Genomic DNA, 111,807 nt, shown 5'->3' with positions numbered 1-111,807 from the left:
CCATACCTGGCGGCAGCGGCTCACCCGCGCCGGGGAGCTCGTCGAACTCGCCCCGGCTCTGCGCGTCTCGGATCTGCTTGTCGACCCAGGACTCGAACGGTACGCCCGGTGGCTTTCGCTCGGTCATGACTCCATTGTGCCGGACGCGGTGCCACCGGGCGATTTATCATGCGGCGGCGGTCGCCAACCAGACCGCTCGCACGCACAGTTCAGCAGGACCCTGCGTCAGGCACACTTCAGAAGGAGCGCACGTGCTCGAACTCACCATGGCCACCGTGTCCGGGACGGACGCGGGCGCCACGGCCGGCATGCTCATGGCCGACGCGCCCAGTGAGCCGGGCGCCGTGCTTCGGGTGGGCCGGGACAGATCCGTGTGCCGTCTCGCGACGCCCGACGACTGGCTGTTCGTCTCGCGGGTCCACCTGGAGTTCCTGTGCGGGCCCGAGGGCGGCTGGCAGGTCACATGGCTGCGCGGCTCGCAGACCGACCCGTCCTCCGAGGTGCGGCTGGTGGTCGGGGAGTACGCGCAGACCATCGCGTACGGCGGGACCGTGCAGCTGCCGAAGGGCGGCGCCGGTGAGATCGTCATCGTCGACCGCACCGGGCCGCGCAGCGTCAACGTCGGCTTCTATCACGAGGCGTAACCACCCGCGGGGGGCTGCGGCTACTCCAGCACCCGTGCCAGGGCGAAACCGTCGTACCCCTTGCTGCCCACCGTCTGGACCGCGGTGCCGCTGAGGCGCGGGTGGGTGCCGATGAGCTCGATCGCGGCGCGGGTGCCCTGGATGTCGGCGGTGCTGGTGTCCACGTCGGCGACGCGGCCGCCCCGGACGACGTTGTCGACGACGATCAGGCTGCCCGCGCGGGTGAGCTTCAGCGCCCACTCCACGTAGTGGGCGTTGTTGGCCTTGTCGGCGTCGATGAAGACCAGGTCGAACGGGGGCGGGTTCTCGTCGGCGAGCTGGGGCAGCGAGTCCAGGGCCGCGCCGACGCGCACCTCGACGAGCTTGTCGAGGCCCGCCCGCGCGATGTTGCGGCTGGCGACCTCGGCGTGCTTGGGGTCGTACTCCAGGGAGATCAGACGGCCGTCGGCCGGGAGCGCCCGGCCCAGCCAGATGGTGCTGTAGCCCCCCAGGGTGCCGATCTCCAGGATGGTGCGGGCACCCTGGATCTGGGCGAGCAGCTGGAGCAGCTTGCCCTGGTTCGCCGTGACGTTGACCTGCGGCAGGCCGGCCGCCTCGCTGTCCCGCAGCGCGGCGCGGGTGACCTCGTCGTCCGGGGTCAGGTGGGCGGTGAAGTACGCGTCGACGGCATCCCAGATCTGCGAGTCGCTCATGCGCTCAGTCTCTCCTATACAAGCCGCTACAAGTTAGAAACTCTAACTATTCCTGCCGACGAAGAAGCTCCGGCGCGGGTCCCCCCACGGGGGTACCCCCGGGGTAGCCATACCACGCCGACGGTGAGCGCGGCGAGGCCGCGGACCGACAGCCTCATCACCCGTACGGGTGAACTGAGGAGGGGGCGTGAGCCGGGGGCGCGAGCTGGGCCGAGGGGGCCGCCCGAGCCGAGGGCGCCGCCCGACGGTGATCGTTCCCACGCTCTCCGGAGGCGACCTCGGCGCTCCCCGACTAACGTCTAGCGGACAAATCCTCTCCAGGGGCGGTACGAGCCTCCAAAGCTCGTAAACCACTTCCCTCGCGTGTGACGCGTGGGACGAACGGGGCGGGAGGCCGACGAGGCGTGGCGAATGCGGAGCACAGCGGGCGACCGGCAAAGGCCTACGGAGCGACGGCTGTCGGGCCGGCCAGAGCGCGCCTGCGCGTGGCCCGCCTCGGACTGTGGCTGGTCGCCGCCGTCCTCGCCGCACGCCAAGTGGCCGTCGTCCTCGCCACTCCTCGCGGGGACCGGCTGACCGACCTGGAGACCTGGGTCGGACCGAACGGCGTCCTGCACGTCAAGGGGTCCCTCTACGACTCCACACGCTTCACCGATACCCCGTTCGGTGGCCTGGTCCTCAAGCCCCTCACCCGTTCGGCTGAACAGGCCCTCGGCTGGGGCTGGACCTTCGGCTCCCTCCTCCTGGTCGTGGCCCTCGGTCTGGTCGCCGCCCGTGCCCTGCCGCAGCCCGTCAGCCGCCGCACCGCGCTGCTGGCCGCGCCCGTCGCGATCTGCCTGCTCATGCTGTCGCTGCCGGTGCGCAACGCCCTCTGGCTCGGCCAGACCAGCATCATCCCGGTGCTCCTCGTCCTCCTCGGCTGTTTCGTCGTACGAGGGGAACGCGCCAGCGGCGCGCTCATCGGCCTGGCCGCCGCCCTGCAGCCCACGATGCTGCTGTTCACCCCGCTGCTGTGGTTCACGGGCCGCCGCCGCGGCGCCGCCTCCACCGGCCTCACCTTCGCCGCGTCCACGGCGCTCGCCTGGGTGGCGATGCCGCGCGACTCGTACATCTACTGGGTGCACCACATGGTCGGCGTCGGCCTCGGCGGCGACGCCGACGACCTCGCCAACCAGTCCCTGCACGGCGCCCTGCTCCGGCTCGGGCTGACCGGCCCCGTGGAGATCGGCCTCTTCTTCGCGTTCGGCGCCGCCGTCGCCGTCATCGGCCTGCGCCGCGCCGTGCGCTACGCCCGCGACGGCCAGCTGCTGCTCGCGGTCGCGATCACCGGCTGCGCCGCCGTCGCCGTGTCGCCGACGACCTGGCAGCACCAGCTGCTGTGGGTGCTGCTCGCGGTCGTCGGCCGGGTCGGCAGACGGGCCTCCGACCGGTACGTGTGGCCGGTCTCCGTCGTCCTGGTGACGACGCTCCCGGCCAAGATGGTGCTGCCGAACATGACGCCGCTGTATTCGGTGCGCGACAACGTGATCCTGCTGGCCGCGTTGGCCGCCGCCACGCTCGTCCCCTTCCTGTCCCGCACGTCCCCGTACTACCGCGCGCCGGTCCCCACGCAGTACGCCCCCACCGTCCCGACCCGCTTCACGCACATCCCCCTGCTGCCGTTCCTGCGCAGGGTCCTCACCCGCCCCAACCTCCTCCTGGAACTCCTCCTCATCCGCGTCACCTACGCCGCCTACTCCAGGGTGCGGCTCGCCGCGACCGGGGACAGCAACTCGGCGGGCCGGGTCCGGGCGGAGGAGCACGGCCACCAGATCCGGGACATCGAACGCTTCCTGCGCATCGACATCGAGCACGCCGTCAACCACGCCGTCGTCAAGGCCGACTGGCTGCGCGACATCTTCGACTTCTATTACGAGTCGTTCCACTTCGTCGTCCCGCTGACCGTCCTCGGCGTCCTGTACTGGCGCCGCCCGGTCGACTACCGCTGGGCCCGCTCCGCCCTCGGCTTCGCCACTCTGCTCGCCCTCGTCGGGTTCTGGCTCTACCCGCTGGCCCCGCCGCGCCTCATGCCGACCCTCGGCATCATCGACACGGTCCACGGCGCCCAGGACTTCTCCCAGCCGGACTACGGCACGCTGACCGCGCTCACCAACCAGTACGCGGCGATGCCGTCGCTGCACTTCGGCTGGTCCCTGTGGTGCGGGCTCGTCATCGCGATCGTCGCGCCCAAGGGGTGGATGAAGGCGCTCGGCCTGCTGCACCCGTTCCTCACCGCCTGCTCGATCGTCGCGACCGGCAACCACTGGATCCTCGACGCGGCGGGCGGCGCGGCGGTGGTCGGCGGGGGCTTCGGCCTCACGTACGCCCTCCAGGGACCCCGCGCCCGGCTCAAGACCGCGGCGGCGGTCAGCAGCCGGAGCGAGGAACTCGAGAAAGACCGTACTCCGAGCCGATCCGGTACTCGCCGGGCTCGGTGACCGTGAGCCGCGTGAAGTCGCCTTCCCTGCTCAGACAGCCGTGGTCGGCGCGCAGCCAGGGCGAGTAGGCGACCCGTATGGTCACCGAGCCCGGCTGGGAGACGCGCAACGTCAGATCGGCACTGGCCGTGCGTACGACCGTCCCCGGCGTCGAGACCAGCGGTACTGCGTCCCGCACCCGGTACACCCGCCAGTGCGCGTTCTGCCACACCGGCTCCAGCCAGTCCGGCCGGTCCTCCCGCACCAGCCGCGCCTCGTCCGCCGCGTAACCGTCCGGTCTCCCCAGCGGCAGGACGACGAAGCCGACGGCCCAGTGCTCCAGCCACGCCCGGTAGGTCGTCGCGGAGAACGTCCCGTCGTAGAACAGACGGGCCCGCTCCATGTCGAGCTGCCGGTTCCAGCCGCGAGCCAGGTTGACGTGCGGGGCGAACCCGACGGCCTCGCGGTGGTCCCGCGCCGGAACGGCCTCCACGCGCGTCCGGTCGGCCCCGAGGCGCTGAAGGGCCTGCACGACGGGCTGCGTGTCGGCGGCGTAGGCGGGAACGACCGTGTACACCCGCAGATCGTCCGCGGTCTTCTTGCCGACCCACCAGACGGAGAACACGAGCGCCACGATCAGCAGGCTGCGGCCCAGCCGCCGCAGCCGGGGCGCGGAGAGCACCGCGGCGAGGAGCACGGCCGGCGCGAACAGCTCGGCGAACCGCTCGACGTTCGTCCCGATGGGGGAGGGGACGAGGTACACCAGCACGGTCCCGGCCGCGTACACCACGCCGCTCCACCTCGCCACCCGCCACTCTCGGGGCGCGAACGCGGTGAGGGCGAGACCGAGCACGACGGGCGGCCAGACGCGGCCGGGCGGCATCGGCTGCTGCCCGGCGAACGGGAAGAGGAGCGTGGTCATGCCGACGACAGCGGCGGGCGGGAGGAGCAGAACGAGGGCCCGCCCGTGATCCCGCACGAGGAGGAAGCCCGCGCCCACGACGGCGACGAACAGCCCCGCGACCGGCGAAGCCATCGTCGCCAACGCGGAGCAGGCCCCCGCCAGTACGAGCCGCCGCTCCCCGGTCAGCAGGACCACAGCAGCGAGCCCGAAGGCAACACCCAGCGCGAACGTCGTACGCCCCGAGGCCACGTTGCACCACAGCGCTGACGACGCGAGCAGCGCGGGCCCGAGCGGCTTGCGGACACCGGCGCGCCGGACCAGCACGGCGGCCAGCCAGGAGGCGACGAGCCCGGAGACGGCGGTGACCGTGCGGACCCCGAGTGCGGCCATCAAGTACGGCGATATCAGGCTGTAGTTGGCGGTGTGCATCCCGCCGTACCAGAACAGGTTGTACGCCGATCCGCCATGGCGTGACGCGAACCCCGCCCAGGCCTCCTGGGCCGCCAGGTCACCGCCGCCGGTCGCGAGGAACAGCCACCAGATCGCGTAGAGGGGCAGCAGCGGCAGGGTGGCGAGCAGGGGCGTGCGGGAGCGCTCCCAGAGGGGGTTTCTCTGGAGGTTGGCCGCGCGCGTCGGCCGGACGAGTGTGTGTTCGGCTGGGACCACGGTTTCGTAGACGTGGAAACGAGCGAAGGCGTTCATCGCACGGTGAACAATGGCCGCTACGTGCCGCCTTCGCGCGCTTCGTCTCGAACGAGGGGCCGGCGGTGAGGCCGAGGACCCTAGAACCGGCAGGGGTGCGGGGAGCCGCCGTTGCGGAGGTTGCTGTCCCAGACCCAGCCGTAGCCGTGGATGTACGACCACGTGTTGCCGTAGCTGTTCGCGACGTAGCAGTCCACTGTCACCGAGGAGTTGACCGGGAGGGTGCCGACCGAGGTGCAGGCTCCGTACGGGCCCATGCGGACCGGGGCGGAGACGGCGGCGTAGTCCTTCGTGCGGTACGGGTTCAGGTTGGCCGGGGGCGCGCCCTGGTTCCACGGGCAGGCGGCGGCCACGGCGGGTGTGCCTGTGGTGTGCTCGGCCGCGACGGCGGTCGGTGCGGCGAGGGTGCCGATGGCGGTCAGGGAGAGTGCCGCTACGGCTGTCAGTACGTGTGAGAACTTCGAGTCGGGCATGACCGGATCCCCTTCGGTCGTCGGGTTGTGTACGGCGCAACCTTTCGTCGGGGCGGTCGGCGGAGCAAGGAGTCTGGGCTGTCCCGGACATGTGAGGTGTGTCCGGGCTGGTCAGCGGCCTGGGCGGGTGGTGTCCGGGACAGCGCTCACGTTCTCACCGGTACCGGGCGCCGGAGCAGGTAGACGGCAGCGCCGGAGACCAGAACGGCCATACAGCCGATGAAGACGAGTCCCGCGCCCTCCAGGCCGATCGGGCCGGACAGGACGCCCACGCCGATCACCGGGACCGAGATGCCTGTGTACGCCACCACGAACAACGTCGAGATGACCGCAGCGCGTTGGTCCGCCGGAGACGCCCCGGCCACCGCGGACAGCGCCCCGCGGAACGACAGGCCCTGCCCGAACCCGCCCATGATCGCGCTCAGTACCACCAGCGGGAGCAGATCCCAGCGCAGGGCGCCCGCGAGCAGGGCCAGCCCGGCGAGGAGCCCGGCGCAGCCCAGGGGGAGGGACCGGCCGACGCCGACCCGGCCGACGGCCAGTTGACCGGCGGTCGAGGCGAAGAAGGCCAGGGCGACGATCAGTCCGCTGACGGCGTGGTCGTGCACGTCGAGGGACTCGGCGAGGAAGGCCGGGCTGACGGATGTGAACACGCCGAACAGCGCGAAGCCGACGAAGGAGGCTGTCGCCGCCGCTCCGAACACCGCCCGCACCTCGGTGGGCAGGCCGGGACGTTGCGGTCGTACGGTGTTCAGCGGCCGCCGCTCCCGTACGGTCTCCGGAAGCCGCAGCAGGACGGCGGCCGAGCAGACGACCAGGGCGAGGTGCACGGCGAACGGCAGGTACAGCGGCCAGGGAGCGTACTGCGCGAGCACTCCGGCGAGCAGCGGGCCGCAGCCCAGCCCGCCCATGTTCGCGGCCGTCGCGACGAACGTGGCTCGGGAACTGCCGCCGGACGGCGCCAGCTCCATCACGTACGCCGTGGCGGCCCCGGTGAACAGGCCGGCGGACAGCCCCGACAACAGCCGTCCCGCGAACAGCCAGCCCAGGCCGGTGGCACACAGGAAGCAGACCGCACTCGACGCCGCGAACCCCAGGCCCCACAGCAGCACCGGGCGCCTGCCCACGGCGTCCGAGGCGTTGCCCGCCAGCAGCAGCACACCGATGACCCCGAAGGCGTAGACGGCGTACACGACGGTGACCGTCAGCTCCGAGAACCCGAACTTCTCCTGGTAGAGGGGGTAGAGAGGCGTCGGCAGCGTGGTGCCGGCCATGCACACGACAAACACGGCCCCGCCCAGCAAACACGGGAGCCAAGCGCGGCGATCACCGTCCATGCGGCCGACGGTAACCCCGTACGCCGCCCCGGTCCGGCCCCGGCGCGCCCGGCTCGATCAGGTCGACGTGGCGCGGATCCGGTCAGCCCGGGGCGACGCGGCTGAGGTCCTCCCAGGACCGGTACAGCTCCGATCGGGCCTGGCACATCTCCATGACGTGATCGAAGGACTGACTGCCGACGATCAGCCGTCGGGGCGGGTCCGGCATTGCCGCCAGTTCCATGATGACCGGAGCAGCGGTGCCCGGCTCCGGGCCGACGGCGTCGCCCCACAGCGCCTCCATCTCGGCGCGCAGGGACTGATACTGCGTCAGGGGCTCGGTGGTCGTGGTGCCGGTGGTGAACAGGCCGGTGTTGTAGCCGCCCATCTGCACAACGGTGACCTTGATGCCGAACCTCTCGACCTCCATCGCCAGCGCCTCGCTGACCGAGTCCAGCGCGGCTTTGCCCGCGCCGTAGAAGCCGACGGTGGCCATGCCGCCGCCGCTGCCCATCGAGGTGACCTGGAGGAGCCGCCCCCCGCCCTGGGCGCGCAAGTGAGGAAGGACCGCCTGGGCCACCCACACCGCGCCGAAGAAGTTCACGTCCAGATGCGCCCGGATCTGTTCCTCCGTGGCCTCCTCCACCATGCCGTAGAGCATCGCGCCGGCGTTGTTGACGACGACGTCCAGCCTGCCGAACACGGCTGCCGCCCGCTCCACCCCGTCGAACACGGCGCGGCGGTCGGTGACGTCCAACGGCAGCGGGACCAGGTGGCCGGGGTATTTCTCGGTCAGTTCCTCCAGGGGCTCGACGTTGCGGGCAGCGGCCACCACGCGGTCGCCGCTCGCTAAGGCCGCCTCGGCGAAAGCCCTGCCCAGGCCGCGGGACGCGCCGGTGATGAGCCAGACCCTTGCGTTCGCCATGACGCCTCACTCCCCTCACTTGAGTAAACGAAACGGTTCGTCTCGATTCGTTTCGAGGTTAGGGCATTGCTCCGGCATTAGCAATACGGATCGTCTCGTTTCGGGGTTACAGTGACCGCATGTCCAACCAGAAGGGGCCGGACCACTCCCGGCGCAAGGAGCGGTCCCGGCAGGCAATCCTCGAGGCCGCCCGCGCCCTGGTCGCGGAGGAGGCGTACGAGAAGGTCACGGTCGAGGCCATCGCTGCCCGCGCAGGCGTCGGCAAACAGACGATCTACCGGCGGTGGCCGTCGAAGAGCGCGGTCGTCTTCGCTGCGCTGCTCGCTCTGAGTGAGGATGCGGACGGGCAGTCGGTCACGCTTCCGGACACGGGCGACCTCGAGGCCGACCTCAAGCTTGTCATGCGTGCCACGGCGGAGGAGTTCGCCGACCCGGCCTTCGACAGATTGATCCGGGCCCTCAACACCGAGATCGCCAACGACGCCGTGCTGGCGGCCGAGTACCGGGAGAAGGTGGCCCAGCCGCTGGAAGAGGCGAAGAGGGCGCGCCTGCGCAGCGCCCAGGAGGCCGGCCAGCTCGACGCCGACGCCGACCTCGACCTGGCCCTCGAAGTGCTCTACGCCCCCCTCTTCCAGCGGTGGCTGCACCGCAGCGCTCCGCTGACCGCCGCATACGCCGACTCACTCGTCGACGCGATGCTGAGGGCTTTCGGCCCCGCAAGGCCGCCGACGCCGTGATCGGCGCCACCGAGGAGCGGGCGGACCTACCGTCACTGATCGGCGGCGTGCACCTGGGTGTTCTGGCAGGCGTGCAGGAGCCAGCGTCCGTCGGTGTTCTTGGTCATGACGTAGAGCGGGGCGCCCTCCGTGTTGCCGTCCGGTGAGTGGTAGGTCTGCCTGACCTTCACCGCCGCCACGTCAGGTCTCAGGAACTGCGTGTGCACCACCTCGTACGTGACCTCACCGTCCATGACCGCTCCGGGCAGCACCGCGCGGGTGAACTCGGCGATCGCCTCGAAGCCGATGAGGACCTTGCCGTGTGCGGTCGTCCAGAGGGCCTCGGGGTGGAACAGCGCGAGGAACCCTTCTGCGTCCCGGGCGCGCTGCGTGCGCTCGACGGTGGCCACGATCTCTTCGATCGCCTTGATGTCTTCGGTTTCGGTGTTCATGCCGATCATTCTGAGACGTCAACTGCGCTTGAGGTCAAGGCACTCGAACCATACGGTCTTGCCGCCCCCGGGCCATGGGGACACGCCCCATGTGTCGGCCACGGCGTCCACCAGGAGCAGTCCCCGGCCGCCCTCCGCCTCCAGCGACACCTCACCCGGCGTGGCGGGAAGTTCCGGCACACCGTCCGCCACCTCGACCCGGACCCCGGCGGTCTGACGGAGAAGCAGAAACGTGCAGCGGCGGTCCGGGACGTGGCGTACGACGTTGGCGATCAGTTCGGTCGCCGCCAGTTCCACGGTGTCGGAGAGGTCGGCCAGCTCCCACTCGTCCAGGAACGAGCGGACGATGCGGCGGATGTGCCGGGCCGAGTGCTCGCCGACGGTCAGGCTCATGCGGTACTGCGTGGGGCGCGGGGTCGCCATGAGCGTAGGGGGAAAATATTCGTTCACGGGACGAGCCTGGCCTGCCGTGACTACGCTCGGCTACAGCATGGATACAACGAGTCCCGCAGTGGACCGAGTTGCGAGAGGGGTCGTATGTACGTGACCCACATCAACGTCCTTGATCCGGGAGCTTCGCCGCTCGACTACTACGGTTTCGAGTTGCGGCGGCACCGAGAAGCCGCCGGGCTGACACAGAAACAGCTTGGCGACATCGTCAACTACACCGGCTCCCTCGTCGGCCAGGTCGAGACGGCACGGAAACTTCCGACGTCGGAGTTCAGCGAGCGGGTGGATGCGGCGCTGGGGACGGGTGGGTTGTTGTCCCGGCTCATCGGGCTGGTGATGCGTAGTCAACTTCCCGCCTGGTTCCAACAGGTCGCGGAGTTGGAAGCCCGGGCCGTCAAGATCTCCACCTTCCAGACGCACATGGTGCACGGACTCCTCCAGACCGAGGCGTACGTCCGTGCCGTGCTGGGCTCGCTCGACGAGACGGACCTCGACGACCGCACCGCCGTACGACTCGCCCGCCAGCGCATCTTCGAGAGGGAGGCGCCGCCGGTCCTGTGGGCGATCATCAGCGAGGCCGCGCTGAACCAGGAGATCGGTGACGCCGAGGTCATGCGCGGGCAACTGGCCCATCTGTTGTCCTTCGAGAGCAATCCCCGGATCAACGTCCAGGTGCTGCCGTTCTCGGTCGGGGCGCACGCGGGGCTAACAGGCTCGTTCACCCTCTACCGGTTCGAGAAGGACCCGGCCATCGTCTATACCGAGGGCTACGGCAGCGGGCATCCCACCGCGAACCCGGACACCGTCAGCGACTGCTCGCTCCGTTACGATCATCTTCAGGCCGCCGCTCTCTCCCTCAAGGACTCGGCGGAGTTGATCCGGCGCGTGATGGAGGAACGCTATGGCGAACAACGGGATTCCGGCCGGGACCACGTGGCGTAAGTCCAGCTACAGCAGCGATCAGGGCGGCGAGTGCGTCGAGTGCGCGCCCCTCGGCGCCCTCGCCTGGCGCAAGTCCTCGTACAGCGGCGACCAAGGGGGCGATTGCGTGGAGATCGCCGACGCCCCCTGCGCCACCGTAGCCGTCCGCGACTCCAAGAACCCCGCAGGCCCGAAGCTCGCCTTCGCGCCCTCCGCCTTCGCGACCTTCGTCGACTGGGCCTCTACAGCCGCTGAATAATCGTCCCCGTGGCCAAGCCGCCCCCCGCACACATCGTCACCAGCGCGAACTCCTTGTCCGACCGCTCCAGTTCGTGCAACGCCGTCGTGATGAGCCGGGCTCCGGTGGCCCCCACCGGATGCCCGAGCGCGATCGCACCGCCGTTGACGTTGACCTTCGCCAGGTCCTGCTCGAAGACCTGAGCCCAGCTCAGCACCACCGACGCGAACGCCTCGTTGATCTCGACGAGGTCGATGTCCTTGAGCGACATCCCCGCCTTGCCCAGCACCGCGCGCGTCGCGTCGATCGGGCCGTCGAGGTGGAAGTGCGGGTCGGCGCCCACCAGCGCCTGGGCGACGATCCGTGCCCTGGGCTTCAGCTTCAGGGCGCGGGCCATCCGCTTGGACGCCCACATGATGGCCGACGCGCCGTCCGAGATCTGCGACGAGTTGCCCGCCGTATGTACCGCCGTCGGCATGATCGGCTTCAACCCCGCCAACGCCTCCATCGACGTGTCGCGCAGGCCCTCGTCCTTGTCGACCAGGCGCCACATGCCCTGGCCGGACGCCTGTTCCGTCTCCGTCGTCGGCACCTGGACCGCGAAGGTCTCCCTCTTGAAGCGTTCCTCGGACCAGGCGATGGCGGCCCGTTCCTGGGACAACAACCCCAAGGCGTCGACGTTCTCCCGGCTCAGACCCCGATGCCGCGCGATCCGCTCCGCCGCCTCGAACTGGTTGGGGAGGTCCACGTTCCACTCGTCCGGGAAGGGCTTTCCCGGGCCGTGCTTGGAGCCGGAGCCCAGCGGTACGCGGGACATCGACTCGACGCCGCAGGAGATGCCGACGTCGATGACGCCCGCCGCGATCATGTTGGCCGTCATGTGGGACGCCTGCTGCGAGGAGCCGCACTGCGCGTCGACCGTCGTCGCGGCGGTCTCGTAGGGGAGGCCCATGGTCAGCCAGGCCGTGCGGGCGGGGTTCATGGACTGTTCGCCGGCGTGGGTCACCGTGCCGCCGACGATCTGCTCGACGCAGTCGGCGGGGATGCCGGTGCGGCCGAGGAGTTCGCGGTAGGTCTCGCCCAGCAGGTAGGCGGGGTGCAGATGGGCGAGCGCGCCGCCGCGCTTGCCGATGGGGGTGCGGACGGCTTCGACGATGACGGGTTCGGCGGCCATGGGTGCGGGTCCTTTCCTCCGAACGTGCCCGAGGGTGCGGAACATGCCAGAACGTGCCAGAGCGTGCGAGAACGTGCGAGAACATGAGCGGGAGCTGGAACTAGTACGTGTTCTAGTTCTCCTGGGAGCAGTCTGCGGACGTGATGTGTGTCACCGCAAGGGTCTTGCAGGCTTCAGGGTCCTGAACTACCTTCACCGGACCCATATTCTGATGGACCGTCAGATGGCTGGAGCTGCCCATGCCCTGTCCAGCGCTGCCCGACGGGTTCGACTTCACCGACCCCGACCTGCTGCACCACCGTGTGCCTCACCCGGAGTTCGCCGAACTGCGCCGGGCCGAGCCGGTCCGCTGGATCCCGCAAACGGCGAACGTGGCCGGGTTCCAGGACGAGGGCTACTGGGCCGTGACCCGGCACGCGGACGTCAAGTACGTCTCCACGCACCCGGAGATCTTCTCGTCCTCCCTCAACACCGCGATCATCCGCTTCAACGAGCACATCGAACGCGACGCGATCGACGCGCAGCGGCTGATCCTGCTGAACATGGATCCGCCCGAGCACACCCGGGTCCGGCAGATCGTGCAGCGCGTGTTCACGCCGAGGGCGATCCGGGCGCTGGAGGAACGGCTGCGGGAGCGGGCCGGCGCGATCGTGGCGGAGGCGCGGGAGAACTCCGGCTCCTTCGACTTCGTCACGTCCGTCGCCTGCGAGCTGCCGCTTCAGGCCATCGCCGAGCTGATCGGGATACCCCAGGACGACCGGGCCAAGATCTTCGACTGGTCCAACAAGATGATCGCGTACGACGACCCGGAGTACGCCATCACCGAGGAGGTCGGCCGGGAGTCGGCCACCGAACTCATCGCGTACGCCATGAACATGGCCGCCGACCGCAAGGAGTGCCCGGCCAAGGACATCGTCAGCACGCTGGTGGTCGCCGAGGACGAGGGGAGCCTGCGCTCCGACGAGTTCGGTTTCTTCGTGCTGATGCTGGCCGTCGCCGGGAACGAGACGACTCGAAACGCCATCACGCACGGGATGCACGCCTTCCTCACCCACCCCGAGCAGTGGGAGCTGTACAAGCGCGAGCGGCCTTCCACGGCCGCCGAGGAGATCGTGCGGTGGGCGACGCCCGTGGTCTCCTTCCAGCGGACGGCGACGCAGGACACGGAGCTGGGGGGCAAGCGGATCAAGAAGGGGGACCGGGTCGGGATCTTCTACGCCTCCGCCAATCACGACCCCGAGGTGTTCGAGAGTCCGGACGCCTTCGACATCACCCGCGATCCCAATCCCCACCTGGGGTTCGGTGGCGGTGGGCCCCACTTCTGCCTCGGCAAGTCCCTCGCCGTCCTCGAGATCGACCTCATCTTCAACGCGATCGCCGACGCCATGCCCGGGCTGAGGCTCGTGGACGATCCGCGACGGCTGCGGTCCGCGTGGATCAACGGGGTGAAGGAGTTGCGGGTCGTGACATGACCGCAGGCATGGGGAAGGCGGCGGCCCGGGGATCGTGGGCCGCCGCCTTCGTGTGAGGGGCTGCTCCTGGTGCGAGGGCCCCTCAGGGGCGCACCGGGGGCGCGGAGCCGTCAGAGCGGGTTGAGGCGGGCCTTGAGCAGGCAGAACTCATTGCCCTCGGGGTCGGCGAGAACGTGCCACTGCTCCTCGCCGGTCTGGCCGATGTCGGCCCGACGCGCCCCGAGCTTCAGGAGGCGTTCGAGCTCGGCGTCCTGGTCGCGGTCGGTGGCGTTGACGTCGATGTGCAGCCGGGACTTCCCCTGCTCCGGCTCGTCCCTGCGGCTGAGGAAGAGCGTCGGCTGCGGGCCGCCGAACCCTTCGCGCGGCCCGATCTCCATGCTGCCGTCGTCTTCGCGACCGAGCACCACGAAGTCCAGGACCTCGCACCAGAACCGCGCCAGCACCTCGGGGTCGCGGCAACCGAGCACGAGCTCACCGATACGACATGCCATGGACGAAACCTACTCTCAGCGTGGGGACTTGCCGGGGCGACCGCGCGCGGAACCCCTGAGCTCCCCGCAGTGGACACACGCTCGAGAACCTACCGGGCCGAGGTGAGCAGGTGCGAAGGGTTTACGTGTCAGTACCAGCCGTTGGCCTGCCAGAAGTTCCAGGCGCCGACCGGGCTGCCGTAGCGGGACTTCATGTAGTCCAGGCCCCACTTGATCTGGGTCTTGGCGTTGGTCTTCCAGTCGGAGCCGGCCGAGGCCATCTTGGAGCCCGGCAGGGCCTGGACCAGGCCGTAGGCGCCGGAGGAGGCGTTGGTGGCGTTGACGTTCCAGCCGCTCTCGTGCTGGACGATCTCGGCGAAGGCGTTGTACTGCGCGCCGTCAGGGATCATCTGGTGCGCGATCGCCCGGGCCTCGGGGGCGGAGGCCGTGGTGGCCGCGTGAGCGGGCGCCGCGGTCAGAGCCATGCCGGCGGTGGCGGCGGCCACGGCGGCGGTGGTGAGGGCCTTGTTCGGGGAAGCGATGCGGCGGATGAAAGCGACGGACACGGAGAACCTGTTTCCTCGGGGACGGGGGTGTCGCGAACATGCGTCGGCGCCGAGGCCCGTGGGCTTGTCGGCGCCGTGCGACGTCACCCACAGAAGCAGGCTCGGAGGGCGTCCGCAATGACCGCTTTTACTAGTTATGGCCGCATTCGAGGGGAGGGGTGTCTTTGTGAGCTGGCTCTCCATCGGCAGGTCGGAGGGGGTGGGGCCGCGTACATGACACGCAGCGGGGAGTACGGCCCTGCCTCGTAGGTGAGCTGGGTCATGTGGGCCGGTTCACGGCCTGGGCGCGTCGAACGTGACCTGGCTCTCGAAGGCCGCGCGGCGGGTGGCCCGGCGCAGGGCCCTGAGCACCGCCGGGCCGAGGGTGAGGGTCAGGACGACGGTGACGATCGCGCGGCCCAGGTCCCAGCCGAGGGACGTGGCCAGGCAGTACGCGACGAAGCGGGCCAGGTTGGTGGGGATCTCGGCGTCGGGGTCGAAGGCGATGCCCGAGGCGTCGCGGTCCATGAAGGGCCAGCCCTGCAGGTTCATCGCCGTGCCGTAGGCGAAGGCGGCCAGGAAGCCGTAGACGGCGAGAAGCAGCAGCTCGGCGCGACCGCGCAGGCGGTCGGCGCCCGGCAGGAGGCCCGCGCCCATCGTGAACCAGCCCATCGACAGCATCTGGAACGGCATCCAGGGCCCCACCCCGCCCGTGAGCAGGGCCGACGCGAACATCGTGACCGAGCCGAGCACGAAGCCGAAGCCCGGGCCGAGGACCCGGCCGCTGAGCACCATCAGGAAGAACATCGGCTCGATGCCGGCCGTGCCCGCGCCGATCGGCCGCAGGGCCGCCCCCGTCGCCGCCAGCACACCGAGCATGGCCACCGCCTTCGCGCCCAGCCCCGACTCGGAGATCGTCGCGCCGACGACCGCGACCAGCAGCACCAGCAGCCCCGCGAAGAGCCACGGCGCGTCCTGCGCGTGCGCGGTGAGCTGCGAGGCGGGCGGGGCGAGGAAGGGCCACCCGAAGGCGACGACACCGACGGCGCTGACCAGCGCGAGGGCGGCGAGGGAACGGGGGCCGAGACGGACGGGGCGGGCCTGGCGATCGGGGCGGGCCCGGCGGTCGGATCGGTCCTGCGGGGCAGGAGCGGTGCTCATGCGAGAGCCTTGCGTACCTGGGTGACCGTGAGCCACTGCTGTGGGGCCAGGATCTTCGTCACCTGGGGTGCGAAGGACGGGGAGGAGACGACGATCTCCGCCGTCGGGCCGTCGGCGATCACCTCGCCCTCGGCGAGGAGGACGACCCGGTGGGCGAGCTCGGCGGCGAGTTCCACGTCGTGTGTGGCCAGGACGATGGCGTGACCGGCGGCGGCGAGCTCCCGCAGGACGGTCACCAGGCGGGCCTTCGCCGCGTAGTCCAGGCCGCGGGTCGGCTCGTCGAGGAGGAGGAGTGGCGGGCGGGCCGTGAGGACGACGGCCAGCGCGAGCGCCAGGCGCTGGCCCTCGGAGAGGTCGCGGGGGTGGGTGTCGTCCGTGATGCCCGGGAGCAGGTCCGACACGAGCGCGCGGCATGTGCCGGGGCCGGCGCCCGCGTCCCGGTCGGCCGCCGTGCACTCGGCGGCGACCGTGTCGGCGTACAGCAGGTCGCGCGGCTCCTGCGGGACCAGGCCGACACGGCGTACGAGCTCGCGGGGCGGGGTGCGGTGGGGGATCGCGTCGCCCACGCGCACGGACCCGGACGACGGCTCGACCAGCCCGACAAGGGTGTTGAGGAGCGTGGACTTTCCGGCACCGTTGCGGCCCATGAGGGCGACCGTCTCGCCGGGGGTGACGGTGAGATCGATGTGGCGCAGGGCCTGGATGCGGGCGCGGCGGACGGCGAGGGCGCGGACGTCGGCGACGGCCGGGGGAGCCGGGGCGGGGCTGTGCCTGCGCCAGCGGCGGTGACGGGTGGGAGTGGGGGCGGGCGTGGTGGGGGCCCGCGGTGTCCCGGGGGCCTCGCGGTGGTCGGCGAGGCGTTCCCGTAGCTCTCCCGCCCGTCGGCGGGCGTCCCGCACGGTCAGGGGGAGCGGGGACCAGCCCGCCAGCCGGCCCAGGGCGACCACCGGCGGGTACACCGGCGATACGGCCATGATGTCGGCCGGGGTGCCGAGCACCGGTGCCGCGCCCGGGGCCGGGAGGAGGGCGACCTGGTCGGCGTACTGGATGACGCGTTCCAGGCGGTGTTCGGCCATGAGGACCGTCGTGCCGAGGTCGTGCACCAGGCGCTGGACGACGGCGAGGACCTCCTCCGCGGCGGCCGGGTCGAGCGCCGATGTCGGCTCGTCGAGGACGAGGACCTTGGGGTGCGGGGTGAGGACGGAGCCGATCGCGACGCGCTGCTGCTGGCCGCCGGAGAGGGTGGCGATGGGGCGGTCACGGAGGTCGGTCAGGCCGAGGAGGTCGAGGGTCTCCTCGACGCGGCGCCGCATCACCTCGGGTGGCAGTCCCAACGACTCCATTCCGTAGGCGAGTTCGTCCTCGACGGTGTCGGTGACGAAGTGCGACAGCGGATCCTGTCCCACCGTCCCCACCACATCGGCGAGTTCGCGCGGCTTGTGGGTACGGGTGTCCCGGCCGGCGACCGTGACACGGCCGCGCAGGGTGCCGCCGGTGAAGTGCGGGACGAGGCCGCTGACGGCTCCGAGGACCGTGGACTTGCCGACGCCCGACGGGCCCGCGAGGAGGACGAGCTCACCCTCCGGGACCTCGAAGTCCACGCCCTGGACGGTGGGTTCGCAGGCTCCGTCGTACGTCACGGAGACGTTCTCGAAGCGGATCACGACGGCTCCTTGGGGGCGGGGGCGGGCGCTGGTGCGGGAGTCGGGGCGATGAAGGCGGGGAGGAGGCCCAGGAGGATCGCCGCGGCAGGCCACAGGGGGAGGGTGGGCGCGACCAGGGGCACGGTGGTGGGGTGCAGGGCCGTCGGGTCCGTGGTCGAGGCGACGGTGAGGAGGGCGGCGACCGCGATGCCGGACCCGGCGACCAGGCAGGCGCGGATGCTCCAGGTGTCCGGGCGGTAGCGGGTGCGGGGAGAACGGCGGCCGCCCAGGCGCAGGCCCGCGAGGGCGGCGGTGACTCCGGCGAGGAGGAGGGGCAGGCCGTAGGTGCCGCCCACGGCGGTGAGCAGGCCGTAGGTTCCGGCGCAGACGCCGAGCAGGCCGCCCAGGGTGAGGGCGGTGGTCGCACGGCGGACGGGGGCGGGGACGGCGGCGGTACGGCCGTAGCCGCGCGCGTCCATCGCGGCGGCGAGGGCGACGGAGCGTTCGAGGGCGCCTTCGAGGACGGGGAGGCCGACTTGCAACAGGCCGCGTATGCCGTGGTCCGGGCGGCCGCGGAGGCGGCGGGCGGCGCGCAGGCGCTGGACGTCGGCGATGAGGTTCGGGGCGAAGGTGAGGGCCACGACCACCGCCACGCCCATCTCGTACAGGGCGCCGGGGAGGGACTTCAGGAGGCGGGTGGGGCCGGCGAGGGCGTTCGCGGCGCCTACGCAGACGAGGAGGGCGGCCAGTTTCAGGCCGTCGTAGAGCGCGAAGAGGAGGCCTTCCGCCGTGACCCTGCCGCCGAGGCGGATGCCCTGGGCCCAGTGCGGGAGCGGGACTTCGGGGAGGGTGACGATCACGTGGGTGCCGGGGATGGGGGAGCCGAGGGCCAGGGCGAAGAGGAGGCGGATGAGGACGACGGCGAGGGCGAGTTTGAGGAAGGCGGTGTAGGAGCGCGCGGCGGGGGTGTGGGGGCGGTGGGTGGCTACGACGTAGGCGGACGTGGTGATGAGGAGGGCGAGGAGGAGGGGGTTGGTGGTGCGGGTTGCTGCGGTGCCGAGGGCCAGGGACCAGAGCCACCAGGCGCCGGGGTGGAGCTGGCCGGGGTGTTGTCGGCGGGGGGTGGGTGCGCCGGCCCGCGCCGGCGGGGTGCCGCCTGCGCCCACCCTCCCCCACTCTCGGCTTCGCTCGAACGAGGGGACCCCCATCGCCCAGGAGGCACGACTGCCCGCAGGCTGCGTGCGTCGGCAGCCCGCGCGGTCAGCCATGCCTGCGTCGGCGGGTCTGCCAGACCGCCGCTCCGCCGAGTGCTGCCACCACCGCTGCTCCTGCCCAGATTCCCACGGACGGGCCCTCGTTCGTCTCGTCCGCCTTCTCGGCCGGCGTCGGATTCTTCTTCCCCGTCACCTGCTCGCCGCAGCCCTTCCTGGGATACCCCCCGATCGCGCACAACAGGGCGTTCGTGTCGTAGCGGAGGGGCTTGGCCACCGAGGCCAGGGCTTCTGCCGTGGTCGCGTCCGTGGGGACCAGTGCGCAGGCCGTTCGCGGGGCCGGCGGGGTTTCGCCCGAGGGGGCGTCCTTCGCCGTGCCGAAGTCGATGACCAGGGCCACGCGTTTGCGGTCGGTCTGCGCCGGGGTCTTCGCGCAGATCCTGGTGAAGGCCGCATCGCCGCGGGGCTGGGTCGCGTCGCCGGAGTCCTCGCTGACGGCGAAGCGGAAGCCCTGGACGTCGCCGTCGGAGGGGCGGGCGGTGGAGGGGCCCTGGGTGGCGTAGGTCCAGCGGTTGCCGTCGCGGTCCCAGAAGGACCAGTAGCGGTACCCGGCGGCCTGGGACGGCGTGGTGCCGGCCGCCAGGGTCACCAGCAGTGTGACGAGGAGGAGGGCGCCGCGGCGGATCACGGCTGCTGCTTCCGGTTCCGGCCGCTCAGCAGGAAGCCGATACCGATGCCGGCGACGAGGAAGACGCCGACGGTCCACCAGACACCGAAGCCGTCGTCGGAGTCCTTCTCGTCGGCTGCCTTCCCGGTCTTCTCCGCAGCCTGCGGCGCCGGACCCGTCGCGTTGAGCTGCTTCACCAGGTCCGTGCCGCCGAAGTCGTGCGGGTCGGTGCCCATCGCGTGTGCGGCGAGGATCAGTTCGGCGTAGGCGGCGGGGCCGCTCTGCCTGGCCCAGGCCGAGGCGTTCTTCTCCAGCCAGGCGTACGGCTTCCGCGCGGCCGCGGTCGCCCCCTGGGCGGCGAGCGCGACGACCGCGTCCGCCGTGTTGCCGTAGTCGGGCTGGTTCTCGGCGCCGGGGAGCACGGACTTCAGGTAGCCGTCCTGGGTGGCCTCCGCGAGGAACGCGGCGCCGTTGCCCGCCACCTGTCGCGGGGTGAGCTGCTTGTCGGAGTCGGCGCAGGCGCGGCTGTCCTTCGGGGCCTGTCCGGCCGTCGTCACGAAGCCCTTGCCGAGGCCGGCGAGGACACCGGCCGCCGTGGCGTCCGCGTTGGCGGCCAGTTTGCCCTTCTTGTCGGGCTGGTAGGCGAGCGCGCCGCCGTCGTCCTCGCCGCAGGGCAGGGACCACTTCGCCAGCAGGTCGTACGGCGACTTGCCGCCCTTGCTGTCCTGGGTGACCTCCGCGGGCTTCTCGCCCGCGGCCACCAGGGCGCCGACGACGACGGACGTCGAGTTCGTGTCGCTGGGGCCGCCGGGGGCGAAGCCCCAGCCGCCGTCCTTGTTCTGGACGGACTTCAGCCAGGTCACGGCCTTGTCGACGGCGGTCGCGTGCCCGCCGAGCGTGGCGAGGGCCTGGGCTGCGGCGGCCGTGCTGTTGGTGTCGGCCATGAGCTTCGCGTCGCAGGGCCCCGCGGTGTCGGTGCGGAAGGCCGCGAACGCGCCGTTCGCGCACTGCTGTCCGGCCAGCCAGTCCACCGCCGCGACGGCGGGCTTCACGTCCGCGGTGTGCTGCGCGAGCAGGGCGAGGGACTGGCGCCAGACGCCGTCGTACGTCGGGTCCGTACTGCCGTAGAGGCCGGACGGTATCGCCACCGACGGGGACGGGGAGGGTGTGGCGGCGACGGCGGGCGTGGCGGCGCCGATCACTGCGGTGGCGGCCAGGACGGCGGCGCTGCGGCGGACGTTCATGATCGGCGGGTGCCTCTCCCTGTGGGGAGCCGGGCAGCACGGGACGCCCCGGCGGCTCGGCTCCGTAGACCTCGACGGTGCCGTGCGGCGGCGGGTGCCGACGCACGTGTGAGCCGGTCATGTCGGCCGTGCGGGGCAGTCCGGCTCGCCGACTTGGGGGGACGGCTCACGGTTGCGGGTCAGCGCCGGATTTGCACCGGCTTCCCCCCGTACGGGTGTGATGACGACCGGGCCACTCTACCGGCAGGTAGGAAAGGCGTGCCGGGTAGGTTCGGGCCATGACCACCACGGGGAGACTGCTCGGCTCGGGCCGTACGGCCGACGTGTACGAGATCGACGAGGAGTGGGTGCTGCGCCGCGACCGGGAGGGGTGGGGGGACGCGGCGGCCGAGGGGGCGCTGATGGAGTACGTGCGCGGACATGGTTACCCCGTGCCCCGGGTCCGGCCGTCCAACTCGCGTACGGACCTGATGATGGAGCGGCTGACCGGGCCGACGATGGTGCAGGCGTGGGCGGCGGGCTCGCTGACGTCGCAGGACGCGGGCGCCGTCCTCGCCGGGCTGCTGCGCCGGCTGCACGCCGTCCCCGGCCGTGTCATTCACCTGGACCTGCATCCCGAGAACGTGATCCTCACCGACAGCGGCCCCCGCGTGATCGACTGGGGCACCGCGGAGCGGGGCGACCCGGGGCTCGACTGGGGCATGTCCGCGATCATCCTCGCGCAGGCCGCCCTGTCCGACGAGCCCTACGCCGAACCCGCCCGCGCCATGCTGACCGCCCTGCTCGCCGATCCGTCGGACCTGACAGAGGAGGGGCTGGTCGAGGCTCGGAGGCGTCGAGCGGTCAACCCGACGATGAGCCGGGACGAGGTGGAACTCCTGGGGAAGGCGGAGGAGTTGGTCCGGTCGCTCACGGTCCAGGGCGTATGACGGGGCGAAATGCGGTAGCGGCCCCCGCCGTCCTCGGGCAGGCTCCTCCGCATGGTCTCTGTAGTGCAGAACGTGGCGATCGACTGTGCGGATGCCTATCGGCTGGCTCGGTTCTGGAGCGAGGTGACCGGCTGCCCGCTGCATCCGCGGGACGAACCGGGTGACCGCGAGACTCAGGTGATGCTGCCGGAGGGGCCCTTGCTGTTCTTCAATCAGGTGCCGGAACCGAAGAGGGGCAAGAACCGCCTTCACCTGTGCCTGCGTCCGAAGACCTCGCGCGAGGAGGAGGTCGAGCGGCTGCTGAACCTCGGTGCCACCCTCGTCACCGACCGCCGGGAACCCGGCGGCGCGGGCTGGGCCGTCCTCGCGGACCCGGAAGGCAACGAGTTCTGCGTCCTGCGCAGCGAGTCCGACCGCGCCGCGATGTCGTCCTGACGGGAGGCCTGCCGGTCGGGACACCGACCGTCACGTGCGTCCTACACCGCCACGTACGTCACCGGCTCGCTCCCCGTCACCGCCTCCGCACGCCCCAGCTTCACCAGCCGCCGCAGATGCGCCTCCGCCTCGGAGACGGCGATGTTCCTTGAGCCATGGGGGATGTGCGCCCACGGTCGGTTCCACTCCATGCGTTCGGCGAGTTGCCAGGGGGTGAGGGGGGTGGACAGGAGGGAGAGGAGGTCGGTGAGGCGGGTCTCGTGGTGGGTGAGCAGCTCCCTCACCCGGGTGCCCGTGTGCGTGAACGCGTGCTGGTGGGCCGGGAGGATCTCCGCGGGTGCGAGGCGGCCGACGCGTTCGAGGGAGTCGAGGTAGTCGCCGAGTGGGTCCGTGACGGTGGCGTCGTCGGGGTCCTCGTAGAGCCCGATGTGGGGGGTGATCTCGGGGAGGATGTGGTCGCCGGAGAACAGCCGTCCGTGGCCGGGGAGTCGGGCGGGGTGTTCCTCCTCCAGGTGGAGGCAGACGTGGCCGGGTGTGTGGCCCGGTGTCCAGATCGCGCGGAGGTGGCGGCCGGGGAGGTCGAGGAGTTCGCCGGGGACGATCTCGCGGTCGGGGAGGGCGGGGGAGAGGCCGGGGAGGGTGCGGCGGGGTGCCGTGCGCAGGGGGGCCACGTGGTCCTCGGGGGCGCCCGCGGCGGTGAGCTTCGCCGTCATGTAGGTGAACCAGCGCTCGGGGCGGGTCTCGCGCGTCCTGCGGACGATCGCCAGGTCCGCCGCGTGCATCGCGACCCACGCGCCGGACGCCTCCCGCACCCGGCCCGACAGGCCGTGGTGGTCGGGGTGGTGGTGGGTGATGACGACCCCGTGGATCTCGGCGATCGAGGTGCCGCACGCCGTCAGGCCGCCTGCCAGCGTGTCCCAGGAGGCCGGGTCGTCCCAGCCCGTGTCGATCAGGACCGGCCCGCGGTCGGTGTCGACGACGTACACGAGGGTGTGGCCGAGCGGGTTGTCCGGGATGGGGACCTCGACGGAGCGGACGCCGCCGCCGTGGTCGTACACCGTCGCCCCGGGTTCGCGGTCCTGGCTGCTCTGCATCTGCCCTCCGTCCCACGGCCGTGGCCCACTATAGCCGGAACTGATGCTCTGTCAGATCGGCTGGGAGGGAACTTTGCGCTTGCCCCGTCCAGCTCTCCGGCGCACCGCACACGCCGGTCGACCGGACGCGGATCCGGCCTGGTTCCCGCAGGTGCGGGGACCAGGCCGGAGGGCTCACCGGCGCCGGGCAGCGGTCACCGTCGTAGGGTCACCTCACGGAGCCAGCCGGTAGGCGTTCGTGATCGTCTCGCGCACGGTGTTGCCGTCCTTGTCCTTCAGGTCCACCCGGAAGGACACGGCCCGGGCGGTCGCCGGGTGCTTCACGCTGACCGAGCGCGCCCCCTTCGCGTCGGTCGTCACGGTGAGCTGCTTCCAGGTCCGGCCGCCGTCGTAGGAGACGTTCACGGCCAGCGCGGCGACCTGCCCGGCCGCGGCGGCCGCGCCGCCCGGCTTCAGCGGCACCGTGAGCGTGCTGCCCGCCGGAGCCGTCCCGCGCAGGCTCAGCTTCGGCGCGAGCCGCACCGTCGACAGCGGCAGGCGGGCCGTGCGGTCCGACGCCGGCCTGGCCGAGGTGAACGTCCACACCCCTGACACCTTCGTGCTGGTGGAGGTGTCATCGGCGGAGCGGCTCGCCTCGACCGTCAGGCGGTACGCGGCGGAGGCGGCGGGGACTTCGGCGCTGAGCCAGTCCGTGGCCGGGCCCTCGCCGAGGACCCGCCCGCCGGATTCCAGCCGGGCGAAGCCGCTGGTGACGGTCGAGGACCCCGGGTTTCCGCTGCCGTCGTTGAACAGGGGGATCATGGCGCTGATGTGGTCGCCGGTCCGCTCGGCGCCCTCCTCCTTCGCTTTCCCTGCCGCGAGATCGGGGCCGACCACACCGGTGTTGAACCTCAGCGTCTGGCTGGAGCCCGGCCTGTAGGTCACCCACTCCTTCGTGTAGAGCATGCGCTCCTCGCTGCGGGCGTTGAGCTGCGCGGCCGCCCAGGACCAGTGCACGCCGGCCGTGCTGAGGTAGTGCGTGGTGGCCTGCGGCAGGTTCTGCTCCTGTGGTTCCTGGATGCCGACGCTGATCCCGCGCTCGTCCATCGGCGTGATGTGGACCCGGCCCTTGGCCCCCGTGACGGAGGCGCCGAAGCCGAGCTTCACCTCGGCGACCTCGGCCCGCGTGACGGTGCGGTTCAGGCCGGTGAAGAAGCTCCCCTTGCGGTGGAAGGCGAGCCGGTAGTCGACGTTCTTGCCGGCCGCGCCGGGCGTCTTCCACACCCCGTTGAACTGGGCCCGCATGGTGGGGGACGCCGGGCCGAGGGCGGCGGTGCGGATCGGCGGCACGCCGCTGGTGGACCAGGAGTTGAAGGCGTCCGCGGCCTGGTCGTCGTAACCGACGATGGAGGTGACGAGCTTCGCGGCCGGATCGGGGGCCTTGACGGCGAACGGCTTCGCCTTGCGGGAGTCGAGGGCGACCTTGACGTTCCCGGTCACCTTCAGAACCGGCTGGACGAAGAAGCCCAGCTCGTTGTCCCTGGCGAAGACCAGGCTCTCCAACTGGTAGGAGCCCTTGGGCAGCCGCTGGACCACCGTGCCGTTCGCGCGGTACGGGAGTTCGACGCGCTTGCCGCTCCCGCCGACGGGGTTGATCGTCGTCGCGTAGGTGGCCGGGTCGGCACCGTCGGCGTCGATGTGCCGCACCGTGACGTCGTACGACTCCACCTCCCGGTCGACCACGAGACCGGTGCGCACCTGCTGGCCGTCTCCCGACGCCAGCACGCTGCCGCCGAACACGCCGTCCACGGTGCCCTTGCGCGTGTCGGCCGTGACGGTGGTCTTCGCGGTGCCGCCGGCCGGAACGGTGAGCCGGGCGTCCTTCACGGTGAACAGTCCGGCCGCGGCGGGGCGGCCCGACGAGTCGGCTCCGGAGGCACTCAGCCGCAGGGTGACGGCCCGGGTGCCGTAGTTGTGGTAGGTGAGGGTCTTCGAGGCCGGCTTGTCGTCGGCGTGCGGCCAGGCGTGCGTGCCGAAGCCGAGGGAGCCGGGCTCGGAGACGACCAGGGCCGTGGCGGCGCGCGCCAGGTCCACCCGGCCCGCGCCCTGCTGGTTGGCGTTCAGCAGCGGATTGGGCTTGGCGGAACCGGTCAGGAGCGCCTTCAGTCGGGCTCCGCTCCAGTCCGGGTGTTGCTGGAGCACCAGGGCGGCGGCGCCCGCGACGTGCGGGGAGGCCATCGACGTGCCGGAGAGCGACACGTAGTCCTCGCTCGGGGGCGGCTGGCTCTGCGTGCTCAGGGCGGCGGTGATGTCCAAGCCGGGGCCGGTGATGTCCGGCTTGGGCGTGCCGTCGAGGTTCGGGCCGCGGCTGGAGAAGTCGACGAGCGCGTCCTTCTTGTCCACGGCGCCGACGGTGAGCGCCGCGGGGGCGCTGCCCGGTGACCAGACCGTGCGGGGCCCGTCGCCCGAGTTGCCCGCGGCCACGACGAACAGGGCCTTGCCGGAGAGCCGGGCGATGGCCGCCTCCTTCGGGTCGACACCCGGGTCGTCGGGGGAGCCCAGACTCATGTTGACGATCTTCGCGCCCTGGTCGACGGCCCACTGCATGCCGGCGACGATGTTCGAGGTGAGTCCGGTGTTGTCATCGTCCAGGACCTTGCCGTCCAGCAGCTTCACGCCGGGCGCCACGCCCTTGTAGCGGCCGCCGGACTTCGCACCGCTCCCGGCGAGGATGGAGGCCACGTGCGTACCGTGCCCGAAGCGGTCCTTGACGTCGGGAGACTCGCTGAAGTTCTTCTGCGCGATCTCGGCACCCTTGAGGTCCGGGTGGGTCTGGTCCACGCCCGAGTCCAGGACCGCCACCTTGACGCCTTTGCCGGTGTAGCCCGACTTCCACATGACGGGCGCACCGATCTGCGGCACGCTCTCGGCCAGCGCGGCCCGGACCTTCGCGTCCAGCCAGACATGGGCGAGGGGCCGTGCGGGGGCGGCCGTACCGCCTGCCGTGCGGGCCGAGGAGCGGCCTGTGACGGCCGCCCACAGCGCCGGGGCACCGGTCTTGGGCGCCTCGAAGGCCTCGCCGTCGACCGCGGGCAGCGCACGGCGCTCCCGGACGACCACGCCCGCGAACGGGTCGCGGGCGCCGGTGAGTGCCCCTGTCCCGGTGCCGTCCTGCCGGTAGCCGACGATCAGCGGCAGCGTGGTGCGGTGCGCGTCGTCGTATCCGTCCCTGACCAGCTGCGTGACGTCGAAGAGCCGCCGGTCGAGCACGCCGTCGGCGACCGGGCGCAGGGCGTCCTGCGGGACGACGTACGTGTGGCCGGCCGCGCGCCGCACCGAGAAGCCGATGTCCTCCCGGCCCTTGCCGCGCACGAGCCGGACTAACCCCCCGTCGACGCCGACGACCACGCGGTCGCCGGTGATCAGCGTGACGGTCGCCGCCTGCTTCGCCTTCGCCGAGGCCCTCGTGTCGTGCGCGCCGGAGCCGACGGCTTGCGCCGGCTGGCCACCGGCCGATACCGCCCCCGTGACCAGCGCCCCCGCCGCCACGGCGGCCAGTGCCGCCGTTCTCGCGCGTGCTGTGGATCCCACTCGCGTTCCCCCGCCCTCGTGTGCATGCCAATGCGCTCTCCGATATCACGCGCGTGGGACGGGTTCGGTTCTCGGCGGCGATCGCAAAGCCGTACAAAGCTGTACGGGGAGAGGGGGAGGCGAACAGCCTTGTGCCAGGCGGGGGCTTCAAGGACGGGGCCGGGACAGTGCAGAACTGCCATCTTGTATCAAGGACTTGACACAAGATGGCGCGGCCCAGCATCTTGTACTCGCCACTTGATACAAGTATTTCACGGGGGCCGACATGATCGACACCGTCACGCCCGACAGACTCCTGGCCCGCGCCGACCTGTGTGCCCGCTGGGCCGGGCTGGCGCTCGGAGCAGCCGTCGCCCAGGGGCTGGCGACCATGGACAGCGACGACATGGCCATGCCGTTCGTGTCCGCCGTCACCGCCTTCGGGCTGTGCGCGGTGGGCGGGGTGCTGCTCGGCGACTCGCTCACTCCCGCCCCGCAGGACAGGGTCCGCACCGCCGCCCTCGCCCCGCGCCGGGTCCGGGACCACGTACCGCCCCGGATGGCCCCGCTGCTCGTCTTGCAGACGGCCGGCCTCGCCCTTCTGCTGCTGATCGGCGTCGCCGCAGCCGACGCCGACACCCAGGGCCGTACCGGCCGGGCGCTCGCCGTGACCTGCGCCGTCGGCCTGACCCGCCGCCTCGCCCCCTGGCCGGGCCTCTACTACGCCCCTCTGATCCTTGCCTCCCTCACCCTCGGCACCGCCGCCTGCGCCTGGGCGCTGCGTCGCATCGCCCACCGCCCCGGCGACAACCAGCAGCGGCACGACCGCAGTTGGGCGATCACCGCGGCCTGGGGCCTGCTGGTCTCCAGCCAGTTGCTGCTCGTCCTGGGGATGATCGGCCGGGTGCTGTTCTACTCCCGCTGCGCCGGGATGCTCGGCGACATCACCGCCCTGGTGATCTACCCCTTGGGTTTCCTGAGCCTGTTCACCCTCGGCTGGTCCGTGTCCACCATCGTGGTCCCCCGAGCTGTCGACGATGAGTGAACCCGCGGTCCGCGTCGACACCACCAGCCAGGTTCCGCCGTACGAGCAGATCCGCGCCCAGCTCGCCGCCCTGATCCTCACCGGCCGGCTGGCCGAGGGCGAACGCCTGCCGACCGTACGCCAGCTCGCCGCCGACCTGGGCCTCGCGCCCGGCACCGTGGCCCGTGCCTACCGCGAGCTGGAGGCCGCCGAACTGATCCGCACGCGCCGCGGCGCCGGTACCCGGGTCGCGACCCTCCCCATCGGGCCGGTCCGCTTCGACCCCGACCAACTGACCACCCTGACCCGTGACTTCACAGCGGCGGCGCGCGCGTTGGGCGCGGGGACGGAGGCGATCCTGACGGCGGTACGGGAGGCGTTGGGGCGGCAGGGGGCGGACTCTTGAACCGTTTGACCAGAGCTGGTATCAGTTTCTGAAACACCGTCAGAAACGAAGGCAGTCGCCATGGCCGAGCTCGTGGAACACCGACAGCTGTTCATCGGCGGGGAGTTGACCGATCCCCTGGGCAAGGACGTGATAGAGGTGATCTCCCCGCACACCGAGGAGGTCATCGGTCGGGTGCCGCACGCGTCGACGGCTGACGTGGACCGGGCGGTGGCCGTGGCCCGGCGGGCGTTCGACGAGGGGCCCTGGCCGCGGATGAGCCTCGACGAGCGGATCGCGGTCGTAACCCGCATCAAGGACGCGATCGCCGTCCGGCACGAGGAGATCGCCCGCGTGATCTCGTCGGAGAACGGGTCGCCGTACTCCTGGAGCGTCCTCGCGCAGGCGCTCGGCGCGATGATGGTGTGGGATGCGGCGATCACGGTTGCGCGGAACTTCGTCTACGAGGAGACGCGTGACGGCGTGCTCGGGAGGATCCTCGTACGGCGCGAGCCGGTCGGGGTGGTCGCGGCCGTCGTGCCCTGGAACGTGCCGCAGTTCGTGGCCGCCGCCAAACTCGCGCCCGCGCTGCTCACCGGCTGCACCGTGGTGCTGAAGCCGTCGCCGGAGTCGCCGCTGGACGCGTACCTGCTGGCCGAGATCGCGACGGAGGCGGGGCTGCCGGAGGGCGTGCTGTCGATCCTGCCGGCGGACCGCGAGGTCAGCGAGTACCTGGTGGGGCACCCGGGCATCGACAAGGTCTCCTTCACCGGCTCGGTCGCGGCCGGGAAGCGGGTCATGGAGGTGGCCGCACGCAACCTGACCCGCGTGACCCTGGAGCTGGGCGGGAAGTCGGCGGCCGTCGTGCTGCCGGATGTGGACGTCGAGACGGCGGTGGCCGGCATCGTGCCGGCCGCCTGGATGAACAACGGGCAGGCCTGCGTGGCCCAGACCCGCATCCTGCTGCCGCGCTCGCGCTACGACGAGTTCGCCGAGGCCTTCGCGGCGGCGGCCGGTGCCCTCGTGGTCGGTGATCCGCTGGACCCGGCGACCCAGGTCGGCCCGCTGGTCGCCGAGCGGCAGCAGCGGCGCAACCTCGACTACATCCGCATCGGGCAGGAGGAGGGCGCGAAGATCCTCACCGGCGGCGGGCGCCCGGCGGGCCTGGACCGCGGCTGGTACGTGGAGCCCACGCTCTTCGGGGACGTCGACAACTCCATGCGCATCGCGCGGGAGGAGATCTTCGGCCCGGTGATCTGCCTGCTGCCGTACGGCGACGAGTCCGAGGCCGTGAAGATCGCCAACGACTCCGACTACGGGCTCAGCGGCAGCGTGTGGACCGCCGACGTCGCGCACGGCATCGAGGTCGCGCGGCAGGTCCGTACGGGCACGTACTCGGTCAACACCTTCAGCCTCGACATGCTCGGCCCGTTCGGCGGCTACAAGAACTCGGGGCTCGGGCGGGAGTTCGGCCCCGAGGGGTACGGCGAGTACCTGGAGCACAAGATGATCCACCTGCCGGCCGGCTGGGAGGGCTAGCGGATGGGTGACCGCTGGCACGTCGAGGTGGACCGTTCCCTGTGCATCGGCTCAGCCCAGTGCCTCCACCACGCCCCGGGCGGCTTCCGTCTCGACACGGCTCGCCAGTCCCATCCGGTGGAAGCCGACCCGGACGCGAACGAGCGGGTGTTGGAGGCGGCGGAGAGCTGTCCGGTGGAGGCGATCGTGATCACGTTGCTGAGCAGCGGGGAGCCGGTGTTTCCGCCCGAGGAGCAGTAGGCGGAATCCTATCCAAAAAATCATGATTTGGGGGCTTTTGTCCCCGCCCAGAAGTTCTATTCTGGAAGTGGCCTACGAGACGAGTGAGGGAGTTCGACCGGAGTAGCCGACATGGGCGTGAGGTTTCGGCTTCCGCTGGTGCCGACGTCGACGGTCGGGCTGAGAGGCCCGAAAGCCGAGGGGCAGGAAAGCGCCCCTCGACCGGAAGGCGACCCCCAGCCACCTGATCCGGGCAATACCGGCGAAGGGAACCCGTCTCGTAGGTCCCTCACTGTTTCGGGTCGCGCCACGCCCCTTGGATCTGCTCGAACTCTTCGGCGTACGCGCCCTTCGGCAGGGCCGCACGCAGGCGGGGCAGGTCGGACGGGCGGAGGAGGCCGAAGGCCTCGGCGGGGAGCGCGGCAAGGAGATCCGCGGTGTGGGTGGCGAGCCAGTCCTCGAGGCCCAGTTCCGTGGCGAGGCGGAGGAGGCCGATGACGGCTGCGGGGTGGCGGGCGGCAACCTCGCCGAGGTCGAGGCCTTCGAGAACGTCGTCGAACTGATCGGCCGCCATCTCACCGCGCAGAGGGCCTGACCACTGCCAGGCGCGGGTGGAGTGGCTGAGGTGAGTCAATCGCAGGAGTTCTCGCAGGGGAATGCCGCCTGTGCTCGCGAGGTCGTCGTTCCGGAGGAGAACCGTGCGGAGGGATTCGAGCGGGCCGTTCAGCTTGGGACTTCCCCGGTCCAGGGCATGGCGGACGCAGTCCAGGAGCGGTTGCTCCATCCCCGGGGTGAGGGGCACCCCGCCGCTCACCAACCTGTGGTGCAGGTGGGACAGGACGGACGCGAGGGCGTCGTCCGGCAGCTCGCGGACGTCATGGACCAGGTGACGCAGCACGGCCTCGACGTAGGGGCCCCGCTCTTCCCGCGCCAGCAGCTCGGCCTGGTCCAGGCACTCCGTGTACAGGACGGGCAGCACAGCGGGGGCGTATACGTCGCGTGTCAGGAGGGCGACGAGAGGTTGTGCGGCCGATTCCACACGGTCGCCCGAAAACGAGTTGAACGTCGAGGTGCTGCTCGGCAGCTGGAGCAGCACCGGGTAGCCGACGTGCAACAACAGCTCGGTGTCGTGATCACCGATGAACGAGACCCGCCTGATCAGGTTCGCGGCGTGGTGGTCGGAGAGCCGAGCCGCCGCCCGGTCGGACAGAGGCTTCACGGCCTCGGGCGGGGGCACACGCAGTGACCAGTTGAGCTCATGGTTGACGAGCGGTGCCCGACGCGTGGTGATGAGCAGATCCGTCTTCTCCGTGCCCGCGTCCAATGGATCGGGACGCCAGCAGTGTTCGGGATGGAGGGTCGAGGCCAACGCGTCCCATGACTGCGTCGACAACTGGGCCTGCCACCCCAGGGCGTACCGCCGCCACCCGGCTGCAGTGTCGCCGCCGCCCTCCAGCAGCTCCGAGGCGTACACCTCGTCCGCCGCCAGCACCACGATCAGCACCAGGTTCACCTCGTACACCGCGTCCCGGTGCGCCCTGCGCTGCCGCACCGGGACGTACGCCACCGGGGTACGGTGCTCGGGGTCCCACGCGACCGCGCGGAAGAGGTCGATGAGCCCGGCCACCAGGTGGGTCCGCAGGAGGTCCCGCGGCCAGGTCGCGAGCATGTCCCGCAGGTTCTGCCAGAGCTGCGCCCGGTCGGTGAGCGGCGCGAAGGACAACAGCGCGTACAGCTCGCCGTCGTCCCAGGGGGCGTCGCTTTCGGCGAGGCTCCGCAGTGCCCCTTCGATGAGCCGGGCGGCCAGATGCTCGCCGAAGGTCGCGTGCATGAACTCGTAGCTGCGCAGTCTCTCCTCCGTGACGACGGCCTGAGCCTCGTGCACGAAGAAGAACCGGCCGAAGAGCAGTCCCGAGCCGTCGTCCGCCTCACCCGGTGCCGAGGCGCCGAGCGCCCGCAGGTCCCGGGCGGCGTCCTCGCCGCTGATGGCCTGCGCACCGCGGTGGAACATCGAAAGGGCGATCACCGACAGGCGGTGCAGCTCACGTTCGACCGCGGTGCCCGCCTCGGCCGGGGGCAGCGGGCCGTCCTTCTCGACCTGACGGCGGACGAACTCGTTGAGCAGGCGGTCGTAGAGTTGCGTCCGGCTGATGCTCTCGTCCCGTGAACCGTGCAGCGCGTTGTCGACCGCGTCGTACAGCGCCAGCATGAGCAACAGCAGCGGCTGGGACGCGAGCTCCCGGTGCGGGAGGACGACCTCCAGGGTGAGCGGCCGCAGGCCGTGCCGGTCGAAGTAAGCCGAGTTCGTGGCGTTCCAGACCGTGAGCCAGCGCGTGATCTCCGGCTCGTCGAACGGCTCCAGCCGGACCACCGTGCTGTTCGAGGGGATGTCCGCGCGGTCGGCGACCACCGTGCGGCTCGTCACGATCACGATCAGCGGGCGGCCGAGTCGCGCCTCCCGCTCCTGGAAGGCCTTGACCTCGTGCAGATAGTTCCACTGCCGCGCGGAACCGATCCTCTGGGCGCCCGCCTGGAGCAGCTCGTCGAATCCGTCCAGCAGGACCACGGGCACGGGACCGGGCTCCTCCTCCGACCAGTCCGGCCAGCTCACCGACCGCCCGGTGGCCCGGCTCAGCGCGTGTTCCAGCTGCGTCTGCACATCTGCTTCCGCCGGCGCGTAGCGCAACTCCACGCGCAGGGGGCGGAACTCGGCGGCCGGGAGCCGGACCGTGAGCAGTTTGGTGAGCAGCGACTTGCCGGCCCCGGGGTGGCCGAGCACGACCAGCGGTGCCAGGAGGGCGGGGAGACCGAGGAGGTGGGCGGCGAGGAACCGCTCGATGCCGTCGCGCGCCCGCTGCTCCTCCCACCACTTGTCCGAAGCGATCCCGGCACGTGCGGCCCGGGACCGGCCGGCCAGCCGGAAGCGGGGAGTGACGTACCCCTCCGCGAGGCTGGGCAGCCGCGGACCGGGGGAGTGCAGGGAGGCGATCGGGCCGCGCAGCAACCCGCTCCCGGGCGCGGGGCGTTTCCCCTGGCCGACGAACTCGGACAGCAGGTCCGCGAGGTCGACCAGCCCGGTTCCGGCCGGACCGTGGCCCTCCCCGGACTCGTGCAGGCCCGCTACCAGAGCGAACTCGGGGCAGGACGCCGCCAGCGGGGTGGCCAGCTGTACGTACGTCCGGGTCAGCCGCGACGCCGTGTCAGCCGTGACACTCTCCCGGAAGTCCGCCAGCGGTGCCTCGTGCGCCGCGTGCGCACCGTCCGCCAGGTCCTGGATGAGTCTCGTGGCCTCGATGAGTCTCGTGGCCTCCCCGCGACTCTGGTACTGCCGCACCACCGTCGCCGCGACCAGGACCACCCGCGCGGCCTGGATCAGGGCGGCCCTGGCCGCACCGTGCGCGGCCCGCACCCGCTCCGGAAAGCCTTTCAGCAGGTAGGCCAGGACGCGCTGCTGATTCCCCTCGCCGGCCGGTGGGCTCATCAGCGTGTCCAGGGCGACCGACCACTCACGGCTGTCCACGACCAGCAGGCCCACCGCGTCCTCGACGCTCATGTCGACGCAGTCGGCCGTCTCGAGTGCCAGGACCGGAGCGGGGGCCGTCGGCGCTGTCCGCGGCCTGCCCTGCCCTTCCGCCGCCTCGGCCGTGCGCTCCAGCTCCGCCTGCCGGAACCTCCACCATTTGGTGTCCAGGTTCGTGCCGGGAGGCGGGGGCGAGGTTCCGTTCCGTTCCGCGCACAGTTCGACGATCCGTCGCACCGTGTCCCAGTCCGGTGGTGTGCGCCGCCGCCCGTTCAACAGCTCCGAGACCGAGCTGGTGCTCTTCAGGCCGAGTGCTCGGGCGATGTCCCCTTGCGCGACACGGCACGTGCGGACGAGGCGGTTGAGCTCGGCGCAGAAGTCCGCGACGGGACCCGCCGGTGGTGCGGCCAACTCCCAAACCCTTTCGGTGCGGTTCGGCGAACGAATCCGAAGCGTACGGGCTGACCTGCGGGTTGCGCCGGGAGTTCGGCGGGAGTCGGAGGCGCGCCACCGCGAAGCGCGCGACGGCGAGTCTCGTTCGGCATCCAGCCGATCGTCTCCCGGAGGAAACGCCATGCCGCTCCAGCCGCTCCATGGGCCCGTCCTGCTCGTCGCGGTGGTCTTCGCCGCCCTCTACGCGGGCGTCGTCCTCCCCGCCGTCTGGTCGCGCAGGCCGGCTCGCCGGACCGCGGCCCTCAAGGTGCTCACCCAGATCCTCGGCGCCCTGCGCCGCCGACGGGGCTAGATGTCCGCGTGGCCAGGGGCGTCGGGGTCCGGTGCCGTCAGGTCGATGAGACGGCACACCGTCTCGATGTCGATCTTGACCTGGGCGATGGAGGCGCGGCCGGAGAGCCAGGTGACCAGGGCCGAGTGCCAGGTGTGCTCGATGACACGGACGGCGGAGAGCTGTTCGGGGGTGGGGCGTTCCAGGCCCATCGCGTCGAGGATGATCGCGGTGGTCTGGCGGGAGACCTGGTCGACCTCGGGGCTCACGCTGCGGTCCGCGAAGGTCAGGGCGCGGACCATGGCGTCGGCGAGGTGTGGCTCGCGCTGGAGGGCGCGGAAGGCGCGCATCAGGGTCTCCGCGACGCGTTCGGCCGCGCGCTCGCCCGACGGGGGCTTCTTCCGCAGCGTGCCGTGCATGTGCTCCAACTGGTCCTGCATGGTGGCGACCAGCAGATGCACCTTGGACGGGAAGTAGCGGTAGAGCGTGCCGAGTGCCACCTGCGAGGACTCGGCGACCTCCCGCATCTGCACGGCGTCGAAACCGCCCCGGCTGGCCAGCTGCGCGCTCGCGTGCAGGATGCGGCGCCGGCGCGCCTCCTGCCGCTCGGTGAGGGGCGGGGAGGGGCGCGAGGTACTGGCTTCCACCTTGATCACCTTGGCTTCCGCAGGCATGGGTCCCGTTCCGTGACAGTCGGTGAGGACAGGTGATCACACAGCATGGCAGGGCTGTCCGCCGTGGCGCGAATCACCTGATCCACTTCTCACAGCGCCCTTACCGACCGGTAAATTCGGAGCCTCCCGAACGATCAAGTCTGAAACTTGTTCTAGATTAGCGTCCCGACGTAATCTCGCGGGACAGCGCAGGCAGAAGGGGGCCCGGAGTGACCGCTGAGGCCAGTCAGGCGGGGTCCGGTAAGGACCTCGCAGCAGACGGCGAGCGACCGCTCGACATCGCGCTCCTCACCTACAAGGGAAACCCGTTCTGCGGTGGCCAGGGCGTTTACGTACGCCATCTCTCACGCGAACTGGCCCGCCTCGGACACCGTGTCGAGGTCATCGGCTCCCAGCCCTACCCCGTCCTCGACGAGGGCTATGACGGGCTGAGCCTGACGGAACTCCCGAGCCTCGACCTCTACCGCCAGCCCGACCCCTTCCGCACCCCGGGCCGTGGCGAGTACCGCGACTGGATCGACGCGCTCGAGGTCGCCACGATGTGGACCGGCGGCTTTCCGGAACCCCTGACGTTCTCCCTGCGTGCCCGCCGCCACCTGCGCGCCCGGCGCGGGCAGTTCGACGTCGTGCACGACAACCAGACCCTCGGCTACGGCCTGTTGGGTGACGTCGGCGCCCCCCTGGTCACCACGATCCATCACCCCATCACCGTCGACCGCCAGTTGGAGCTGGACGCCGCCGACGGCTGGAAGCGCCGTTACTCCGTGCGCCGTTGGTACGCCTTCACCCGCATGCAGAAGCGCGTCGCGCGCCGCCTGCCCTCGGTGCTCACCGTCTCCGGCACCTCCCGCCAGGAGATCGTCGACCACCTCGGCGTACGGCAGGACCGCATCCACGTCGTCCACATCGGCGCGGACACCGAACTGTTCTCGCCCGACCCGACGGTGGCACAGGTCCCGGGCCGGATCGTGACGACGTCCAGCGCGGACGTCCCCCTCAAGGGCCTGGTCTTCCTCATCGAGGCGCTCGCGAAGGTACGCACCGAGCACGCCGACGCCCACCTCGTCGTCGTCGGCAAGCGCGCCGAGGACGGACCGGTCGCCCAGGCCATCGAGCGCTACGGCCTCGAAGGCGCCGTCGAGTTCGTCAAGGGCATCTCCGACGCGGAACTCGTCGACCTGGTCCGCTCGGCGGAGATCGCCTGCGTGCCCTCCCTCTACGAGGGCTTCTCCCTGCCCGCCGCCGAGGCCATGGCGACGGGAACGCCCCTGCTCGCCACGACCGGCGGGGCGATCCCCGAGGTCGCGGGCCGCGACGGCGAGACGTGCCTCGCCGTGCCGCCCGGCGACGCAGGGGCACTCGCGGCGGGCCTGAGCCGACTGCTGGGCGACCCGGAGCTGCGTACGCGACTCGGGCAGGCCGGGCGCGAGCGGGTGCTGCGCCACTTCACCTGGGCCCGCGCCGCCGAGGGCACGGTGGCCCGCTACCGCGAGGCGATCGCCTCCTCCGCCGGTACGACTCCCGGCCGCGCGGCGGCCCCCACAAGCTTTGCAGCCCCGACAAGTGACACCGGCGTCTATCCCGAAAGCAGGGCCACGTGCTGACCGTCGACTTCTCCCGGTTCCCGCTCGCGCCGGGCGACCGCGTCCTGGACCTCGGCTGCGGTGCCGGACGGCACGCGTTCGAGTGCTACCGGCGGGGTGCGCAGGTCGTGGCGCTCGACCAGAACGCCGAGGAGATCCGCGAGGTCGCGAAGTGGTTCGCGGCGATGAAGGAGGCGGGCGAGGCACCGGCCGGGGCCACGGCCACCGCCATGGAGGGCGACGCCCTCGCGCTGCCCTTCCCCGACGAGTCCTTCGACGTCGTCATCATCTCCGAGGTGATGGAGCACATCCCCGACGACAAGGGCGTACTCGCCGAGATGGTCCGGGTGTTGAAGCCCGGCGGCCGTATCGCCATCACCGTCCCGCGCTACGGCCCGGAGAAGGTGTGCTGGACGCTGTCCGACGCCTACCACGAGGTCGAGGGCGGCCACATCCGCATCTACAAGGCGGACGAACTGCTGGCGAAGATCCGGGAAGCGGGACTGAAGCCGTACGGCACCCACCACGCGCACGCGCTGCACTCGCCGTACTGGTGGCTGAAGTGCGCGTTCGGCGTCGACAACGACAAGGCGCTGCCGGTGCGGGCGTACCACAAGCTGCTGGTCTGGGACATCATGAAGAAGCCGCTGGCCACGCGGGTCGCCGAGCAGGCGCTGAACCCGCTGATCGGCAAGAGCTTCGTGGCGTACGCGACCAAGCCGCACCTGCCGAGCCTGGCCGAGTCCTCCGAGTCCTCCGAGTCCTCCGAGTCCTCCGAGTCCTCCGAGGTGGCCGCCAAGTGACCACCTCCCGGACAGAACACCTCGTCCTGCCCGGGGTCCTCACCGCCGAGCAGGCCGCCGCGACCGTGCGGGGAATCCTCGCCGTGCAGCGGGAGGACGGCGCGATCCCGTGGTTCCGGGGCCACCACCTCGACCCGTGGGACCACACCGAGGCCGCGATGGCCCTGGACGCGGCGGGCGAGCACGAGGCCGCCGAGCGGGCGTACGCGTGGCTGGCGCGGCATCAGAACGAGGACGGGTCCTGGTACGCGGCCTACCAGGACGGGGACTTCGACGACATCACCGACCGGGGGCGCGAGTCGAACTTCGTCGCCTACATAGCCGTAGGCGTCTGGCACCACTACCTGTCCACCGGCGACGACATGTTCCTGGACCGCATGTGGCCGACCGTCTACGCGGCGGTCGAGTGGGTGCTGCGGTTGCAGCAGCCGGGCGGGCAGATCGGCTGGCGGCGCGACGAGGACGGTACGCCCACCACGGACGCCCTCCTCACCGGCTCCTCCTCGATCCACCAGGCGCTGCGGTGCGCGCTGGCGATCGCCGAGCAGCGGGAAGAGCCGCAGCCGGACTGGGAGCTGGCGGCGGGCGCGCTACGCCATGCCGTGCGGCGGCATCCGGAGCGGTTCCTGGACAAGGGCCGTTACTCGATGGACTGGTACTACCCCGTGCTGGGTGGGGCGTTGACCGGTGTCGAGGCCAAGTCCCGTATCGAGGAGGACTGGGAGCGTTTCGTGGTGCCCGGGCTGGGGGTGCGGTGCGTTGTTCCCAACCCGTGGGTGACGGGCGGGGAGTCGGCCGAACTCGCCCTGGCCCTGTGGGCCGTGGGCGAGTCCGACCGGGCGTTGGAGATTCTGCAGTCCATTCAGCATCTGCGCGATGCGGGGTCGGGGCTGTACTGGACCGGGTACGTGTTCGAGGACGCGGCGATCTGGCCTCAGGAGCTGACCACTTGGACGGCGGGGTCGTTGTTGCTGGCCGTTGCCGCGTTGGGGGGCCATGAGGCGACCTGCGCGGTGTTCAGCGGGGAGCAGTTGCCCTGGGGGCTCGAGGTGGAGTGCTGTGACTGAGCGTCAGTGACGGTGGACCCGGTTGGCTATGGCGTGGCCCACGAACAGGTAGACCACCGCTGCCAGGCCGTAGCCCGCCACCACCCTCGCCCAGGCCTCGTCGAACGTGAACAGGTCGTGTGACCAGCCGGCGAGCCAGCGGGCGGTGTCGTGGATGAACTGCACGAAGGAGTTCGCCCGGTTGGCGTCCAGGAGGTACATCAGGATCCACAGGCCCAGGATCAGGGCCATGATGTCGGCCACGACGGCGATGACCGTGCCGGCCTGGTTCGCACCGTTCCGATATCGAGGGGACATGTCCAACGGGTTGCCGCCATGGGCCTCATGAAACCCCTCTGCCATTTTCCCCGTGTTCGAGTGGAATTGCGGGCTCCGGGGGATCGTGTTCCCGGGGGTTGTCGATAGTCCTGCCCCCTTGAGTGGCAGGAGGGCCGTTGTCCGACGCCGGAGCACCCACGATCGAGGAACCGCGACTCACCACGCGCCGTATGCGTCGCCGCCGTATCCCCCGTCACGTCGTCGTGGCGCTGCCGCTGGCCCTGGCCGGGCTGATCTCGCTCTCCGTCTCGGGCAACGTCCTGCGCCCGTTCGAACACATCACCACACTGGAGGCCAAGATGGCCTCCAAGTCGGACTTCTTCAAAGACCCAGAGGTACAGCGGCTGTTACTGCGGCACGGCATCCGCGTCGACATCCACCGCCTTGGCTCCCGCGGTATCGCCACCCAGTCCCTGAAGGGCATGGACGTCGTCTTCCCGTCCGGCCAGCCCGCAGCGAAACTGATCCTCGACCGGCAGGGCCGCTCGGTGAGATCGGCCCGCCCCTTCGTCTCCCCGCTGGTCCTGTCCACGTTCCGCGACTACGCGGAGACGCTGGTGAAGGCCGGGGTCGCCACGCGGCAGCCGGTCCCGGGCGGTGGCAAGACGCTCTACTACGACCTCCGGATGGGGGACTTCACCCGCCTGCTCGACGGCGTCGACGACCCGAAGAACCCCAAGGACGGCAGCGGCCCGGCCGCCGACACCTGGAACGGCATCGGTTTCAACGAACTCAACGGCCGAAACCTCAGCAACAGCGGCCGCGTCCTCGTGCGCACCTCCAACGTCTGCGAGTCCAACTCCGCCGGCACCTATCTGAGCCTGCTCGCCTTCGTCGCGAACAAGAACCGCACCCCCGGCACCCAGGACCCCGAACAGCGGAAGCTCGCCGCCGACACCGTCGACGGAGTCGCCGCCCTCATCAAACCCCTCATCAACCTCCAGGGCATGTGGGCCGACGAACAGGCCGAGAGCTACTTCTCCGACCTCGGCGAGAGCATCGCGCCGATCTCCGTCATCTACGAGCACCAGTACCTGGCCCACCAGATCGCCTACCACGACCAGCACGGCAGACAGGACACCGACCGCGTCCTGCTCTACCCCACCCCGTACGCCCTCACCGAGCCGCAGCTCATCTCCCTCACCGACGGGGGCGACCGCCTGGTCCAGGTCATCGAGGAGGACGCGGAACTGCGCGAGCGGGCCATCGAACTCGGCTTCCGTGTCCGTTTCTCCGGCGAGGACGGCACCAGCGAGCAGCTCAACGCCTACCTCCGCGAGCACGGCATCCAGGCACCGGCACCGAACCCCGACCAGACCAAGGTGTACGAGCCCGACCTGAGCGTGCTGGAGGAGATCATCGACTACGTGGGCAACTGCCCGCCGACCGTGCGGGACACCCCGTGAGACGCCCCGTACGTGCGCTGACGATTGCCCTGGCCTTCATTCTCCTCGGCGCCCTCACCACCTCCTGCAGCCGCGACGACGACCCCGTCACCCTGCGCGTCCTCGCCAGCCCCGAACTCGCCGACGTGGCACCCCTGTTGGGTGAGCTCAAGGACGACACGGGCGTCGAGCTGGACATGGAGTACAAGGCCAACGCCGATCTGGCGGGTCAACTGCCCGCCTCCGGCCGCTCCTCGTACGACCTGGCCTGGCTCGCCTCCGACCGCTCGTTCCTGCTGCGCGTGCAGGACTCCGGCGGACGCCTGACCCGCCCCGAGTCCACCGCGATCATGCGCTCCCCGGTCGTCGTCGGCCTCGAACCCGCGGTGGCGAAGGAAGTGCGTGAGCGGGCACCCGGCGGGCGGATCTCCTGGGCGGACGTCGCCGACGCGGCCGCCGACGGGACCGTACGGTTCGGGATGGCCGATCCGCGGCGCAGCGACACCGGGCGCGCCGCGCTCGTCGGGGTCGCCACCGCCGCCGCCGCGACCGGCGGCGCACTGCGCGAACAGGACGTTTCCTGCGACCGGTTGCGCGGCTTCCGCTCCGGCCAGACCCTCACCGGCGCCAGCTCCCGCGACCTGATCGCCTACTACGTCCGGCACCAGGACGACGCCGACGCGCTGATCGCCCACGAGGCCGAACTGCTGTCCCTCAACGCCACCGGCAAGCTGCGCGAGCCCCTGGAGATCGTCCACCCGGACGACGGCATGGTCCTGTCCGACTTCCCGCTGCTCCTGCTCGACCAACGGCAGCGGTCGGCGTACGCCAAGGTGGTCGACTGGCTGCTGAGCGCCGACACGCAGAAGAAGCTGATGCAGCGGACCTTCCGACGCCCGGTCAACCAGGACGTCGAGCCCTCCCCGCAGATGCGCACGGCCGTCGGCAACGCCCTGTCCTTCCCCGACCGGCTGTCCATCGTCGAACAACTCGTCGCCGACTACGGCGAACCCCTGCGCGAGGCCGCCGACCAGGTGGTGTTCCTGCTGGACTTCTCCACCTCGATGCGCGGCGAGCGGATGGCCGACCTGCGGGCCGCCTTCGCCGGGCTCAGCGGCGCCGATGAGACCTCCACCGGAAAGTTCGCCCGCTTCTACCGCGGGGAGCGCCTCACCGTCGTACGGTTCGGCGGGCGCGTGCTCCAGGAACGCACCGTGACCGTACGCGGCGACGACGACCTCCGCAGTCTCGACCGGATCGTCGCCGAGGGCGGCTTCGACAACGCCACCGCCGTCTGGTCCGCCCTCGACCGCGGCTACCGCATCGCCACCGCCGCCGTACGGGAGGAGCCCGAACGGCCCGTCGCCGTCGTGCTGATGACGGACGGCGAGAACAACGCGGGTATCGCCTATGCCGAGTTCCTGCGCCGGCACCGCGAACTCGGCGCTGAGGCAGACGCGGTACCCACCTTCCCCGTCCATTTCGGAGAGGCCGACGCGGCCGCCCTGAAGCGCGCCGCCGAAGCCACCGGCGGCCGCGTGGTCGACGCCGAACTCTCCTCCCTCGCCGACGCGTTCAAGGAGATCCGTGGGTGTCATTGACAGTCAGTGGTGGGGTCTGTGGTGGCCGTGGCTGGCGGTCTGGGCCCTGACAGCGGCCTGCTTCGTCGTCCTGCTGCGGTACGCGCTGGTGCGCCCGGGCCGACGGCGCAGGCGGGGCCGGCGCGGCGGGCCGACCGTCCTCGGCATGTGTTTCTACCTGCACAAGCAGCGCGTCATGGACATCTACGAGACGGGCCGCTTCAGCGAATCCCTCGCGCAGGAGGTCGCCGACCGGATCAACGTCACCAGCAACTACGGCGTGTGGGGCAAGCTCTTCTCCTGGATCGGCGGCAAGGCGGACCGGGGCGTCACCAAGGAACGCATCACCACCTACCTGCGGGAGAGCACGCCCATGAACGTGATCGGCGTGCTCATGGACACCATGCGCCGGGAGGACGGTGTCGTGGACGCCGACCTCGTCACCGGCCGCATGACCCCCAACCGCGCCCTCGCCGACGTCCTGCGTGACGGGGCCGTGGACGGTCGGGTGCCGTTGAGCGCCGTCATGTCCGACTGGGTCTCCGTCACCGCCCGCTTCACCGCCCGCCGTACGGAGAACGGGGACGTGGTGCTGCGCGCCCGCTACGGCACCGGCGAACCTGCCGCCCACGTGAAGATCACCTGCGCGGAGGCGGAGGGCCGGGGCGAGTTCCGCGACGAGGACTACTACACCGGGGAGTTCCCGGCCCGCTGCCTGGGGAAGGTGCGGACGTGGGACCCGCGTCGGGGTGAGCTGACCTTGGACCCGGTCGCCATCTTCCGGTGAGCCGTCACGAGTTGAGCTCGGCCAGCACCCGTAGCGTGTGCGGATCGGGAGAGAGGGCCAGGAGGTCGGTCACCGGGCCCTTGCGCCACAACTCCAGCCGCTCGGCGATGCGTTCGCGGGGACCGACCAGGGAGATCTCGTCCGCGAAGGCGTCCGGCACGGCGAGCACGGCCTCCTCGCGGCGCCCGGACAGGAACAGCTCCTGGATCCGCCGGGCCTCCTCCGCGTACCCCATGCGGGCCATCAGGTCGGCGTGGAAGTTGCGGGCCGCGTGGCCCATGCCGCCGATGTAGAAGCCGAGCATGGCCTTGACGGGGAGCAGCCCCTCGGTGACGTCGTCGCACACCTTCACCTGGGCCATGGGGGCGACGCGGAAGTGACATGTGCTCGATCCCTCGCGAGTCTCGGGGAGGCGGCTCACGGCTTCCCCGTAGACCTCCGGCCTGGTCGGTGACCAGTACAACGGCAGCCAGCCGTCGGCGATTTCGATGGTCTGCGCGACGTTCTTGGGTCCCTCGGCGCCCAGCAGGACGGGCAGGTCGGCGCGGAGGGGATGGGTGATCGGCTTGAGGGGTTTGCCGAGCCCGGTGCCGTCGGCGCCGCGGTAGGGGTGGGAGTGGAACCGCCCGGCCAGCTCGACGGGCGCCTCGCGCCTGAGGACCTGCCGTACGACGTCGACGTACTCCCGGGTCGCGGTCAGCGGCGACTTCGGGAACGGACGGCCGTACCAGCCCTCGACGACCTGCGGTCCCGACAGGCCGAGCCCGAGCATCATCCGGCCGCCGGAGAGGTGGTCCAGGGTGAGCGCGTGCATCGCGGTCGTGGTGGGGGAGCGGGCCGCCATCTGCGCGACGGCCGTACCCAGCCTGATCCTTGAGGTCTGCGCGGCGATCCAGGTGAGCGGGGTGAAGACGTCCGAGCCCCACGACTCGGCCGTCCACACCGAGTCGTACCCGAGCCGCTCCGCCTCCCGCGCCAGCGGGACGTGCTCCGCGGAGGGGCCGCGCCCCCAGTAGCCGAGTGCGAGACCGAGCCGCATGCCTGCCTCCTCGCGATTCCTGACGGTGCGTCAGCGAAGAGGGCGACTGTACGACAACGGCCCCCCGCCCGGAAGGGCGAGGGGCCGTCGGTGAGGCTCGGGGAGCCTGGGGGCTCAGCCGCGCTGGATGCCGGAGGTGTCGCGCAGGACGCCGCGGCGGCCGTCCTGGGTCTGGGCGATCAGGCCCGGGCCGCTCTGCTCGACGGCCAGGTACCAGGTGCCCGGCGCGAGTTCCGCGATCGGCGTCGGTGAGCCGTCCTCCGGGAACAGCGGCCGCGCCACCGGCACGGCGAACCAGAACGGCGAGAAGTCCGCGGCCGGCGGCTGCGGCTGGCCCTGCGGCGGCTGCTGCTGCCCCGCGAACGGCTGCTGGCCCTGCGGCGGCTGCCCGCCGAACTGCGGCTGCGGCTGGCCCTGCTGGCCCGGGTAGCCGTAACCACCGGGGGGCTGGGCTCCGTAGGGCTGGGGGGCCGGGGGCTTGGGGGCCGGGATGAGGGCGGCTTGGAGGGCGGGGACCAAGGGGGTAGCCACGGCGGCACCGGCCATGACCAGGGTGGCGATGAGGGCGAGGATCAGGCCGACGCCGGCGTCCAGAGTGTCGCCGGCGCCTTCGAAGTTGTTCGTACCGCTGGCCGGGTCGACGATGTTGCCGAGCGCGCTCCACGCCGCGAAGACCGTGAACGCGACCCCGAACTGGCCGAGGTCGAGCCCGGCCACCTTCGGAACCTGCGGAAGGCCGCGCGAGATGACCACGAGCGCGGCACCGATGAGGCCCGCCAGTACCACGCCCATGAGGATCGGACCGCTTGCCCAGGAGCTGGGGAAGTCGTAGCTGTCCGGGGCCGCGTCGGACGAGTAGGAGTCGAGGAACGACGCGATGAACAGCAACACCGCTGCTCCGATCACCACGCCGTCGCCTCTAGTGAGGGAGCGGATGTTCACTTCTGGTCCTTCGTAGGTCGTCTCATCGTCGGTAGAGGCGTCGCTGTCACCATGTCGCCTTCCGGCCCCGGTGGGAAGCGCGGGGATGGCCCCTCATCGTACAAACGGACCCTATCGTCCGCCCGGCCACGGTGTCCGCCCGGATCAGCCCGCGAATCGCTACCACGCAGGAAACTCACGATTCCGTTACTCGAAGTCTCAATGACTCTTGGCATCTCAGGCGTTTCCGCCTGAAAGGTCCGTGACGGTGTCACCGGAGCGCGAGTTTCGCTTCGGTGTCCTGACGACGGTCTCCCGTTTCCTTCCGCCGAGGATGCGGCAGGCCTACGCCATCCGCCCGCCCGCCTCGGCTGGTGTTTCGGCCGGGGCGTTGGCGGCGGGTCTCACGATTGGCTCCACGGGGCTTCGACACGCTCTGTGTGTCCTGGTCTCCGGCCACTCCGGTACCAGTGGTGACGGCCGCCGCGAGGGCGACCAGGTTGCGGGCCGCGTTCTCGTCCCGGTCCAGGACCAGGCCGCAGGCGTCGCAAGAGAAGAGTCGAACTTGCAGGGGCAGCTTGGCTTTCACCGTGCCGCAGTTCGAGCAGGTCTTGGAGGAGGGGTACCAGCGGTCCGCCACGATGGTGGGACAGGCATTCCGTCGGCCCTTGTAGGTGAGCTGGCGTCGGATCTCTCCGAACCCTGCATCGGCCACGCGCCGGGCCAGGCGGCGGTTGCGGAGCATTCCGGCGACGTTGAGGTCGTCGACCACCACGGTGCCGTACTCGGCTCGCACACGGGTGGTGAGTTTGTGCAGCGCGTCGGTGCGCAGGTGAGCCACTCGGTGGTGAAGCTTGTTGCGCTCGCGGTTGGCCTTCTCCCACCGCTTCGACGGCTTCTGGCCGGTCCTGCGGTCTGGCCCCTGCCGCCGGGAGACACGGCGGGAATGGAACCGCAGCAGCTTCAGGGCGCTGTCCAGGTGCTTTGGGTTCGGCTCGTGGTGAATCTCTCCGGCGCTGTCCGCCAGTACTGCGAGGTGCTTGACGCCCAGGTCGATGCCGACTGCCGCATCGGGTCGGGAAACGCGGGTGATCTCGCGGACGGCCTCGACTTGGAGGGAGACGAACCAGCGCCCGCGCTCGTGCCGGACAGTCGCGGACAGGATGCGCGCCGTCCCAGCCTGAATGCCGTTCAGGAGCTTGAAGGTGGGTTCATGGGTGCGGATCGTGCCCAGCCGAGGCAGAGTGATGTGCCGGCCGTCCGGTTCGACGCGGATGGTCCCGGTGGTGAAGCGGCAGGTCGGGAGGGCTCTTCGTTTGGACTTGCGCCGGGGCATGCCCACTCGGCACCCCTTACGCTTGCCCTGCTTTGACTTGGCGTAGTTGTCGAAGGCGGCTGCCGCGTTCGCGAGGCCGGTGTTGTAGGCCTCCTTGGAGTTCTCCCGCCACCAGTGGGCGAACCTGGGGTCGGTGGTCTTTACCCGGTTGAACTCTTTGCGCAACGCGGGCAGTGACCACGGCCGCCACGGTGTCAGACCTTCCTCGCCGATGCCGTAAGTGGCTTCGGCTTTGCGCTGCCACCACGAGTCGGTCACCCAGGACAAGGCCCAGTTGTAGGCGGCGCGGGCGGCACCACAGTGCGAATGCAACGCCTTCTCCTGTGCGGCGTTGGGGTCGAGGGCGAACCTGTACCCCTGCATCGTGCAACCGGACCGCGACCGGAACTTCCCGCTCACTCGGCATCCTCCCCCGCTTTGAAGATCCCCTTACCGCACCCAACGAGCAACGCGCCTAAAGGTCACGCATTCGATGAAAGAACTTCTGTTCTTGCTTGGGGGGAGGGGCACGGGGTCTGCACTCCGCAGGGCGCGCCATGAGGCCCGCCCCGGTCGCAGGGTGTCATGTCATCACGACACTGGCCGGGAGAGGCTGAGAGAACTATGGATTGCTCGGCAGCGGTTATCTATTTCCTCAGAAAGCTTGAGATGCCGTCCGAGATCCCTTGCGCCGCTTTCTGTCGCCAGGCACCGCTGGTGAGGAGTGCCGCGTCCTTACTGTCGCGCATGTTGCCGCACTCGATGAACACCTTGGGAACCGTTGACAGATTGAGACCGCCGAGGTCCTTTCGCGTGACGAGACCGCTTCCGTCGCCCACGTAGTTGGACGGTTCGGTACCGGTGGAGTGCGCGAAGTCGGTCGCGATGAGCTCACCGAGGTCGCGGGAGGGCCCGACGATGGGCCGGGTGTCGGCCCCACCCTCGTGCACGGCCGTCGGAAGGATGACGTGGAACCCGCGGTCCCCGGCCCCCGACCCGTCCGCGTGCACCGACACCACTGCATCGGCGTGCGCGGTGTTCCCGATCCGCGCCCGCTCGTCCACACACGGCCCGTAAGACCGGTTCCCGTCCTGCGTCAACTTCACGGTGGCGCCCTGCTGCTGGAGCAGTGTCCGCAGCCGGTGAGCGACGTCGAGCGTGAACCGGGCCTCCGTGTACCCCGAGTTGGTGGACGTCCCCGTCGTGTCGCACTCCTTGTGGTTGGTCCCGATGTCCACCTTGCGGCTGATCTCCGCGGTGTGCTGGAAGTTGTCGGGGTTGTGCCCGGGGTCGATGACGACGACCTTGCCCTTGAGCGGAGCGGCACCGTAGGGCTTGGCCGAGCCCCTCGGCTCCTTGCCGTCGGCGGAGGTCGGGGAGGCCCCGACCGCGGTCCTCTCCGTCCGGTCCGACCCGTCCGAGTCACCGGGCGAACCCGCTGTCTGCCACACGACCCACCCGAGCACCGCCCCCGGCACGAGCACGCCGAGCGCCACGATCAGGGCCCGCCGCATGGGAGACCGACGGCGCGGAGAGGGTTCGAATTCCGGACCTGCGTACGACACGGCAGCCACCCTAGCGGGCGTCATCGGCGACTGCGCGCACCGTTCCCGGGCAAACGGCTGACAGCCCACCACGCCCCCAGCACACTTCCCCACGCACCGCCCACCGTCAACGGGAGACACCCATGTCCGGCAGCCCCTACTTCGACCAGCCGCTCACGCCCGCCCGGCCCCGCATGTTCAACAGTGCCCTCGCGAAGGTCGTGTGGACCCTCGTGCCCGTCGTCACCCTCGGGCTGTGCGCGGCGGTCCCGTTCGTGGTCGCGGCGGTGAAAGGCGTGGTCAAGCCGTGGCTGGCGGTCGGCTACGTCGTCGGCGAGATCGCGATCTTCGTCGGCGCGACCACGCTGGACCCGGACCCGGACAGTGGCAACCCCCTGACCGGCTTCGTGCTGATGCTGCTGATCATCACGTCGGCGACGCACACGGCGCTGCTCGACAACGACCGGATCAGCATCGGGAAGTGACCGGCGGGCCCCGCCCTCAGACCCCGGCCCCGGTTCGCCGCAGGACACGCAGGGAGCCCGTGTCACCCACCTCAGTGAAGGCACCGGACTCCAGCGCCCGCAGGTAGACGCGGTACGGGGCCTGGCCGGTGAACTCGTCCACCGGGTCCGGGAACACGTCGTGGATCACCAGCAGCCCGCCCTCGGCGACATGCGGGGCCCAGCCCTCGTAGTCGGCGGTGGCGTGTTCGTCGGTGTGGCCGCCGTCGATGAAGACGAGGGCCAAGGGGGAGGTCCAGATCTTCGCGATCTGGGGGGAGCGGCCGACCAGCGCCACGACGTGGTCCTCCAGGCCCGCGCGGTGGAGGGTGCGGCGGAACGTGGGCAGGGTGTCCATCACCCCGAGCTCGGGGTCGACCGTCTCGGGGTCGTGGTAGTCCCAGCCGGGCTGCTGCTCCTCGCTGCCCCGGTGGTGGTCGACGGTGAGCGCGGTGACCCCGGCCTCGCGGGCCGCGTCGGCGAGGAGGACGGTGGATCGGCCGCAGTAGGTGCCGACCTCCAGCAGGGGCATCCCGAGCCCGCCCGCCTCGACGGCGGCCGCGTACAGCGCGAGCCCCTCGTCGACCGGCATGAACCCCTTCGCCGCCTCGAACGCGGCCAGGATCTCGGACTTGGGTGCCGCGGGCATGGGGGGCCTTCCGGTCGTACGACTGTCTGGGCGCCCATGCTGCCGTACCCCCTGTCGGCCGAGCGACAGGGGGTACGGGGGCGCCGCCCCCGAAGGGGCGCGGGGCAGTGCCCCTGGGCGGCTCCGCCGCGTGGGCGCGCTCAGCCACGACGATGCCGCAGACGCCGGACGCCGGACGCCACCGCCCGGCACCCGGTTGAGCGCTACGCGGTGACCGGCTCGCCCGGCAGCGACAGGTCCAGGTCCACCGGGCGGTCGTCGCCCGCGTGGGTCGCGGAGGAGGCGAGCGGGGCGTGGCCGGTGGCCGTCGCGGCCAGGACGTACGCGCCCTCGGCCGGCACGGTGAGCGCGTAGGTGCCGTCCTCGGCGGAGAGCGTCGCGCCCGCCTGGCGGCCGCGCGGGTCGATCAGGGTGACCTTGGCGCGGGCGACCGGGACGCCGGCGGCGTCCAGGACCCGGCCGCGGAAGCCTCGCAGGGCCTCCTCGGCGCGCTCCAGGTTGGCGTCCTCCTCGCTGCTCGCCCGCAGCTGGGGCTTGTCGGCGGGGCGGCGGCCGGGGAGGAAGAAGGCCAGGAGGAGGCCGACGGCGACGGCGGCCGTAGCGATCAGGAAGGAGACGCGGAAGCCGTGCATCGTCGGGATCTCGACGCCGCCGACGTTGTCGGCGGTGTTGGCCAGCACCATGCCGATCACGGCGCTCGACACCGACGTACCGATGGACCGCATCAGCGTGTTGAGGCCGTTCGCCGCGCCCGTCTCCGACGCCGGGACCGCGCCCACGATCAGCGCGGGCAGGGAGGAGTACGCGAGGCCGATGCCCGCACCCAGGACGACCGCGATGACCAGGCTCTGCCAGGGCGCGCTCATCAGGCCGAGGCCGGCGCCGTAGCCGATCGCGATGATCAGCAGGCCGAGGATCAGGGTGACCTTGGGGCCGTACTTCGCCGACAGGCGGGCGTAGACGGGCGCCGTGAACATCATCGTCAGGCCCAGCGGCGCCACCAGCAGACCGGCGACCACCATCGACTGGCCGAGGCCGTACCCGGTGGACTTCGGCAGCTGGAGCAGCTGGGGGAGGACCAGGGAGACGACGTAGAAGGAGACGCCGACCATGATCGACGCGAGGTTGGTGAAGAGCACCGCGGGGCGGGCCGTGGTGCGCAGGTCCACCAGCGGGGCCTTCACGCGCAGCTCCATCACGCCCCACAGGCCGAGGACGACGGCGGAGGCGGCGAAGAGGCCGAGCGTGGTGCCCGAGGTCCAGCCCCAGTCGCTGCCCTTGGTGATCGGCAGCAGGAAGAGGACCAGGCCGGTGGAGAGACCGAGCGCGCCCAGGACGTCGAAGGACCCCTCCGCCCGCATCGGGGACTCCGGTACGACGAGGAGGGTGAGGGCGATGGCGAGGGCGCCGAGGCCGGCGGCGCCGTAGAACAGGGCGTGCCAGTCGGCGTGCTGGGCGACCACGGCGGCGGCGGGCAGCGCCAGGCCGCCGCCGACGCCTATCGAGGAGCTCATCAGGGCCATTGCCGAGCCGAGCTTCTCGCGGGGCAGCATGTCGCGCATCAGGCCGATGCCCAGCGGGATGGCGCCCATCGCGAAGCCCTGGAGCGTACGGCCCACGATCATGGCGAGCAGGTCACTTGTGAGGGCGCTGACCAGTGCGCCGACGACCATCACCGCGAGGCTGGTGATCAGCATGCGCCGCTTGCCGTAGAGGTCGCCGAGGCGGCCCATGATCGGCGTGGCGACGGCTCCGGAGAGCAGCGTCGAGGTCAGGACCCAGGTGGCGTTGCTGGGCGCGGTGTCCAGCAGTTGCGGCAGGTCCTTGATGACCGGGACGAGCAGGGTCTGCATCACCGCGACAACGATGCCCGCGAAGGCGAGCACCGGGACCAGGGCGCTGCTCGCTCTCCGGGTGGGCTGGTCGGTCGTCGACTGCGTCATTGAGGGGGGCCTCCAGGCCGGGGAGTAAGGGGAGAAACGGGAGAGTCGGGAGGTGCGTGCACGGTGAACCCCGTGCGCCGGGGCAACTATTCCGTTGCTTTGGCACCCTAACGAAATCTTGACCTTCTCTTGGTGATCACGGCGAGTGTTGGGATCATGACCCACATGCTGCGAGCCGCCGGCGCCACCCGCACGTCCCGTCGTCACGCGCCCCCCACCTGGCTGGTGGTGGCCCTCGCCTGCGCCGGGCAGTTCCTCGTCGTCCTGGACGTGTCCGTCGTCAACGTGGCGCTGCCGTCGATCCGGGCCGAGCTGGGGCTCGGCGCGTCGGGGCTGCAGTGGGTGGCCAACGGGTACTCGATCGCCTTCGCCGGGTTCATGCTGCTCGGCGGGCGGGCCGGTGACCTGTACGGGCGCAAGCGGATGTTCCTTGTGGGGCTCGGCCTGTTCACGCTGGCCTCGCTGGCCGGCGGGCTGGCCCAGGAGGGCCCGCACCTGCTGCTGGCGCGGGCCGTACAGGGGCTCGGCGCCGCGGTGCTGGCGCCCTCGACGCTCACGATCCTCACCTCCGCCGTCCCCGAGGGCGCCGCCCGGGCCCGGGCCATCGCGACATGGACCGCGGTGGGCGCGGGCGGCGGGGCCGCGGGCGGGCTGGTCGGCGGGGTGCTGCTGGAGGCGCTGTCGTGGCGGTGGGTGCTGCTGATCAACGTGCCGATCGGCGCGGTCGTCCTCGCCGGCGCCGCCGCCCGCCTCCCGGAGAGCCGCGCCGGGGACCGACGGCGACTCGACCTGCCGGGCGCGGTGCTGGTCACATCCGGTCTCGCCACCCTCGCGTACGGCATATCGCAGACCGAGGCCGAGGGGTGGACGGCGTCGTCCACACTGGTGCCGCTGGCCGCAGGCCTTGTGCTCCTCGGGCTCTTCCTCGTCGTCGAGGCCCGCACGACGGCGCCGCTGATGCCGCTCGGACTGTTCCGGCGGCGCTCGGTGTCGTCGGCGAACGCGGCGATGTTCCTCTGTGGCTTCGCGATGTTCTGCATGTGGTACTTCATGACGCTGTACGCGCAGAACGTGCTGGGCTACACCCCTCTGGAGGCCGGTCTCGCGCTCGTGCCCAGCTCCCTCGCCATCGTCCTCGGCTCGAAGCTGGCGCCCCGGCTGATGAGGATGGCCGGCGCGCGCACGGTGACGGTTCTGGGCACGCTCGTCGCCGCCGTCGGCTTCGCCTGGCAGTCGACGATGAGCGCGCACGGGGCGTACGTCACCGCGATCATGATCCCGGGCATCCTGATGATGCTGGGCGCGGGCCTCTCGGCGACCCCACTCGCCGCGCTGGCCACGTCCGGGGTGGCACCGGGGGAGGCCGGGCTGGTGTCCGGTCTGGTCAACACCTCGCGCACCATGGGCGGTTCGCTGGGCCTTGCGGTCATGTCGACGCTCGCGGCGGCGCGTACGGCGGACACGTCGGGCACGGCGGGCGGCGAGACGCTGGAGGCCGTCACGGCCGGGTACGCCCTGGTGTTCCGGGCGGGGACGGGGGTGCTGGTGGTGGGGGCGGTGCTGATGCTGGTGTGGCTGCCTCGGAAGGCTCGCGCGCAGTGAGGGGACTCGGAGCTCGCCGACGGCGGGGCGAAAAATGCTCGTGAGGTGAGGCAACGATCCGAGGGGCTCGTGGACTCCTTTGAACATCTAGGAGGTGCCCATGGGGGATCGCAAGCAGGCCCGGGACGAGGAGTTCCAGGCCTTCGTCATCGGCCGCTGGCCGCGGCTGATGCGGACGGCATTTCTCCTCACGGGGGAGCAGCACGCCGCGGAGGACCTGGTCCAGTCGACGCTCGAACAGGTCTACGCGGCCTGGCGCAGGGTCGGCTCGGCCGACGACCCGGAGGCGTACGTCAGGCGCGTGATGATCAACGCTCACGCGCGCAAACACCGCAGAAGGCTGAAGGAGTTCCTGGCACCGAAGGACGACTCGGGAATCTCGCACGAGCTGCCCGACACCGGTGACCGCATCTCCCAGGCCGACGACCGCAACGCCCTGCTGAGGGCGCTCGCGCAACTGCCGCCCCGGCAGCGGGAGGCGGTGGTCCTGCGGTACTGGGAGGACCTGACCGAGACCCAGACGGCGGAGGCCATGGGGTGCTCGGTGGGCGCGGTGAAGAGCAACGCGGCCAAGGGGATCGCGAAACTCCGCGCCATACCGGAACTGGCGGAGACGGTGACGTACGGAGGGCGCAAGTGATGAACGCGGACCGGGAGACGAACCACGACATGACGCACCATGACATCGCCCTTCTGCTGGCCGGCGCCGCGGACGAGGTCGAGATCGGTATGGCCCCCACCCAGGCCGTGATCCGCGGCGGACGCCGCCGCAGGGCCCGGCGCTGGGCGGTGGCCACGGCAACCGCCGTAGTGGTCGCAGGATCGACGGGGGCACTGGCGCTGAGCGGGCTGCCGGGCGGGCACACGAGCGGTGCGACACCGGCGGCGGGCGGGCCGTCGTCGACCGGTTCGCCGAGTCTGACCGAGCCGGAGTCCACCACCTTGCTGGCGACCGGAACCGACGGGGGCAAGGAGTGGAGCGTCTCCATCGACGTGTGGGCCGCGCCGCGCAACGAGGAGGAGGCGCAGGTCGAACTCGACGCGATGACGCGGCGCGACTGGATGCCGGCGGACGTCCGCAAGGCCGCCGACCTCGTCGGCAAGGGCGCGTACTTCGTCCATCGCACCTTCGGGAAGGACGCGCCTCCCAAGCTGACGATGGAGGACGTCGTCACCAAGGAGAGCGGCATGTCCGGCCGGGACCTCCAGGCCGGCATGCTCTCACTCGACCTCGATCCCGACGGTCCCGAGCGCCTGGTGGTCGGAAGCGTGGCAAGGACGGCCAGGGAAGTGACCTGCGCGTGGAAGGACGGCTCGAAGACCGTGGTCCGCAGGGCGGCCGAGGAGAACGTCGTCAACAGCGACGAGTTCGCGATCCGGAGGGTCGACGGCCTGCCGTTCGACTGGTTCGTGTGCCTCGCGCCGAAGGGGACGGAGTACAAGGACGTCAAGGTGACCGGCTAGGGTCTTTCGTTTGGATCAGGCCGGATCAGGGAGCGGGGCCCGGTGTCGTTGCCCGCGAGCCCGGCATGATCCATACGAGAGGCCCTAGCGGGCGCGGGTCACCGGCCCGGCGCGGCGGCGCCTGAGGGAATGACAGCTTTGCCTCGGGCCCTACAGCCAGCCCTGTTGGCGGGCCTCGCGCACTGCCTCCATGCGGTTGCGGGTGCCTGTCTTGCCGATGGCGGCGGAGAGGTAGTTGCGGACGGTGGATTCGGAGAGGTGGAGTCTGACGGCGATGTCGGCGACGGTGGCGCCGTCGACGGAGGCTTTGAGGACGTCGCACTCGCGGGCGGTGAGCGGGTTGGGGCCGGCGCTGAGCGCGGCGGTGGCGAGCGCGGGATCGACGACCGTTTCGCCGGTCAGCACCCGGCGGATCGCGACGGCCAGTTCCTCCACGGGGCCGTCCTTGACGAGGAAGCCCGCCGCTCCGGCCTCCAGGGCCCGCCGCAGATACCCGGGCCGGCCGAAGGTGGTCAGGATCAGCACCCGGCAGTCCGGCGCCTGCTCGCGCAGTTCGGCGGCGGCGTCCAGGCCGCTCATGCCGGGCAGCTCGATGTCGAGCAGCGCGACATCCGGGCGGTGGACCAGCGCCGCGTCCACGATCGCGTCCCCGGCCGCCACCTGCGCCACCACCTCGATGTCCGCCTCCATCCCGAGCAGTAACGCCAGCGCGCCGCGCATCATCCCCTGGTCCTCGGCGAGCAGCACTCGGATGGACTTGGCGGGCCGGTGATCCCGGGGCATCTCGCTCACGGGGTCAGAGTAGAGCGCGGCGGTGGTGGTCGGGGGGTGAGGCGGCGAGGAAGGTGCTGGTCGTGGCGGAAAGTGGGGCTACGCGACGCACACCAGGGGCCGGCCCGGCGACGAGGGGGCGTCAGACACCTGGACGCCGGCATGAGGGCGCCGGTGGTGTGAGCTTGAGCTGTTCGGTGTGGTTCGGGGTCGGAGCCTCGGGTCGCTCCGGCGGGTCCACCGGGAGTTCCGCCGTCACCGTGAAGCCGTGGCGTGGGCCCGGGCCTGCGGTGAGGGAGCCGCCGGCGGCGGTGAGCCGTTCCTTGAGGCCCGTGAGGCCGGTGCCGCCGACGCCCTTCCGGCTTTCCGGATCGGGGGCGCCGGTTCCGTTGTCCGCGACCGTCAGGCGGACGCGTTCCGGGGCGCCCGAGAGCGTGATCTCGCAGCGGGTGGCGCCGCTGTGGCGGACGACGTTGGTGACCGCCTCGCGCACCACCCAGGCCAGCAGGGTCTCCGTCTGCGGTCCGAGCGGCGGGCCCGACCGGTGCAGCACGGGCTCGACGCCCGCCGCGCCCAACACGGAGCGGGCCCGGTCCAGTTCGGTGACGAGGCTGCCCTCGCGGTAGCCGGTGACCGCCTCGCGGATCTCGGTCAGCGCCTGGCGGCCCACCGACTCGATGTCGCTGATCTGACCGAGCGCCGCGTCGAGGTCCCGCCCCGCCAGACGACGGGCCGCCTCCGACTTCACCACGATCACCGAAAGGGTGTGGCCGAGCAGGTCGTGCAGGTCGCGGGAGAAGCGCAGGCGTTCCTTCTCGACGGCACGCCGGGCCAGTTCCTCGCGGGCGGCGCGCAGCTCCCGTACGGCATCGGTGAGGGAGAGGATCGCCGCGGTCACCATCGTGGAGAGCAGCGTGCCGTAGGCGACGTTGAGCGCGTCCCAGCCGGAACGGTATGCGGTCACGGCGCTCGCGACCACGGTCAGTGCGATGCCTACGCGGCCCAGCATCGGCCCCCGCATGACCGCGCCGACGGCAAGGCCCAGCAGCGGGAAGAAGTACAGCCAGCTGCCGCCGTATCCGCCGGCCAGACCGCAGGTGATCAGGCCCATCACGAGCAGCGCCACCCGGGTGGAGACCGCCTCGCGCTTCTCCTTCACGAAGGCGCGGAACACCACGTAGATGTAGAGGGAGTTGAAGGTGAAGAGGCCCAGGCCGGCGATCACCGGGTTCGACGCCTCGCCCTGGAAGAGGTTCGAGAAGGAGCCCATGCCCATGAGCAGCCACGGCAGCAGGGTGAACCCCGAGGGCGCGGGGCCGAAGTCCTCCGGCGGGCGTCCGGTCCTGCGCCACTCCCGTTGCCGGGCCCGGAACAGCTGCCGTTCGGCACGGTGCCGCGCGGCTGCCTGCCGCCAGTGGCGCAGCCGCCGTCTCGTCGTACCGCTCCAGGACATGCTCATGCTCCGCCCCCTCGGTCAGACGGTCGTACCGACGCGGCGGTACGACAGCACAGCGTACGAACCGAACACCAGCAGCCAGGCCGTGAGGACGAGCACGGCGCCCGCCGACGGGGCGTGGCCCCGCGCCACCGCACCGCCCAGTTGCGCGAACCGGTTGGTGGGCGTGTACGACGACACCGCGCGCAGCCAGCCCGGGAACAGGGCGACCGGGAACCAGAGGCCGCCGAGGACGGACAGGCCCAGGTTGCACATCATGTTCGCCACCGCCGTGGCAGGGCCGGTCAGCCGGTAGCCGTTGCCGAGGCCGAGCAGGGTGAAGGGGAACGAACCCAGCCACAGCAGCAGCGCGACCGCCGCCCACTGCCAGGCCGCCAGCCGTACGCCGTTGAGCAGGCCGCCCGCCGCGAGCACCGCGACGATCGCCGGGAGGACGGTCACCGAGCCGGTCAGCGCCCGGCCGACGACGACCTCGCGTGGGCGCATCGGGGTGACCCGCAGCTGCCGCAGCCACCCGACCGCCCGGTCCTCGGCGACCCCGCCACCGGTGTTGAGGGCTGAGCCGACGGCGCCGTACGCGGCCATGCCGACCATCGCGACGGTCCGCCAATCGCCCTGATCGTCGCCCAGGTTGGTGAACAGCAGGTACATCAGCACCGGCATCGCGATCCCGCCGATCACGAACCCCGCATCGCGCAGCGTCCGGCGCACCTCGAGGCGCACGTAGTCCTTCATCGCACCGACTCCCGCGCAGTCTCCCGCTGCCGGGAGGTGAGGTTCAGGAAGGCGTCGTCGAGCGACCCCGGGGCGACCTCGAGACCGCGGATCGCGTTCAGGCGGGCCAGGGCGACCACCGTGGCGTCCGAGTCGTCCGTGCGCAGCCGTGCCCGGTCCCCGGACACCTCCACGGACCGTACGCCGGGCAGGAGGGCCAGGTCCGCCGGGTCCCGGCCCGCCAGGTCGAAGGAGACCAGGCTGCCGCCCGCCGAGCGGCGCAGCTCCTCGCCCGTGCCGTCGGCGACGATCCGGCCGTGGTCCAGGACGACAACCCGGTCGGCGTAGGCGTCGGCCTCCTCCAGGTAGTGGGTGGAGAACAGGACGGTGTGGCCGCGCCGGGCGTAGGCCCGCATCGCATCCCAGAAGGCGTGCCGCGCCTCGACGTCCAGGGCCGCCGTGGGCTCGTCCAGGACGAGCAGCGCGGGGTCACCGGCGAGGGCGACCGCGAAGCGGACCCGCTGGGTCTGGCCGCCGGACAGCCGGTCCACGCGTCGTCCCGCCAGCTCCGTGATCCCGGCCAGTTCCAGGGCGCGCGCGACGGGCAGCGGGGCCGGATAGCGGCCGGCGACGAAGGCGACCAGCTCACCGACGGTGACGCGGGGCACCGCCCGTGCCTCCTGGAGCATGGCGCCGACCCGGCCCGCCCGCACGGAGGCCTCCGGGGACGCGCCGAACAGCTCCACCGTGCCCGCGTCCGGCTCGGCGAGGCCGAGCAGCAGCGAGATCGTCGTCGACTTGCCCGCGCCGTTGCGGCCCAGCAGCGCGACCGTCTCACCGTGCGTGATCTCCAGGTCGACGCCGTCGACGGCGCGGACGTCGCCGTAGGTCTTGACCGCGCCTCTGAAGGAGACGGCCCGTTCGGTCTCCCGTTCAGTGTTCGTCATGGTGTCGACGCTACGGATCCGGCGCGGCCTCCCTGCAGATGCGTCCGTCCGGAGATCCGTGTGACAAATGTCAGGGGTGCCGGTATTTCTGACATGCCGTCAGGAGACTTCCCATGTGCAGGTGCCTGGGCTATACAGAGGGTCGCCGTACTGAAACGCGTTCTAGATCCGGCGCTTTCCGCGGCCCCGCGAACGACCTCGGTGCGGCCGACGGTGCGGACGACCGCGCCGGGGTCTCCTCCGCCAGTGACCGCCGACCACCACCAGTCCGCCAGTCATCGTCAGCGACCGCCGACCTCAGGAGCCCCATGCCCATCGACGCAGCCAAGGCGCTCGCCGCCGAGCCCCGCTCCGGCGCGCTCTCCTGGGACCACAAGGACGTCCAGCTCTACCACCTCGGCATCGGCGCGGGCAGCCCCGCCACCGACCCCGACGAGCTGCGCTACACCCTGGAGTCCCGGCTGCACGTCCTGCCCAGTTTCGCCACCGTCGCGGGCTCCGGCTCGCCGGGCGTGATCAGCGGACTGTCCGTGCCCGGCGTCGACGTCGACCTCGCACACGTCCTGCACGGCGGCCAGTCCCTGACCGTCCACCGCCCCCTCCCGGTCCGGGGCGCCGCCACCGCCACCGGCAGGATCGCCGCCGTGTACGACAAGGGCAAGGCGGCCGTCCTCGTCATGCGCACCGAAGTCACCGACGCCGACGGCCCGTTGTGGACCAGCGACGCGCAGATCTTCGTACGGGGAGAAGGCGGCTGGGGCGGCGACCGGGGACCGTCGGCACGCCTGGAATCACCGGCCGGTGAGCCGGACCGCGTCGTCGAGCGCACGGTCCGCGACGACCAGGCCCTCCTCTACCGCCTCTCCGGCGACTGGAACCCGCTGCACGCCGACCCCGAGTTCGCCAAGCGCGCGGGCTTCGACCGGCCCATCCTGCACGGCCTGTGCACGTACGGCATGACCCTCAAAGCGGTCGTCGACACGCTGCTCGACGGCGATGTCACCCGCGTCCGCTCCTATGCCACGCGCTTCGCCGGGGTCGTGTATCCGGGCGAGACGCTGCGGGTCCGCATGTGGCGGCAGACCGGGAGGGTCCGGGTCGCCGTGACGGCATTGGAGCGGGACGACGCACCCGTCCTCGCCGACACCGTCGTCGAACACACCTGAGCCGGCCCACCGTCGGGTCCCACCTGCATGACCCGGCCCACCGTCGAGTCCCACCTTCATGACCGAGCCCGCCGTCGAGTCCCACCTTCATGACCGAGCCCGCCGTCGAGTCCCACCTTCATGACCGAGCCCGCCGTCGATCCGAACAGCCCTGAGTCAGCCCACCGTCGAGGGGAGCCGCATCATGCGCGCAGCCGTACTGCAGGAGATAGGCCAGGAAAAGCTGGAGGTCCTCGACGACGTCGAGACGGTGGGCTTCGGCCCCGGCAGGGTGCGGATCCGGGTACGGGCCACGGGGCTGTGCCACTCGGACCTGTCGGCGATGACCGGGGTGCTGCCGCAGCCGGCGCCGTTCGTACCCGGCCACGAGGGCGCGGGCGAGATACTCGAGGTCGGCGAGGGAGTCACCCACCTCAAGGCGGGCGACCGGGTGGTGGTGTGCTGGCTCCCGGCCTGCGGCGCCTGTCCCGCCTGCAAGCGTGGGCAGAGCGAGCTGTGCCTGGCCGGGTTCATGAACGCGGGTACGCCCAACTTCCGCCGCCCCGGCGGGGACCTCTTCGGCTTCGCCGGCACCGGCACCTTCGCCGAGGAGGTCGTCGTGGACGCGGGCTGCGCGGTGCCGATCCCCGGCGACGTGCCCTTCGACATCGCCGCCCTCATCGGCTGCGGAGTCACCACCGGACTGGGCGCCGCCCTCAACACCGCTGATGTGGAGGCCGGTTCGTCGGTCGCCGTCATCGGCTGCGGAGGCGTCGGCGTCTCCGCGATCCAGGGCGCGCGGCTGCGGGGCGCGGCCGAGATCGTTGCCGTCGACCCGGTCCCCGCCCGCCGCGAGGCGGCCCTCAAGTTCGGTGCCACGCAGGCCGTTTCGCCGGACGAGCTCGCCGACGCCAAGCAACGCGTCACCGGCGGCGAGGGCTTCGACTACGTCTTCGAGGTCGTCGGCAAGTCGGCCACCGCGCGGACAGCGTACGAGACGACCCGGCGCGGCGGCACCCTCGTCGTCGTGGGCGCGGGCGCCATGGACGACCACCTCCAGCTCAACATGTTCGAGCTGTTCTTCGACGAGAAGCGGATCCTGCCCTCGATGTACGGCGGCGGCGACGTCCTGCGCTCCTACGAGCGCACCATCGCCCTGTGGCGGGCCGGCCGCGTCGACCTCGACGGCCTCATCACACACCGGGTGCCGCTCGCCGAGATCAACGAGGCCCTCGACCAGATGCGTACCGGTACCTCGCTGCGCACCTGCGTCGAGATCTGAGCCACGGGGGCGTTCATGTCACTGCCACTCGAGGGACTCACCGCGATCGTCACCGGCGCCGGACGCGGACTCGGCCGGGCGGAGGCGCTGGAACTCGCCCGGCTCGGCGCGGCCGTCGTCGTCAACGACTACGGACAGGGCGGCCGGGACGGCTCCGGTGAGGCCTCCGCCGGCCCCGCCGAGGAGGTCGCCGCCGAGATCCGCGCGACGGGCGGCACCGCGCTCGCCCACACCGGGGACGTTGGCGACTTCCAACAGGCCCGCGAGCTGGTCGAGTCGGCGATCGCCGAGTACGGCAAGCTGGACATCCTGGTCAACAACGCGGGCATCCTGCGCGACCGTATGGTCTTCTCCCTCTCCGAGGAGGAATGGGACGCGGTCATCCGAGTCCACCTCAAGGGCCACTTCAACACCACCCGGTTCGCGGCCGCGCACTGGCGTGAGCGGTCCAAGGCGGCGGGCGGCCCGGTGTACGGGCGGATCGTGAACACCTCGTCGGAGGCGTTCCTGGCCGGCTCGGCGGGTCAGCCCAACTACGCGGCCGCCAAGGGCGGAATCGTAGGGCTGACCACCTCCACGGCCCTCGCCCTCGCCAAGTACGGCGTGACCGCGAACGTCATCTGCCCGCGCGCCCGCACCCGGATGACCGAGGACGTCTTCGCCCGCGTCGAGCAGCCCACCGAGGGCCTGGACCCGCTCGCCCCCGAGCACGTCGCCCCCCTCGTCGGCTACCTCGCCTCACCCGCCGCCGAACGGCTCAACGGCCAGCTGCTCGTCGTACACGGCGGCATGGTCGCGATCGTCGAACGACCCCGCGTCCAGGCGAAGTTCGACAGCAAGCAGGAGGCCTTCACGTACGACGAACTGGACACCCTGCTCACCGCGCACTACGCGGACCGGCCGCCGGGGGAGACGTTCGCGGCGGCGGAGGTGCTGGCGCTGAAGCGGGGGTGACTGAGCGCACTGCGGTCACGGCGGCGGCCCCACGTGCGAAACGGCCCCGCCCGTCCGGAGACGAGCGGGGCCGTGTGTCGCGTACCCGGAAGCGCCCGGGCCCTGACTGACGTACCGTCAGGCAGCAGTTTCGGCGTGCTGCTCCGCCGACTTGCGGTGGCGGCCACGGGGGGCCGCCTCGCTGTCCTGGGCCGAGACCGGCCCCCGGTGCCTGCCGTGCCCGGTGGCCTCCTGGCCCTCCTTGACCTCGGTCGGCAGCGGCTGGGTCGTGCTGGCGTCGTTCATCGGAAGAATTCACCCCGTCAACATGATCGTTCTTACAGCCGGGCGAGTCTAACCGGCACACCTCGGGCCGAATCCAGTCGCACACGCCGACCGGCACTAGTTCGTTACAAGGCGTCCCAACGGCGCCTGTTGCAACGGCACAGGTCGTGCCACGGCGGGCTCCGGGGGCGGTTCCTGGCCGGCCTGTTCCGCCGGCTCCGCCGTCGCCGGAACACCCTCGACGGGCACGGGTGCCGGACCCGGCGCAGGTGTGGCGGTCACGACCACCGCCTCCGGAACCACCAACCCCGCCACCCCGCAAGGCACCTCCCTCGTCGAGTACGGCAACCGCAGCACCCCCTCCGCCGTCCACAGCCCCGCTCCCATCAACCACCCTTGCGGCGCCCGGAGATGATGCAGCTGCCGCTCGGCCGGACGCCACACCGCGAGCGAGGTGCCGAACGCCCCGTCGACGCGCAGCGCCACCGCGCAGCCCTCCGGCGTCAGCACCTGCCCCGGCTGGATCGCGAACGGCGTGACCGTGCAGTCGGGCACCCGCAGGCACTCCGGGAAGCGCACCGGCAGAGAGCTGCCCAGCACGCCCCAGCCGAGCCGCCGCTGTCCGGGCGAGGGCGCGTCCGAGGTGATGAGGAGCAGCCCGCTGTCGGGGTCGGCGAGCCGCAGCCGGTCGTCGCTGTCTGCGGCGATCTGGAGCAGCGGCGACACCTCGCCACCCCGCTCCAGGTCCACCACGACCGCCTTGGTGCGGCCGCCGACCTCCCGGTCCAGCGCCAGCATCCGCCCCCTGCGGTCCAGCCACGCCCCGCCCGAACAGCGTCCGGGGATCTCGGCCAGGTGTTCGGGCCCGAACGCGCCGCCCGCCACCAGCCACACCGCCGTGGAGTGCCGGCCCGCGGCGATCGCGTAGGCCCGTTCGCCGCCCGGCGCGGGAGGCAGCAGCCGCAGCCGGGTGACGTCGTCCGGGCACTCGATCGCACCGAGCGGGAGCTCGCCGGTGCCGGGGCCGGTGGGGTAGAGGAGCGAGAACGCGTGCCGTCCGTCGAGGAAGCGGCGGATGAGGACGCGTCCGTCACCCATCGGCTGCACCTCGGTGCCGGGCTCCTCGGGCTGGTTGCCGGGCAGGGGTACGGCGTACGGCTCGGGGCCGTCGAGCGTCCAGCGCTCCGGGAACCAGGTGTCGACGCCGGCGCCCCGTGCGAGGCGCGCGGCGTAGCCGCCGTCCACCGTGATCACGCATCCTGCCTGCGGCGTCCGGTCGTCCTCGTCCTCAGCGGCGGGTTCGATGGCACAGGCTGTCATCGTTCGGTCACCTCCGGTCACTCACCGCGACGAAGCTAGTTTTCGTACGCACGGGCGCGGATCAGGAACGGGACGCTTCACACATAAGGGTGGTGGAGAAGCGATTCGCCTGAGCCCACCGGGGTGGATGTGCTGACCGGGACGTTCGCCGCCGGGAGCGGTGCGTTCGCGCAGAACGGCCAGGTAGCCTTTCCCCGTGCCCCGTCTGTCTGAAGTCATCGCCGCGCTGGAGAACCTGTGGCCCGCCGAGCGGGCCGAGTCCTGGGACGCGGTCGGAACCGTCGCGGGCGACCCCGACCAGGAGGTCACCCGGGTCCTCTTCGCCGTCGACCCCGTCCAGGAGATCGTCGACGAGGCGGTGAAACTCGGCGCCGGCCTGCTCGTCACCCACCACCCGCTCTATCTGCGCGGGACGACGACGGTCGCGGCCTCCACCTTCAAGGGCCGCGTGGTGCACACCCTGATCAAGAACGACATCGCGCTGCACGTGGCCCACACCAACGCGGACACGGCCGACCCGGGTGTCTCCGACGCCCTCGCGGGCGCGCTGGACCTCCGTGTCGTACGACCGCTCGTGCCCGACCCGACCGATCCCGACGGCCGCCGCGGCCTGGGCCGGGTCTGCGCGCTGGACCACCCGGTCACCGTCCGTGAGTTCGCCGCCCGGGCCGCCGAGCGGCTGCCCGCCACCGCGCAGGGCATCCGGGTCGCCGGCGACCCCGACGCGGTCGTCCGCACGGTCGCCGTCAGCGGCGGATCCGGTGACAGCCTCTTCGACCACGTCCGCGCGGCCGGCGTCGACGCCTTCCTCACCGCGGACCTGCGCCACCACCCGGCGTCGGAGTTCCTGGCGTCCTCGGCGGACCGCGCCCACAGTCCCCTCGCGCTGCTCGACGCGGCGCACTGGGCCACCGAGTGGCCCTGGTGCGAGCTGGCCGCCGCCCAGCTCGACGAGATCTCCGACCGCCACGGATGGGGCCTTCGCGTCCACGTCTCGGGTACGGTCACCGACCCCTGGACCGCCCACGCGGCGTCCAGCACCTCTTCTGACCCACTGGGAGCCCCCAACTGAACGCCGCGCCCGCCGACCAGATCCGCCTCCTCGACGTCCAGGCCCTCGACGTCCGCCTGCAGCAGCTCACCCACAGGCGGAGGTCGCTGCCCGAGCACGCCGAGATCGAGTCGCTGACCAAGGACCTGACGCAGCTGCGCGACCTGCTCGTGGCCGCGCAGACCGAGGAGAGCGACACCGCCCGCGAGCAGACCAAGGCCGAGCAGGACGTCGACCAGGTGCGCCAGCGCGCCACCCGCGACCAGCAGCGCCTGGACTCCGGCGCGGTCACCTCCCCCAAGGACCTGGAGAACCTCCAGCGCGAGATCACCTCCCTCGCCAAGCGTCAGGGCGACCTCGAGGACGTCGTCCTGGAGGTCATGGAGCGCCGGGAGTCCGCCCAGGAGCGGGTCGTCGAGCTGACGGGGCGGGTCGACTCCGTCCAGGCGAAGATCGACGACGCGACCGCGCGCCGGGGCGCGGCCTTCGAGGAGATCGACGGCGAGGTGGCCTCGGTGACGAAGGAGCGCGAGGTCATCGCCGCCTCCGTCCCGGCGGACCTCCTCAAGCTCTACGACAAGCTGCGCGACCAGCAGGGCGGCATCGGCGCGGCCCGGCTGTACCAGCGCACCTGCCAGGGCTGCCGCCAGGAGCTGTCGATCACCGACATCAACGACATCCGCAAGGCCACCCCCGACACGGTGGTCCGCTGCGAGAACTGCCGCCGCATCCTGGTGCGCACGTCCGAGTCCGGGCTGTAGGAAGCGACAAGGGGCCAAGGTCGTGCGGGAGTTCATCGTCGAGGCCGACGGCGGGTCACGGGGCAACCCGGGGCCCGCGGGCTACGGATCCGTCGTGATCGACGCGGCGACCGGGCAGACGCTCGTCGAGCGCGCCGAGTACATCGGCGTCGCCACGAACAACGTGGCCGAGTACCGCGGCCTGCTGGCCGGTCTGTACGCCGCCCGCGAGCTCGACCCGTCCGCCAGGGTCCACGTCCGCATGGACTCCAAGCTCGTCATCGAGCAGATGTCGGGCCGTTGGAAGATCAAACACCCCGACATGAAGCCCCTGGCGACGGAGGCCGCCCGCGTCCTCCCGCCCGAGCAGGTCACCTACGAGTGGATCCCCCGCGAGCAGAACAAGCACGCGGACCGCCTGGCCAACGAGGCGATGGACGCGGGCAAGCGGGGCGAACGCTGGGAGCCGTCCACGTCGACCGCCGAACTGGACGCGGCGACGTCGTCCCGGCGGCCTTCTTCCGTCCCGGCGGGCCCTCCGGGGGACGCGGCGGCGGGAGCGGCCAAGGCGCGGGCGGCGTTGGCGGCGGGGCGGTCCTCCGGCACGGGGACGGGTACGGCCTCGGCGGACGCGGCGGAGCCCCTCAGCGGTACGGCGGGGACGGGTAGGGCTTCGGCGGACGCGGCGGAGTCCCTCAGCGGTACGGCCGCCAAGGAAGACGCCGACGTACGCGCCGCCCGTGCCGTCGTCAGCCCCGGCTGGGCCCCCGCCGACATGGGCGCCCCCGCCACCTTCGTACTGCTGCGGCACGGCGAGACGCCCCTTACCCCCCAGAAGCGGTTCTCCGGCAGCGGCGGGACCGATCCGTCCCTCTCCGACGTCGGACGGGAGCAGGCGGAGCGGGCCGGCGCGGCGCTCGCCCGGCGCGGCACGATCCAGGCCGTCGTAGCCTCCCCCCTCGCCCGTACCCGCGAGACCGCCGGCATCGTCGCCGCGCGCCTCGGCCTGGAGGTGACCGTCGACGACGGGCTGCGGGAGACCGACTTCGGCGCCTGGGAGGGCCTCACCTTCGGCGAGGTCCGCGAGCGCTACCCGGACGACCTGAACGCCTGGCTCGCCGACCCGGAGGCCGAACCGACCGGCGGCGGCGAGAGCTTCGCGGCGACCGCCACCCGGATCGCCGCCACCCGCGACAAGCTGGTCGCGGCGTACGCGGGCCGCACGGTCCTGCTCGTCAGCCACGTCACCCCGATCAAGACCTTCGTACGGCTCGCCCTGGGCGCCCCGCCCGAGTCCCTGTTCCGCATGGAACTGTCGGCGGCCGCGCTCTCGGCGGTGGCGTACTACGCGGACGGCAACGCCAGCGTCCGCCTGTTCAACGACACGTCGCACCTGCGCTGACTCAACGCGAACCCGCACCCGCACCGAGCGCGGCCGCCTCCCGCGCCAGCGCCTCGATCCGCCCCCAGTCCCGCGCCGCCACCGCGTCCGCCGGAAGCATCCAACTCCCGCCCACACAACCGACGTTGGGCAGCGCCAGATACTCCGGAGCCGACGCCGCCCCGATCCCACCGGTCGGGCAGAAACGGGCCTGCGGCAGCGGCCCGGCCAGCGACTTCAGATAGGCGGTGCCGCCCGCGGCCTGCGCCGGGAAGAACTTCATCTCCCGCACCCCGCGCTCGAGCAGCGCCACGACCTCCGACGTGGTCGACACCCCGGGCAGGAACGGCACCCCCGACCCCCGCATCGCCTCCAGCAGTACGTCCGTCCAGCCCGGGCTGACCAGGAAGCGCGCCCCGGCCGCAACCGACGCCTCCACCTGCTCCGGCGTGATCACCGTTCCGGCTCCGACGACGGCCTCCGGCACCTCTCCGGCGATCGCCCGGATCGCGTCGAGTGCGCCAGGCGTCCGCAACGTCACCTCGATCGCCGGCAGCCCGCCCGCGACGAGCGCCCTGGCCAGCGGGACGGCGTCGGCGGCGTCCCGCACGACCACCACCGGGACGACGGGGGCGAGGTCCAGCACGGACGCGGGCAGCGGAGACGAGGGCGGCGACGCGGGCACGGAGGCGGGCATGGCCTCATCGTGCCCTGGAGGTGCAGCCTGCGCAAAGGTCGTTGCACAGGCTGCAATGAGCGGGACGGCAGGCTCAGTGGACCTCGGTCACCAGCACATCCAGCGTCCACGCCGTCCCCGCCTTCGCGGGGGGCTGCACCTCCACGACGTATCCCAGACCACGCAAGGCATCCACCAGCTCCGCCGGCGTCCTGGGCGCCGCCCCGGCCGACAGCAGACTGCGGACGATCTTCCCCTTCGTCGCCTTGTTGAAGTGGCTGACGACCTTCCGGGTCGGCGCGTGCAGCACCCGCACGGTCGCCGTCCGCCCGGCGACCTCACCCTTCGGCTTCCAGGCCGCCGCATACGCCGACGACCGCAGGTCCAGCACCAGCCCGCCCCCGGCCACATCGGGCAGCGCCGCCGCCATCGGCGTACGCCAGTACGCGCCCAGCGCCCCCAGCCCCGGCAGCTTCACGCCCATCGAGCAGCGGTACGACGGAATCCGGTCCGTCACCCGGACCGCACCCCACAACCCCGAGAACACCAGCAGGGACCGGCCCGCGCGCCTCTTCGCGGCGGCGTCCAGGGAGCCCAGGTCCAGGGCGTCGTAGAGCACACCGGTGTAGATCTCCCCGGCGGGCCGGGCGCCGGCCGTGCGCAGCCCGGTGTTCTTCGCGACCTCGCCGCGCAGCCCCTCGCTGAGCCCGAGTACCTCGCGCGCCTTCTCCTCGTCACTCGCGCACAGCTCGACCAGCTCGCTCAGGACGGCCTCGCGGGCCTCGGTCAGCTCCGGCAGCGCCAGCGACTCGAGCTTCAGCGGGGCGCCACGACCGGACGAGGCCTTGCCTTCGGAGGGCGGCAGCAGGACGAGCACGGGGGATCTCCTTCGGTCGAGCAGGTAACGCTGGTGGGACGGTCGAGCAGGTACAGATGGTGGGGCCGGTTGAGCAGGTACAGATGGTGGGGCCGGTTGAGCTCTGCGACAGCGTACGGCGTGCCGCCCCGCCACCCCGGCCCTACGCTCGTTGCATGCCCCGCCGCCACATCCGCGTGACCGGCGCCCCCGAAACCCCTCTCCGGGCCGCCCTCACCGCACTGCGTGCCCGACCGGGCGTGCCGGAGCACTTCCCCGCCGAGGCCCTGGCCGAGGCGACCCGCGCGGCACGGTCCGTCGACCCGCCCCCCTACGACGCCACCGACATCCCCTTCTTCACCATCGCCCCACCCACCGCCACCGACCTCGACCAGGCCCTGTACCTGGCCCGACAGGGCACCGGCTACCGCGTCCGGTACGCCATCGCCGACGTCGCCGCCTTCGTCGTGCCCGGCGGAGCGCTCGACGCGGAAGCCCACCGCCGGGTGACCACCCTCTACTTCCCGGACGAGAAGATCCCGCTGCACCCGCCCGTGCTCGCCGAGGACGCCGCGAGCCTCCTCCCCGGGCTGCCCCGCCCGGCCGCCCTGTGGACGATCGACCTCGACGAGGACGGCCGTACGCTCGCCGTCGACGTCCGCCGGGCCCTCGTCCGCAGCCGGGCCAGGCTCGACCACGCCGCCGTACAGCGGCAGATCGACGACGGGACCGCCGAGGCGCCGCTGGCGCTGCTCAAGGAGGTCGGGCAGGCGCGGGAGCGGCTGGAGGTGGAGCGGGGCGGCATCTCACTGAACGCGCCCGAGCAGGAGATCGTCGAGCGGGACGGCGCGTACGAGCTGCGCTACCGCGCACCGCTCCCCGTCGAGGCCTGGAACGCCCAGATCTCCCTGCTCACCGGCATGGCGGCCGCCGGCCTGATGCTCGCCTACGGCACCGGCGTCCTGCGCACCCTCCCCGCCGCCCCGGACGGCGCGGTGGGCCGCCTCCGCCGTACCGCCCGCGCCCTGCGCATCGACTGGCCGCACCACGTCTCGTACGCCCAGCTCGTCCGCGCCCTCGACCCGCACCACCCGCCCCACGCGGCCTTCCTCCAGGAGTGCACGACACTGCTGCGCGGCGCCGGCTACACGGTCTTCCGCGACGGCGGGCTCCCCGCCTTCACCACCCACGCCGCCGTCGCCGCCCCCTACACCCACTGCACGGCCCCCCTGCGCCGCCTCGCCGACCGCTACGCCACCGAGATCTGCCTGGCGGCAGCCGGCAGCCGACCGGTCCCACCCGACTGGGTGCTCGCCGCCCTCGACGCGCTCCCCGGCGAGATGACCGAGGGGGCCCGCCGCGCGGCGGCCGTCGAGCGGGCCTGCGTCGACATCGTCGAGGCCGCCCTGCTCAGGGACCGCGTCGGAGAGGTCTTCGACGGCTGCGTGGTGGACGTCGAGGAACGCCGCCCGACCGTCGGAACGGTCCAGCTCGCGTCCCCCGCGGTCATCGGCCGCATCGACGGCGACCGCCTCCCCCTGGGCGAGCGCCTCCCGGTCCGCCTCACCCGCGCCGACCCGACCGCGGCGACGGTTCGCTTCGCACCTGCGTGAGGGCGGGCGTAAGGGCGGGCGTGGGGGCGGGCGTGAGGGCGTGCCTCAGGGCCCGTACGAGATCGTCGGCGTCGTCGGCGTGGAGCCGTATGAGCCTCACGTCCCGTCGCCGCCCGAGGAAGGTGAGGTGGGGGACCGGCTCGGCGAGCTCCAGGGTGAGGGATGTCTGCGAGCCGACGGCGACGTCGAGCTCCCCGTCGCTCCGCGTGTGAGATGTCCGCAGCTCACGCCGTACGGACGCCACGTTCGCGAGGGGTACGCGCACGTCGACGTGGCCGGCATGCCGGATCCTCAGCGCACGGTCGTCGAGGACGTGCGGGCGGACGACGGAGGCCGCGTGCAGACCGACCAGGAAGAGGACGGTGTACACGTCCAGGAACAACACCACCGCGTGCGCGGTCGGCCACTCCCGCAGCAGTACGGACATGGTGAGCGTCTCGACCACGCACACGAACGCGAACCCGAACATCACCGCCCCCTGCCCCCGCGCGTACCCGAACGCCCGCCCACCACCGACCCCGTGCCGCCGCCGGACCACCCACAGCGCGAGGCTCGCGAACAGCCGTAACTCGTGGCGGAGCAGGACGTGCCCGACCCTCACGACGCACCCTCCACGAGAATCCGCAGCGCCCGGCGGAGCGCCTCCGCCTGAGCCGGAGCGAAGTCGGCGTACAGGGCCCGCAGGAAGGCGTGGTCGTGGTCGATGTCGTGCTCCGAGAGCATGTCCCGGGGAATGATCGAGGCCAGGACCGAGGCCGCCTCCGCCACCCGCGGATCATCGGGTTCCGCATCCGCGAGCGCGTCGAGCAGCCCGTACGCCTCCTGCGCCTGAGCCACCGCCTCCGGCGTCCCGAACGCGCCGCTCAGCATGGTCGTCATGCGCTCGCGGTCCTCCGGGGGCGCGGTGGTGTCGATGAGGGCGAGGATCTCCCGGTCCTTGGCGGCCATGGGGGAGTCGGACAGATGAGCCGTCTCCGCGAGCACCGCGGCCAACTCCGCCGAGACGGGCCCCTCGGCGGGCAACTCCTCCGCCTCCAGCAGCACCCGCAGCCGCTCCCGCCGCTCCCGGATCCCCGCCTCCTGCCGCGCCAGATCCGCGTCCAGCTCGGTCAGCACCTCGACGAGATCCTTCCCGGCATCGTCCGCGAGCACGTCCCTGGTCTCCGCCAGCCCCAGCCCCAACTCGGTCAGCCGCCTGATCCGCGCCAGCACGACGGCATGCCGCAACGTGTAGTCCCGATACCCGTTCGCCCGCCGCTCCGGCTCCGGCAACAGCCCCACATGGTGGTAATGCCGCACAGCCCGCGTGGTCACCCCGACGGCCGCGGCGAGTTCTCCGATCCGCATGGGACCAGTAGAGACGTTGACGTCGCGGCAGGGTCAAGCGCAGCGCTCGGCGCTTCCTTACGACGACTGTGATCGTGTGCCACGATCGAGGGAACGGTTCCCGATCTCACGGACAGGTGATCCGGCAATGTCCGAGTCTGGCGAGCGACCGAAGGAGGGGCGTGACATGACTGCCATGGCCCATGAGCCGCTCACGCAGGAAGAGGTCCTGCTGGAGTGGTTCCTCGCCCTGGACACCCCGGAGGGCTTCCGGGCGGAGCTTGTCGAGGGGGAGATCGTCGTGACACCGCCGCCGGACGGGGAGCACGAGAAGTACATCAGCCGCATCGTCAGGCAAGTGGTCAAGCTGTCCCGGACCGACATGGACTTGTCCGGGAACAAGGGGCTGAACCTCCAGAGCCAGGGCGCCTGCCCGAAGAACCACGTGATCCCGGATGTCACTTTCGGTCCCCTGGAGCTCGACCTCTTCGGGAGCGCCGGATCGTGGATGCCCTGCGACGGCGTCGCCATGGTGCTGGAGGTGACCTCCACCAAGCCCCAGGCGGACCGCGAGGCCAAGCGCCGCTGCTACGCCCGGGGCGGTATCCCGCTCTATCTGCTCGTCGACCGTGAAGCCTCCTCGGTCACGCTGTTCAGCAGCCCGGAGCGGGACGACTACCGCGCGCACTGCACCCTGCCCTTCGGCAAGCCACTGGCCCTCCCCGAGCCCTTCGCCTTCGACCTGGACACGTCCGACTTCCTCTGATCCCCTGGAGGCGGGGGTGAGCACCAGGTGAGCGAACGCGAACGGACAAGAGAGCAGGCCCTGTGGACCAGGGCGAGGCTCGGCCGTTGCGGCCCCCCGCTCGACCTGCTCACCGCCCGCTTCGACAAGCACGTCTATGCCCCTCACGCCCACGACGAGTTCACGATCGGCGTCTGCGTGGGCGGCTCCGAGGTGATCGACTACCGAGGCGGCCACATCCGCACCGGCCCCGGCTCCATCGTCGTACTGGCCCCCGGCGAGGTACACACGGGCGGCCCCGGCAACGCGACGGACGGCTACGCCTACCGCGCCCTGTACGCCGCCCCCGCCCTCCTCACCGACGGCACTCTCGGCGACCGTCTCCCGCACTTCCGCGAGCCACTGATAGACGACCCCGAACTCGCCGCCGAGATCCTCCGCACCCACACCGACCTCAACACCTGCCCCGACCCCCTGGAGGCCGAGTCCCGCCTCCCCTGGCTGCTCACGGCCCTGGCCCGCCGCCACTCCACGGCCCGCCCGACGACGGACGCGATCCCCGGAGCCGACCGCATAGCCAAGGCCGTACGAGACCGCCTGGCGGACGAACTCCTGGAACCCCCCTCCTTGGCCACCCTCGCGTCCGACCTGGGCCTCTCCCGCTACCAACTCCTCCGAGCCTTCCGTACGACGGTGGGGATACCGCCGTACGCCTGGCTGGCCCAGTACCGGGTGAACCGGGCCCGGAGGCTGCTGGACACCGGCCTGCGCCCGGCGGAGGTGGCCACCCTGGTCGGCTTCGCGGACCAGGCACACCTGACCCGCTGGTTCCGCCGCGTGCTTGGGGTGACGCCGGCGGCGTACCGCAACAGCGTTCAAGACGGGCGGTAGCGGGTCGGCCGAAACTCGCCGTATGACTGCACGCGGCTGGTTCCTCTTCTCCCTCATGGGCGTGATCTGGGGCATCCCCTACCTACTGATCAAGGTGGCGGTGGACGCCCCGCTCTCCGCGTCCATGGTGGTGTTCACACGCTGCGCGCTCGGCGCCGCACTCCTGCTCCCCTTCGCGATACGCCAGGGCGGCCTGATCCGAACCGTCCGCGCGCACTGGCTGCCCATGCTGGCCTTCGCGTGCATCGAGATCATCGGCCCCTGGTTCACCCTCACCGACGCCGAACGCCACCTCTCCAGCTCCACGGCAGGCCTGCTGATCGCGGGCGTCCCGATCGTCGGCGTCGTCCTGGCCCGCTTCTTCGGCGACACGGAACGGCTGGGTGTACGGCGGGGCACGGGGCTGGCGCTGGGACTGGCGGGCGTAGGCGTCCTCACCGTTCCGCACCTGACCGGCGGGGACGCCCGTTCCCTGGGCGAGGTGCTGCTGACGGTGCTGGGTTACGCGACGGCGCCGTTGATCGCGGCCCGGTACCTGAAGGACGTCCCGACACTCCAGCTGACGGCACCGTGCCTGGCGCTGGCGGCGCTGGTCTACACGCCGGCGGCAGTAGTGACCTGGCCGTCCTCTGTCCCCTCACCATCGGTCCTGACCGCCCTCATAGGGCTGGGCGTGATCTGCACGGCGCTGGCCTTCGTCGCCTTCCTGGAGCTGATCAAGGAAGTCGGCCCGACCAGGGCGACGGTCTTCACGTACGTCAACCCGGCGGTGGCGGTGGCCGCGGGAGCCCTGTTCCTGGACGAACCCTTCACGGCAGGCATCGCCGTGGCCTTCACCCTGATCCTCGCCGGTTCGGTCCTGGCGACGGCGGCGGGACCGGCTGCGGGACCGAGCAGGGACGGTGGCCCGGTAACATGGTCGACACGGCAGACGAGCCGGGCGGACGGCCGCGTGGAGTCCCCTTAGGGGCTTCCCGAGGAACGTCCGGGCTCCACAGGGCAGGGTGGTGGCTAACGGCCACCCGGGGTGACCCGCGGGACAGTGCCACAGAAAGCAAACCGCCGGGGACCTCGGTCCTCGGTAAGGGTGAAACGGTGGTGTAAGAGACCACCAGTGCCCAGGGTGACCTGGGCAGCTAGGTAAACCCCACCCGGAGCAAGGTCAAAAGGAAACACCCCGGTGTTTCTGCGCGGACGTTCGAGGGCTGCCCGCCCGAGTCCGCGGGTAGACCGCACGAGGCCGGCGGCAACGCCGACCCTAGATGGATGGCCGTCTCCCCGGTCGCCGCGAGGCGCCCGGGCGACAGAACCCGGCGTACAGCCCGACTCGTCTGCCGCTACCTGCGGCTTGCCTCGGTGAGGGCCTCTGATTCTGCGTCGGAGGGCCTTTCCGATCTTTCGGGGGCTTGCCGCGTCAGGCTGGGAAGAGTCTCTTTCCATCATCATCGAGAGCGGGCGAACTACCCCCACATCCCGGCGCCGATGTTGGTGACGATCTCAATCCACTCGCTGTGTTCGCTGCCGAAGGGGGCGGCGTCGCGGAGACTGATGTCGTTCTTGAGGCCGTCCACGGTTTCCTCCAGGCCTTCGAGGAACTCGTCATCGTCCTCGTAGTCCGCGGGCAGGCTTCCGACGATCTTGGTCAACTCGTTGATCGTGTAGAGCAGCGACGAGAGATCCGTGTGCAACGGGAGAGGACGCATGATGCCCTCGGCCAGCTGGTGTACCTCTCCGGTCCGGGTGTCCATCACGATGGCGCTGATCTCGAAGTTCCCCAGGTGAACCCAGTCGGCGGCCGAGGGCGGCAAGTGCCATGTGGCTCCCAGCTCCTCAAGGGAGACCTGCCGGAAGCCGGCATCTGCGTCATCGAAGTCGGGGAAGGAGACGAACTCGTTCTCCGGAAGACCGACGTTCGCAAGGAGCGCAAGGGCTTCGCCGGTGAAGGCAGCCCGCGCTGCTGCGAGTGGGACCTGCCTGACCTGCTCGGCGCCGAAGGTCTGGGCAAGGTCGTCGCGAGACAGCTCGAAGATCATCTGTTCCTGCCGTGTTTCCCTCACCCCTGGTAGGGCGTGAGCGGGGCGACGTGTTCGGACACCGCGGCACCGACTGGATCCCCGCCCGGAGCACCAGTGAGTTCGTCCAGGAAGTCCCCGGCGCATCCTCTCCGACGCGACCCTCGGACGGTCACTGGCCCGCGGTTCCGTCAAGGCGTCCGAAAAGTTCGGCCTCCAGACGCTCGCGACGTCACTGACCAGTATCTATGGTGAATTGCAGGCCGCAGCCGCGTCGTCGAGCCACCGGTGAGGCGGACTGAACGTACGCCATCGGTGATGGTCCGGGCGCAGGCATGCCGCCACCTCTGCTCCTACACCAACGCGGGTGCCTCTACCCCCGCCGTCGGCTGGATCAGTGAGCGCAGCTTCTCGCGGGTCTCCGGGTCCGTGGAGTAGATGATCGTGCCGACCATGCCGCGAGTCAGCAGGACCTTGTAGGTGTTGCGGATCAGGCGGTTCACGTCTGCGTCCGGGGTCGCCTTCGTGAAGATCGGGTCCTTGGAGGCCGAGCGGTCGACGATCCAGCGGTCGGTGCGCCAGACGAGGTCGGGGCCGATGATGACGCCGGACCAGTCGTACTCGAAGCCCTGGGCGGTGTAGACGCAGCCGATCTGGCCGAAGCCGGCCGGGTCGGTGGCCCAGAGGGGGGCGGGGGGCGCGCCGAGGACGGAGCGGTCGCCGTAGACGTTCCAGGGGCGTGCCCACTGGCCGATGACCACGTCGGTGGGGAGTGTCGTCATGTCCGGGGTGATCTTCGTGGTCCACTTCCAGCAGTAGCCGGCCGACATCCGGGCGTCGTAGTCCTCCGAGCGGCGGGCGAGCAGGAAGTCCTCCAGTTCCTGGGGGCTTTCGGCGGTGAGGAGTTCGAACCTGCCGTCCGGCTCCCACTGGTGGGGTGTGCCGCCGTCCAGGCCCAGCAGGTCCACGACCCACTTCTCGTACGCCTCACTGCCGCCGCACCGGAACTGGCCGTCCAGTTCCACCACCGTGCAGTCCAGGCCCTCGGCGGCGGCGGCCCGCTGGATCTCCTCCTTGGTGCCCATCTCGCCGGGCCGCACTACCTGGTGCTGGTCGAGCAGGAACACCGGAACCCGCGCCGCGTCGATCAGCTCCGCCACCTGGGGACGGCCAGTGCGCAGCGACGCCTTGGTGTAGCGGTTGGCGGAGGTCTTGCGCAGGCGGTGGGCCTCGTCGCAGATCAGTACGTCGAGGTCATTCGGCTCCGCCTCCATGAAGCTGTTGAAGTACTTGAACAGCTGCTGTACGGCGGGCTTTCGTGCCCCGGCGACCTTCCGCATCGTCTTGGTGAACGACGCCGACCCGGTCGCGTGCAGCGTGGGCACCCCGCGCCGGTACAACTCGCCCAGTAGCGACATCGCCACGACGCTCTTGCCGGAGCCGGGGCCACCCGTCACCACGACGACCTGCTTGTGGTTGGACCGCCTTGCCTTGCGGACCGCGGACATGACCTTTTCGTAGGCCACCCGCTGCTCGGCGATGAGCACGAACTGCTCGCGGTCGCGGATCTCGGCCGCCGCCACCGCCATCAGCTGCTTCGACGGCCGGATCTTGCCGTCGAGCAGTACGTCGGCCGCCTCCGCGCCGGGCTTCGCGGCCAGCCGGGAGCGCAGGAAGTTCACGAACGCGCCGCGCTGTTCACCCGTGTACAAGCGGCCGTGCTGGTCCTCGGTGACCTCCCGCAGCCCCGCTACGCCGAACTCCGTCGCGTTGTGCAGGAACGCCACCCCGGCCAGCGACCTGGGCAGCCGCTCCAGCGCCCCGTTGAACGAAAGGAGGTACTCGCAGTAGCCGCGGACCTGCTCGATCGGGTTCAGTACGGGCTGCGTGTACGCGTCGATCCGGCACAGCAGTGGCTCGTCCTCCTCCGGATAGGCCGCGCTCCACTGCTTCAGCTCCACGACGACGTACGACGGTTCGCCGGTGGTCGGGTGCACGCCGGCGAGTACGGCGTCCGCGCGCTTGCTGGTGAGCGGCAGGCTGTACTCGACCAGGACCTCGACGTCGTCGAGCCCGGCCTCCATCAGCGCGTTCACGAGTGCTGGGAGGCTGCGTTCCCAGGACCGTATCTCTGCCGCGGCGGGCCTCCTGCCGTGCCGGTGACGGAAGTTCTCGGTCAGATGCAGCGCCAGCGACCCTTCGAGGATGCGGGCGGCCACGGACGCCGCGGACTCACGGAACAGCAAGAAAATGCCCCCAGGCAGCACGAAGAAGACTCGTGCGGGTGGGGGCATGTCCTCCGATGTCCGCCGCGCGCTCCGGCGAGGCGGATCAGGAAGCCCGTCGGGCCGCTGAGATGGTTCGGCGCCAGTTTAGGTCACCGTCAGGTGTCGACGTCAGATGCGTTTTCTGCTCCATGCGTTCGCCTCGGCGACCAGGGAACTCAGTAGTTCCGAGCGGCCCATGGTCGGTGCCTGGTTCGGGCGGGCGCCCCTCGCGATCGCCTCGGCGAGCTCAAGTGCCACCGGGGCCGCGCACACCCCGAGGTGGATGAGCGCGTACATCGGTTCGGTCTCCCTTTCGTCCGTCCACGGGGTGCGGATGTCCATCGCGGGGAGCTGGATGCCGGCCCTGCTCAGCGCGGACGCCAGGGCGTCGCGGGCGGCCAGGGCTTCGTCGATCTTGTGGTTTCGGGGTGGGGTGGGGGGCACGTTGCACGTCCGTCCTGTCGGTGTCGTCCTGCCGAATCCGTCCACCCGGCTGCGCTTGCTGAATTACTCTGCGTAGTCCGGGTGTTACGCATCATGCGCCCGGACGTGGTCGACCATCCCGTGGACCGGCTTGTGCTTCCCCGGCCTACGGAACTGGTTCCACACGTTCCACGCCCAGCACATGAACGTCTCGGAGGGGAGCCCGCCGTATGCCGCAACGACGCGTCGTCACCGGCCGCAGTCAGGAACCTCGTCAGCGGTTCGCCGAAGAGCTGCGGACCCTCCGTGCCGGGAGCGGGACCAGCCTGCGGCAACTCGGCGAACGGCTCGGCTGGGACTGGTCCCTCTTCGGCAAGATGGAGAAGGGGGAGACCCTCGGCAGTCCCGAGGTCGTGCAAGCCCTGGATCAGCATTACGGGACTCCCGGACTGCTGCTCGCCCTGTGGGAGTTGGCCGCGGGCGACCATACGCAGTTCCGTGAGCGGTATCGCCGGTACATGGCACTGGAGTCGGAGGCGGTGAGTCTGTGGCACTTCGCGGTGAGTGTGTTGCCCGGCTTGTTGCAAACGCCGGACTATGCGAGGGAGGTGCTGGCGGCGGGTGGGCTCAAGGGTAAGGAGCTTGAGCAGCAGGTCGAGGCTCGAATGGGGCGGCGGGAGTTGTTGGAGGGCGAGGATGCGCCGACCTTTCGGACGATCCTGTCGGAGGCGGTGCTGCGAACGCCGTCGCGGGATGCGGAGGAGTGGCGGCGGCAGCTCGAGTACCTGGGGGAAGCTGCAGAGCGTCCCAACGTGACGGTTCATGTGCTTCTCCAGAGCGCGGGACTGCACGGCCTCATGGGCGCCGACATGTGGTACCTGCTCCTTCCCTCGGGCAGGGCAGTCGCGTGTACCGAGAATGGATATCGGGGCGAACTCATCGAGGAATCCGGCCCCGTTGTGCGTTTGCAGAAGACGTACGATGCGGTGCGCGACCTGGCGCTCACCCCGGCGGAGTCGCGCAAGTTCATCCTGCGGATGTTGGAGGAAGCAACGTGCGATCCATCGACCTGAGCGCCGCCTCTTGGAGGAAGAGCAGCTACAGCAACCAGGACGGCGGCGCCTGCCTCGAGGTCTCCGACGACTTCGCCGCTGTCGTCCCGGTCCGGGACAGCAAGGTCATGGACAGTCCCGTCCTCGTGTTCCCGGCGGGCCGCTGGGCCGCCTTCGTTTCCGCGCTCAAGGGCGGAACAATGGACTCATGAGCATCGTAAAGATCAACGTCCTCACCGTTCCCGAAGAGCAGCGCGAGACCCTGGAGAAGCGCTTCGCCGCGCGAGCCGGTGCCGTGGAGGGCTCCGACGGGTTCGAGTGGTTTGAGTTGTTGCGGCCGGTGGAGGGGACCGACACCTACCTTGTGTACACGCGCTGGCGGAGCGAGGCGGACTTCGAGAAGTGGATGTCCGGGCGGGCTCAGGCTGCGCACGGGGGTGGGTCCGCCGAGGGTGGTGAGCGGCCGAAGCCTGCCGCGACGGACGCCACGCTGTGGTCCTTCGAGGTCGTACAGCAGGCTGGGCCCGGGCCCAAGCAGGACTGAAGGCAGGCCTGTGCTTTCCGACGACCGCTTACGGGCGCTGCTGAGGGAGTGTGACGACCCTCAGCATCTGGAGCGTCCCCCGGACTTCGATCTGGAGGGCTCGGCGCGGCGCTTCGCCCGGCTCGTCGGCGCGCTCGAGGAGCGCTTCGGGGCGTCGGGCTGCCGGAGTGGGCTGCATCAAGACTCCAGTGCCTACGGCCTGATCTCTGTCCCCGCGGAGACGGCCCGTCTGGGGCGCGATCTGTGGGTCGAGCTGAGCAACTTCGGGGGCTTCGTCACCGCGGGGACGGGCTCCGACTGGGGCGCGCCCAGGCCCACGGAGGGGCTGACCGAGGAGTTCCTCGCGTGGCTCGATGGTGTCTGTACGGCGGCCGGGTGCACCTTCGTGCCGCTCGAACTGTTCCTGGAGTTCTACGACGGGCCCTCTCCGCTGGGAGAGGCGGACGCGCTGTTGGCCTCGGTCCTGGGCGACAGCGAGGGCGACGACGAGGACGACGAGCCGCTGGTGTGGGCCGACCGGTACTTCCAGTGGATGTGAGGATCCGAGGAGCGGCGTGAGACGCCGGCCAGGTGGCCGAGGAACACCTCCCTCGCCTCCGGCGTCAGCGTGCGGAGGGCGACCAGTGCCGTGATCGCGACGTCGCACAGTTCGGACTGGACGTCCTCCCAGGTGTGGGAGACGCCCTTGCGGGGGTTCTGGCCCGTCGCGCCGATCACGGCCTGGGCGACCTCGCCGACCTCCTCCGACAGTTTCAGCAGGCGCAGGAGCAGGCCCTCGCGGCCGCCCAGTGGCTGGTTCGACTCCAGCCAGCTCCACTGGCCGTCGATGGCGGTCCAGAGGTCCGCGTCCGTGGGGGTGTCCTCAGCAGTCATGGACGCAGCTTGCCATGTCCTCCGCGCGCTACTCCTCGAACAACGCCTCCTGCTGCCCCTCCTTCTCCTGTTCCGCCTCCCGCACCCTCTTCGTCCGCATCCCCACCACCAGCGCCGTCGCCGCCGCCGTCACGCCGAGTGCCGTCGGGACCATCCAGCCCCGGTCGAAGACGTGCCGGAACGCGTGGTCGAGGGAGAGGCGGCCGGAGCCGGTGACGGCGAGGCCGGTCGCGGCGAGGGCGAGGGACGCGGCGTACTCGTAGCCGCCCTCCTGGGCGAAGAAGCCGTTCGGTACGTGGACGGTCGCCGCGCCCGTCATCGCGCCGGCCGCCGCCGCGCCCGCCGCCGGGGTGGCCAGGCCCAGCGCCAGGAGCGTGCCGCCGCCCGCCTCGGCCAGGCCCGCCGCCGTCGCGCTCGCCTTGCCGGGTTTGTAGCCGACGGACTCCATGAAGTGGCCCGTCCCCTCGATGCCGTGGCCGCCGAACCAGCCGAACAGCTTCTGCGCGCCGTGCGCCGCCAGCACCCCGCCGGTACCCAGTCGGAGCAGCAGCAGGCCCAGATCACGTCGGTCGTATGCGGTCACGGTCACTCCTGAGGTGTCGGCAGGAACAGGTCCCCTCCCGCGTTTCCACCGTCGCACCGCCCACACCCGTCGGCCGTGCCCGAAGCCGCCGATCGAGTGGCGGAGCCGAGTGGCGGAGCCGGGGGAGCGGTGTGAGCGTGGCCGGTATGACGATTCAGACCGCCCGACTCAGCGACCCGGCCGTCCGTGCCTTCGTCGCCGCCGTCAACGCCCACGACCGGGACGCCTTCCTGGAGCTGCTCACGCCCGACGCGACCATGTCGGACGACGGCTCCGACCGTGACCTCACCGAGTGGATCGACCGCGAGATCTTCTCCTCCCACGGTCACCTCGACGTCGACAACGAGTCCGACGGCGGCCGCGCCCTCCTCGCCCGCTACAGCAACGACACCTGGGGCGAGATGCGCACCCGCTGGAGCTTCACCGTCGAGGACGACGGCCGTATCTCCCGCTTCGAGACCGGTCAGGCGTAACAAGAGTCAAGAGCCCAGACGGTTCGTACAGGCCCCTTGCCTTGAAGTGCGCTTCAACTCCTAGCGTCCCCACTCATGGAGACCACGGAGACCACGGAGACCACGGAGACCACGGAGACCACGGAGACCACGGAGACCACGGAAACCATCAGGACACTCGGACGCAGCGGCATCCCCGTCAGCCCCCTCGGCTTCGGCTGCTGGGCCATCGGCGGTGAGTGGCAGGACCTCGACGGGCAGCCCCTGGGCTGGGGCAAGGTCGACGACGACGAGTCCCTACGGGCGATCCACCGCGCCCTCGACCTCGGTGTCACCTTCTTCGACACCGCCGACGTCTACGGCACCGGGCACAGCGAGCGGGTGCTCGGCCGTGCCCTGGGCAAGCGGCGGGCCGATGTCGTCGTCGCCACCAAGTGGGGCAACCTCTTCGACGAGGGCAACCGCACCCGCACCGGCCAGGACGCCTCCCCCGAGCACGCGCGCAGCGCCCTCACCGCGTCCCTCGCCCGCCTCGGCACCGACTACGTCGACCTCTACCAGCTGCACATCTCCGACGCCCACCCCGAGCAGGCGGCCCGACTCCGTGAGGCCTGCGAGGAGTTCGTGCGGGAAGGGCTCGTACGGGCGTACGCGTGGAGCACCGACGATCCGGAGCGGGCCGCCGTGTTCGCGGAGGGGGAGCACTGTGCGGCCGTACAGCACGCCCTCAACGTGCTCCAGGACGCGCCCGGCATGGTCGCGCTGTGCGAGAAGCTGGGGCTGGCCAGCATCAATCGGAGTCCGCTGGCCATGGGACTGCTCACCGGAAAGCACCACGGCCACGGACAGCAGCACGGAAAGGAGCACGCGGGGCGGGCCGCCCTTCAGGAAGGGGACATCCGCAGTCGGCCGCCGGCCTGGTTGCAGGGGTTCGGTGACGGGTCGGGGGCCGATCCGGAGTGGCTCGCCCGTGTCGACGCGCTCCGGGACGTCCTCACCAGCGGCGCTCGTACGCTCGCGCAGGGCGCCCTCGCCTGGCTGTGGGCGCGCAGCCCGCGCACCGTTCCGATTCCTGGCTTCCGGTCGGTCGCGCAGGCGGAGGAGAACGCGGGGGCGATCGAGAAGGGGCCGCTCACCGCGGATCAGATGACCGAAATCGAGCACCTGCTCGGCCGATAGCACCCTTTGGCGCCCACTTGGGTCGCAGCCGTTCCACGGTCCGGTGCGCACCTCGCGGTCCCACGCGAGATCCACCCCCACCCGGGCCGTGGAACGGCTGCCTCCTCCCCCCTCGGCCCCCTCGGTTTCGTTCGTGGGACCCCGTGCGCGGAACCCCCCTGCGCGGAATCCTCGTGCTCCAAGTGTGAAGTTCTGGTGGAGGAGTGTCGAGCATAAGCATGCCAGCGGCCGGAATGGGGCGGACGTTCAGATTCCGTTTGTGTAAGTTGAAGACGGGACCATACTCAGCCGCGCCCCACGTACGGCATCGCCGTCGCCAACACGGTCGCGAACTGCACGTTCGCCTCCAACGGCAGCTCCGCCATGTGCCGAACCGTGCGCGCCACGTCGGTCACATCCATCACGGGCTCCGGCGCGACCTCACCGTTGGCCTGCAACGCGCCCGTCTCCATCCGCGCGGTCATCTCGGTGGCCGCGTTGCCGATGTCGATCTGGCCGACGGCGATCCGGTACGGCCGCCCGTCCAGGGACAGTGACTTGGTCAGGCCGGTCAGCGCGTGCTTGGTGGCCGTGTAGGCGACCGAGTGCGGGCGGGGTGTGTGCGCCGAGACCGAGCCGTTGTTGATGATCCGGCCGCCCTGGGGATCCTGCTCCTTCATCTGCCGGTACGCCGCCTGCGCGCACAGGAACGCCCCGTTGAGGTTGGTGTCCACCACGTGCCGCCAGGCGTCGTAGGGCAGCTCCTCGACCGGTACCCCGCCCGGTCCGAACGTGCCCGCGTTGTTGAACAGCAGGTCCAGCCGCCCGAAGCGCTCGCGCACGGCGGTGAACAGGGCGGCCACGTCGTCCGGTTGTGACACGTCGGCGCGTACGGCGAGCGAGGGGGCCTCGGGCGCGAGTGCCGCCGTCTCCTCCAGTGTCCCGAGGCGCCTTCCCGCGAGCGCCACCGACCAGCCCGCGCGCAGCAGCTCCACGGCCACCGCGCGGCCGATGCCTGAGCCCGCGCCGGTCACCACCGCGATCTTCCTCGAGTGTTCGACGGTTCCGGTTTCGTCGGCATTCATGGGGCCGCAGCGTAGGGGACCGCGGTCCGCCATGCGGAACGTGCTCACCCGCCATACGGACTCAGGCCGTTGTGAGCTCCGGCGCGGTGTCCTCGTCGGGGTAGCGGACGCCGATGCGGTCGCGTATCGCGTCGAGCGTCCGCATCACGGCGAGGGTGCCGTCCAACGGGACGACGGGGGACTCGGTCTCGCCGGCCCGCAGGGCGCGCATCACCTCGCGGGCCTCGTGGCGGAAGCTGTTGCGGGGGCCGTCGGCCGGGTCCGCCACGAACTCCTCCGGGTCCTTGCCGTCGCGGTGCAGCACGAAGCGGTCCGGGTGGAAGAAGCCGTTCGGGATGTCGATGCGGCCCTGCGAGCCGGTGACGTACGCCGTGTTGGAGGTGCCGCCGATGATGGAGCAGTGCACCGAGGCGAGCGCGCCGCCCTCCCAGGAGAGCAGGGCGCCCGTCTGGAGGTCGACGCCCTCGTCGGAGAGGACCGCCCGCGCGGTGACGTCGGCGGGCTCGCCGAGCAGGAGCTGGGCGAAGGAGACCGGGTAGACGCCCAGGTCCAACAGGGCGCCGCCGCCCTGGGCCGGGTCGCGCAGCCGGTGCGAGGGCGGGAAGGGGCCGGCGAGGCCGAAGTCGGCCTGAACCGTACGCACCTCACCTACGGCGCCGTCCTCGACCAGCGTCTTCAGGCGCCGGATGAGGGGATTGCAGTACATCCACATGGCCTCCATCAGGAAGCGCCCGTGCTCCCGCGACAGCGCGACCAGTTCCCCGGCCTCGCGCACGTTCAGCGTGAACGGCTTCTCGCACAGCACGTTCCGCCCGTTCGCCAGGCAGAGTCCGGCGGCCGCCCGGTGCGTGGAGTGCGGGGTGGCGACGTACACGACGTCGACCTCCTCGTCCCGCGCGAGCGCCTCCCAGTCGCCGTACGCGCGAGGAATGCCGAACCGGTCGGCGAACGCCTTCGCCGTGTCCTCACGCCGGGAGGCCACCGCCACGACCTCCGCGTCGGGCAGGTCGACCAGGTCCGCCGTGAACGCGGCCGCGATACCGCCGGTCGCCAGGATTCCCCACCGCACGTTCTCCGCCGTCATCCCCGGCCTCTCCCGCCCTCGCTCATGTGACCACAGGCATTCTGTACGAGCTGAGAGCATAGGGGGCGGATCACCGGGAGAGGGAGGGCCACATGCCGGAAGCCGAGGCGTCGACGACGAGCGCGTCGCAGACGGCCGACGCGAAGACCGAGCCGTCCGCACGCGCCGCACGCGGCACCGGTCTGCTCGTCACCTTCGTCCTCGGCGGGCTCACCGCCACGCCCCCGCTGGCGATGGACATGTACCTCCCGGCCCTGCCCGAGGTCACCCGCGCCCTGCACGCGCCCGCCGCGACCGTCCAGCTCACGCTCACCGCCTGCCTGGCCGGCATGGCCCTGGGGCAACTGGTGGTCGGGCCGATGAGCGACAAGTGGGGCCGCCGGCGCCCCTTGCTGACCGGCCTCGCCGTCTACGTCCTCGCGACCGTCCTGTGCGTGCTCGCGCCGAGCGTCGAGTCCCTGGTCGCCTTCCGGCTGGCGCAGGGGCTCGGAGGCGCCGCCGGGATCGTCATCGCCCGGGCCGTCGTACGCGACCTGTACGACGGTGTGGTGATGGCCCGCTTCTTCTCCAACCTCATGCTGATCTCCGGCGTCGCCCCGATCGTGGCGCCCCTCATCGGCGGACAGATCCTGCGCGTGACGGACTGGCGGGGCGTGTTCGTGGTCCTGACGGTCGTCGGTGGGCTGCTGGCCGGGTTGGTGTGGGCGCGGCTCCCCGAGACTCTCGCGGTGGGGGAGCGGCACTCCGGCGGTGTCGGGGAGGCTTTGCGCTCCATGCGACGGCTCCTCGCCGACCTGCCCTTCACCGGCTACATGCTCGCCGGCGGCTTCGCCTTCGCCGCGCTCTTCGCCTACATATCGGCCTCCCCGTTCGTCATCCAGGAGATCTACGGCGCCTCCCCACAGACCTTCAGCCTGCTGTTCGGCCTGAACTCGGTCGGACTGGTCGCCGTCGGCCAGCTCAACGGCAAGGTGCTGGTCGGCCGGGTACGCCTGGACAAGGTGATGGCGGTGGGGCTCGGGATCGTCATCCTGGCCGCGACGGCGCTGCTGCTGATGGCCGTCGGTGTCTTCGGAGAAGTCGGGCTGGCCCCTGTCGCCGCCGCGCTGTTCGTGCTGATGTCCGCGATGGGCCTCACCCTGCCCAACGCCCAGACCCTCGCCCTCCTGCGCACCCGGCACTCCGCAGGTTCCGCTTCGGCCCTTCTGGGTACGTCCTCCTTCCTCATCGGGGCCGTCGCCTCCCCGCTCGTCGGGGTCGCCGGGGAGCACACCGCCGTCCCGATGGCCGTCGTCCAACTGGCGGCAGGGGTGGTGGCGCTGGGGTGCTTCGGGGGAATGTGCCGTCCCTGGAAGACCGGCGCGGGCGTGGAGGGAGTGGGCAGCTGAGCGCACCGAGACTGCGCAACGACACACCGGAGCGGGCCGGGCTCGACCCGGAGGAGCTGCGGCTGCTGGTCCGTGAGGTCCATGACCTCACCGCCGGGGAGCCGCCCTGGGCGCCGGGCGCCGTCGTGGTCGCCGGGCGCGGACCGGTGATCGCGGTGGAGGAGGCGGCGGGCTGGGCGGTGCGGTACGCGCGCTACGACCCGGAGGCGGGCAGGGGAGTGGAACTGCCACGCCGGGCCTGGGTGCCGATGACCGTCGACACTCCGTTCGACCTGGCCTCCCTGACCAAGCTGTTCACGTCGGTCGCCGCCGTGCAGCAACTCGAGCGCGGCACGCTGGGGATCGACGCGCGGGTAGGGGCCTATCTGCCCGACTTCCGCGCGGTCGTCGAGCACGGCATCACCGTACGGCAGCTGCTGACCCACACCTCCGGGCTGCGGCCCGAGCTGCCGCTGTACGACGGCCCGGACGACGCGGCGCGGCTGGAGATGCTGCGGAGGGAGGCGCCGGTGCGGGAGCCGGGTTCCTCGTACCTCTACTCCGACCTGAACATGCTGCTGCTCCAGCACCTGCTGGAACGCCTCACCGGGCGCACCCTCGACGTTCTCGTGCACGACGGGATCACCCGGCCGCTGGGCATGACGTCGACGAGGTTCGATCCCTGCCCCGGCGCGGCGGCGACCGAGGACCAGCGGCGGCCGTGGGCCAAGGCGGACCGGGGGATGCTGCGCGGTGTCGTCCACGACGAGAACGCCTGGGCGCTGGGCGGGGTGGCCGGGCACGCCGGCCTCTTCTCGACGGGGCGTGATCTCGCGGTCTTCTGCCGTACGTTGCTGGCGGGCGGTTCCTACGGGCCCGCCCGCATCCTCGGCCCCGACTTCGTGGAGCTGATGCTGACCCCGCCGGGGTTCGGCTTCGCCATCGACCAACCGTGGTTCATGGGTGAGCTGGCGGGGCGGGGGGCCGCCGGGCATACGGGGTTCACGGGGACGTCCCTGGTTCTGGACCCGGCGACGGACACGTTCCTGGTGCTGCTGACCAACAGGGTTCATCCGCACCGGGGGGTGCCGGACAGCGGGCCCAGGGCGGCGGCGGGGACCCGGGTGGGGCGGGCGGTCCGGGGGGCTTGAGTCGGCTCGCGTGGGTGGGCGCCGCCCCGGCGGATGCGCACCCGCAGGTCTGCGGGGCTGCGAGAATCGGGGGGTGAACGTTTCCGTGTCTGCTGCCGAGAGTCTGCGTGGGGCCCTTGCCGGGCTGCTTGACGGGGTTCCGCCCAGGCAGGCCGCCGGGGCCGTGGAGCGGCTCATCGCCCACTATCGCGGTGCCACGCCCACCGACGCGCCGATTCTGCGGGACCGGGCCGATGTGGCCGCCTACGCCGCCTATCGGATGCCGGCCACCTTCGAGGCGGTGCGGGCCGCGCTGGAGGCGTTCGCGGAGGCCGTGCCCGGGTGGGTGCCGGGCAGCCATGTGGACGTCGGGGGTGGGACGGGGGCCGCGACCTGGGCGGTCAGCGCCGTCTGGGGCGGGGAGCGGCCCGTGACCGTGCTCGACTGGGCCGAGCCCGCGCTCGCCCTCGGGCGGGAGATCGCCGGCGCCCATCCGGCGCTGAGTGATGTGCGGTGGCAGCGTGCCCGTATCGGGTCGGGGCTCAGCCTCGACAGTGCCGACCTCGTCACCGTTTCGTACGTTCTCAATGAGCTCACCGAGGCCGACCGGGGCGCCCTCGTCGATGCTGTCGCAGGTGCCGGACAGACCGTTGTGATCGTCGAGGCCGGCACTCCTGACGGCTACGCCCGGGTGATCGAGGCGCGGGACCGGCTGATCGGCGCCGGCTTCCGCGTCGCAGCGCCCTGCCCGCACAGTGCCGCCTGTCCCATCGTGCCCGGCGCCGACTGGTGTCACTTCTCTGCCCGGGTCAGCCGTTCCTCGCTGCATCGGCAGGTCAAGGGTGGTTCCCTCGCCTACGAGGACGAGAAGTTCAGTTACGTTGCCGCCAGCCGGGTGCCCGTGACTCCGGCCACCGCCCGCGTGGTCCGGCGGCCGCAGATTCGTAAGGGGCAGGTTCTTCTTGACCTGTGCGAGCTTGATGAGCAGTTGACGAGGGCGACCGTCACCAAGCGCCACGGTGATCTTTACAAGGCGGCCAGGGACGCCGACTGGGGCGATCCCTGGCCGCCGGCCGGGCGTTGACTCCGGCGTTCACTGCTGGTTCTCGCGTCCTTCCCGGAGTTTGCGCAGCAGTTCCCGTTTCTGGGCCTGGGGGTCGGTGGCGCCGCCTGTGCGGCCGTTCCTGCCGCCGCCCCTGAGCGCCTTGCGGCCGAGGTTCTTCCGAGTGCCGCCGACACCCAGCATGTTTCCGTTTCCGCCTCGCGTCATCACGGTCTCCCTTCACCGAGACAGATGACGAGACGTATCGTCTCGTCTTGCTCCGTCATCACTATCCGGCGAGACGTTCCGTCTTGTCAACCTGATAGGTTCGCACCATGGCCGCTCAGAAGTCCGCTCCCGACACCGCCCGCCGCAGCGAGAGGTCCCGCCGCGCCATCTATGACGCCGCGCTCGAACTCGTCGTGGAGGTCGGCTATCCGAAGACCACGATCGAGGGAATCGCCGCCCGCGCCGGCGTAGGCAAGCAGACGATCTACCGCTGGTGGGGGTCGAAGGCCGACGTCCTGCTGGAGGCGTTCCTGGACCTCAGTGAACAGGCGGCGCGGGACGCGGGGGCGTCGGAGCAGGAGCCGTACGTCATCCCGGACACCGGCGATCTCGCCGCCGACATCAAGGCCGTGTTGCGGGCCACCGTCGACCAGTTGACGGATCCCCGGTTCGAGGCGCCCTCCCGGGCCCTGGCCGCCGAGGGCGTGGTCAACGAACAGGTCGGCCGCGAGTTCACGGCCAAACTCATGGAACCGTCCCTCCAGCTCTACGTCGACCGCCTGCGCTCCGCCCAGGAAGCCGGCCAGGTCCGCCCCGACATCGACCCGCGCATCGCCCTCGAGTTCTTCATCTCCCCGCTGGCTCAGCGCTGGCTCCAGTACACGGGTCCGATCTCGTACGAGTACACCGACACCCTCGTCGACTACGCGCTGCACGGTCTCGCCCCGCGCTGACCGGCCGCTCGCCCCGCGCTGACCGGCCGCCACATCACGGCAAAACGGCCGATGTGAGTCCCCGGTATGTCTTGTCTCACTCACCCCGGATGTCGGCTCCGGCCCCCAGGAGCGCAGGATGGTGGGACCATGGAGCATGCTGTCCGCACCACAGCGAGGCGACCACAGCGAGGCGAGGGGATAGATGAGCGCGGAGTTCGGCGGCCGAACCGGCCGACAGGGCAAACTCTCCCAGTGGCTGCGGGGACGCCGCCCCAAGGAGGTCACCGGCGACGGTGGTCGTGAGGCCCTGCTGGTCGCCGCCGCCGAGGCGGGGCTTCCGCTCGCGCCCGCCGCGTATCCGGCGCCCGGGTATCGGTGTTCGTGTGACCGCGTCGGCTGTCCCACCCCCGCACGGCACCCGGTGTCGTTCGCCTGGCAGACGCAGTCCACCACCGACCGTGCCCAGATCGAGCGTTGGGCTCGTCACCAGCCCCAGGCCAACTTCATCACCGCCACCGGCATGGTGCACGACGTGCTCGACGTGCCCCTGGAAGCGGGGCGGGAGGCGCTGGAGCGGCTGCTCGGGGCGGGGGTAGAGGTCGGGCCGGTCGCCGAGAGCGACGACGGCCGGATGCTGTTCTTCACCTTGACCCGTGGTACGCCCGAGGACGAGGACGAGTGGTGGCCGTGTGAGTTGGACTGCCACCCCGAGACGATGGACGAGCATCCCGGGCTGCGCTGGCACTGCCGGGGCTCCTACGTACTCGTACCACCGGCGCGGTTGCCCGGTGACGACGGGGCGAGCGTGCACTGGGTGCGCGGGCTCGAACACCCGCTGCCTGACCCGCTGAGCCTGCTCGAAGTCCTCACCGACGCCGGTGCCCGACACGCCGGTCAGGAGTCCGACCAGGTGAGCGCGGGCTGGCCCCTGCGGCACTGAAAACCGCTCAGGGCCCTGCTATTCGCCCTGTGCGCCCGTCAGTCCCTCGATGCGGCCCAGCACCGACACCTTGCCGCCGTCGTACTCCCTGCCCGGGTCCAGGGCCACCTCGTTGGAGATGAACTCCATCGTGAGGGACTGCTTGATCTCGCCCTTCGTCAGCGCCCGCACGTTCTGGTTCGGCGTGGGGACCGACGTGCCCGAAGCGGCCGTCTGCTTGACGTAGTGGTGCGTGGTGAAGAACACCAGCGCGCCACCGTCCTTCGTGCGCAATGCCAGGGGCGCGTAGTCGCCGCTCGTCAGCGGCTCGTCGATGTACTGCGTCGCCATGCCGGGCTTGGCGGCGTTCTTCCTCCGCTCCGCCCGCCACGCGCTGGTGTGCGTGCCGTTCGCGAAGGTGCTTCCGCCGTTCTTGAGGTAGGTCGCGTAGTCGTCGCTCAGGTTCTTCGGGGCGACGGCGAGTTGTGTGGAGTCCGCCGGCACGGCCTCGGCCCAGCCTTCCGCGTCCGTCTTGAACTCCGGCACGGCGTCGGGGGCCACCAGGGTCAGGTACGACACCTGCCAGGGCTCGGACAGGTCGTTGCGCATGAACACCAGCAACCAGCGGGCGTTGCCGCCCTTGTTGGCCTTGGTGTCGGCGACGAACCAGCGCGGCCAGCCCGCCTTCTTGGGGATCGTGTACGTCGCGTCCGACAACACCAGAGGGGCGTGCGCCGCGTTGCCGTTCGGGCTGGTGGCGTTGCCCGCCTTCAGCCGGGCCCCGTCGATGTCCCCGAGCGCCCCGGTGGTGTAGTCGGCGTCCAGGGAACTGTCGTAGGCCTTGTCGGCCGCGTTGTACGCGTTCGTGAACTGCTTCAGTGCCTTGGCGGCCTCGGCCCGCGTGGTGGCCGGGATTACCTCGCGCTCCCCGTGCACCACCACGCAGCCGCTCGACGTCAGCGACAAAGCGGTCAGTGAGACCGCTATGAGTGCGTTCCGGTTACGCCTGCGGAGCCTTAGAGGGCTGCGATCCCTGGTCATCAGGTGACTTCACCTTCCCCTTCCCGGAGGCGAACCCTACCGGGGCGAGGAAGATCGCGAGCGTCGGGATCAGGTACAGCAGCCACACCGTGACCTGGAGCACGGTCGGATCCGCCTGGAAGTTGAAGACGCCCTTCAGCAGGGTGCCGTACCAACTGTCCGGCGGAATCGTGCCGGTGATGTCGAAGGCCTTGTCGGTCAGGCCCGGGATCCAGTCGGCCTCCTGGAGGTCGTGGAAGCCGTACGCCAGCACACCGGCCGCGATCACGACCAGCATGCCGCCGGTCCACGTGAAGAACTTCGCCAGGTCGATGCGCAGGGCGCCCCGGTAGAACAGCCAGCCCAGGAGGACGGCCGTGGCCAGGCCCAGGGCGACGCCGACCAGCGGGCGCGGGGTGCCGTCGCTCGCCGCGTGCACCGACACCCACACGAACAGGGACGTCTCCAGACCCTCACGGCCCACCGCGAGGAACGCCGTCGCCACCAGGGCGCCCGTGCCCATGCTCAGTGCCGCGTCCAGCTTGCCGTGCAGCTCGGACTTCAGGTGCCGGGCGGTGCGCCGCATCCAGAACACCATCCACGTCACCAGGCCCACCGCGAGGATCGACAGCGAGCCGCCGAGTGCCTCCTGCGCCTTGAACGTCAGCTCCTGGGAGCCGAATTCGAGGGCGCAGCCGAACCCGAGAGCCAGCGCGACGGCGACGCCGATGCCGATCCAGATGGGCTTGACGGCGTCCCGGCGGTCCGTCTTGACCAGGTAGGCGATGAGGATGCAGACCACGAGGCTGGCCTCGAGGCCCTCGCGCAGACCGATCAGGTAGTTGGAGAACACGGGCTAGGCCTCCTTGGAGAACAGCGCGCGTCCCCACCAGTCGTCCTTGTCGCGGACGCCGGGCGGGACCGCGAAGACCGCCGAACCCACGTGCTGGATGTACTCGTTGAGCGCGTCGGTGGCCAGGTTGCGCTGCACCTGGATGAACCCCTTGCGCACATCCCTCTGGTACGCCAGGAAGAACAGGCCCGCCTCCAGGCGGCCCAGGCCGTCCGTGCCGTCGGTGAAGGAGTAGCCGCGGCGCAGGAGCGTCGCCCCGTGGTTGGCGTCGGGGTGCGCGAGCCGCACGTGCGCGTCGGGCTTCATCGCCTTCAGGAACGGTTCGTCACGCTCCTTGGCCTTGCCTACGGGTGCGCCCTCGCCCTTGTCGCGGCCGAAGATGTCCTCCTGCTCCTGCAGGGAGGTGCGGTCCCAGGTCTCGATGTGCATGCGGATGCGGCGGGCGACGAGGTAGGAGCCGCCGGTCATCCACTGAGGGCCGTCCTTCTCGTCCACCCAGACGTGCTTCTTCAGGCGGTCCGTCTCCGTGCCCGCGATGTTGCGGGTGCCGTCCTTGAAGCCCATGAGGTTGCGCGGGGTCTGCGCGTCGGGGGTCGTGGACGACGTCTTGCCGAAGCCGAGCTGCGACCAGCGGATGACGACCTTGCCGAAGCCGATGCGGGCGAGGTTGCGGATGGCGTGCACCGCGACCTGGGGGTCGTCCGCGCACGCCTGCACGCACAGGTCGCCGCCGCTGCGGTTCTTGTCGAGGTTGTCGCCGGCGAACTTCGGCAGGTCGACGAGGGCCTCGGGACGCTGGTCGGCCAGGTCGAACTTCCCGAAGAGGGACGGCCCGAAGCCGACGGTGAGGGTCAGCCGCGAAGGCTTCAGGCCCAGCGCCTCACCGGTGTCGTCCGGCGGGGCCTCCGCCAGGCCGCCGTACGCGCCCTCGCCGACCGCGTGCCCGGCGGTCATGCGCCGGGCCGCCTCGGTCCAGTCCTTCAGCAGCTGGACGAACTCGGCCCGGTCGTCGGTGGTCACGTCGAACGCGGCGAAGTGCAGCCGGTCCTGCACGGGCGTGGAGATGCCCGCCTGGTGCGCGCCGTGGAAGGCGACGGCGGCACCCGCCTCGGCACCGGCCGGGTCGACGTCGTTGCCGGTACGGGTCATCGCGACCGCCCCGCCGGCCGCGGCGGCGCCGAGCGCGAGCCCGGCACCGCCCCAGCCGATCAGCGCGCGGCGGGAGGGCGTGGGGGATGTGCTGTCGGTGTCCGTCATGGTCGAGCCCCCTGTTTTCTACTTCGCGACGCTGGCGGCGAGCTTGGACAGCGGCTCCGCGAGGGCGTTGACCGCGTCCGACAGCTCCTTCTGGTCGGCCTTGCCGACCTTGTCGTACGAGGTGAAGTCGTACGACGACTTGTCCGCGCGGTACTTGTCGAGCAGCGTGTTCAGCGTGCCGAACTGCTTGTCCAGCTCGGTGGTCAGCGCCTTGTCGTTCTCCTGCGCGACCGGCTTGAGCAGCTCGTACGCCTTCTGCGCGCCCTCGACGTTGGCCTTGAAGTCGACCAGGTCGGTGTGCGAGTAGCGCTCCTCCTCGCCGGTGACCTTGCCGGTGGCGACCTCGTCCAGCAGCTCCTTGGCGCCGTTGGCCATGGAGGTCGGGGTGATGTCGGCCTTGCCGACCCGCTCCTGCCAGTCCTTGAGGTCGGTGATCAGCTGGCCGGCGAGCTGCTTCTCGCGGTCGCCGATCTTCTTGTCCTGCCAGAGGGCCTTCTCCAGGCGGTGCCAGCCGGTCCAGTCCTTGGCCGGGTCCTGGCCCTCCTCCAGGCCGTCCTCGCGGACGTCGACCTTGGGGTCGATGTCGCCGAAGGACTCCGCGACGGGCTCGGTGCGCTCCCAGCCGATACGGGAAGGGGCGTAGGCCTTCTTGGCGGCCTCCAGGTCGCCGTCCTTGACCGCCTTGGCGAAGGTCTCGGCCAGTGGCAGCGTCTCGTCGGCCTGGGCCTGCACGTAGGTGCGGTACGCGGCGACGGCCTTGTCCAGGCGCGGGTCGCGCTTGGCGGCCTTGCCGCCGGTGACCGTGAGGGTCTGGCGGATGCCGTCACCCTTCATGCCCGGCTTGCAGGCGATCTCGTACGCGCCGGCCTTGACCTCGGCGGTGACGCGCTGCTTGGTGCCGGCGCCGATGTTCTCGCGCTCGGTGACGACGCGGTCGTCCGGGAAGAGGACGTAGACCTCGGTGACCTTGGAGCCCTTGTTCTCGATGTTGAGCTCTATGTGCCCGGCGGGCACTTCCTTCTTCGACGTCTCGCACTTGTCGTCGGTGGCGGTCACGCTGATCACGTGGTCGCCGTCCTTCGCGCTGCTCTTCTCGGTGCAGCCCGTGACGGCGGTCAGGGCCGCCGCGGTGGCGGCGGCGGTGACGACGGACAGTCTGACGGCACGCATGCAGGGCTCCCAGCGGCTGGCTCAAAAATGACGTGACAGAGCTCACGAAGGTTGGTGAGGCTCGCCTAACTTATCTGAGGCTTACCTGTGCGATACCCCTGCGTGCCGTGATTCACCTCTCATAGACGCTGTAAGAGCGCGAGATGATCACGGGAGTGCAAAACAGATGCCATGGGAAGGTCAAAGGAGATCCAAAGATCGCGATGCGGAATGATCAGGGCGGCACCCGAACGGAGGGGGGAAGCCCCTCGACCGGCTGCCCGACCGTGAACGTGGCCCGGGCAATGTTTCAATGCGCGGGTGACTGACTACGACGTGCTCCGCGTCTTCTGCGCGCCGAACGGCGGCTACGGCAACGAACTGGGCGTTGTCCGTGACGGCTCGACGGTGCCGGAGCGGAGTGAGCGGCAGGCCCTGGCGGCCAAACTCGGCTTCAGTGAGACGGTGTTCGTGGACGACCCCGAGCGCGGGATCGTCGACATCTACACGCCGGGCCTGCGCCTGTCCTTCGCCGGACATCCCTGCGTCGGTGCGGCATGGCTGCTCGACGTCCCCGAACTGGTCACACCGGCCGGTGTCGTGGGCGCCCGCCAGGACGGGGAGTTCAGCTGGATCGAGGCGCGCGCGGAGTGGGCGCCGCCGCGCACCCTGCGGCAGTACGCCACCGCCGCCGAGGTCGACGCCCTGCCCGTCCCGCCGCCCGGTGAGTGGATCTACGCCTGGGCCTGGGAGGACGAGCCCGCCGGCCGGATCCGCGCCCGCGCCTTCCCCGGCCGGGACGACGGCATCGAGGAGGACGAGGCGACAGGCGCGGCCGCCATGCTCCTCACCGATCAGCTGGGGCGGGCCCTCAACATCACGCAGGGGGCCGGGTCGCAGATCCTCACCGCGCCGCAGCCCTACGGCTGGGTGGAGGTCGGCGGGCGCGTCTTCCTGGAACGCTAGCCGGACCGGCCCGCCCCCCTTACGCCGACAGGCGCAACGGCTCGCCCGACGCCCGGAAGACCTCGATGTCGAAGGCGGCGGCTACGGCAGCGTCAGGATCTCCGCGCCCGTCTCCGTCACCACCAGCGTGTGCTCGAACTGGGCCGTCCGCTTACGGTCCTTCGTGACGACCGTCCACCCGTCGTCCCACATGTCGTACTCGTGCGTCCCGAGCGTCAGCATCGGCTCGATCGTGAACGTCATCCCCGGCTGGATGACCGTCGTCGCGTGCGGGCTGTCGTAGTGCGGGATGATCAGCCCGGAGTGGAAGGACGAGTTGATGCCGTGCCCGGTGAAGTCCCGCACCACGCCGTAGCCGAAGCGCTTGGCGTACGACTCGATGACCCGGCCGATGATGTTGATCTGCCGGCCCGGCTTGACCGCCTTGATCGCCCGGTTGAGCGACTCCCGGGTCCGCTCCACCAGCAGTCGCGACTCCTCGTCGACGTCACCCACGAGGTACGTCGCGTTGTTGTCGCCGTGCACCCCGCCGATGTACGCCGTCACGTCCAGGTTGATGATGTCGCCGTCGCGGAGCACCGTGGAGTCCGGGATGCCGTGGCAGATGACCTCGTTGAGCGAGGTGCACAGCGACTTCGGGAAGCCGCGGTAGCCCAGCGTCGACGGGTAGGCGCCGTGGTCGCACATGAACTCGTGCGCCACCTTGTCCAGTTGGTCGGTGGTGACGCCCGGCGCGATCAGCTTCGCGGCCTCGGCCATCGCCTGCGCGGCGATCCGGCCGGCGACCCGCATCGCCTCGATCGTCTCGGGGGTCTGCACCTCCGGCCCGGTGTACGGCGTCGGCGCGGGCTTGCCGACGTACTCGGGGCGGCGGATGTTTCCGGGCACGGAACGGATGGGGGACAGCTCCCCTGGGATGAGCAGCGACTGGCCAGACATGCCAGCGAGTCTAGTGCTGTGACCGGAAAGGTTTGCCGGGAAGCTCGCGGCGTCCGGTGCGGTGCCTCGCAAGGCGGAGCATGACCCGCGTACTGGATGTACTCGGGTGATGCGACAACGCGGCGAGGTGCCGTGCCGGGCGTCGCGAGCCGGTGAACCTTTCCGGTCGCAGCACTAGCGAGCGGGTATGGGGGAACATGTCGGTGGCGAGAGGAGCTGGTCATGTCCCTGTTCAAGAAGCGGACGGTCGGTAAGCCGGGCGAGTGGTACTACTGCCTGGAGCACAAGAAGGTCGAGGAGGGGCCGGAGTGCCCCGCCAAGGACCGCTTCGGTCCGTACGCCTCCCGTCCGGAGGCCGAACACGCGATGGAGAGCGCCCGCGAGCGCAACCTCCAGTGGGAGAACGACCCCAAGTGGCACGACGCGCCCGCGGGTGACCGCCGCGAGGACTGATCACACGGCGCGGGCGGCGGCGGGATCACACGCGGGCGGCGGGCGCGGGATCACGCGGGGGCCGCGGGGGTCGCCGCCTCGCGCTGTTCGCGCAGCCGCACCGCGTGCTCGTTCGTCCGTACGTCGTACGTCATCAGCTTCGGCAGGCACAGCGCCAGCAGCCCCACCGCGCCCACGCACAGCAGCCCGCCCGACCACACGGACGTCCGTACGCCCCGCCAGGCGGCCATGCCGCCCACCCAGACCTGCCCGAGCTGCGGTCCCACCGAGTACGACAGCAGCTCGATCCCGGCGAGTCGGCCGCGCAGCTCGTCCGGGATCGTCTGGTTCCACATGGCCCCGCGGAAGATGCCGCTGACCATGTCGAAGCCGCCGCCGAGGGTGAGGAACAGCAGTACGAGCCAGACGTTCCCGCAGACACCGGCGGCGGCGATGGCCACGCCCCACAGCGCGGCCGAGACGACCACGATCCGCCCGTGCCGGTGGACCCGTGAGGTCCAGCCGCTGGTCAGGCTCACCAGCAGCGCGCCGGCCGGGACCGACGCGTACATCAGGCCGAGCGACCACTCGGCGTCCAGGTCGTCCGCGAGGAACGGCAGCACGGCGAGCGGCATGGCGAACAGCATCGCCACGATGTCGATGACGTAGGTGCCGAGGAGCTCCTTGCGGCTCCAGGCGTACCGGGCGCCCTCGGCGATGGACTTCAGGGACGGTTTCGCGGCCTCGTGGGAGGCGGGGGAGGGGGTGAGACGGACGCCGATCGCCACGGAGACGAAGAAGGTGACGAAATCCGCGGCGTACGCCCAGCCCAGCCCCGCGTAGGCGACGACCACGCCCGCGAGCGCGGGGCCCGCGACGCCGCCGACCTGCCAGCGCAGCGAGTTCAGGGAGGCCGCGGCGGGCAGGTGCTCGTGGGCCACGATCCTCGGCATCAGCGAGTCGAGGGCGGGGCGCTGCACGGACGCCAGGGCGGAGGACAGGGCGGCGACGACGTACAGCGGCCAGAGGGCGGGGCTCGGCGCGACCGCGTTGACCAGCAGCACCAGGGCCAGCAGCCCCTGTCCGGCCTCCGTCCACAGGATCAGCTTCCGCTTGTCCCAGGCGTCGGCCAGCGCGCCGCCGTACAGCCCGAACACGATCAGCGGCACGAGCTCCACCGCCCCGATCGCCCCCACCGCGGCGGCCGACCCGGTCAGTTCCTTGATCTGCACCGGCAGCGCGACGAACGTCAGGAAGCTCCCGAAGTTCGTGATCACCCCCGCCACCCACAGCCGCCGGAAGTCGGCGGAGGCCCGCCAGGGGGCGAGATCGGGGAGCAGCGCGCGCAGTCCGGAGGGGGCGGGGGAGGCAGCGGGTTCGTCGGTCACGAGGGGCCATCGTCGAGGGAGGGGCGACCGGGAGCAATCGCTTTTCCCGCGACAGGCTCCGCGAGGCGGGAAACCGGCCAGCTCCGGAAACGGCTCACCAGCGGGCAGGTGGCGGGGCCGTCAGCAGTTCCGCCAGCCGGGACAGGCGGTCCTTGAAGCCCCGCGCGGCGGGACGCGCGTTCTCGCCGGCCGCCGCACTCACCAGGTGCTGCACGGTGTCGAGGTCCAGCTCCGCCCCGTCCGGCACCGCGAGCGCCTCGTGGGCCATGCCGGCCAGCTCGGCCTCACCGGGGCCGAGAGCCAGCACGGTCACCCCGGCGCGGCGGGCGTCGTGCACCCGCTGCAGCAGGGGAGCGGCGGGCCCCCGCGGAGCCACCACCAGCAGCGTCTCTCCCCGCCGGGCCGCCTCGATCCGCCCGGGCCCGACCGCGAGGTGCGCGGGGTCCGAGGGGCGCGCTTCATGCCGTACGAGCGTGGGCGTGAGCTCCGGCGTACCCGACCAGGCGGCCTCGTCCGTCAGATGTGCCGCCAGATGCCACGGTTCGTACTCCGGCGTCCCCACGAGCAGCAGGCCACCCCCGTGGGACACCACAGACCCGCGTAACGCCCCGGCGAACCGCCGCGTGGCCCCCAGCCACTCCGTCCCGGCGAGCACCTCACGCAGCAACGCGACTCGTACGGCGTCCATGCGCCCGCATACTGCCGTAATCGGCCACCGTTGACCCCGCGTTCACCCCGAATTCGCCCGACATGGGGAGGGCCCGCCCATGACCGAGGCACCTGAGGCATCCACGTCCGAGGCCCCCACGTCCGACGCGTCCGTCCCCTTCCGCGCAGGCCGCGAGGGGTACGCGAGCTTCCGGATCCCGGCCGTCGTCGCCACCCTCCCCCACTCTCGACGTCGCTCGAGCGGGGGGACCCTCATCGGAACCCTGCTCGCCTTCTGCGAGGGCAGGGTCGACTCCCGGAACGACTTCGGCCACATCGACATCGTCCTGAAACGGTCCACCGACGGCGGCCGCACCTGGGGCCCGCTCCAGGTCGCCGCCGAGAACGGCGACGCCCTCGCGGGCAACCCCGCCCCCGTGGTCCTCGACACCGGCCGGATCCTGCTCGTGCACGTCCGTAACGCGGCCCTCGCCACCGAGGAGGCCATCCGGCGCGGTGCGGTCGGCCCGGCCGACGGCCGCCGCGTGTGGGTGCGGCACAGCGACGACGACGGGCTCACCTGGTCGGCTCCGAGAGAGATCACCCCGCAGGTGAAGCGCGAGGAATGGCGCTGGTACGCCACCACCCCCGGCCACGCCATCCAGTTGAGCACCGGCCGGATCGTCGTCCCCGCCAACCACTCCCTCCCCCCGACCGGCGAGGACAACGGCACCCAGGGCCGCTACAACGGCGGTCACTGCCTGCTCAGCGACGACCGGGGCGAGACCTGGAGCATCGGCTACGTCGACGACAACCCCGACAACTACATCAACGCCAACGAGACCACCGCCGCCGAACTCCCCGACGGCCGCGTCTATTTCAACACCCGCAACGACACGGGTAGTTCCCGCCCGCCCGCTCCGACGGCACCGGGCACCCGCGCCGACGCCCACTCCGAGGACGGCGGCCGCACCCTTGCCCGGCCCTTCCGCCCGCAGGCCGGCCTGACCGCCCCCGTGTGCCAGGCGAGCGTCCTGCAACTGAGCGACCCCGACCTGCTCCTCTACTCCGGCCCCGCCGACCCCGGCTTCCGCGCCCTGATGACCCTGCGCGTCTCCACCGACGGCGGCACCACCTGGCGCCCGGCGTTCACGGTGGACGGCCTGCCCGCCGCCTACTCCGACCTCGTGCGCGTCGACGCGGACAACGTCGGACTGCTCTACGAGACCGGCGACTTCGGCGCGTACGAGACGATCACCTTCCGGCGGGTGCCCGTGAGCCGCCTCACCTGAGCGGAAGGGCGCGCGCTTCCGCACGTAAAGTCGGCCCATGACCTCTACCGACAGTGCACAGCAGCCCACCGGCACCCCGGCGAAGGCCCCCGCCAAGGACCCCTGGGACCTCCCCGACGTCTCCGGGCTCGTCGTCGGCGTGCTCGGCGGGACCGGGCCGCAGGGCAAGGGCCTCGCCTACCGGCTCGCCCGGGCGGGGCAGAAGGTGATCATCGGCTCGCGGGCCGCCGACCGCGCCCAGGCCGCCGCCGACGAGCTCGGGCACGGCGTCGAGGGCGCCGACAACGCCGAGACCGCGCGCCGCAGCGACATCGTGATCGTCGCCGTGCCCTGGGAGGGCCATGGCAAGACCCTGGAGTCCCTGCGCGAGGAGCTGGCCGGAAAGCTCGTCGTCGACTGCGTCAACCCGCTCGGTTTCGACAAGAAGGGCGCCTTCGCGCTGAAGCCGGAGGAGGGCAGCGCCGCCGAGCAGGCCGCCGCCCTGCTGCCGGACTCGCGGGTGACCGCGGCCTTCCACCACCTGTCGGCGGTTCTCCTCCAGGACCCGGAGATCGAGGAGATCGACACCGACGTGATGGTGCTGGGCGAGGAGCGCGCCGACGTGGAGATCGTGCAGGCGCTGGCCGGCCGCATCCCCGGCATGCGCGGCATCTTCTCGGGGCGGCTGCGCAACGCCCACCAGGTGGAGTCGCTGGTCGCGAACCTGATCTCCGTGAACCGGCGCTACAAGGCGCACGCGGGGCTGCGGGTCACGGACGTCTGAGGGGATGGGGGACACTGGTGGGCATCAGCAGTGCCCGCAGTGTCCCCTGACAGGAGCCGACTCCATGCCCCTCTCGCCCCCACCCGGCCCAGGCCGGCGACTCGCCGTCTACGCCTTCGTCGTCTGCGCCCTCGCCGTGGCCGCGGCGGTCGTGTCCTTCGTCCAGGGCAACTGGCTGGGCGTCGTGTGGGTGCTGCTGGCGGGGCTGTCGTCCAACATGTGCTGGTACTACGTCAAGCGCGGCAAGGCCGCCCGGCAGGGCGGCGGGCCTGTCACGGGCTGACGCAGACTTCGGGGGTGCCTTCCCAGAAGCGGAACAGCCACTGCCCGCAGTCGACCGCACCCAGGTTGATGTCAAGGGACCGCAGGACCGAGTCGATCACGTCGAAGAACGCGGCGTTGACCGACGGCACCCACAGCAGCGCGAACACGAACAGCAGGCCGAACGGCGCGAAGGGCTCGACCTGACGCCTGATGTTGTACGACAGCCACGGCTCGATCACGCCGTAGCCGTCAAGTCCCGGCACGGGCAGGAAGTTCAGGATCGCCGCGGTCACCTGAAGCATCGCGAGGAAGGCCAGCGCGAACTGGAACTCGTACGGCACACCGTCCAGCGCGTCCAGCCAGAACGGCGCCGTGCACACGACGGCGAACAGCACGTTCGTCAGGGGGCCGGCCGCCGAGATGAGGCTGTGGCGCCAGCGGCCCTGGATGCGGCCGCGCTCGATGAAGACGGCACCGCCGGGCAGACCGATACCGCCCATGATCACGAAGATCACGGGGAGCACGATGCTGAGCAGGGCGTGGGTGTACTTCAGCGGGTTCAGCGTGAGGTAGCCCTTCGCACCGACCGAGATGTCGCCGCTGTGCAGGGCGGTGCGGGCGTGCGCGTACTCGTGGAGGCAGAGCGAGACGATCCACGCCGACGTCACGAACAGGAACACCGCGACGCCGGGCTGCTCGGCGAACCCGGACCAGGTGGCCCAGCCCGTGACCGCGGTGACGGCCAGGATCCCGACGAAGACGGGACTGATGCGCCGGTCGCTGCGGCGGGTGAGGGCGGTGGTCATGGGGCTCCCTGAGCTCTCGGACACACGGTGGGACTGCCCGACCGTACCGGGCGCACGGGGGAAACGTCTCGTGGTGGGGTGCGGGTTCCTGCAGGACGGGCCCGGCATTCGGCCCCTACGACCCCCTCCCCGGCCCGCCCAGCACCGCGCCGCACCGCCGAAACCCCGTGACCCGCCCCGAGCCCACCGGAGACAATGGACCCCGTGCGCTATCGCATCCTCGGCACCACCCAGGCACTCCGCGACGACGGCACCCCCGTCACGGTCGGCGGGGCGCGGCTGCGTGCCCTGCTGACCGTGCTGGCACTGCGGGCCGGCCGGACCGTCCCGGCGGGCTTACTGGTCGAGGAGGTGTGGGACGGCGCCCCGCCCGCCGACGCGCCGGCTGCGCTGCAGGCGCTGGTGGGACGGCTGCGGCGGGCGCTCGGCGCGGAGGCGGTGGCCTCGGTGGACGGCGGCTACCGGCTGGCCGCCGCGCCGGACGACGTCGACCTGCACCGTTTCGAGCGGCTGGCCGGGGACGGCACCCGCGCGCTGGCCGACGGCGACCCCGCGAAGGCGGCCGTCATCCTCGACGACGCGCTCGCCCTGTGGCACGGTCCCGCCCTCACCGACCTGCCCGACCGCACGGCGGAGGCGGCACGCTGGGAGTCCCGGCGCCTCGAAGCGCTCCGCGCCCGCCACACCGCCGCGCTCGACCTCGGCCAGGCCGAGCAGTCCCTCCCCGGACTCACCGCCCTCTGCGACGCCCACCCCCTGGACGAGCCCCTCCAGGCCCTCCGCCTGCGCACCCTGCGCGCGGCGGGCCGCACGGCGGAGGGCCTGGCCGCCTACGAGGACGTACGCCACCTCCTGGCCGACCGCCTCGGCTCGGACCCGGGCCCGGAACTGCGCGCACTGCACGCCGAGTTGCTGAGCCCTGCGGGGCCTGAGCCAGAGGCGGCGCGGACCGTGCGGGTCTCTCCGGGCGCCGATCTGCGGGAAACCGGGCCGGCGGCGGAGGACGCACACGGAGGTCAGGGCCTTCCGGCCCCGCAGACCCCGCGCCCCGGCAACCTCCGTGCCCGGCTCACCTCCTTCGTCGGGCGGGAGGCCGACATCGAGGTCATTCGGGGGGATCTCGCGGCCGCGCGGCTGGTGACGTTGCTCGGGCCGGGTGGGGCCGGGAAGACGCGGTTGTCGCAGGAGGCGGCCGAGGTGGTGAGGGACGCGGCGCGGGACGGGGTGTGGCTGGCCGAGCTGGCGCCGGTGGAGGACCCGGCGGCCGTGCCGGAGGCCGTGCTCACCGCGATCGGCGCCCGCGAGACGGTGCTGCACGGCGCCGGTGCCGAGGGCATTCGTGCCGCCGCGCCCGACCGCTACGACAACCCGGTGGAACGTCTCGTCGAACACTGCGCCAGGCGCCGTATGGTGATCGTCCTCGACAACTGCGAGCACGTCGTCGACGCGGCCGCCCGCCTGGTGGAGGAGCTGCTCGCCCGCTGCCCACAGCTGACGGTGCTCGCCACCAGCCGTGAACCCCTCGGAGTGCCGGGGGAGTTGCTGCGGCCCGTGGAGCCGCTGCCGGAGCCGGTCGCCCTGCGGCTGCTCGCGGAGCGCGGGGCCGCCGCCCAGCCCGGGTTCCGGGTCGCGGACGACCCCGACGCGTGTGCCGAGATCTGCCGGCGCCTCGACGGCCTGCCCCTCGCCATCGAGCTCGCGGCCGCCCGGCTACGCATGTTGACGCCCCGTCAGATAGCGGATCGGCTCGACGACCGTTTCCGGCTGCTCACCTCCGGAAGCCGCACGGTCCTGCCCCGCCAGCAGACCCTGCGCGCGGTCGTCGACTGGTCCTGGGACCTGCTCGACGAGGAGGAGCGGGACGCACTGCGCTGCCTGTCGGTGTTCGCCGGCGGCTGCGACCTCGCCGCCGCGGAGGCGGTGTGCGGGCCGGGCGCGCTCGACGCGCTGGGCTCACTCGTCGACAAGTCCCTCGTCGTGGCCGCCCCCGCGGCCGACGGCACCATGCGCTACCGGCTCCTGGAAACCGTCGCCGAGTACGCCGGCGAGCGGCTCGACGAAGCCGGGCAGCGGGCCTCGGCCGAGCACGCGCACCTGACGTACTACCGCGAACTCGCCCGGACCACCGACCCGTTGCTGCGCGGCTCCCGCCAGCGCGGCGCCATCGCACGTTTCGAGCTCGAGTACGAGAACCTGCGTACGGCCCTGCGCCGTGCCGTCGCCGCCCGCGACGAACAGGAGGCGCTCTGCCTCGTCCTGTCCCTCGCCTTGTACTGGCAGATGCGCGACCTGCGCATCGAGGCCCGCAACTGGTGCAGCGAGGTGATGGAACTCGGCCCCGACCCGTTCGCGGCCCCGCTCCGCCGCGCCGTCCCCGTCCTCCAGCGCTGCACGGACATCCCGCCCCCGCTGACCGGCGAGCTGCTCCAGGAGGCCCGGCGGGGCGTTCACCTCGCCCATCTCGCCGGGATGGACACCGAGCTGGACGCCTGGCAGTCCCCCGCGGCGCAGGCCAAGCTGCGTGCCATCACCGAGGTCTACGAGCCCGGTCTCCCACAGACCTGCCGCGGGCCGGGCCTGCTCTGGTTCTTCGCCGTGATGCTGACCGGCGACATGGACCGCGTGCGCACGATCATCGACGCCAACGTCCGCACCTGCCGTGCGACGCCCGGCTTCGAGTGGGAGCTCGCCGGCTGTCTGCAGATGCGTGCCAACCTGCTGGCCAACCGCAGCGACTGGGCGGGCGACGCGGCCCGTGACGCCGAGGAGGCGCTGGAGATCTTCCGTCGCCTGGGGGACGCCTGGGGTCTCGCCGAGGCCCTCTCCGCGCGCGGCGAGGCCCGTGAGCGCCAGGGCGCCTACCTGGCGGCCGCCGCCGACTACGAGGCGGCCGTCGGCGAGGCCGAACGGCTCGGTGCCTGCGCCCAGGTGGCGGTGCTCAGGTCCCGCCTCGGCAGCGCGCTGCTGGAGGCCGGGGAGGTCGAGGAGGGCGAACGGATCCTGCGCGAGGTGATCGCCGAGCAGCGGCACGCGGCCAACGGGGCGATGCCCGCCGCCCGGCTCTTCCTGGTCGGCTGGCTCGGCATGACCGACCGCACGGCCGAGGCGCGTGAGCACCTTCGGCTGCTGCGCGAGGAGTTCCGCATCGCCCACTTCATCGTCTTCGACGCCCTGCTCCTGGGCGCGGAGGCCTGGCTGGAGGCGGCGGACGGGCGGTACGAGGAGTGCCTGGGCCTCGCCCGGCGCGCGCTGGAGCAGGCCGACCACATGCTCTCCATGGCCCTCTCCCCGCACATGCCCTCCTCGTACCTGACCATCGCCGCGATCGCCTTGACCGGCGTCGACGGCGGCAGCCGCGCCGTCGACGCCGCCCGCTGCCTCGGCGCCGCCAACGCCCTGCTGCCGCCCCAGCACAACCCCTCGCGCCTGGAGAGCGAGGTCCGCGACCGTGCCGTGCTGCGCGTGCGGACCGTGCTCGGCGACGCCGCGTACGAGAGCGCGTACGCCGAGGGCGGCGGCCTCTCCTTCGAGGAGGCCGCCGCCCTGGTGTGACCGGCGGACGGGGGGCACCCGCGCCCGCCGGTCAGTTCTTCGTCCGGAACTTGTGGATCGAGATCGGCGCCATCACCGCCGTGAGCAGCGCCGACCAGCCCAGCGTCACCCACAGGTCGTGCGCCACCGGGCCGCCCACCATCAGACCGCGGGCCGCGTCGGCCAGCGAGGACAGCGGGTTGTAGTCGGTGAAGTTCTGCAGCCAGCCGGGCATCGAGCCGGTCGGGGCGAAGATGGAGGAGCCGAACTGGAGCGGCATCAGCACCAGGAAGCCCATCGCCTGCACGGACTGCGCGTTCTTCATCGTCACGCCGAGGGTGAGGAACACCCACATCAGGGCCGAGCCGAACACCACGGACAGTCCCACGGCGGCCAGCAGACCGCCCCAGTTCGTGATGTCGAAGCCGACCAGGACACCGACGATCACCACGATCGTCGTCGCGACGAGCATCCGCATCAGCTCGACCACGATCTTGGCGACCAGCACGGAGCCGCGGCCGATCGGCAGCGACCGGAAGCGGTCCATGACCCCCTTCTGGAAGTCCTCGTTGAAGCCCGTGCCGACGCCCTGGGAGATGTTCATGCCCATCATGGCCAGCATGCCGGGCACCATGTACTGCACGTACGCGTCCTGCCCGCCGCCGAGGGACTGCCCGATCGAGCCGCCGAAGACGTACACGAACAGCAGCGTGAAGATGATCGGCATGAACACCGCGTCGAACATCGACTCCGGGTCCTGACGGATCCACAGCAGGTTGCGGCGGACCAACGCGCCGGTGTGGCGCAGGTGGGAGCGGAGCGGGATACGGGCGTCGTCGGCCTTGAGGTCGGGGGTCAGGGTGGCGGCGCTCATACGGCGACCTCCTCGCGGGTCTCGGCGGGCGTGGCGTCCTGCGCGGCACTGGCGCGGTGGCCGGTGAGGGACAGGAACACCTCGTCCAGGCTGGGCATTTCGGTGGTGATGGAGGCGATGGTGGTGCCGTGCGCGGTGACCGCGCCGACCACCGCGGTGAGCTGCTCGTCGCTGAGGACCGGGATGAGGAGCGTGCCGGTGGTGGTGTCGACCGTGGTCGTGGCGAGTCCGGTGATGCCGAGGCCGTCCAGGGCGCGGGCGAGCGGGCGCAGCCGGAGCGGATCGGCCGGGCGGACGCGCAGGCTGCGTCCGCCGACCTTCGCCTTCAGGTCGTGGATGGCGCCGGTGGCGACGACCTTGCCGCGGTCGACGACGGTCAGCTCGGAGGCGAGCTGCTCGGCCTCCTCCATGTACTGGGTGGTCAGCAGCACGGTCACGCCGTCCCCGACCATGGCCTTCACCTCGTCCCACACCTCGTTGCGGGTGCGCGGGTCGAGGCCGGTGGTCGGCTCGTCGAGGAAGAGCACGGCCGGACGGCCGATCATCGAGGCCGCCAGGTCGAGGCGTCGTCGCATACCGCCGGAGTACGTCGCCGCCGGTCGCTTGGCGGCCTCCGTCAGCGAGAACCGCTCCAGCAGCTCGTCGGCGCGGGCCCGGGCGTCCTTGCGGGACAGGTCGAGCAGCCGGCCGATCATGTAGAGGTTCTCCCAGCCGGGCAGCTTCTCGTCCACGGAGGCGTACTGCCCGGTCAGCCCGATCACCCTGCGCAGCTGCCGGGGCTGTCGTACGACGTCGTATCCGGCGACGGTCGCCTGCCCGGCGTCGGGGGAGAGGAGGGTGGAGAGGATGCGGACGAGGGTGGTCTTTCCGGCCCCGTTGGGTCCGAGCACCCCCATCACGGTGCCTTCATGCACGTCCAGATCCACGCCGTCCAGTGCCTTGGTCTCGCCGAAGTGCTTGACCATCCCCCGCACGGTGACGGCCACTCCGCGGAGTTCGTTGTCGATTCGCGTCATGTGAAGGACGGTGTCAGCCGCCACCGACAAACGACCTACAGCTCACCGACAGACGGCGAGCCCCACCGACAAGCCACCGACAGACGGCGAACCCCACCGCCACCCCCCGGCGACCACAGCAACCATCAATTGAGGAACTACGACGGCGAGCAGCCACCTCCGCGAGAGCGGCGCCGGCTTAGGCGCAAAAAGCGCCGAGCAGCCACCTCCGCGAGAGCGGCGCCGGTTCAGGCGCAAAAAGCGCCGAGCAGCCACCTCCGCGAGAGCGGCGCCGGTTCAGGCGCAAAAGAGGCCGAGCAGTCACCTCCGCGAGAGTGGCGCCCGTTCAGGCGCAAAATGCAGCAGGCCCCGCCGACGGGGGAAGATCGGCGGGGCTGCCTCGGTGCGGGCGGTGGCTCAGTGGACGGAGTGCTCCTCCTGCGGGAACGTTCCGCCGACGACGTCCTCCGCGAAGGCCTTGACCGCGTTGCCCATGACCTCGCGCAGGTCGGCGTACTTCTTGACGAACTTCGGCATCCGGCCGCCGGTCAGACCGAGCATGTCGGTCCACACCAGGACCTGCGCGTCCGTGTCGGGACCCGCGCCGATGCCGACGGTCGGGATGTGCAGCACGCGGGTCACCTCGGCGGCCAGCTCGGCCGGAACCAGTTCGAGGACGACCGCGAAGGCACCGGCGTCCTGCACGGCCTTCGCGTCGCGCAGCAACTGCTGGGCCGCCTCCTCGCCGCGGCCCTGGACGCGGTAGCCCATCGCGTTGACGGACTGCGGGGTGAGGCCGATGTGCGCCATGACCGGGATGCCGGACTCCACCAGGAGCTCGATCTGCCGGTGCGAGCGCTCGCCGCCCTCCAGCTTGACCGCGCCGACGCCGGCCTCCTTCACCAGGCGCGTCGCCGAGCGCAGCGCCTGCACGGGGCCCTCCTGGTAGGAACCGAAGGGCAGGTCGCCGACGATCAGGGCGCGGCTGGTGCCCCGTACGACCGCGGCGGACAGCATGGTCATCTCGTCGAGCGTGACGGGCACGGTGGACTCGTACCCGAGGTGACAGTTGCCCGCCGAGTCGCCCACGAGCATGACCGGGATGCCGGCCTCGTCGAAGACGGACGCGGTCATCGCGTCGTACGCGGTGAGCATGGGCCACTTCTCGCCGCGTTCCTTGGCGGCGGTGATGTCGCGGACGGTGATGCGGCGGGTGCCCTTCCCCCCGTACAGCGCCTTGCTGCCGTCGGAGGGCTTGTGCTGGGCAGCCGATAGCTGCGTCATTGCAACGGCTCCTTACGTCATCTCGAGGCGCCCTGACGGCGTCCCCGGACCGTCTCCATGGTGGCACCTCGTGCCATCGACGGCTAGGGCACCCCCTGTGAGTTCCGCCCCCCACTCGCCCTGCCGCGTCCCGGGGGCGGTCTACGTAAGGGCTCGGTAAAGTCATTCCAATACGAGACGGTCTCGTATCGAAAGTCGCCTAGTCTGGACCGCATGACTACTCCTGCCGCCCCCGCCCCCCGGATACCGGACGTCGTGCACCGGCGCCGCTGGGCGATTCTCGGCGTGCTGATGCTGAGCCTGTTGATCGTGGTGCTGGACAACTCGATCCTGAACGTCGCCATCAAGACGATCTCCACCCCCGCCCCGACCGGCCTGGGCGCCACCCAGAGCGAGCTGGAGTGGGCGATCAACTCCTACACCCTGGTCTTCGCCGGCCTGCTGTTCACCGCCGGCCTCCTCGGCGACCGCGTGGGTCGCAAGAAGGTCCTGCTGGGCGGCCTCGCCGTGTTCGGCATCGGCTCGGCGCTGGCGGCCGAGTCCGGCTCACCCGCGCAGCTCATCGCCTTCCGCGCCCTCATGGCGCTCGGTGCGGCCTTCGTCATGCCCGCGACCCTCGCCGTGCTGATGAACGTCTTCGAGCGTGAGGAGCAGCCCAAGGCCATCGGCATCTGGGCGGGCGGCGTCGGCCTCGCCATCGCGATAGGGCCGATCACCGGCGGCCTGCTCCTGGACCACTTCTGGTGGGGCTCCGTCTTCCTCATCAACGTGCCGATCGTGATCCTCGCCATCGGGCTGATGATGTGGCTCGTTCCCGACTCCCGCGACCCGAGGCCCGGCCGCGTCGACCCCGTCGGCGTCGTCCTGTCCGTCGTCGGCCTGGTCCTGCTGGTCTACGGCATCATCAAGGGCGGTGAGCTCGCGGACTTCACGGACGTGACCGTGCTGTCGACCATCGTCGCCGGACTCGTGATCCTGGCCGCCTTCATCGTGTTCGAGAAGCGCAGCGACCACCCGTCCCTCGACGTCACCTACTTCAAGAACAAGGTCTTCTCGGCCGCGATGGCCGCCATCGCGCTGGTCTTCTTCGCGCTGATGGGCGTGACCTTCTTCTCCGTCTTCTACACCCAGAGCGTGCGCGGCTACTCCGCGCTCCAGTCCGGGCTGCTGATGCTGCCGCTGGCCGCCGCCCAGATGATCTTCGCGCCGCGCGCCCGGCTCGTCGTCGACCGCTTCGGCAACAAGGCCACCACGACCGGCGGCCTGCTCCTGATCGCCGCGACGCTCGGCGCGTTCGCCACGTTCGAGGCGGACACCCCGATCTGGATCCTGGAGGTCGTCTTCTTCCTCATGGGCGCGGGCATGGCCCACATCATGACCCCGACCAGCGTCGTCATCATGCAGGCGCTGCCCCGCGAGAAGGCCGGCTCCGCCTCCGCGCTCAGCAACACCTTCCGTCAGGTCGGCGGCGCCCTCGGCATCGCCGTCCTCGGCTCGGTGCTGTCCACGGCGTACCGCACCGGCATCGAGGACAAGCTCGGCGCGCTGCCCGCGGGTCTGCGGGACACGGCCGGTGAGTCCATCGAGGCCACCCTCGGCGTCGCCGCGAAGCTCGGCCCGCGGGGCCAGGCCCTGGTCGACCCGGCGAACGACGCGTTCCTGCACGCCATGCACGTCACCGCGCTGGGCGGCGTGGCCGTGGCGCTCGTCGGAGCGGTCGTGGTCGCGCTGTTCCTGCCGGGCAAGCCCAAGGAACCTCAGCAGGGCGAGGAGGAGGCCCAGTTGGTGGCCGCGTCCGAGTAGGGGGCCGGCCACGTAGGACAATGTGCCTTGTCGACCGAAGGGACGGACCGAAGTGAGCCTTGCCGGCAGCCAAGCCTCTCCTGGCACCTCGGGGCGCGGCCGACCCCGCAGTGAGGCCGTCGAACGGTCCATACTCGAGGGCGTCATGAAGCTGCTGGAGGACGGCACTCCGCTCGCCGAACTCTCCATCGAGCGCATCGCCCGCACCGCCGGGGTCGGCAAGGCCACCATCTACCGCCGCTGGAGCGGCAAGGAGGAACTCTTCGCGGACGTCGTGCGCAGCGCCGAGCCCCCGGCCCCCGAACTGCCGGGCACCTCCCTGCGCGACGACCTCGTGGCCCTCCTGGAACAGGCGCGCCAACGTGGGCTGGTGACCCGTTCCTCGGCCCTCCTGCACAGCGTGTACGCCCAGATGAAGAGCAGCCCGAAGATCTGGGCCGCCTACCAGGCGACCGTCGTCGAGGGACGGCGCAGGATCCAGGCGGAGGTCCTGCGGCGCGGACAGCGCAACGGCGAACTGCGCGCGGACGTCGACATCGAACTGCTGAGCGACCTACTGGTCGGGCCGATGCTCCTGCGGACCGTCCTGCATCCCGAGGCCGAGCTGCCGGAGGGACTCTCGGAGCAGATCGTCGACACCCTCCTCGAAGGGCTACGCCCCGTCAGTTCCCGCTGACCTCGACGTGCGGCGTGCCGTCAACCAGCCGTCGCAGTGTGCGTGTTTCGTCACAGACAGCGCCTCGTCGGGCATGTTCGGAACCCCGAACGCCGACTCGTTCGTCCTCGTGTTGCGTACGGCCGTCATGGGACGGCGAGAACGGAGCCGATCATCCCCTAGGGTCGTAGGGACACGGGGGAGACGGTGTGCAGGCAGGTAGTGAGGCGACGGTATGGCGCAACAGGCGTACGTGACGGAGACGGACGGCAGCGGCTCGGGTGACGAGCGCAACGAACCCCGGCTTCGGCGCCTGACGCACCGCCTGCTCGCCGACTGGCGGGGCGACCGGCGCATCTGGCGCCGGGGGCTGGTGGTCGCCGCGCTCGCGGTGCTCCTCGCCCTGGTGATGCTGCTGCACTCGCGCATCCCGAACCGCTTCGGCAACCTCGGCAGCCTCACGGAGACGTTCCTGCCCTGGCTCGGGCTCTTCGTCCCGGTGCTGCTCCTGCTCGCGCTGGTCCGCAAGTCCGCGACCGCGCTGATCGCGGTGGTGCTGCCGGCGATCGTGTGGCTGAACCTCTTCGGCGGGCTGCTCACCGACAAGACGGCCGTCGGCGGCGACCTCACGGTGGCCACGCACAACGTCAACGCCGACAACGCCGACCCGTCCGGCACCGCCCGTGACGTCGCCGCCTCCGGCGCCGACGTGCTGGCCCTGGAAGAGCTGACGGCCTCGGCGGTCCCGGTGTACGAGAAGGCGCTGGCGTCGACGTACAAGTACCACTCGGTGCAGGGCACCGTCGGCCTGTGGAGCAAGTACCCGCTGACGGGCGTCAAGCCGGTCGACATCAAGCTGGGCTGGACCCGTGCCATGCGGGCCACGGTGACGGCACCGGCCGGGCAGGTCGCGGTGTATGTCGCCCATCTGCCGTCGGTCCGCGTGAAGATGGAGGCCGGGTTCACCGCCCACCAGCGCGACAAGAGCGCCGACGCGCTGGGCGAGGCCATCGCCGACGAGCCCGTGAAGAAGGCCGTCCTGCTCGGCGACCTCAACGGCACCATGAACGACCGCGCCCTGAACGCCGTCACCTCCCAGATGCGCTCCACGCAGGGCGCGGCGGGCAGCGGCTTCGGCTTCAGCTGGCCGGCGTCGTTCCCGATGGCGCGCATCGACCAGATCCTGGTCCGGGACGTGGAGCCGGAGACCTCGTGGACGCTGCCGGAGACCGGGAGCGACCATCTGCCGGTCGCGGCGCGTGTGAAGGTCGACACATCGTCCTGACGCCGCCTGCTGGAATAGCGGGCCGGAGCGAGTTTGTTCCGTACTTGAACATACGTTGTACGGAACCCGCTCTCTTCTGAAAGGCACAGGCTTCTCCATGCCCTTGGCCCTGCTAGCCCTGGCCGTGGGTGCTTTCGGCATAGGCACCACCGAGTTCGTGATGATGGGCCTGCTGCCCGAAGTCGCGGACGACCTGAACATCTCGATCCCCACCGCCGGTCACCTGGTCTCGGCGTACGCGCTCGGTGTCGTCATCGGCGCCCCGCTGCTCGCCGCGGTGACCGCGCGGATGTCCCGACGCACGGTCCTGATCGGCCTCATGGGCCTCTTCGTGGCCGGCAACGCGCTGTCCGCGTTCGCCCCCGACAACGGCTGGCTGCTGGCGGCCCGCTTCCTGAGCGGTCTGCCGCACGGTGCCTTCTTCGGTGTCGGCGCGGTCGTCGCGACGACGATGGTCGCGCCCGAACGCAAGGCCCGGTCCGTCTCGCTGATGTTCCTGGGCCTGACCGTCGCCAACGTCGCGGGTGTCCCCGTCGCCACGCTCATGGGGCAGCACCTCGGCTGGAGGGCGACGTTCCTCGGCGTCAGCACGATCGGCCTGGCGGCGATCGCCGCGCTCGCGCTGCTGATCCCGCACGACCACGCCCACGCCGCCCCCGCCGGACTGCGCGGCGAACTGGCCGCGCTGCGGTCCCTGCCGGTGTGGCTGGCGCTCGGCACGACGGTCGCGGGCTTCGGCGCGCTCTTCTCCGCCTACAGCTACATCACACCGATGCTGACGGGCTCCGCCGGATACGCCGGCTCCAGCGTGACCCTGCTGCTCGCCCTGTTCGGCGTCGGCGCGACGGCCGGCAATCTGCTCGGCGGGCGGCTCGCGGACCACTCCCTGCGCGGCACGCTGTTCGCGGGCCTGGTGTCGCTGGTGGCGGTCCTGGCACTGTTCCCGCTGCTCATGTCCACGACGTGGAGCGCGGCCCTGGCGGTGGTCCTGCTCGGCACAGCCGCGTTCGCCACCGGCTCCCCGCTCCAGCTGATGGTCATGGAGAAGGCGTCGGCGGCCCCGTCCCTGGCGTCCTCGGCGAACCAGGCCGCCTTCAACCTGGCCAACGCCGGCGGCGCCTGGATCGGCGGCCTGGCCCTGTCGGCGGGCTTCGGCGTGACGTCCCCGGCGCTCGCCGGAGCGGGCCTCGCGGTCCTGGGCCTGGCGGTGGCCGGAACGGCGTACGCGGTGGACCGGCGGCGGGCTCCCGTGTCCGGGCGCGAACGGATCGTCGCGACGCACGCCCCGCAGACTTCGGAGGCGGCGGAGGCACTGCACCGCTGAGGCTTTCCGGATGAGGGCGCCGGGCGTTCCCCCGCCGGCGCCCCCCCCCTTTCCCCGGGCCCCCCACAACCCCGAACCCGGCGAAACTCCACCCACCCCCTCCCCCCCTTCTTTATCTGCAGCCCTCGGTCCTTTCCCAAA

At 71.2% G+C, this 111,807-nt stretch carries 108 protein-coding genes, 1 other RNA gene and 2 pseudogenes (1 of these 111 cut by a window edge); 55 read left to right on the top strand and 56 right to left on the bottom strand.

All coding sequences use genetic code 11. The features are described 5' to 3' along the window. Positions 1-127 carry the start of a DnaJ family domain-containing protein gene (locus AC067M_RS02470; protein WP_478695097.1) on the bottom strand. The gene continues 356 nt to the left of window position 1, outside the view, so 127 of the gene's 483 nt are visible here — the first part of the coding sequence; it begins with the start codon at positions 125-127; its stop codon lies beyond the left edge, outside the window. A 124-nt stretch (positions 128-251) separates the two neighbouring features. Here AC067M_RS02470 and AC067M_RS02465 point away from each other — a divergent pair, with 124 nt between their 5' ends. Further along, the gene (locus AC067M_RS02465; RefSeq protein ID WP_478695096.1) at positions 252-644 is read left to right on the top strand and encodes a hypothetical protein; all 393 of its coding nucleotides are present in this window, start codon (positions 252-254) and stop codon (positions 642-644) included. A gap of 20 nt (positions 645-664) precedes the next feature. On the opposite strand, the gene AC067M_RS02460 is transcribed toward AC067M_RS02465, so the two are convergent. Further along, the gene (locus tag AC067M_RS02460) at positions 665-1,336 is read right to left on the bottom strand and encodes an O-methyltransferase (protein WP_478695095.1); all 672 of its coding nucleotides are present in this window, start codon (positions 1,334-1,336) and stop codon (positions 665-667) included. Between the two features lie 404 nt (positions 1,337-1,740). On the opposite strand from AC067M_RS02460, the gene AC067M_RS02455 reads away from it, so the two are divergent. Then, positions 1,741-3,813, top strand: a complete 2,073-nt coding sequence (locus tag AC067M_RS02455; RefSeq protein ID WP_478695094.1) for a bifunctional glycosyltransferase 87/phosphatase PAP2 family protein — start codon at positions 1,741-1,743, stop codon at positions 3,811-3,813. Here the strand turns inward: AC067M_RS02455 and AC067M_RS02450 are convergent. From AC067M_RS02450 to AC067M_RS02435, 4 genes are all read right to left on the bottom strand, one after another. Beyond that, the gene (locus AC067M_RS02450) at positions 3,743-5,398 is read right to left on the bottom strand and encodes a hypothetical protein (protein WP_478695093.1); all 1,656 of its coding nucleotides are present in this window, start codon (positions 5,396-5,398) and stop codon (positions 3,743-3,745) included. The two genes, AC067M_RS02455 and AC067M_RS02450, sit on opposite strands and share 71 nt — an antisense overlap. A gap of 80 nt (positions 5,399-5,478) precedes the next feature. After that, entirely contained in the window at positions 5,479-5,871 is a 393-nt protein-coding gene (locus AC067M_RS02445) for a hypothetical protein (RefSeq protein ID WP_478695092.1), read from the bottom strand. Positions 5,872-6,017: 146 nt separating this feature from the next. Then, a complete protein-coding gene (locus AC067M_RS02440) occupies positions 6,018-7,208 on the bottom strand; it encodes an MFS transporter (RefSeq protein ID WP_478695091.1) in 1,191 nt (396 codons plus the stop codon). Positions 7,209-7,290: 82 nt separating this feature from the next. Beyond that, the gene (locus AC067M_RS02435) at positions 7,291-8,112 is read right to left on the bottom strand and encodes an SDR family NAD(P)-dependent oxidoreductase (protein ID WP_478695090.1); all 822 of its coding nucleotides are present in this window, start codon (positions 8,110-8,112) and stop codon (positions 7,291-7,293) included. A gap of 119 nt (positions 8,113-8,231) precedes the next feature. Between AC067M_RS02435 and AC067M_RS02430 the strand changes: the two genes are divergently transcribed. Then, the gene (locus AC067M_RS02430) at positions 8,232-8,849 is read left to right on the top strand and encodes a TetR/AcrR family transcriptional regulator (protein WP_478695089.1); all 618 of its coding nucleotides are present in this window, start codon (positions 8,232-8,234) and stop codon (positions 8,847-8,849) included. Between the two features lie 32 nt (positions 8,850-8,881). On the opposite strand, the gene AC067M_RS02425 is transcribed toward AC067M_RS02430, so the two are convergent. Together AC067M_RS02425 and AC067M_RS02420 are read right to left on the bottom strand one after the other, a co-directional pair. Then, complete coding sequence (locus AC067M_RS02425; RefSeq protein ID WP_478695088.1) at positions 8,882-9,289, bottom strand: SgcJ/EcaC family oxidoreductase; 408 nt, start codon at positions 9,287-9,289, stop codon at positions 8,882-8,884. Positions 9,290-9,298: 9 nt separating this feature from the next. Beyond that, positions 9,299-9,703 carry an ATP-binding protein gene (locus AC067M_RS02420; RefSeq protein WP_478695087.1) on the bottom strand — a complete coding sequence of 135 codons (405 nt, stop codon included), beginning with the start codon at positions 9,701-9,703 and terminating at the stop codon, positions 9,299-9,301. A 120-nt stretch (positions 9,704-9,823) separates the two neighbouring features. Between AC067M_RS02420 and AC067M_RS02415 the strand changes: the two genes are divergently transcribed. Next, positions 9,824-10,672 (top strand): helix-turn-helix domain-containing protein, encoded by an 849-nt coding sequence (locus AC067M_RS02415; protein WP_478695352.1) that lies wholly within the window; start codon positions 9,824-9,826, stop codon positions 10,670-10,672. Then, positions 10,632-10,910, top strand: coding sequence for a DUF397 domain-containing protein (locus AC067M_RS02410; RefSeq protein ID WP_478695086.1), 279 nt, complete (start codon positions 10,632-10,634; stop codon positions 10,908-10,910). The genes AC067M_RS02415 and AC067M_RS02410 overlap by 41 nt, the downstream gene beginning before the upstream one ends. Here the strand turns inward: AC067M_RS02410 and AC067M_RS02405 are convergent. After that, positions 10,894-12,063 carry a steroid 3-ketoacyl-CoA thiolase gene (locus AC067M_RS02405; protein WP_478695085.1) on the bottom strand — a complete coding sequence of 390 codons (1,170 nt, stop codon included), beginning with the start codon at positions 12,061-12,063 and terminating at the stop codon, positions 10,894-10,896. The genes AC067M_RS02410 and AC067M_RS02405 overlap by 17 nt on opposite strands. Before the next feature lie 239 nt (positions 12,064-12,302). Here AC067M_RS02405 and AC067M_RS02400 point away from each other — a divergent pair, with 239 nt between their 5' ends. After that, positions 12,303-13,535 carry a cytochrome P450 gene (locus AC067M_RS02400; RefSeq protein ID WP_478695084.1) on the top strand — a complete coding sequence of 411 codons (1,233 nt, stop codon included), beginning with the start codon at positions 12,303-12,305 and terminating at the stop codon, positions 13,533-13,535. 110 nt (positions 13,536-13,645) lie between these two features. Here the strand turns inward: AC067M_RS02400 and AC067M_RS02395 are convergent, their stop codons facing one another. The 7 genes from AC067M_RS02395 to AC067M_RS02365 form a co-directional block, all read right to left on the bottom strand. Continuing rightward, complete coding sequence (locus tag AC067M_RS02395; protein WP_478695083.1) at positions 13,646-14,026, bottom strand: VOC family protein; 381 nt, start codon at positions 14,024-14,026, stop codon at positions 13,646-13,648. Between the two features lie 128 nt (positions 14,027-14,154). After that, the gene (locus tag AC067M_RS02390; protein WP_478695082.1) at positions 14,155-14,571 is read right to left on the bottom strand and encodes an aggregation-promoting factor C-terminal-like domain-containing protein; all 417 of its coding nucleotides are present in this window, start codon (positions 14,569-14,571) and stop codon (positions 14,155-14,157) included. A gap of 273 nt (positions 14,572-14,844) precedes the next feature. Continuing rightward, the gene (locus tag AC067M_RS02385; RefSeq protein ID WP_478695081.1) at positions 14,845-15,711 is read right to left on the bottom strand and encodes an ECF transporter S component; all 867 of its coding nucleotides are present in this window, start codon (positions 15,709-15,711) and stop codon (positions 14,845-14,847) included. Next, complete coding sequence (locus AC067M_RS02380; protein ID WP_478695080.1) at positions 15,708-17,375, bottom strand: ABC transporter ATP-binding protein; 1,668 nt, start codon at positions 17,373-17,375, stop codon at positions 15,708-15,710. The genes AC067M_RS02385 and AC067M_RS02380 overlap by 4 nt, the downstream gene beginning before the upstream one ends. Continuing rightward, positions 17,372-18,562, bottom strand: a complete 1,191-nt coding sequence (locus AC067M_RS02375) for an energy-coupling factor transporter transmembrane component T (RefSeq protein WP_478695351.1) — start codon at positions 18,560-18,562, stop codon at positions 17,372-17,374. The genes AC067M_RS02380 and AC067M_RS02375 overlap by 4 nt, the downstream gene beginning before the upstream one ends. Before the next feature lie 52 nt (positions 18,563-18,614). Further along, positions 18,615-19,253: an SCO2322 family protein gene (locus tag AC067M_RS02370; RefSeq protein ID WP_478695079.1), complete on the bottom strand. Its 639-nt coding sequence runs from the start codon at positions 19,251-19,253 to the stop codon at positions 18,615-18,617. Continuing rightward, on the bottom strand, positions 19,250-20,476 hold the full coding sequence (locus AC067M_RS02365; RefSeq protein WP_478695078.1) for a prenyltransferase/squalene oxidase repeat-containing protein: 1,227 nt from the start codon (positions 20,474-20,476) through the stop codon (positions 19,250-19,252). Before AC067M_RS02365 ends, AC067M_RS02370 begins: the two co-directional genes overlap by 4 nt. 278 nt (positions 20,477-20,754) lie before the next feature. Between AC067M_RS02365 and AC067M_RS02360 the strand changes: the two genes are divergently transcribed. Together AC067M_RS02360 and AC067M_RS02355 are read left to right on the top strand one after the other, a co-directional pair. Beyond that, entirely contained in the window at positions 20,755-21,405 is a 651-nt protein-coding gene (locus AC067M_RS02360) for a phosphotransferase (protein WP_478695077.1), read from the top strand. A gap of 51 nt (positions 21,406-21,456) precedes the next feature. Continuing rightward, positions 21,457-21,840: a VOC family protein gene (locus tag AC067M_RS02355; protein WP_478695076.1), complete on the top strand. Its 384-nt coding sequence runs from the start codon at positions 21,457-21,459 to the stop codon at positions 21,838-21,840. A 41-nt stretch (positions 21,841-21,881) separates the two neighbouring features. On the opposite strand, the gene AC067M_RS02350 is transcribed toward AC067M_RS02355, so the two are convergent. Further along, positions 21,882-22,934 (bottom strand): MBL fold metallo-hydrolase, encoded by a 1,053-nt coding sequence (locus AC067M_RS02350; RefSeq protein WP_478695075.1) that lies wholly within the window; start codon positions 22,932-22,934, stop codon positions 21,882-21,884. 213 nt (positions 22,935-23,147) lie between these two features. Further along, entirely contained in the window at positions 23,148-26,504 is a 3,357-nt protein-coding gene (locus AC067M_RS02345; RefSeq protein ID WP_478695074.1) for a S8 family peptidase, read from the bottom strand. Positions 26,505-26,769: 265 nt separating this feature from the next. Between AC067M_RS02345 and AC067M_RS02340 the strand changes: the two genes are divergently transcribed. The 4 genes from AC067M_RS02340 to AC067M_RS02325 are packed head-to-tail and all read left to right on the top strand — an operon-like array spanning position 26,770 to position 29,671. Beyond that, entirely contained in the window at positions 26,770-27,528 is a 759-nt protein-coding gene (locus tag AC067M_RS02340; protein WP_478695073.1) for a hypothetical protein, read from the top strand. Next, a complete protein-coding gene (locus AC067M_RS02335; protein WP_478695072.1) occupies positions 27,521-27,913 on the top strand; it encodes a GntR family transcriptional regulator in 393 nt (130 codons plus the stop codon). The genes AC067M_RS02340 and AC067M_RS02335 overlap by 8 nt, the downstream gene beginning before the upstream one ends. A 60-nt stretch (positions 27,914-27,973) precedes the next feature. Then, positions 27,974-29,431, top strand: coding sequence for an aldehyde dehydrogenase (locus tag AC067M_RS02330; RefSeq protein WP_478695071.1), 1,458 nt, complete (start codon positions 27,974-27,976; stop codon positions 29,429-29,431). Positions 29,432-29,434: 3 nt separating this feature from the next. Then, entirely contained in the window at positions 29,435-29,671 is a 237-nt protein-coding gene (locus tag AC067M_RS02325) for a ferredoxin (RefSeq protein WP_478695070.1), read from the top strand. A gap of 268 nt (positions 29,672-29,939) precedes the next feature. Here AC067M_RS02325 and AC067M_RS02320 read toward each other — a convergent pair whose 3' ends face one another. Further along, positions 29,940-33,581, bottom strand: a complete 3,642-nt coding sequence (locus AC067M_RS02320) for an NACHT domain-containing protein (RefSeq protein WP_478695069.1) — start codon at positions 33,579-33,581, stop codon at positions 29,940-29,942. A gap of 163 nt (positions 33,582-33,744) precedes the next feature. On the opposite strand from AC067M_RS02320, the gene AC067M_RS02315 reads away from it, so the two are divergent. After that, the gene (locus AC067M_RS02315) at positions 33,745-33,915 is read left to right on the top strand and encodes a hypothetical protein (protein WP_478695068.1); all 171 of its coding nucleotides are present in this window, start codon (positions 33,745-33,747) and stop codon (positions 33,913-33,915) included. On the opposite strand, the gene AC067M_RS02310 is transcribed toward AC067M_RS02315, so the two are convergent. After that, positions 33,912-34,568, bottom strand: coding sequence for a TetR family transcriptional regulator (locus AC067M_RS02310; RefSeq protein ID WP_478695067.1), 657 nt, complete (start codon positions 34,566-34,568; stop codon positions 33,912-33,914). The two genes, AC067M_RS02315 and AC067M_RS02310, sit on opposite strands and share 4 nt — an antisense overlap. A 209-nt stretch (positions 34,569-34,777) precedes the next feature. On the opposite strand from AC067M_RS02310, the gene AC067M_RS02305 reads away from it, so the two are divergent. Genes AC067M_RS02305 through AC067M_RS02295 form a run of 3 tightly spaced genes read left to right on the top strand, consistent with a single transcriptional unit; the run spans position 34,778 to position 38,021 of the window. Then, positions 34,778-36,172, top strand: a complete 1,395-nt coding sequence (locus AC067M_RS02305; RefSeq protein ID WP_478695066.1) for a glycosyltransferase family 4 protein — start codon at positions 34,778-34,780, stop codon at positions 36,170-36,172. Further along, complete coding sequence (locus AC067M_RS02300) at positions 36,166-36,954, top strand: class I SAM-dependent methyltransferase (protein WP_478695065.1); 789 nt, start codon at positions 36,166-36,168, stop codon at positions 36,952-36,954. The genes AC067M_RS02305 and AC067M_RS02300 overlap by 7 nt, the downstream gene beginning before the upstream one ends. Beyond that, complete coding sequence (locus AC067M_RS02295; protein ID WP_478695064.1) at positions 36,951-38,021, top strand: prenyltransferase/squalene oxidase repeat-containing protein; 1,071 nt, start codon at positions 36,951-36,953, stop codon at positions 38,019-38,021. Before AC067M_RS02300 ends, AC067M_RS02295 begins: the two co-directional genes overlap by 4 nt. Before the next feature lie 3 nt (positions 38,022-38,024). Here AC067M_RS02295 and AC067M_RS02290 read toward each other — a convergent pair whose 3' ends face one another. Next, positions 38,025-38,318 (bottom strand): hypothetical protein, encoded by a 294-nt coding sequence (locus AC067M_RS02290; RefSeq protein ID WP_079662668.1) that lies wholly within the window; start codon positions 38,316-38,318, stop codon positions 38,025-38,027. Between the two features lie 137 nt (positions 38,319-38,455). Between AC067M_RS02290 and AC067M_RS02285 the strand changes: the two genes are divergently transcribed. Genes AC067M_RS02285 through AC067M_RS02275 form a run of 3 tightly spaced genes read left to right on the top strand, consistent with a single transcriptional unit; the run spans position 38,456 to position 42,091 of the window. Then, positions 38,456-39,745 (top strand): hypothetical protein, encoded by a 1,290-nt coding sequence (locus tag AC067M_RS02285; RefSeq protein ID WP_478695063.1) that lies wholly within the window; start codon positions 38,456-38,458, stop codon positions 39,743-39,745. Continuing rightward, positions 39,742-41,325 carry a vWA domain-containing protein gene (locus tag AC067M_RS02280; RefSeq protein ID WP_478695062.1) on the top strand — a complete coding sequence of 528 codons (1,584 nt, stop codon included), beginning with the start codon at positions 39,742-39,744 and terminating at the stop codon, positions 41,323-41,325. The genes AC067M_RS02285 and AC067M_RS02280 overlap by 4 nt, the downstream gene beginning before the upstream one ends. Continuing rightward, entirely contained in the window at positions 41,312-42,091 is a 780-nt protein-coding gene (locus tag AC067M_RS02275) for a hypothetical protein (protein ID WP_478695061.1), read from the top strand. Before AC067M_RS02280 ends, AC067M_RS02275 begins: the two co-directional genes overlap by 14 nt. Before the next feature lie 4 nt (positions 42,092-42,095). On the opposite strand, the gene AC067M_RS02270 is transcribed toward AC067M_RS02275, so the two are convergent. The 4 genes from AC067M_RS02270 to AC067M_RS02255 form a co-directional block, all read right to left on the bottom strand. Beyond that, the gene (locus AC067M_RS02270; protein ID WP_478695060.1) at positions 42,096-43,130 is read right to left on the bottom strand and encodes an LLM class F420-dependent oxidoreductase; all 1,035 of its coding nucleotides are present in this window, start codon (positions 43,128-43,130) and stop codon (positions 42,096-42,098) included. A gap of 114 nt (positions 43,131-43,244) precedes the next feature. Then, positions 43,245-44,072, bottom strand: coding sequence for a hypothetical protein (locus AC067M_RS02265; RefSeq protein WP_478695059.1), 828 nt, complete (start codon positions 44,070-44,072; stop codon positions 43,245-43,247). A 250-nt stretch (positions 44,073-44,322) separates the two neighbouring features. After that, positions 44,323-45,750 carry an IS607 family element RNA-guided endonuclease TnpB gene (gene tnpB / locus AC067M_RS02260; RefSeq protein ID WP_478695058.1) on the bottom strand — a complete coding sequence of 476 codons (1,428 nt, stop codon included), beginning with the start codon at positions 45,748-45,750 and terminating at the stop codon, positions 44,323-44,325. A gap of 263 nt (positions 45,751-46,013) precedes the next feature. Beyond that, positions 46,014-46,931, bottom strand: a complete 918-nt coding sequence (locus tag AC067M_RS02255; RefSeq protein WP_478695057.1) for an N-acetylmuramoyl-L-alanine amidase — start codon at positions 46,929-46,931, stop codon at positions 46,014-46,016. A gap of 122 nt (positions 46,932-47,053) precedes the next feature. On the opposite strand from AC067M_RS02255, the gene AC067M_RS02250 reads away from it, so the two are divergent. Further along, a complete protein-coding gene (locus AC067M_RS02250) occupies positions 47,054-47,395 on the top strand; it encodes a hypothetical protein (RefSeq protein ID WP_478695056.1) in 342 nt (113 codons plus the stop codon). Positions 47,396-47,411: 16 nt separating this feature from the next. Here AC067M_RS02250 and AC067M_RS02245 read toward each other — a convergent pair whose 3' ends face one another. Together AC067M_RS02245 and AC067M_RS02240 are read right to left on the bottom strand one after the other, a co-directional pair. Next, positions 47,412-48,062, bottom strand: a complete 651-nt coding sequence (locus tag AC067M_RS02245; protein ID WP_478695055.1) for a class I SAM-dependent methyltransferase — start codon at positions 48,060-48,062, stop codon at positions 47,412-47,414. A gap of 203 nt (positions 48,063-48,265) precedes the next feature. Then, positions 48,266-50,005 carry an MFS transporter gene (locus AC067M_RS02240; RefSeq protein WP_478695054.1) on the bottom strand — a complete coding sequence of 580 codons (1,740 nt, stop codon included), beginning with the start codon at positions 50,003-50,005 and terminating at the stop codon, positions 48,266-48,268. A 156-nt stretch (positions 50,006-50,161) separates the two neighbouring features. On the opposite strand from AC067M_RS02240, the gene AC067M_RS02235 reads away from it, so the two are divergent. From AC067M_RS02235 to AC067M_RS02225, 3 genes are all read left to right on the top strand, one after another. After that, positions 50,162-51,607, top strand: coding sequence for an MFS transporter (locus tag AC067M_RS02235; protein WP_478695053.1), 1,446 nt, complete (start codon positions 50,162-50,164; stop codon positions 51,605-51,607). A 100-nt stretch (positions 51,608-51,707) separates the two neighbouring features. Further along, a complete protein-coding gene (locus tag AC067M_RS02230; protein ID WP_478695052.1) occupies positions 51,708-52,247 on the top strand; it encodes a SigE family RNA polymerase sigma factor in 540 nt (179 codons plus the stop codon). A 29-nt stretch (positions 52,248-52,276) separates the two neighbouring features. Continuing rightward, positions 52,277-53,071, top strand: a complete 795-nt coding sequence (locus tag AC067M_RS02225; protein ID WP_478695051.1) for a hypothetical protein — start codon at positions 52,277-52,279, stop codon at positions 53,069-53,071. 150 nt (positions 53,072-53,221) lie between these two features. On the opposite strand, the gene AC067M_RS02220 is transcribed toward AC067M_RS02225, so the two are convergent. The 4 genes from AC067M_RS02220 to AC067M_RS02205 all read right to left on the bottom strand — a co-directional run bounded on the left by AC067M_RS02220 (position 53,222) and on the right by AC067M_RS02205 (position 56,959). Next, entirely contained in the window at positions 53,222-53,854 is a 633-nt protein-coding gene (locus tag AC067M_RS02220; protein WP_478695350.1) for a response regulator, read from the bottom strand. Positions 53,855-53,984: 130 nt separating this feature from the next. Continuing rightward, positions 53,985-55,295: a sensor histidine kinase gene (locus AC067M_RS02215; RefSeq protein ID WP_478695349.1), complete on the bottom strand. Its 1,311-nt coding sequence runs from the start codon at positions 55,293-55,295 to the stop codon at positions 53,985-53,987. A gap of 21 nt (positions 55,296-55,316) precedes the next feature. Continuing rightward, the gene (locus tag AC067M_RS02210) at positions 55,317-56,033 is read right to left on the bottom strand and encodes an ABC transporter permease (protein WP_478695050.1); all 717 of its coding nucleotides are present in this window, start codon (positions 56,031-56,033) and stop codon (positions 55,317-55,319) included. Then, positions 56,030-56,959, bottom strand: coding sequence for an ABC transporter ATP-binding protein (locus AC067M_RS02205; protein WP_478695049.1), 930 nt, complete (start codon positions 56,957-56,959; stop codon positions 56,030-56,032). The genes AC067M_RS02210 and AC067M_RS02205 overlap by 4 nt, the downstream gene beginning before the upstream one ends. A gap of 308 nt (positions 56,960-57,267) precedes the next feature. On the opposite strand from AC067M_RS02205, the gene AC067M_RS02200 reads away from it, so the two are divergent. From AC067M_RS02200 to AC067M_RS02190, 3 genes are all read left to right on the top strand, one after another. Continuing rightward, complete coding sequence (locus tag AC067M_RS02200; RefSeq protein ID WP_478695048.1) at positions 57,268-58,125, top strand: MaoC/PaaZ C-terminal domain-containing protein; 858 nt, start codon at positions 57,268-57,270, stop codon at positions 58,123-58,125. A gap of 184 nt (positions 58,126-58,309) precedes the next feature. Further along, positions 58,310-59,386 (top strand): Zn-dependent alcohol dehydrogenase, encoded by a 1,077-nt coding sequence (locus AC067M_RS02195; RefSeq protein ID WP_478695047.1) that lies wholly within the window; start codon positions 58,310-58,312, stop codon positions 59,384-59,386. 15 nt (positions 59,387-59,401) lie between these two features. Then, a complete protein-coding gene (locus tag AC067M_RS02190) occupies positions 59,402-60,340 on the top strand; it encodes a 3-oxoacyl-ACP reductase (protein ID WP_478695046.1) in 939 nt (312 codons plus the stop codon). 117 nt (positions 60,341-60,457) lie between these two features. Here AC067M_RS02190 and AC067M_RS02185 read toward each other — a convergent pair whose 3' ends face one another. Both AC067M_RS02185 and AC067M_RS02180 read right to left on the bottom strand, forming a co-directional pair. After that, entirely contained in the window at positions 60,458-60,625 is a 168-nt protein-coding gene (locus tag AC067M_RS02185) for a hypothetical protein (protein WP_478695045.1), read from the bottom strand. 96 nt (positions 60,626-60,721) lie between these two features. Continuing rightward, positions 60,722-61,924, bottom strand: coding sequence for a hypothetical protein (locus AC067M_RS02180; protein ID WP_478695044.1), 1,203 nt, complete (start codon positions 61,922-61,924; stop codon positions 60,722-60,724). 196 nt (positions 61,925-62,120) lie between these two features. Between AC067M_RS02180 and AC067M_RS02175 the strand changes: the two genes are divergently transcribed. The 3 genes from AC067M_RS02175 to AC067M_RS02165 are packed head-to-tail and all read left to right on the top strand — an operon-like array spanning position 62,121 to position 65,117. After that, positions 62,121-62,996 carry a Nif3-like dinuclear metal center hexameric protein gene (locus AC067M_RS02175; RefSeq protein WP_478695043.1) on the top strand — a complete coding sequence of 292 codons (876 nt, stop codon included), beginning with the start codon at positions 62,121-62,123 and terminating at the stop codon, positions 62,994-62,996. After that, entirely contained in the window at positions 62,993-63,736 is a 744-nt protein-coding gene (locus AC067M_RS02170; protein WP_478695348.1) for a zinc ribbon domain-containing protein, read from the top strand. Before AC067M_RS02175 ends, AC067M_RS02170 begins: the two co-directional genes overlap by 4 nt. A 22-nt stretch (positions 63,737-63,758) precedes the next feature. Then, complete coding sequence (locus tag AC067M_RS02165) at positions 63,759-65,117, top strand: bifunctional RNase H/acid phosphatase (RefSeq protein WP_478695042.1); 1,359 nt, start codon at positions 63,759-63,761, stop codon at positions 65,115-65,117. A gap of 1 nt (position 65,118) precedes the next feature. On the opposite strand, the gene eda is transcribed toward AC067M_RS02165, so the two are convergent. Together eda and yaaA are read right to left on the bottom strand one after the other, a co-directional pair. Then, a complete protein-coding gene (gene eda, locus AC067M_RS02160; protein ID WP_478695041.1) occupies positions 65,119-65,793 on the bottom strand; it encodes a bifunctional 4-hydroxy-2-oxoglutarate aldolase/2-dehydro-3-deoxy-phosphogluconate aldolase in 675 nt (224 codons plus the stop codon). A gap of 73 nt (positions 65,794-65,866) precedes the next feature. Next, positions 65,867-66,649 carry a peroxide stress protein YaaA gene (yaaA, locus tag AC067M_RS02155; protein ID WP_478695040.1) on the bottom strand — a complete coding sequence of 261 codons (783 nt, stop codon included), beginning with the start codon at positions 66,647-66,649 and terminating at the stop codon, positions 65,867-65,869. Between the two features lie 155 nt (positions 66,650-66,804). Here yaaA and AC067M_RS02150 point away from each other — a divergent pair, with 155 nt between their 5' ends. After that, complete coding sequence (locus AC067M_RS02150; RefSeq protein ID WP_478695039.1) at positions 66,805-68,241, top strand: RNB domain-containing ribonuclease; 1,437 nt, start codon at positions 66,805-66,807, stop codon at positions 68,239-68,241. Here the strand turns inward: AC067M_RS02150 and AC067M_RS02145 are convergent. Both AC067M_RS02145 and AC067M_RS02140 read right to left on the bottom strand, forming a co-directional pair. Next, positions 68,192-68,842 carry a hypothetical protein gene (locus AC067M_RS02145; RefSeq protein ID WP_478695038.1) on the bottom strand — a complete coding sequence of 217 codons (651 nt, stop codon included), beginning with the start codon at positions 68,840-68,842 and terminating at the stop codon, positions 68,192-68,194. The two genes, AC067M_RS02150 and AC067M_RS02145, sit on opposite strands and share 50 nt — an antisense overlap. Continuing rightward, positions 68,839-69,588 carry a MerR family transcriptional regulator gene (locus AC067M_RS02140; protein WP_478695037.1) on the bottom strand — a complete coding sequence of 250 codons (750 nt, stop codon included), beginning with the start codon at positions 69,586-69,588 and terminating at the stop codon, positions 68,839-68,841. The genes AC067M_RS02145 and AC067M_RS02140 overlap by 4 nt, the downstream gene beginning before the upstream one ends. 166 nt (positions 69,589-69,754) lie before the next feature. Here AC067M_RS02140 and AC067M_RS02135 point away from each other — a divergent pair, with 166 nt between their 5' ends. The 4 genes and pseudogenes from AC067M_RS02135 to rnpB all read left to right on the top strand — a co-directional run bounded on the left by AC067M_RS02135 (position 69,755) and on the right by rnpB (position 72,537). Beyond that, positions 69,755-70,333 carry a Uma2 family endonuclease gene (locus tag AC067M_RS02135; RefSeq protein ID WP_478695036.1) on the top strand — a complete coding sequence of 193 codons (579 nt, stop codon included), beginning with the start codon at positions 69,755-69,757 and terminating at the stop codon, positions 70,331-70,333. A gap of 27 nt (positions 70,334-70,360) precedes the next feature. Further along, on the top strand, positions 70,361-71,203 hold the full coding sequence (locus tag AC067M_RS02130) for a helix-turn-helix domain-containing protein (RefSeq protein ID WP_478695035.1): 843 nt from the start codon (positions 70,361-70,363) through the stop codon (positions 71,201-71,203). 22 nt (positions 71,204-71,225) lie between these two features. Further along, positions 71,226-72,056, top strand: a pseudogene (locus tag AC067M_RS02125) (DMT family transporter); the annotation flags it as partial. Positions 72,057-72,135: 79 nt separating this feature from the next. After that, positions 72,136-72,537, top strand: an RNA gene (gene rnpB, locus AC067M_RS02120) — RNase P RNA component class A. 126 nt (positions 72,538-72,663) lie between these two features. On the opposite strand, the gene AC067M_RS02115 is transcribed toward rnpB, so the two are convergent. The 3 genes from AC067M_RS02115 to AC067M_RS02105 form a co-directional block, all read right to left on the bottom strand. Then, a complete protein-coding gene (locus AC067M_RS02115; protein ID WP_478695034.1) occupies positions 72,664-73,236 on the bottom strand; it encodes an SUKH-4 family immunity protein in 573 nt (190 codons plus the stop codon). A 332-nt stretch (positions 73,237-73,568) separates the two neighbouring features. After that, a complete protein-coding gene (locus tag AC067M_RS02110) occupies positions 73,569-75,461 on the bottom strand; it encodes a DNA/RNA helicase domain-containing protein (protein ID WP_478695033.1) in 1,893 nt (630 codons plus the stop codon). Between the two features lie 150 nt (positions 75,462-75,611). Continuing rightward, the gene (locus tag AC067M_RS02105) at positions 75,612-75,926 is read right to left on the bottom strand and encodes a hypothetical protein (protein ID WP_478695032.1); all 315 of its coding nucleotides are present in this window, start codon (positions 75,924-75,926) and stop codon (positions 75,612-75,614) included. A gap of 209 nt (positions 75,927-76,135) precedes the next feature. Between AC067M_RS02105 and AC067M_RS02100 the strand changes: the two genes are divergently transcribed. The 4 genes from AC067M_RS02100 to AC067M_RS02085 are packed head-to-tail and all read left to right on the top strand — an operon-like array spanning position 76,136 to position 78,039. Next, the gene (locus AC067M_RS02100; protein WP_478695031.1) at positions 76,136-76,978 is read left to right on the top strand and encodes a helix-turn-helix domain-containing protein; all 843 of its coding nucleotides are present in this window, start codon (positions 76,136-76,138) and stop codon (positions 76,976-76,978) included. Continuing rightward, positions 76,960-77,169 carry a DUF397 domain-containing protein gene (locus tag AC067M_RS02095; protein WP_478695030.1) on the top strand — a complete coding sequence of 70 codons (210 nt, stop codon included), beginning with the start codon at positions 76,960-76,962 and terminating at the stop codon, positions 77,167-77,169. Before AC067M_RS02100 ends, AC067M_RS02095 begins: the two co-directional genes overlap by 19 nt. Then, entirely contained in the window at positions 77,166-77,501 is a 336-nt protein-coding gene (locus tag AC067M_RS02090; RefSeq protein ID WP_478695029.1) for an antibiotic biosynthesis monooxygenase family protein, read from the top strand. Before AC067M_RS02095 ends, AC067M_RS02090 begins: the two co-directional genes overlap by 4 nt. Before the next feature lie 10 nt (positions 77,502-77,511). After that, positions 77,512-78,039, top strand: a complete 528-nt coding sequence (locus AC067M_RS02085; protein WP_478695028.1) for a hypothetical protein — start codon at positions 77,512-77,514, stop codon at positions 78,037-78,039. A gap of 8 nt (positions 78,040-78,047) precedes the next feature. On the opposite strand, the pseudogene AC067M_RS02080 reads toward AC067M_RS02085, so the two are convergent. After that, a pseudogene (locus AC067M_RS02080) lies at positions 78,048-78,374 on the bottom strand (MazG-like family protein); the annotation flags it as partial. Positions 78,375-78,402: 28 nt separating this feature from the next. Further along, complete coding sequence (locus AC067M_RS02075) at positions 78,403-78,957, bottom strand: DoxX family protein (protein ID WP_478695027.1); 555 nt, start codon at positions 78,955-78,957, stop codon at positions 78,403-78,405. 146 nt (positions 78,958-79,103) lie between these two features. Here AC067M_RS02075 and AC067M_RS02070 point away from each other — a divergent pair, with 146 nt between their 5' ends. Next, the gene (locus AC067M_RS02070) at positions 79,104-79,430 is read left to right on the top strand and encodes a nuclear transport factor 2-like protein (RefSeq protein ID WP_478695026.1); all 327 of its coding nucleotides are present in this window, start codon (positions 79,104-79,106) and stop codon (positions 79,428-79,430) included. 75 nt (positions 79,431-79,505) lie between these two features. Further along, positions 79,506-80,588, top strand: a complete 1,083-nt coding sequence (locus AC067M_RS02065) for an aldo/keto reductase (protein WP_478695025.1) — start codon at positions 79,506-79,508, stop codon at positions 80,586-80,588. Between the two features lie 284 nt (positions 80,589-80,872). Here AC067M_RS02065 and AC067M_RS02060 read toward each other — a convergent pair whose 3' ends face one another. Beyond that, positions 80,873-81,652, bottom strand: a complete 780-nt coding sequence (locus AC067M_RS02060; protein WP_478695024.1) for an SDR family oxidoreductase — start codon at positions 81,650-81,652, stop codon at positions 80,873-80,875. Between the two features lie 61 nt (positions 81,653-81,713). Beyond that, the gene (locus AC067M_RS02055) at positions 81,714-82,736 is read right to left on the bottom strand and encodes a Gfo/Idh/MocA family protein (protein WP_478695023.1); all 1,023 of its coding nucleotides are present in this window, start codon (positions 82,734-82,736) and stop codon (positions 81,714-81,716) included. Between the two features lie 92 nt (positions 82,737-82,828). Between AC067M_RS02055 and AC067M_RS02050 the strand changes: the two genes are divergently transcribed. The 3 genes from AC067M_RS02050 to AC067M_RS02040 all read left to right on the top strand — a co-directional run bounded on the left by AC067M_RS02050 (position 82,829) and on the right by AC067M_RS02040 (position 86,317). Next, on the top strand, positions 82,829-84,124 hold the full coding sequence (locus AC067M_RS02050) for a multidrug effflux MFS transporter (RefSeq protein WP_478695022.1): 1,296 nt from the start codon (positions 82,829-82,831) through the stop codon (positions 84,122-84,124). Further along, positions 84,076-85,254: a serine hydrolase domain-containing protein gene (locus tag AC067M_RS02045; protein ID WP_478695021.1), complete on the top strand. Its 1,179-nt coding sequence runs from the start codon at positions 84,076-84,078 to the stop codon at positions 85,252-85,254. Before AC067M_RS02050 ends, AC067M_RS02045 begins: the two co-directional genes overlap by 49 nt. Before the next feature lie 85 nt (positions 85,255-85,339). Beyond that, positions 85,340-86,317: a small ribosomal subunit Rsm22 family protein gene (locus tag AC067M_RS02040; RefSeq protein ID WP_478695020.1), complete on the top strand. Its 978-nt coding sequence runs from the start codon at positions 85,340-85,342 to the stop codon at positions 86,315-86,317. A 9-nt stretch (positions 86,318-86,326) separates the two neighbouring features. Here the strand turns inward: AC067M_RS02040 and AC067M_RS02035 are convergent, their stop codons facing one another. Then, positions 86,327-86,479 (bottom strand): DUF6243 family protein, encoded by a 153-nt coding sequence (locus AC067M_RS02035; RefSeq protein WP_478695347.1) that lies wholly within the window; start codon positions 86,477-86,479, stop codon positions 86,327-86,329. Positions 86,480-86,610: 131 nt separating this feature from the next. On the opposite strand from AC067M_RS02035, the gene AC067M_RS02030 reads away from it, so the two are divergent. Together AC067M_RS02030 and AC067M_RS02025 are read left to right on the top strand one after the other, a co-directional pair. Continuing rightward, positions 86,611-87,237: a TetR/AcrR family transcriptional regulator gene (locus tag AC067M_RS02030; RefSeq protein WP_478695019.1), complete on the top strand. Its 627-nt coding sequence runs from the start codon at positions 86,611-86,613 to the stop codon at positions 87,235-87,237. A gap of 184 nt (positions 87,238-87,421) precedes the next feature. Then, positions 87,422-88,159 carry a bifunctional DNA primase/polymerase gene (locus AC067M_RS02025; protein ID WP_478695018.1) on the top strand — a complete coding sequence of 246 codons (738 nt, stop codon included), beginning with the start codon at positions 87,422-87,424 and terminating at the stop codon, positions 88,157-88,159. 18 nt (positions 88,160-88,177) lie between these two features. On the opposite strand, the gene AC067M_RS02020 is transcribed toward AC067M_RS02025, so the two are convergent. The 4 genes from AC067M_RS02020 to efeO are packed head-to-tail and all read right to left on the bottom strand — an operon-like array spanning position 88,178 to position 92,438. Further along, complete coding sequence (locus tag AC067M_RS02020; protein ID WP_478695017.1) at positions 88,178-89,179, bottom strand: SCO2278 family lipoprotein; 1,002 nt, start codon at positions 89,177-89,179, stop codon at positions 88,178-88,180. After that, complete coding sequence (gene efeU, locus AC067M_RS02015) at positions 89,139-90,011, bottom strand: iron uptake transporter permease EfeU (protein WP_478695016.1); 873 nt, start codon at positions 90,009-90,011, stop codon at positions 89,139-89,141. The genes AC067M_RS02020 and efeU overlap by 41 nt, the downstream gene beginning before the upstream one ends. Positions 90,012-90,014: 3 nt before the next feature. Beyond that, positions 90,015-91,268, bottom strand: coding sequence for an iron uptake transporter deferrochelatase/peroxidase subunit (gene efeB / locus AC067M_RS02010; protein ID WP_478695015.1), 1,254 nt, complete (start codon positions 91,266-91,268; stop codon positions 90,015-90,017). An 18-nt stretch (positions 91,269-91,286) separates the two neighbouring features. Next, positions 91,287-92,438, bottom strand: coding sequence for an iron uptake system protein EfeO (gene efeO / locus AC067M_RS02005; RefSeq protein WP_478695014.1), 1,152 nt, complete (start codon positions 92,436-92,438; stop codon positions 91,287-91,289). Positions 92,439-92,738: 300 nt separating this feature from the next. Between efeO and AC067M_RS02000 the strand changes: the two genes are divergently transcribed. Beyond that, complete coding sequence (locus AC067M_RS02000; protein ID WP_478695013.1) at positions 92,739-93,383, top strand: PhzF family phenazine biosynthesis protein; 645 nt, start codon at positions 92,739-92,741, stop codon at positions 93,381-93,383. Positions 93,384-93,464: 81 nt separating this feature from the next. On the opposite strand, the gene map is transcribed toward AC067M_RS02000, so the two are convergent. Next, on the bottom strand, positions 93,465-94,322 hold the full coding sequence (gene map, locus AC067M_RS01995; RefSeq protein WP_478695012.1) for a type I methionyl aminopeptidase: 858 nt from the start codon (positions 94,320-94,322) through the stop codon (positions 93,465-93,467). A gap of 222 nt (positions 94,323-94,544) precedes the next feature. Between map and AC067M_RS01990 the strand changes: the two genes are divergently transcribed. Continuing rightward, positions 94,545-94,775, top strand: a complete 231-nt coding sequence (locus tag AC067M_RS01990; RefSeq protein ID WP_478695011.1) for a hypothetical protein — start codon at positions 94,545-94,547, stop codon at positions 94,773-94,775. Between the two features lie 50 nt (positions 94,776-94,825). On the opposite strand, the gene AC067M_RS01985 is transcribed toward AC067M_RS01990, so the two are convergent. Together AC067M_RS01985 and AC067M_RS01980 are read right to left on the bottom strand one after the other, a co-directional pair. Further along, positions 94,826-96,142 (bottom strand): MFS transporter, encoded by a 1,317-nt coding sequence (locus AC067M_RS01985; RefSeq protein WP_478695010.1) that lies wholly within the window; start codon positions 96,140-96,142, stop codon positions 94,826-94,828. A gap of 94 nt (positions 96,143-96,236) precedes the next feature. Next, positions 96,237-96,830, bottom strand: a complete 594-nt coding sequence (locus AC067M_RS01980) for a hypothetical protein (protein ID WP_478695009.1) — start codon at positions 96,828-96,830, stop codon at positions 96,237-96,239. 79 nt (positions 96,831-96,909) lie between these two features. Between AC067M_RS01980 and AC067M_RS01975 the strand changes: the two genes are divergently transcribed. The 3 genes from AC067M_RS01975 to AC067M_RS01965 all read left to right on the top strand — a co-directional run bounded on the left by AC067M_RS01975 (position 96,910) and on the right by AC067M_RS01965 (position 99,128). Next, on the top strand, positions 96,910-98,082 hold the full coding sequence (locus AC067M_RS01975; protein WP_478695008.1) for a sialidase family protein: 1,173 nt from the start codon (positions 96,910-96,912) through the stop codon (positions 98,080-98,082). A 37-nt stretch (positions 98,083-98,119) separates the two neighbouring features. Then, positions 98,120-98,845 (top strand): NADPH-dependent F420 reductase, encoded by a 726-nt coding sequence (gene npdG, locus AC067M_RS01970; protein WP_478695007.1) that lies wholly within the window; start codon positions 98,120-98,122, stop codon positions 98,843-98,845. A gap of 64 nt (positions 98,846-98,909) precedes the next feature. After that, positions 98,910-99,128, top strand: coding sequence for a hypothetical protein (locus tag AC067M_RS01965; RefSeq protein ID WP_478695006.1), 219 nt, complete (start codon positions 98,910-98,912; stop codon positions 99,126-99,128). Here the strand turns inward: AC067M_RS01965 and AC067M_RS01960 are convergent. Beyond that, on the bottom strand, positions 99,118-99,915 hold the full coding sequence (locus tag AC067M_RS01960; RefSeq protein WP_478695005.1) for a site-2 protease family protein: 798 nt from the start codon (positions 99,913-99,915) through the stop codon (positions 99,118-99,120). The two genes, AC067M_RS01965 and AC067M_RS01960, sit on opposite strands and share 11 nt — an antisense overlap. Positions 99,916-100,110: 195 nt before the next feature. Between AC067M_RS01960 and AC067M_RS01955 the strand changes: the two genes are divergently transcribed. After that, entirely contained in the window at positions 100,111-103,467 is a 3,357-nt protein-coding gene (locus tag AC067M_RS01955) for an AfsR/SARP family transcriptional regulator (protein ID WP_478695004.1), read from the top strand. 31 nt (positions 103,468-103,498) lie between these two features. Here AC067M_RS01955 and AC067M_RS01950 read toward each other — a convergent pair whose 3' ends face one another. The 3 genes from AC067M_RS01950 to panB form a co-directional block, all read right to left on the bottom strand. Then, entirely contained in the window at positions 103,499-104,320 is an 822-nt protein-coding gene (locus AC067M_RS01950) for an ABC transporter permease (protein ID WP_478695003.1), read from the bottom strand. Continuing rightward, positions 104,317-105,336, bottom strand: a complete 1,020-nt coding sequence (locus AC067M_RS01945; protein WP_478695002.1) for an ATP-binding cassette domain-containing protein — start codon at positions 105,334-105,336, stop codon at positions 104,317-104,319. Before AC067M_RS01945 ends, AC067M_RS01950 begins: the two co-directional genes overlap by 4 nt. Before the next feature lie 396 nt (positions 105,337-105,732). Beyond that, the gene (panB, locus tag AC067M_RS01940) at positions 105,733-106,599 is read right to left on the bottom strand and encodes a 3-methyl-2-oxobutanoate hydroxymethyltransferase (protein ID WP_478695001.1); all 867 of its coding nucleotides are present in this window, start codon (positions 106,597-106,599) and stop codon (positions 105,733-105,735) included. Between the two features lie 213 nt (positions 106,600-106,812). Between panB and AC067M_RS01935 the strand changes: the two genes are divergently transcribed. From AC067M_RS01935 to AC067M_RS01920, 4 genes are all read left to right on the top strand, one after another. Then, positions 106,813-108,402, top strand: coding sequence for an MFS transporter (locus AC067M_RS01935; RefSeq protein WP_478695000.1), 1,590 nt, complete (start codon positions 106,813-106,815; stop codon positions 108,400-108,402). Between the two features lie 52 nt (positions 108,403-108,454). Continuing rightward, complete coding sequence (locus AC067M_RS01930; RefSeq protein ID WP_478694999.1) at positions 108,455-109,078, top strand: TetR/AcrR family transcriptional regulator; 624 nt, start codon at positions 108,455-108,457, stop codon at positions 109,076-109,078. A 214-nt stretch (positions 109,079-109,292) separates the two neighbouring features. Beyond that, positions 109,293-110,342 carry an endonuclease/exonuclease/phosphatase family protein gene (locus tag AC067M_RS01925; protein ID WP_478694998.1) on the top strand — a complete coding sequence of 350 codons (1,050 nt, stop codon included), beginning with the start codon at positions 109,293-109,295 and terminating at the stop codon, positions 110,340-110,342. A 97-nt stretch (positions 110,343-110,439) separates the two neighbouring features. Next, on the top strand, positions 110,440-111,666 hold the full coding sequence (locus AC067M_RS01920; protein ID WP_478694997.1) for an MFS transporter: 1,227 nt from the start codon (positions 110,440-110,442) through the stop codon (positions 111,664-111,666). The last annotated feature ends 141 nt before the right edge of the window (positions 111,667-111,807 follow it).

The organism is Streptomyces sp. NPDC043427 (assembly GCF_056436655.1).
This window is presented reverse-complemented; position numbering and strand designations above follow the sequence as displayed.

Coding starts and splice junctions, on each gene's coding strand:
- AC067M_RS02460 (WP_478695095.1), bottom strand. CDS start 1,336: ATGAGCGACTCGCAGATCTGGGATGCCGTCGACGCGTACTTCACCGCC.
- AC067M_RS02450 (WP_478695093.1), bottom strand. CDS start 5,398: ATGAACGCCTTCGCTCGTTTCCACGTCTACGAAACCGTGGTCCCAGCC.
- AC067M_RS02445 (WP_478695092.1), bottom strand. CDS start 5,871: ATGCCCGACTCGAAGTTCTCACACGTACTGACAGCCGTAGCGGCACTC.
- AC067M_RS02440 (WP_478695091.1), bottom strand. CDS start 7,208: ATGGACGGTGATCGCCGCGCTTGGCTCCCGTGTTTGCTGGGCGGGGCC.
- AC067M_RS02435 (WP_478695090.1), bottom strand. CDS start 8,112: ATGGCGAACGCAAGGGTCTGGCTCATCACCGGCGCGTCCCGCGGCCTG.
- AC067M_RS02430 (WP_478695089.1), top strand. CDS start 8,232: ATGTCCAACCAGAAGGGGCCGGACCACTCCCGGCGCAAGGAGCGGTCC.
- AC067M_RS02425 (WP_478695088.1), bottom strand. CDS start 9,289: ATGATCGGCATGAACACCGAAACCGAAGACATCAAGGCGATCGAAGAG.
- AC067M_RS02420 (WP_478695087.1), bottom strand. CDS start 9,703: ATGGCGACCCCGCGCCCCACGCAGTACCGCATGAGCCTGACCGTCGGC.
- AC067M_RS02410 (WP_478695086.1), top strand. CDS start 10,632: ATGGCGAACAACGGGATTCCGGCCGGGACCACGTGGCGTAAGTCCAGC.
- AC067M_RS02405 (WP_478695085.1), bottom strand. CDS start 12,063: ATGGCCGCCGAACCCGTCATCGTCGAAGCCGTCCGCACCCCCATCGGC.
- AC067M_RS02400 (WP_478695084.1), top strand. CDS start 12,303: ATGCCCTGTCCAGCGCTGCCCGACGGGTTCGACTTCACCGACCCCGAC.
- AC067M_RS02395 (WP_478695083.1), bottom strand. CDS start 14,026: ATGGCATGTCGTATCGGTGAGCTCGTGCTCGGTTGCCGCGACCCCGAG.
- AC067M_RS02385 (WP_478695081.1), bottom strand. CDS start 15,711: ATGAGCACCGCTCCTGCCCCGCAGGACCGATCCGACCGCCGGGCCCGC.
- AC067M_RS02375 (WP_478695351.1), bottom strand. CDS start 18,562: ATGGGGGTCCCCTCGTTCGAGCGAAGCCGAGAGTGGGGGAGGGTGGGC.
- AC067M_RS02365 (WP_478695078.1), bottom strand. CDS start 20,476: ATGAACGTCCGCCGCAGCGCCGCCGTCCTGGCCGCCACCGCAGTGATC.
- AC067M_RS02360 (WP_478695077.1), top strand. CDS start 20,755: ATGACCACCACGGGGAGACTGCTCGGCTCGGGCCGTACGGCCGACGTG.
- AC067M_RS02355 (WP_478695076.1), top strand. CDS start 21,457: ATGGTCTCTGTAGTGCAGAACGTGGCGATCGACTGTGCGGATGCCTAT.
- AC067M_RS02350 (WP_478695075.1), bottom strand. CDS start 22,934: ATGCAGAGCAGCCAGGACCGCGAACCCGGGGCGACGGTGTACGACCAC.
- AC067M_RS02340 (WP_478695073.1), top strand. CDS start 26,770: ATGATCGACACCGTCACGCCCGACAGACTCCTGGCCCGCGCCGACCTG.
- AC067M_RS02335 (WP_478695072.1), top strand. CDS start 27,521: ATGAGTGAACCCGCGGTCCGCGTCGACACCACCAGCCAGGTTCCGCCG.
- AC067M_RS02330 (WP_478695071.1), top strand. CDS start 27,974: ATGGCCGAGCTCGTGGAACACCGACAGCTGTTCATCGGCGGGGAGTTG.
- AC067M_RS02325 (WP_478695070.1), top strand. CDS start 29,435: ATGGGTGACCGCTGGCACGTCGAGGTGGACCGTTCCCTGTGCATCGGC.
- AC067M_RS02315 (WP_478695068.1), top strand. CDS start 33,745: ATGCCGCTCCAGCCGCTCCATGGGCCCGTCCTGCTCGTCGCGGTGGTC.
- AC067M_RS02310 (WP_478695067.1), bottom strand. CDS start 34,568: ATGCCTGCGGAAGCCAAGGTGATCAAGGTGGAAGCCAGTACCTCGCGC.
- AC067M_RS02290 (WP_079662668.1), bottom strand. CDS start 38,318: ATGTCCCCTCGATATCGGAACGGTGCGAACCAGGCCGGCACGGTCATC.
- AC067M_RS02270 (WP_478695060.1), bottom strand. CDS start 43,130: ATGCGGCTCGGTCTCGCACTCGGCTACTGGGGGCGCGGCCCCTCCGCG.
- tnpB (WP_478695058.1), bottom strand. CDS start 45,750: ATGCAGGGGTACAGGTTCGCCCTCGACCCCAACGCCGCACAGGAGAAG.
- AC067M_RS02250 (WP_478695056.1), top strand. CDS start 47,054: ATGTCCGGCAGCCCCTACTTCGACCAGCCGCTCACGCCCGCCCGGCCC.
- AC067M_RS02245 (WP_478695055.1), bottom strand. CDS start 48,062: ATGCCCGCGGCACCCAAGTCCGAGATCCTGGCCGCGTTCGAGGCGGCG.
- AC067M_RS02240 (WP_478695054.1), bottom strand. CDS start 50,005: ATGACGCAGTCGACGACCGACCAGCCCACCCGGAGAGCGAGCAGCGCC.
- AC067M_RS02235 (WP_478695053.1), top strand. CDS start 50,162: ATGACCCACATGCTGCGAGCCGCCGGCGCCACCCGCACGTCCCGTCGT.
- AC067M_RS02230 (WP_478695052.1), top strand. CDS start 51,708: ATGGGGGATCGCAAGCAGGCCCGGGACGAGGAGTTCCAGGCCTTCGTC.
- AC067M_RS02225 (WP_478695051.1), top strand. CDS start 52,277: ATGACGCACCATGACATCGCCCTTCTGCTGGCCGGCGCCGCGGACGAG.
- AC067M_RS02220 (WP_478695350.1), bottom strand. CDS start 53,854: ATGCCCCGGGATCACCGGCCCGCCAAGTCCATCCGAGTGCTGCTCGCC.
- AC067M_RS02215 (WP_478695349.1), bottom strand. CDS start 55,295: ATGTCCTGGAGCGGTACGACGAGACGGCGGCTGCGCCACTGGCGGCAG.
- AC067M_RS02210 (WP_478695050.1), bottom strand. CDS start 56,033: ATGAAGGACTACGTGCGCCTCGAGGTGCGCCGGACGCTGCGCGATGCG.
- AC067M_RS02205 (WP_478695049.1), bottom strand. CDS start 56,959: ATGACGAACACTGAACGGGAGACCGAACGGGCCGTCTCCTTCAGAGGC.
- AC067M_RS02200 (WP_478695048.1), top strand. CDS start 57,268: ATGCCCATCGACGCAGCCAAGGCGCTCGCCGCCGAGCCCCGCTCCGGC.
- AC067M_RS02195 (WP_478695047.1), top strand. CDS start 58,310: ATGCGCGCAGCCGTACTGCAGGAGATAGGCCAGGAAAAGCTGGAGGTC.
- AC067M_RS02190 (WP_478695046.1), top strand. CDS start 59,402: ATGTCACTGCCACTCGAGGGACTCACCGCGATCGTCACCGGCGCCGGA.
- AC067M_RS02185 (WP_478695045.1), bottom strand. CDS start 60,625: ATGAACGACGCCAGCACGACCCAGCCGCTGCCGACCGAGGTCAAGGAG.
- AC067M_RS02180 (WP_478695044.1), bottom strand. CDS start 61,924: ATGACAGCCTGTGCCATCGAACCCGCCGCTGAGGACGAGGACGACCGG.
- eda (WP_478695041.1), bottom strand. CDS start 65,793: ATGCCCGCCTCCGTGCCCGCGTCGCCGCCCTCGTCTCCGCTGCCCGCG.
- AC067M_RS02150 (WP_478695039.1), top strand. CDS start 66,805: ATGCCCCGCCGCCACATCCGCGTGACCGGCGCCCCCGAAACCCCTCTC.
- AC067M_RS02140 (WP_478695037.1), bottom strand. CDS start 69,588: ATGCGGATCGGAGAACTCGCCGCGGCCGTCGGGGTGACCACGCGGGCT.
- AC067M_RS02135 (WP_478695036.1), top strand. CDS start 69,755: ATGACTGCCATGGCCCATGAGCCGCTCACGCAGGAAGAGGTCCTGCTG.
- AC067M_RS02115 (WP_478695034.1), bottom strand. CDS start 73,236: ATGATCTTCGAGCTGTCTCGCGACGACCTTGCCCAGACCTTCGGCGCC.
- AC067M_RS02100 (WP_478695031.1), top strand. CDS start 76,136: ATGCCGCAACGACGCGTCGTCACCGGCCGCAGTCAGGAACCTCGTCAG.
- AC067M_RS02090 (WP_478695029.1), top strand. CDS start 77,166: ATGAGCATCGTAAAGATCAACGTCCTCACCGTTCCCGAAGAGCAGCGC.
- AC067M_RS02070 (WP_478695026.1), top strand. CDS start 79,104: ATGACGATTCAGACCGCCCGACTCAGCGACCCGGCCGTCCGTGCCTTC.
- AC067M_RS02065 (WP_478695025.1), top strand. CDS start 79,506: ATGGAGACCACGGAGACCACGGAGACCACGGAGACCACGGAGACCACG.
- AC067M_RS02060 (WP_478695024.1), bottom strand. CDS start 81,652: ATGAATGCCGACGAAACCGGAACCGTCGAACACTCGAGGAAGATCGCG.
- AC067M_RS02055 (WP_478695023.1), bottom strand. CDS start 82,736: ATGACGGCGGAGAACGTGCGGTGGGGAATCCTGGCGACCGGCGGTATC.
- AC067M_RS02050 (WP_478695022.1), top strand. CDS start 82,829: ATGCCGGAAGCCGAGGCGTCGACGACGAGCGCGTCGCAGACGGCCGAC.
- AC067M_RS02035 (WP_478695347.1), bottom strand. CDS start 86,479: ATGCTGGGTGTCGGCGGCACTCGGAAGAACCTCGGCCGCAAGGCGCTC.
- AC067M_RS02030 (WP_478695019.1), top strand. CDS start 86,611: ATGGCCGCTCAGAAGTCCGCTCCCGACACCGCCCGCCGCAGCGAGAGG.
- AC067M_RS02025 (WP_478695018.1), top strand. CDS start 87,422: ATGAGCGCGGAGTTCGGCGGCCGAACCGGCCGACAGGGCAAACTCTCC.
- AC067M_RS02020 (WP_478695017.1), bottom strand. CDS start 89,179: ATGACCAGGGATCGCAGCCCTCTAAGGCTCCGCAGGCGTAACCGGAAC.
- efeB (WP_478695015.1), bottom strand. CDS start 91,268: ATGACGGACACCGACAGCACATCCCCCACGCCCTCCCGCCGCGCGCTG.
- efeO (WP_478695014.1), bottom strand. CDS start 92,438: ATGCGTGCCGTCAGACTGTCCGTCGTCACCGCCGCCGCCACCGCGGCG.
- map (WP_478695012.1), bottom strand. CDS start 94,322: ATGTCTGGCCAGTCGCTGCTCATCCCAGGGGAGCTGTCCCCCATCCGT.
- AC067M_RS01990 (WP_478695011.1), top strand. CDS start 94,545: ATGTCCCTGTTCAAGAAGCGGACGGTCGGTAAGCCGGGCGAGTGGTAC.
- AC067M_RS01980 (WP_478695009.1), bottom strand. CDS start 96,830: ATGGACGCCGTACGAGTCGCGTTGCTGCGTGAGGTGCTCGCCGGGACG.
- AC067M_RS01975 (WP_478695008.1), top strand. CDS start 96,910: ATGACCGAGGCACCTGAGGCATCCACGTCCGAGGCCCCCACGTCCGAC.
- npdG (WP_478695007.1), top strand. CDS start 98,120: ATGACCTCTACCGACAGTGCACAGCAGCCCACCGGCACCCCGGCGAAG.
- AC067M_RS01965 (WP_478695006.1), top strand. CDS start 98,910: ATGCCCCTCTCGCCCCCACCCGGCCCAGGCCGGCGACTCGCCGTCTAC.
- AC067M_RS01960 (WP_478695005.1), bottom strand. CDS start 99,915: ATGACCACCGCCCTCACCCGCCGCAGCGACCGGCGCATCAGTCCCGTC.
- AC067M_RS01955 (WP_478695004.1), top strand. CDS start 100,111: ATGGACCCCGTGCGCTATCGCATCCTCGGCACCACCCAGGCACTCCGC.
- AC067M_RS01950 (WP_478695003.1), bottom strand. CDS start 104,320: ATGAGCGCCGCCACCCTGACCCCCGACCTCAAGGCCGACGACGCCCGT.
- AC067M_RS01945 (WP_478695002.1), bottom strand. CDS start 105,336: ATGACGCGAATCGACAACGAACTCCGCGGAGTGGCCGTCACCGTGCGG.
- panB (WP_478695001.1), bottom strand. CDS start 106,599: ATGACGCAGCTATCGGCTGCCCAGCACAAGCCCTCCGACGGCAGCAAG.
- AC067M_RS01935 (WP_478695000.1), top strand. CDS start 106,813: ATGACTACTCCTGCCGCCCCCGCCCCCCGGATACCGGACGTCGTGCAC.
- AC067M_RS01925 (WP_478694998.1), top strand. CDS start 109,293: ATGGCGCAACAGGCGTACGTGACGGAGACGGACGGCAGCGGCTCGGGT.
- AC067M_RS01920 (WP_478694997.1), top strand. CDS start 110,440: ATGCCCTTGGCCCTGCTAGCCCTGGCCGTGGGTGCTTTCGGCATAGGC.